General features: G+C 67.7%; 106 protein-coding genes and 1 tRNA gene (2 of these 107 running past the window's edge). 60 read left to right on the top strand and 47 right to left on the bottom strand.

What is annotated here, in order from left to right; genetic code table 11:
• The 6 genes from ARTB_RS03455 to ARTB_RS03430 form a co-directional block, all read left to right on the top strand.
• On the top strand, positions 1-158 hold the 3' end of the coding sequence (locus ARTB_RS03455) for an NAD(P)-dependent oxidoreductase (protein ID WP_243177686.1). The gene continues 631 nt to the left of window position 1, outside the view; only the last 158 of its 789 coding nucleotides appear in the window; the start codon falls outside the window, past its left edge; its stop codon occupies positions 156-158.
• An 81-nt stretch (positions 159-239) separates the two neighbouring features.
• Positions 240-1,577, top strand: coding sequence for a TRAP transporter large permease subunit (locus ARTB_RS03450; protein WP_243177685.1), 1,338 nt, complete (start codon positions 240-242; stop codon positions 1,575-1,577).
• Positions 1,578-1,589: 12 nt separating this feature from the next.
• Positions 1,590-1,847, top strand: a complete 258-nt coding sequence (locus ARTB_RS03445; protein ID WP_243177683.1) for a hypothetical protein — start codon at positions 1,590-1,592, stop codon at positions 1,845-1,847.
• Positions 1,844-2,833: a cyclase family protein gene (locus tag ARTB_RS03440; RefSeq protein ID WP_243177681.1), complete on the top strand. Its 990-nt coding sequence runs from the start codon at positions 1,844-1,846 to the stop codon at positions 2,831-2,833. The genes ARTB_RS03445 and ARTB_RS03440 overlap by 4 nt, the downstream gene beginning before the upstream one ends.
• 198 nt (positions 2,834-3,031) lie before the next feature.
• On the top strand, positions 3,032-3,487 hold the full coding sequence (locus ARTB_RS03435) for a MarR family winged helix-turn-helix transcriptional regulator (RefSeq protein WP_028275528.1): 456 nt from the start codon (positions 3,032-3,034) through the stop codon (positions 3,485-3,487).
• A complete protein-coding gene (locus ARTB_RS03430; RefSeq protein WP_243177679.1) occupies positions 3,484-4,770 on the top strand; it encodes an MFS transporter in 1,287 nt (428 codons plus the stop codon). The genes ARTB_RS03435 and ARTB_RS03430 overlap by 4 nt, the downstream gene beginning before the upstream one ends.
• Positions 4,771-4,994: 224 nt before the next feature.
• Here ARTB_RS03430 and ARTB_RS03425 read toward each other — a convergent pair whose 3' ends face one another.
• Genes ARTB_RS03425 through ARTB_RS03415 form a run of 3 tightly spaced genes read right to left on the bottom strand, consistent with a single transcriptional unit; the run spans position 4,995 to position 7,014 of the window.
• Positions 4,995-5,627 carry an energy-coupling factor transporter transmembrane component T family protein gene (locus ARTB_RS03425; protein WP_028275529.1) on the bottom strand — a complete coding sequence of 211 codons (633 nt, stop codon included), beginning with the start codon at positions 5,625-5,627 and terminating at the stop codon, positions 4,995-4,997.
• Positions 5,624-6,370 carry an energy-coupling factor ABC transporter ATP-binding protein gene (locus ARTB_RS03420; RefSeq protein WP_243177677.1) on the bottom strand — a complete coding sequence of 249 codons (747 nt, stop codon included), beginning with the start codon at positions 6,368-6,370 and terminating at the stop codon, positions 5,624-5,626. The genes ARTB_RS03425 and ARTB_RS03420 overlap by 4 nt, the downstream gene beginning before the upstream one ends.
• On the bottom strand, positions 6,367-7,014 hold the full coding sequence (locus ARTB_RS03415) for a biotin transporter BioY (protein ID WP_243177676.1): 648 nt from the start codon (positions 7,012-7,014) through the stop codon (positions 6,367-6,369). Before ARTB_RS03415 ends, ARTB_RS03420 begins: the two co-directional genes overlap by 4 nt.
• A 315-nt stretch (positions 7,015-7,329) precedes the next feature.
• On the opposite strand from ARTB_RS03415, the gene ARTB_RS03410 reads away from it, so the two are divergent.
• Positions 7,330-8,928: an ABC-F family ATP-binding cassette domain-containing protein gene (locus ARTB_RS03410; RefSeq protein ID WP_028275532.1), complete on the top strand. Its 1,599-nt coding sequence runs from the start codon at positions 7,330-7,332 to the stop codon at positions 8,926-8,928.
• Positions 8,929-8,953: 25 nt separating this feature from the next.
• Here ARTB_RS03410 and ARTB_RS03405 read toward each other — a convergent pair whose 3' ends face one another.
• Genes ARTB_RS03405 through ARTB_RS03390 form a run of 4 tightly spaced genes read right to left on the bottom strand, consistent with a single transcriptional unit; the run spans position 8,954 to position 11,070 of the window.
• Complete coding sequence (locus tag ARTB_RS03405; protein ID WP_243177673.1) at positions 8,954-9,433, bottom strand: YbaK/EbsC family protein; 480 nt, start codon at positions 9,431-9,433, stop codon at positions 8,954-8,956.
• A gap of 3 nt (positions 9,434-9,436) precedes the next feature.
• Positions 9,437-10,315, bottom strand: coding sequence for an SURF1 family cytochrome oxidase biogenesis protein (locus tag ARTB_RS03400; protein WP_243177671.1), 879 nt, complete (start codon positions 10,313-10,315; stop codon positions 9,437-9,439).
• Positions 10,316-10,609 carry a hypothetical protein gene (locus ARTB_RS03395; RefSeq protein ID WP_243177670.1) on the bottom strand — a complete coding sequence of 98 codons (294 nt, stop codon included), beginning with the start codon at positions 10,607-10,609 and terminating at the stop codon, positions 10,316-10,318.
• On the bottom strand, positions 10,606-11,070 hold the full coding sequence (locus ARTB_RS03390; RefSeq protein ID WP_028275536.1) for a DUF3099 domain-containing protein: 465 nt from the start codon (positions 11,068-11,070) through the stop codon (positions 10,606-10,608). Before ARTB_RS03390 ends, ARTB_RS03395 begins: the two co-directional genes overlap by 4 nt.
• 150 nt (positions 11,071-11,220) lie before the next feature.
• Here ARTB_RS03390 and ARTB_RS03385 point away from each other — a divergent pair, with 150 nt between their 5' ends.
• The 3 genes from ARTB_RS03385 to ARTB_RS03375 all read left to right on the top strand — a co-directional run bounded on the left by ARTB_RS03385 (position 11,221) and on the right by ARTB_RS03375 (position 13,565).
• The gene (locus tag ARTB_RS03385) at positions 11,221-11,946 is read left to right on the top strand and encodes a beta-ketoacyl-ACP reductase (RefSeq protein ID WP_243177669.1); all 726 of its coding nucleotides are present in this window, start codon (positions 11,221-11,223) and stop codon (positions 11,944-11,946) included.
• Positions 11,947-12,220: 274 nt separating this feature from the next.
• Positions 12,221-12,640: an Hsp20/alpha crystallin family protein gene (locus ARTB_RS03380; RefSeq protein ID WP_028275538.1), complete on the top strand. Its 420-nt coding sequence runs from the start codon at positions 12,221-12,223 to the stop codon at positions 12,638-12,640.
• Positions 12,641-12,788: 148 nt separating this feature from the next.
• Positions 12,789-13,565 (top strand): SDR family oxidoreductase, encoded by a 777-nt coding sequence (locus ARTB_RS03375; protein WP_028275539.1) that lies wholly within the window; start codon positions 12,789-12,791, stop codon positions 13,563-13,565.
• 99 nt (positions 13,566-13,664) lie between these two features.
• Here the strand turns inward: ARTB_RS03375 and serB are convergent, their stop codons facing one another.
• Positions 13,665-14,672 (bottom strand): phosphoserine phosphatase SerB, encoded by a 1,008-nt coding sequence (gene serB / locus ARTB_RS03370; RefSeq protein WP_243177668.1) that lies wholly within the window; start codon positions 14,670-14,672, stop codon positions 13,665-13,667.
• A gap of 132 nt (positions 14,673-14,804) precedes the next feature.
• Between serB and ARTB_RS03365 the strand changes: the two genes are divergently transcribed.
• The 5 genes from ARTB_RS03365 (at position 14,805) to ARTB_RS03345 (ending at position 18,903) form a co-directional block, all read left to right on the top strand.
• Positions 14,805-15,590 (top strand): ABC transporter ATP-binding protein, encoded by a 786-nt coding sequence (locus tag ARTB_RS03365; RefSeq protein WP_026266341.1) that lies wholly within the window; start codon positions 14,805-14,807, stop codon positions 15,588-15,590.
• Positions 15,591-15,608: 18 nt separating this feature from the next.
• On the top strand, positions 15,609-16,394 hold the full coding sequence (locus ARTB_RS03360) for a sulfite exporter TauE/SafE family protein (RefSeq protein WP_243177666.1): 786 nt from the start codon (positions 15,609-15,611) through the stop codon (positions 16,392-16,394).
• A 33-nt stretch (positions 16,395-16,427) separates the two neighbouring features.
• Positions 16,428-17,237, top strand: a complete 810-nt coding sequence (locus tag ARTB_RS03355) for a TrmH family RNA methyltransferase (protein WP_028275542.1) — start codon at positions 16,428-16,430, stop codon at positions 17,235-17,237.
• A gap of 170 nt (positions 17,238-17,407) precedes the next feature.
• A complete protein-coding gene (locus ARTB_RS03350; protein WP_018772953.1) occupies positions 17,408-17,665 on the top strand; it encodes a type B 50S ribosomal protein L31 in 258 nt (85 codons plus the stop codon).
• Positions 17,666-17,796: 131 nt separating this feature from the next.
• Positions 17,797-18,903, top strand: a complete 1,107-nt coding sequence (locus tag ARTB_RS03345; protein WP_243177664.1) for a lipoyl protein ligase domain-containing protein — start codon at positions 17,797-17,799, stop codon at positions 18,901-18,903.
• A gap of 75 nt (positions 18,904-18,978) precedes the next feature.
• On the opposite strand, the gene pepN is transcribed toward ARTB_RS03345, so the two are convergent.
• Entirely contained in the window at positions 18,979-21,621 is a 2,643-nt protein-coding gene (gene pepN / locus ARTB_RS03340; RefSeq protein ID WP_243177662.1) for an aminopeptidase N, read from the bottom strand.
• A 34-nt stretch (positions 21,622-21,655) separates the two neighbouring features.
• Complete coding sequence (locus tag ARTB_RS03335; RefSeq protein ID WP_243177660.1) at positions 21,656-22,681, bottom strand: YeiH family protein; 1,026 nt, start codon at positions 22,679-22,681, stop codon at positions 21,656-21,658.
• Positions 22,682-22,823: 142 nt separating this feature from the next.
• On the opposite strand from ARTB_RS03335, the gene ARTB_RS03330 reads away from it, so the two are divergent.
• The 3 genes from ARTB_RS03330 to ARTB_RS03320 are packed head-to-tail and all read left to right on the top strand — an operon-like array spanning position 22,824 to position 26,189.
• Positions 22,824-24,422 (top strand): circularly permuted type 2 ATP-grasp protein, encoded by a 1,599-nt coding sequence (locus tag ARTB_RS03330; RefSeq protein WP_243177658.1) that lies wholly within the window; start codon positions 22,824-22,826, stop codon positions 24,420-24,422.
• Positions 24,415-25,341 carry an alpha-E domain-containing protein gene (locus ARTB_RS03325; protein ID WP_026266338.1) on the top strand — a complete coding sequence of 309 codons (927 nt, stop codon included), beginning with the start codon at positions 24,415-24,417 and terminating at the stop codon, positions 25,339-25,341. The genes ARTB_RS03330 and ARTB_RS03325 overlap by 8 nt, the downstream gene beginning before the upstream one ends.
• Positions 25,338-26,189: a transglutaminase family protein gene (locus tag ARTB_RS03320; protein WP_243177656.1), complete on the top strand. Its 852-nt coding sequence runs from the start codon at positions 25,338-25,340 to the stop codon at positions 26,187-26,189. Before ARTB_RS03325 ends, ARTB_RS03320 begins: the two co-directional genes overlap by 4 nt.
• Positions 26,190-26,292: 103 nt before the next feature.
• Here the strand turns inward: ARTB_RS03320 and ARTB_RS03315 are convergent, their stop codons facing one another.
• Complete coding sequence (locus tag ARTB_RS03315; protein ID WP_028275547.1) at positions 26,293-26,790, bottom strand: pyridoxamine 5'-phosphate oxidase family protein; 498 nt, start codon at positions 26,788-26,790, stop codon at positions 26,293-26,295.
• A gap of 158 nt (positions 26,791-26,948) precedes the next feature.
• Between ARTB_RS03315 and ARTB_RS03310 the strand changes: the two genes are divergently transcribed.
• Entirely contained in the window at positions 26,949-28,649 is a 1,701-nt protein-coding gene (locus ARTB_RS03310; protein WP_439954076.1) for a GAF domain-containing sensor histidine kinase, read from the top strand.
• Positions 28,650-28,682: 33 nt separating this feature from the next.
• Here ARTB_RS03310 and ARTB_RS03305 read toward each other — a convergent pair whose 3' ends face one another.
• Positions 28,683-29,414 (bottom strand): response regulator, encoded by a 732-nt coding sequence (locus ARTB_RS03305; RefSeq protein ID WP_028275549.1) that lies wholly within the window; start codon positions 29,412-29,414, stop codon positions 28,683-28,685.
• Between the two features lie 301 nt (positions 29,415-29,715).
• Here ARTB_RS03305 and ARTB_RS03300 point away from each other — a divergent pair, with 301 nt between their 5' ends.
• The gene (locus ARTB_RS03300) at positions 29,716-30,165 is read left to right on the top strand and encodes a universal stress protein (protein WP_243177654.1); all 450 of its coding nucleotides are present in this window, start codon (positions 29,716-29,718) and stop codon (positions 30,163-30,165) included.
• Between the two features lie 23 nt (positions 30,166-30,188).
• Here ARTB_RS03300 and ARTB_RS03295 read toward each other — a convergent pair whose 3' ends face one another.
• The 3 genes from ARTB_RS03295 to glgC all read right to left on the bottom strand — a co-directional run bounded on the left by ARTB_RS03295 (position 30,189) and on the right by glgC (position 33,756).
• Complete coding sequence (locus ARTB_RS03295) at positions 30,189-30,656, bottom strand: pyridoxamine 5'-phosphate oxidase family protein (protein ID WP_028275551.1); 468 nt, start codon at positions 30,654-30,656, stop codon at positions 30,189-30,191.
• Positions 30,657-30,770: 114 nt separating this feature from the next.
• The gene (locus tag ARTB_RS03290) at positions 30,771-32,279 is read right to left on the bottom strand and encodes an SDR family NAD(P)-dependent oxidoreductase (protein ID WP_243177652.1); all 1,509 of its coding nucleotides are present in this window, start codon (positions 32,277-32,279) and stop codon (positions 30,771-30,773) included.
• A gap of 61 nt (positions 32,280-32,340) precedes the next feature.
• A complete protein-coding gene (gene glgC / locus ARTB_RS03285; protein WP_279293862.1) occupies positions 32,341-33,756 on the bottom strand; it encodes a glucose-1-phosphate adenylyltransferase in 1,416 nt (471 codons plus the stop codon).
• Between the two features lie 102 nt (positions 33,757-33,858).
• Here glgC and glgA point away from each other — a divergent pair, with 102 nt between their 5' ends.
• Positions 33,859-35,064, top strand: a complete 1,206-nt coding sequence (gene glgA, locus ARTB_RS03280; protein ID WP_243177650.1) for a glycogen synthase — start codon at positions 33,859-33,861, stop codon at positions 35,062-35,064.
• A 125-nt stretch (positions 35,065-35,189) separates the two neighbouring features.
• Here glgA and ARTB_RS03275 read toward each other — a convergent pair whose 3' ends face one another.
• Together ARTB_RS03275 and ARTB_RS03270 are read right to left on the bottom strand one after the other, a co-directional pair.
• The gene (locus ARTB_RS03275; protein ID WP_243177648.1) at positions 35,190-37,367 is read right to left on the bottom strand and encodes an acyl-CoA dehydrogenase family protein; all 2,178 of its coding nucleotides are present in this window, start codon (positions 37,365-37,367) and stop codon (positions 35,190-35,192) included.
• Positions 37,368-37,442: 75 nt separating this feature from the next.
• Entirely contained in the window at positions 37,443-38,186 is a 744-nt protein-coding gene (locus ARTB_RS03270) for a TetR/AcrR family transcriptional regulator (protein WP_243177646.1), read from the bottom strand.
• Between the two features lie 61 nt (positions 38,187-38,247).
• On the opposite strand from ARTB_RS03270, the gene ARTB_RS03265 reads away from it, so the two are divergent.
• From ARTB_RS03265 to ARTB_RS03255, 3 genes are read left to right on the top strand one after another with little or no spacing between them, the layout of a single operon-like run.
• On the top strand, positions 38,248-39,633 hold the full coding sequence (locus ARTB_RS03265) for an acetyl-CoA C-acetyltransferase (RefSeq protein WP_028275556.1): 1,386 nt from the start codon (positions 38,248-38,250) through the stop codon (positions 39,631-39,633).
• Positions 39,634-39,643: 10 nt separating this feature from the next.
• Positions 39,644-40,984: a 3-oxoacyl-ACP reductase gene (locus ARTB_RS03260; protein ID WP_243177644.1), complete on the top strand. Its 1,341-nt coding sequence runs from the start codon at positions 39,644-39,646 to the stop codon at positions 40,982-40,984.
• The gene (locus ARTB_RS03255; RefSeq protein ID WP_243177643.1) at positions 40,981-41,895 is read left to right on the top strand and encodes a MaoC/PaaZ C-terminal domain-containing protein; all 915 of its coding nucleotides are present in this window, start codon (positions 40,981-40,983) and stop codon (positions 41,893-41,895) included. Before ARTB_RS03260 ends, ARTB_RS03255 begins: the two co-directional genes overlap by 4 nt.
• An 81-nt stretch (positions 41,896-41,976) precedes the next feature.
• On the opposite strand, the gene ARTB_RS03250 is transcribed toward ARTB_RS03255, so the two are convergent.
• The 5 genes from ARTB_RS03250 to ARTB_RS03230 all read right to left on the bottom strand — a co-directional run bounded on the left by ARTB_RS03250 (position 41,977) and on the right by ARTB_RS03230 (position 46,543).
• On the bottom strand, positions 41,977-43,128 hold the full coding sequence (locus tag ARTB_RS03250; RefSeq protein WP_243177641.1) for an FUSC family protein: 1,152 nt from the start codon (positions 43,126-43,128) through the stop codon (positions 41,977-41,979).
• 81 nt (positions 43,129-43,209) lie between these two features.
• Positions 43,210-44,328 carry a serine hydrolase domain-containing protein gene (locus ARTB_RS03245; protein WP_243177639.1) on the bottom strand — a complete coding sequence of 373 codons (1,119 nt, stop codon included), beginning with the start codon at positions 44,326-44,328 and terminating at the stop codon, positions 43,210-43,212.
• Positions 44,328-45,395, bottom strand: a complete 1,068-nt coding sequence (locus tag ARTB_RS03240; RefSeq protein WP_243177637.1) for a glutathione S-transferase family protein — start codon at positions 45,393-45,395, stop codon at positions 44,328-44,330. Before ARTB_RS03240 ends, ARTB_RS03245 begins: the two co-directional genes overlap by 1 nt.
• 9 nt (positions 45,396-45,404) lie before the next feature.
• A complete protein-coding gene (locus tag ARTB_RS03235; RefSeq protein ID WP_243177636.1) occupies positions 45,405-46,193 on the bottom strand; it encodes a M50 family metallopeptidase in 789 nt (262 codons plus the stop codon).
• Complete coding sequence (locus ARTB_RS03230) at positions 46,190-46,543, bottom strand: TraR/DksA family transcriptional regulator (RefSeq protein ID WP_028275564.1); 354 nt, start codon at positions 46,541-46,543, stop codon at positions 46,190-46,192. The genes ARTB_RS03235 and ARTB_RS03230 overlap by 4 nt, the downstream gene beginning before the upstream one ends.
• Before the next feature lie 156 nt (positions 46,544-46,699).
• On the opposite strand from ARTB_RS03230, the gene malQ reads away from it, so the two are divergent.
• Both malQ and ARTB_RS03220 read left to right on the top strand, forming a co-directional pair.
• A complete protein-coding gene (malQ, locus tag ARTB_RS03225) occupies positions 46,700-48,943 on the top strand; it encodes a 4-alpha-glucanotransferase (RefSeq protein WP_243177635.1) in 2,244 nt (747 codons plus the stop codon).
• Between the two features lie 119 nt (positions 48,944-49,062).
• On the top strand, positions 49,063-50,121 hold the full coding sequence (locus ARTB_RS03220; protein WP_243177633.1) for an alkaline phosphatase family protein: 1,059 nt from the start codon (positions 49,063-49,065) through the stop codon (positions 50,119-50,121).
• A gap of 130 nt (positions 50,122-50,251) precedes the next feature.
• On the opposite strand, the gene ARTB_RS03215 is transcribed toward ARTB_RS03220, so the two are convergent.
• Positions 50,252-50,521, bottom strand: a complete 270-nt coding sequence (locus ARTB_RS03215) for a hypothetical protein (RefSeq protein ID WP_243177631.1) — start codon at positions 50,519-50,521, stop codon at positions 50,252-50,254.
• Between the two features lie 240 nt (positions 50,522-50,761).
• On the opposite strand from ARTB_RS03215, the gene ARTB_RS03210 reads away from it, so the two are divergent.
• The 3 genes from ARTB_RS03210 (at position 50,762) to ARTB_RS03200 (ending at position 55,550) form a co-directional block, all read left to right on the top strand.
• The gene (locus ARTB_RS03210; RefSeq protein ID WP_243177629.1) at positions 50,762-52,279 is read left to right on the top strand and encodes a CYTH and CHAD domain-containing protein; all 1,518 of its coding nucleotides are present in this window, start codon (positions 50,762-50,764) and stop codon (positions 52,277-52,279) included.
• A 30-nt stretch (positions 52,280-52,309) separates the two neighbouring features.
• The gene (locus ARTB_RS03205) at positions 52,310-53,449 is read left to right on the top strand and encodes an AI-2E family transporter (RefSeq protein ID WP_243177627.1); all 1,140 of its coding nucleotides are present in this window, start codon (positions 52,310-52,312) and stop codon (positions 53,447-53,449) included.
• A 121-nt stretch (positions 53,450-53,570) separates the two neighbouring features.
• Complete coding sequence (locus tag ARTB_RS03200) at positions 53,571-55,550, top strand: amino acid transporter (protein ID WP_243177625.1); 1,980 nt, start codon at positions 53,571-53,573, stop codon at positions 55,548-55,550.
• Positions 55,551-55,666: 116 nt separating this feature from the next.
• Here the strand turns inward: ARTB_RS03200 and ARTB_RS03195 are convergent, their stop codons facing one another.
• From ARTB_RS03195 to ARTB_RS03175, 5 genes are all read right to left on the bottom strand, one after another.
• Complete coding sequence (locus ARTB_RS03195; RefSeq protein WP_243177624.1) at positions 55,667-56,524, bottom strand: oxygenase MpaB family protein; 858 nt, start codon at positions 56,522-56,524, stop codon at positions 55,667-55,669.
• Between the two features lie 25 nt (positions 56,525-56,549).
• Positions 56,550-57,515, bottom strand: coding sequence for a hypothetical protein (locus ARTB_RS03190; protein ID WP_243177622.1), 966 nt, complete (start codon positions 57,513-57,515; stop codon positions 56,550-56,552).
• Complete coding sequence (locus ARTB_RS03185; protein WP_243177620.1) at positions 57,512-57,997, bottom strand: hypothetical protein; 486 nt, start codon at positions 57,995-57,997, stop codon at positions 57,512-57,514. The genes ARTB_RS03190 and ARTB_RS03185 overlap by 4 nt, the downstream gene beginning before the upstream one ends.
• 64 nt (positions 57,998-58,061) lie before the next feature.
• Entirely contained in the window at positions 58,062-58,535 is a 474-nt protein-coding gene (locus tag ARTB_RS03180) for a hypothetical protein (RefSeq protein WP_243177619.1), read from the bottom strand.
• A gap of 693 nt (positions 58,536-59,228) precedes the next feature.
• Positions 59,229-59,311: transfer RNA gene (locus ARTB_RS03175), tRNA-Leu, on the bottom strand.
• 164 nt (positions 59,312-59,475) lie between these two features.
• Between ARTB_RS03175 and ARTB_RS03170 the strand changes: the two genes are divergently transcribed.
• Entirely contained in the window at positions 59,476-60,792 is a 1,317-nt protein-coding gene (locus tag ARTB_RS03170) for a M20/M25/M40 family metallo-hydrolase (RefSeq protein WP_243177617.1), read from the top strand.
• Positions 60,793-60,808: 16 nt separating this feature from the next.
• Positions 60,809-61,972 carry an acyl-CoA dehydrogenase family protein gene (locus tag ARTB_RS03165; RefSeq protein WP_243177616.1) on the top strand — a complete coding sequence of 388 codons (1,164 nt, stop codon included), beginning with the start codon at positions 60,809-60,811 and terminating at the stop codon, positions 61,970-61,972.
• Between the two features lie 71 nt (positions 61,973-62,043).
• Here the strand turns inward: ARTB_RS03165 and ARTB_RS03160 are convergent, their stop codons facing one another.
• Positions 62,044-62,277: a DUF5703 family protein gene (locus tag ARTB_RS03160; RefSeq protein ID WP_018772920.1), complete on the bottom strand. Its 234-nt coding sequence runs from the start codon at positions 62,275-62,277 to the stop codon at positions 62,044-62,046.
• Between the two features lie 39 nt (positions 62,278-62,316).
• Between ARTB_RS03160 and ARTB_RS03155 the strand changes: the two genes are divergently transcribed.
• Entirely contained in the window at positions 62,317-62,589 is a 273-nt protein-coding gene (locus ARTB_RS03155; protein ID WP_223916379.1) for a hypothetical protein, read from the top strand.
• A 24-nt stretch (positions 62,590-62,613) separates the two neighbouring features.
• Here ARTB_RS03155 and ARTB_RS03150 read toward each other — a convergent pair whose 3' ends face one another.
• Positions 62,614-63,549 (bottom strand): aldo/keto reductase, encoded by a 936-nt coding sequence (locus ARTB_RS03150; protein ID WP_243177614.1) that lies wholly within the window; start codon positions 63,547-63,549, stop codon positions 62,614-62,616.
• A 50-nt stretch (positions 63,550-63,599) separates the two neighbouring features.
• Here ARTB_RS03150 and ARTB_RS03145 point away from each other — a divergent pair, with 50 nt between their 5' ends.
• Together ARTB_RS03145 and mshC are read left to right on the top strand one after the other, a co-directional pair.
• Positions 63,600-64,433 (top strand): undecaprenyl-diphosphate phosphatase, encoded by an 834-nt coding sequence (locus ARTB_RS03145; protein ID WP_028275574.1) that lies wholly within the window; start codon positions 63,600-63,602, stop codon positions 64,431-64,433.
• Between the two features lie 15 nt (positions 64,434-64,448).
• On the top strand, positions 64,449-65,729 hold the full coding sequence (mshC, locus tag ARTB_RS03140) for a cysteine--1-D-myo-inosityl 2-amino-2-deoxy-alpha-D-glucopyranoside ligase (RefSeq protein ID WP_243177612.1): 1,281 nt from the start codon (positions 64,449-64,451) through the stop codon (positions 65,727-65,729).
• 75 nt (positions 65,730-65,804) lie between these two features.
• Here the strand turns inward: mshC and ARTB_RS03135 are convergent, their stop codons facing one another.
• Positions 65,805-66,323, bottom strand: a complete 519-nt coding sequence (locus ARTB_RS03135; RefSeq protein WP_243177611.1) for a DUF1269 domain-containing protein — start codon at positions 66,321-66,323, stop codon at positions 65,805-65,807.
• Between the two features lie 113 nt (positions 66,324-66,436).
• A complete protein-coding gene (locus tag ARTB_RS03130) occupies positions 66,437-67,342 on the bottom strand; it encodes a PAC2 family protein (protein ID WP_018772914.1) in 906 nt (301 codons plus the stop codon).
• 153 nt (positions 67,343-67,495) lie between these two features.
• Between ARTB_RS03130 and ARTB_RS03125 the strand changes: the two genes are divergently transcribed.
• The 19 genes from ARTB_RS03125 to ARTB_RS03035 all read left to right on the top strand — a co-directional run bounded on the left by ARTB_RS03125 (position 67,496) and on the right by ARTB_RS03035 (position 89,476).
• Complete coding sequence (locus ARTB_RS03125; protein ID WP_084475910.1) at positions 67,496-68,293, top strand: HAD family hydrolase; 798 nt, start codon at positions 67,496-67,498, stop codon at positions 68,291-68,293.
• Complete coding sequence (locus tag ARTB_RS03120; protein WP_028275576.1) at positions 68,286-69,473, top strand: site-2 protease family protein; 1,188 nt, start codon at positions 68,286-68,288, stop codon at positions 69,471-69,473. The genes ARTB_RS03125 and ARTB_RS03120 overlap by 8 nt, the downstream gene beginning before the upstream one ends.
• Positions 69,474-69,574: 101 nt before the next feature.
• The gene (locus tag ARTB_RS03115) at positions 69,575-70,672 is read left to right on the top strand and encodes a tRNA (adenine-N1)-methyltransferase (protein ID WP_028275577.1); all 1,098 of its coding nucleotides are present in this window, start codon (positions 69,575-69,577) and stop codon (positions 70,670-70,672) included.
• Between the two features lie 84 nt (positions 70,673-70,756).
• Positions 70,757-72,568, top strand: a complete 1,812-nt coding sequence (arc, locus tag ARTB_RS03110; RefSeq protein WP_243177610.1) for a proteasome ATPase — start codon at positions 70,757-70,759, stop codon at positions 72,566-72,568.
• Positions 72,565-74,238 carry a depupylase/deamidase Dop gene (dop, locus tag ARTB_RS03105; protein WP_028275578.1) on the top strand — a complete coding sequence of 558 codons (1,674 nt, stop codon included), beginning with the start codon at positions 72,565-72,567 and terminating at the stop codon, positions 74,236-74,238. The genes arc and dop overlap by 4 nt, the downstream gene beginning before the upstream one ends.
• Before the next feature lie 90 nt (positions 74,239-74,328).
• The gene (locus ARTB_RS03100) at positions 74,329-74,532 is read left to right on the top strand and encodes a ubiquitin-like protein Pup (RefSeq protein ID WP_026266331.1); all 204 of its coding nucleotides are present in this window, start codon (positions 74,329-74,331) and stop codon (positions 74,530-74,532) included.
• Between the two features lie 86 nt (positions 74,533-74,618).
• Positions 74,619-75,461 carry a proteasome subunit beta gene (prcB, locus tag ARTB_RS03095; protein WP_243177609.1) on the top strand — a complete coding sequence of 281 codons (843 nt, stop codon included), beginning with the start codon at positions 74,619-74,621 and terminating at the stop codon, positions 75,459-75,461.
• 1 nt (position 75,462) lies between these two features.
• Positions 75,463-76,170: a proteasome subunit alpha gene (gene prcA / locus ARTB_RS03090; protein WP_243177607.1), complete on the top strand. Its 708-nt coding sequence runs from the start codon at positions 75,463-75,465 to the stop codon at positions 76,168-76,170.
• A 1-nt stretch (position 76,171) separates the two neighbouring features.
• Entirely contained in the window at positions 76,172-77,536 is a 1,365-nt protein-coding gene (gene pafA / locus ARTB_RS03085) for a Pup--protein ligase (RefSeq protein ID WP_243177605.1), read from the top strand.
• A gap of 111 nt (positions 77,537-77,647) precedes the next feature.
• A complete protein-coding gene (locus tag ARTB_RS03080) occupies positions 77,648-78,583 on the top strand; it encodes an FKBP-type peptidyl-prolyl cis-trans isomerase (RefSeq protein ID WP_243177603.1) in 936 nt (311 codons plus the stop codon).
• Positions 78,584-78,631: 48 nt separating this feature from the next.
• Entirely contained in the window at positions 78,632-79,027 is a 396-nt protein-coding gene (locus ARTB_RS03075) for an FKBP-type peptidyl-prolyl cis-trans isomerase (RefSeq protein ID WP_243177601.1), read from the top strand.
• A 108-nt stretch (positions 79,028-79,135) separates the two neighbouring features.
• Positions 79,136-81,169 carry a helix-turn-helix transcriptional regulator gene (locus ARTB_RS03070; protein ID WP_243177599.1) on the top strand — a complete coding sequence of 678 codons (2,034 nt, stop codon included), beginning with the start codon at positions 79,136-79,138 and terminating at the stop codon, positions 81,167-81,169.
• 5 nt (positions 81,170-81,174) lie between these two features.
• The gene (locus ARTB_RS03065; protein ID WP_028275584.1) at positions 81,175-81,570 is read left to right on the top strand and encodes a hypothetical protein; all 396 of its coding nucleotides are present in this window, start codon (positions 81,175-81,177) and stop codon (positions 81,568-81,570) included.
• A gap of 35 nt (positions 81,571-81,605) precedes the next feature.
• Entirely contained in the window at positions 81,606-81,875 is a 270-nt protein-coding gene (tatA, locus tag ARTB_RS03060; RefSeq protein WP_028275585.1) for a Sec-independent protein translocase subunit TatA, read from the top strand.
• A 48-nt stretch (positions 81,876-81,923) separates the two neighbouring features.
• Positions 81,924-82,718 (top strand): twin-arginine translocase subunit TatC, encoded by a 795-nt coding sequence (gene tatC / locus ARTB_RS03055; protein WP_243177989.1) that lies wholly within the window; start codon positions 81,924-81,926, stop codon positions 82,716-82,718.
• Positions 82,719-82,742: 24 nt separating this feature from the next.
• On the top strand, positions 82,743-85,682 hold the full coding sequence (locus ARTB_RS03050) for a DEAD/DEAH box helicase (RefSeq protein ID WP_243177596.1): 2,940 nt from the start codon (positions 82,743-82,745) through the stop codon (positions 85,680-85,682).
• A gap of 117 nt (positions 85,683-85,799) precedes the next feature.
• Entirely contained in the window at positions 85,800-87,479 is a 1,680-nt protein-coding gene (locus tag ARTB_RS03045) for an amidohydrolase (protein ID WP_243177595.1), read from the top strand.
• A gap of 465 nt (positions 87,480-87,944) precedes the next feature.
• Positions 87,945-88,691 (top strand): polyprenol monophosphomannose synthase, encoded by a 747-nt coding sequence (locus ARTB_RS03040; protein ID WP_028275587.1) that lies wholly within the window; start codon positions 87,945-87,947, stop codon positions 88,689-88,691.
• A 47-nt stretch (positions 88,692-88,738) separates the two neighbouring features.
• Positions 88,739-89,476, top strand: coding sequence for a VOC family protein (locus ARTB_RS03035; protein ID WP_243177594.1), 738 nt, complete (start codon positions 88,739-88,741; stop codon positions 89,474-89,476).
• Positions 89,477-89,621: 145 nt separating this feature from the next.
• On the opposite strand, the gene ARTB_RS03030 is transcribed toward ARTB_RS03035, so the two are convergent.
• From ARTB_RS03030 to ARTB_RS03015, 4 genes are all read right to left on the bottom strand, one after another.
• Positions 89,622-89,969, bottom strand: coding sequence for an RNA polymerase-binding protein RbpA (locus ARTB_RS03030; protein ID WP_026266329.1), 348 nt, complete (start codon positions 89,967-89,969; stop codon positions 89,622-89,624).
• Between the two features lie 396 nt (positions 89,970-90,365).
• Positions 90,366-91,322 (bottom strand): SPFH domain-containing protein, encoded by a 957-nt coding sequence (locus ARTB_RS03025; RefSeq protein ID WP_028276337.1) that lies wholly within the window; start codon positions 91,320-91,322, stop codon positions 90,366-90,368.
• A gap of 87 nt (positions 91,323-91,409) precedes the next feature.
• Entirely contained in the window at positions 91,410-91,871 is a 462-nt protein-coding gene (locus ARTB_RS03020) for an NfeD family protein (RefSeq protein ID WP_028276336.1), read from the bottom strand.
• Positions 91,872-92,104: 233 nt separating this feature from the next.
• Positions 92,105-92,968, bottom strand: a complete 864-nt coding sequence (locus ARTB_RS03015) for a methyltransferase domain-containing protein (RefSeq protein ID WP_243177592.1) — start codon at positions 92,966-92,968, stop codon at positions 92,105-92,107.
• Between the two features lie 154 nt (positions 92,969-93,122).
• Between ARTB_RS03015 and ARTB_RS03010 the strand changes: the two genes are divergently transcribed.
• Positions 93,123-95,192: a S9 family peptidase gene (locus ARTB_RS03010; RefSeq protein WP_243177590.1), complete on the top strand. Its 2,070-nt coding sequence runs from the start codon at positions 93,123-93,125 to the stop codon at positions 95,190-95,192.
• A 27-nt stretch (positions 95,193-95,219) separates the two neighbouring features.
• On the opposite strand, the gene ARTB_RS03005 is transcribed toward ARTB_RS03010, so the two are convergent.
• From ARTB_RS03005 to ARTB_RS02985, 5 genes are read right to left on the bottom strand one after another with little or no spacing between them, the layout of a single operon-like run.
• Positions 95,220-95,891: a peptide deformylase gene (locus tag ARTB_RS03005; RefSeq protein ID WP_243177588.1), complete on the bottom strand. Its 672-nt coding sequence runs from the start codon at positions 95,889-95,891 to the stop codon at positions 95,220-95,222.
• A 9-nt stretch (positions 95,892-95,900) separates the two neighbouring features.
• Positions 95,901-96,866 (bottom strand): hypothetical protein, encoded by a 966-nt coding sequence (locus ARTB_RS03000; protein WP_243177586.1) that lies wholly within the window; start codon positions 96,864-96,866, stop codon positions 95,901-95,903.
• Positions 96,867-96,908: 42 nt separating this feature from the next.
• Positions 96,909-98,102, bottom strand: coding sequence for an FAD-dependent oxidoreductase (locus ARTB_RS02995; RefSeq protein ID WP_243177584.1), 1,194 nt, complete (start codon positions 98,100-98,102; stop codon positions 96,909-96,911).
• A complete protein-coding gene (locus tag ARTB_RS02990) occupies positions 98,095-98,829 on the bottom strand; it encodes a class I SAM-dependent methyltransferase (protein ID WP_243177582.1) in 735 nt (244 codons plus the stop codon). Before ARTB_RS02990 ends, ARTB_RS02995 begins: the two co-directional genes overlap by 8 nt.
• A gap of 38 nt (positions 98,830-98,867) precedes the next feature.
• A complete protein-coding gene (locus tag ARTB_RS02985) occupies positions 98,868-100,118 on the bottom strand; it encodes a type III polyketide synthase (protein ID WP_243177580.1) in 1,251 nt (416 codons plus the stop codon).
• Positions 100,119-100,222: 104 nt separating this feature from the next.
• On the opposite strand from ARTB_RS02985, the gene ARTB_RS02980 reads away from it, so the two are divergent.
• The 4 genes from ARTB_RS02980 (at position 100,223) to ARTB_RS02965 (ending at position 104,230) form a co-directional block, all read left to right on the top strand.
• Positions 100,223-100,672 carry a helix-turn-helix transcriptional regulator gene (locus ARTB_RS02980; protein ID WP_028276331.1) on the top strand — a complete coding sequence of 150 codons (450 nt, stop codon included), beginning with the start codon at positions 100,223-100,225 and terminating at the stop codon, positions 100,670-100,672.
• A complete protein-coding gene (locus ARTB_RS02975; protein WP_223916337.1) occupies positions 100,669-101,088 on the top strand; it encodes a VOC family protein in 420 nt (139 codons plus the stop codon). Before ARTB_RS02980 ends, ARTB_RS02975 begins: the two co-directional genes overlap by 4 nt.
• 104 nt (positions 101,089-101,192) lie before the next feature.
• Positions 101,193-103,607 carry an ATP-binding cassette domain-containing protein gene (locus ARTB_RS02970; RefSeq protein WP_243177578.1) on the top strand — a complete coding sequence of 805 codons (2,415 nt, stop codon included), beginning with the start codon at positions 101,193-101,195 and terminating at the stop codon, positions 103,605-103,607.
• Positions 103,608-103,642: 35 nt separating this feature from the next.
• Positions 103,643-104,230, top strand: a complete 588-nt coding sequence (locus ARTB_RS02965; protein WP_243177577.1) for a TetR/AcrR family transcriptional regulator — start codon at positions 103,643-103,645, stop codon at positions 104,228-104,230.
• Between the two features lie 62 nt (positions 104,231-104,292).
• Here the strand turns inward: ARTB_RS02965 and ARTB_RS02960 are convergent, their stop codons facing one another.
• The 6 genes from ARTB_RS02960 to ARTB_RS02935 form a co-directional block, all read right to left on the bottom strand.
• The gene (locus ARTB_RS02960; RefSeq protein ID WP_243177576.1) at positions 104,293-106,047 is read right to left on the bottom strand and encodes a CocE/NonD family hydrolase; all 1,755 of its coding nucleotides are present in this window, start codon (positions 106,045-106,047) and stop codon (positions 104,293-104,295) included.
• Positions 106,040-107,008 (bottom strand): MBL fold metallo-hydrolase, encoded by a 969-nt coding sequence (locus ARTB_RS02955; protein WP_243177574.1) that lies wholly within the window; start codon positions 107,006-107,008, stop codon positions 106,040-106,042. Before ARTB_RS02955 ends, ARTB_RS02960 begins: the two co-directional genes overlap by 8 nt.
• Positions 107,005-107,937, bottom strand: a complete 933-nt coding sequence (locus ARTB_RS02950) for an alpha/beta hydrolase (RefSeq protein ID WP_243177572.1) — start codon at positions 107,935-107,937, stop codon at positions 107,005-107,007. Before ARTB_RS02950 ends, ARTB_RS02955 begins: the two co-directional genes overlap by 4 nt.
• 3 nt (positions 107,938-107,940) lie before the next feature.
• Complete coding sequence (locus ARTB_RS02945; protein ID WP_243177570.1) at positions 107,941-109,083, bottom strand: FAD-dependent monooxygenase; 1,143 nt, start codon at positions 109,081-109,083, stop codon at positions 107,941-107,943.
• Between the two features lie 79 nt (positions 109,084-109,162).
• Positions 109,163-110,116, bottom strand: a complete 954-nt coding sequence (locus tag ARTB_RS02940) for a phosphotriesterase family protein (protein ID WP_243177568.1) — start codon at positions 110,114-110,116, stop codon at positions 109,163-109,165.
• A 50-nt stretch (positions 110,117-110,166) separates the two neighbouring features.
• Positions 110,167-111,177 (bottom strand): phosphotriesterase, encoded by a 1,011-nt coding sequence (locus ARTB_RS02935; RefSeq protein ID WP_243177566.1) that lies wholly within the window; start codon positions 111,175-111,177, stop codon positions 110,167-110,169.
• Positions 111,178-111,495: 318 nt separating this feature from the next.
• Here ARTB_RS02935 and ARTB_RS02930 point away from each other — a divergent pair, with 318 nt between their 5' ends.
• Entirely contained in the window at positions 111,496-113,232 is a 1,737-nt protein-coding gene (locus ARTB_RS02930; RefSeq protein WP_243177565.1) for an MFS transporter, read from the top strand.
• A 48-nt stretch (positions 113,233-113,280) separates the two neighbouring features.
• On the top strand, positions 113,281-113,552 hold the beginning of the coding sequence (locus ARTB_RS02925) for a cytochrome P450 (RefSeq protein ID WP_243177563.1). 901 nt of this gene lie beyond the right edge of the window; 272 of the gene's 1,173 nt are visible here — the first part of the coding sequence; it begins with the start codon at positions 113,281-113,283; the stop codon falls past the right edge of the window.

Below are 113,552 nucleotides of genomic sequence, written 5' to 3'. Positions count from 1 at the left end.
GCACCGCCAAGCACGCCCTGCGCCGTTCCAAGGAGATGCAGGACACTGCCGGCTACCTCACCGACCTCGGAGTCCCCGCCGAAATGACCACAGCCTCCGCTGCGGCACTTACGCGCATCGCCGAGAAATCAGCACAGGCGGCGCCGGCCTTGCGCTGACCCCGACCTCAGGCAGAATCGTTTACAGGAATCAATGATGAACCATCCGCAAACCAGCACTACCACGTCAGGAGCAGCAGCATGATCGGCATCTGGGCCCTGGCAGCCTATCTGGCCGTCATCCTGCTGTGGACGACCCTTCTCAAGCGCAGCGTTGGAGAGGCCATGATCCTCGGATTCCTGGTCGTCCTGCCTTTCACGGGGGTCACAGCGGCGCAGATCGGCTGGTCCTCCCTTTACACGGCGGTGACTGATGAAATCGTCTACGCCACCATGGCGTTCGTCTTCATGGGGTACCTGCTGGACAAGACCGGAGTGCTGGACCGGCTCATCGACCTGTTGAACTCACTGATCGGCGGTAGCAAGGGAGGCCCCGCCTGGGTGTCCACCGTGGCGTCGGCAGGCCTCGGCGGTGTGGTCCACAACCAGGCGGCGATCGCCGCGACCGTGGGTTCCGTGACCATCCCGTGGATGGAAAAGTCCCGGCTCGACAAGCCCGCGGCCGCGACCCTCGTGGCGGGAAACGCCGGAATGGGCATCACTTTCCCGTTCAGCGCCTCGATGTTCGTCCTGGTCGGCTCCGCCACAGTCGGGCCCCTGCTGAACGTCAATGAACTCGTGCTTCCGTTGTTCATCGGCGGGCTGTGGTGCTTCCTGCACCGGCTGATCGTCACCTGGCTGCTGATCCGCAAGAGCGGGATGACACCCTTGGATGCCGCGCACCGGTTGCCGGTCCGGGCGGCGTTCGGCCGCGGCTGGGCCACCCTGCTTTTGTTCGTCGTGGTGGCCATCCCACTGATCATCACCTCCGCCTTCATCGCCACCGCACTGTCGGACTGGACCGGCGGAGACATCACCAAGTCCCTGAGCGTCATCGTCTGGATCCCGGTGGTCCTGATCATCACCGGCGCCGTCCTCGGCCGAAAAAACCTCCCACGCAGCGGCCGGGGCTGGTGGAGCCTGCTGCAGGAGTCCGCCCCGAGGTTCGGGATCGTCGGCATCACTGTCGTCTTTGCCTTCGCCGGCGCCAACGCCCTCGCCGCCACCGGCCTGCCCCAGCAAATGACGGCACTGCTCAACCGGATGAACCTGCCCCTGTGGCTCCTCGCCATCCTCATCGGGTTGATCGTCATCGCCGTCGCCGCGCCCCTCTCCGCCACGGCCACCATGGCCGCCGTCGGAACCGTCGGTGTCGCCACACTCGTTAGCGCCGGTGTTCCGGCGACCACCGCCGCCGTCGCCGTGCTCGTCTTCTCATCCTGCGAAGCCGCCGTTCCCCCCGGAGGCGCGCCGCTGTATGTCGCCTGCGGTATCGCGGACGTGGACCCGATCAAAACCTTCGCCCGACTGCTCACCCACTACGCCCTGCCCCTGCTGGGCATCGGCGTGCTCATCATCCTCGGCATCCTGCCGATCTAAAGGAACCGCGACATGCACAAGATCAGACGAGCCATCGAAGTCATCTTCGCCCTGAGCCTCGCCGCCCTCCTCGCCGGCGGAGTCCTGTTCGTGACGGGCCAGGCCATCGCCCTTGCCGCCGGCCAGAGCGAATGGCTCGTATTCTTCAACGAATCCGTCAAGCCCCCGATGTGCCTTGCGGCATCGATCTGTGCGATCGCCGGGTTCTTCCTCAACTACAAGCGCTACGAGAACAAAGAACAGACTCCCCAGAAGGCAGCGACGCGATGACCGACACCAGGGAATCCGGAACCTACCCGTCCTTCGCCGAACTTCTCGAACGGCAGGGCGCGCTATCCGGGACGTCGTGGGGGCTGTTTCCCCAACCTGACCGCGGAACGCCGTCCTTCATCACGCAGGACACGACCCTGGAGGCCAGGAACTGCATCAGGACCGGCGTGGTCTTCGGCCTGGACTACCCGGCCGATGCCTTCGATCCCGGAATGTCACTCAAGCGCAGCGCCCCTCGTCACACAATCTACTCCTCCCACCCGGCCCACCGGGACGACTACCTGGACGGGTATTACCTCCAGGGATCCACGCAGGTCGACGGGCTCCGGCACCGCCGGGCAGACGACATAGGCTTCTACAACGGCACCCCCGATGACCGGATTACGGAAGGCACCCCGGACCTCGGCATCCAGGAATGGGCTGACAAACCCATCGTCGGCAGGGGAGTGCTCGTCGACCTCGACGGCTACTGCACCGGCGAAGGCACTCCCATTGACCACGCAGCAGGTGAGCCCCTCGGGCTTGACCTGATCCAGGCAGCCATCCAGGCCCAATCCCTCACCATCCAGCCCGGCGACATCCTCATGCTCCACACCGGATGGTGTGAATGGTTCCTGGCCCTGGCCATGGCAGACAAGCAACAGACCCGGGAGAGCCGCCGCGCCACCGGCATCGCCCAATCACAGGAATTCGTCGCCTGGGCCTGGGACCACCGCCTCGCGCTGATTGCCGCCGACAACTTCGCCCTCGAATGCCTGCCCGTCATTCCCGAAAGCCCCTTTCTGTTATCGGCGCCCAACGACCACGGCATGATGCACCAACAGCTCCTGGCCAAACTCGGCATGCCGCTCGGCGAACTCTGGAAACTGGGACCCCTCAGCCGACACATGAAGAAGGCCGGAACCTGGGACGCCTTCGTCAGCATCAAACCGCTGAACATCACCGGCGGCACCGGGTCACCTGCGAACGCCACGGCAGTGACGTGACCCAGCGCGACGGTGCGGACCGGCGCGGCACCGGGCCTGCCCGCCGCACACTGAACCACGAGGGAAATGGGCCGTCAGGGCGGCCTTGGGCCTGCTCGCCGGCGGCCATGCAATTTCGTGGATGGACCGGTAGAATAGTAGTTAGCAATGCTAATTAGCACAGCTAACTATTGCTGCCGTGCAGGTCTTGGAGGCGTTATGACCACCACCCGCGATTCCCGTCACGCAGGAGACAGCATCCGGCCTGACATTTTGGCGATCGAGCTTCGGACCGCCGTTATGCGCACGTCGCGCCGGCTCCGCATCGAGGCAAGCGGTGACGTTCTTACGCCGGGACAGTACACAGTCCTGGCACATCTTCGCAGCGGCTCCCAAACCCTTCGCGAGCTGGCCGAGCGGGAGCATGTTCAGGCGCCGTCGATGACCCGGATAGTCAACGCGCTGACCGATCAGGGCTTCGTGTCGCGGTCAGCCCATCCCGAGGACGGCCGTCAGGTGCTCGTCTGGATTACTCCGGCCGGTGAGGCCGTCCTGAATGAGGCCCGCAGCCAGCGGACAGCGTGGCTGGCGCAGCGCGTCGCGACTCTGAGTGACGAGGACCGTCTGACGCTGAGCCGCGCCGCCCGCATCATGCAGGAGTTGAGCGCCAGATGAGTGTCATGTTCCGGGCCCTGGGGAACCGCAACTACCGGATGTGGGCGGGCGGGGCCCTGGTATCCAACATCGGCACATGGATGCAGAGGGTGGCGCAGGACTGGCTGGTACTGACAGTATTGACCGACCATTCCGGTACCGCCGTCGGCATCACAACGGGACTGCAGTTCCTTCCGATGCTGCTCCTTGGCCCGTACGCGGGCGTGCTTGCGGACAGGTACCGCAAACTCGTGATCCTCAAGTGGACGCAGACGGCCATGGGCCTGTGCGGACTGCTGGTCGGGCTCCTGGTCCTGACCGGTTCGGCGCAGTTGTGGCAGGTATATGTGGCGGCCCTCTGCCTTGGGGTGGCCAGCGCAATAGACGGACCTGCGCGCCAGGCCTTCGTCTCCGAACTTGTGGGGCAGAACAACATTTCAAATGCCGTGGCGCTCAACTCCGCCTCGTTCAACACCGCCCGGCTCACTGGACCCGCCATTGCCGGTGTGCTCATTGCCTGGGTGGGCACGGGACCCGTTTTCCTGCTCAACGCAGCCAGCTTCGCCGCGGTCATCGTCTCCCTATGGCGCATACGTCCGTCCGGGTTGTTCGCGGCGGTGCCGGCAGGCAATGGCAAGCATCCGGTCGCGGAGGGCTTGGGGTACGTATGGCGGCGCCCGGATCTGCTGCTCATACTTGTCATGGTCGGGATCCTGGGAGCATTCGGCATGAATTTCGCCATCACCAACGCACTGATGTCCACCGCAGAATTCGGGATGGGGCCGGGGGAGTTCGGGCTCTTGGGCTCCATCATGGCTGTGGGGACTTTGGCTGGCGCGTTGCTGGCAGCCCGCAGGTCCCGGCCCCGGCTGCGCTTCCTGCTCGGCGGCGCCCTTGGCCTGGGGTTTTTCACGCTCGTGGGCAGCGTGACCCCTTCGTTTTGGCTCTACGCAGCCGTCCTGGTTCCGGTTGGCCTTGCATCAATGACCTTCCTGAACAGCTGCAATACGAGTATCCAGCTCTCGGTGGAACCGCAGTTCCGGGGGCGTGTGCTGGCGCTGTACCTGGCGGTCCTGCAGGGCGGGACCGCCGTCGGGGCGCCCCTGATGGGATGGATCGGCACTGAATTCGGCGCGCGCTGGTCGGTGGCCGCCGGCGGCTCCATCGTGCTGCTCACCGGCTTGTGCTCGGTGATCGTGGTCAGCCGGAGCAGCACTTTGACGCTGCGGGCGCAACTGCGGACTGTGTCCGTCAGGAAGCGCACAGGCTACGGGAGGACAAGGAACCGCGAGGCCGCCCGCTAAGTCGGGGGCGTCTGAAGCGGCCAATTGCCGGCCTGCGGACTGCCAGGGGAGGGCATGTCCATTTTCCGAACCTGAGGGCGGCCACTCCGCGGGCCACCTAAGCGGGACATGTCCATTCTTGGGCCCCGCGTGTGGGCATTGGGGCCATATGTCCACTGGCCGCGGCTAGGGGAGGGCATGTCCACCAACCAGCTGCACAGGGGCCCCGGCCCGTCCGACCTGGGCTAATCCTCCGGGTCCTCCGGCTCGCCCAGCCCACGGGCGGCGAGGGCTTCGCCGGTCTGCCGGGCAAAGGCCACCGTGCTGATGAAGACGGGCAACACCAGGGCCCGCGGGTTGCGTTCGAGTCCGCGCGCCCGGGCCGAGTCGCGCACGTCCGTGTAGGCCCCGGCAACGAACGGGATGCTGCGGAGCATGATGGCGATGGTCAGGGCGAAGCGTTCCGGGTCCGCACCGAAGCGCCGGAACGGCCGCGCAAGCGACGCCACGCCGTCCAGGAGTGCCTGCACAGGAGTGGTGGCGGTCAGGATGGACGCAGCGACGACGCAGACCAGGACGTTGAGCACGATCCGGGCGGCGGTCGGTGCGCCCAGCTGCCACCACTGGAAAAGCCCGATCGCCACGAGCACCGGAAGGACCGGACGCACCGCGCGGAACAGCCGGGCCGGGCCGGCCCCGCTGAGCAGGAACAGTCCGCAGAGCAGCACCAGCATAGCGGCGGACACGGCCCAGTCTGCGATCAGGAACGACGTCATCCCGCACCCCACGACCAGCAGGAACTTAAGCCACAGCGGCGCGCGGTGGACCAGGGACGAGCCCGGCACATACGCCGCCAGCAGGAAGCCGTGGCCGCTCACGCCTGCTCCCGCCACGGCTGCTCCGGCACGGCGTGCTCCAGGGCCGCCGCGCTCAGGGCACGGTAACGGGCGACGGCGGCCGCCGGCTCGCCGTCGAACACCACCTTCCCGGCATCCACCACCAGGACGCGGTCCATGTCCAGGGCCAGCTCGAGGTCGTGGGTGGACAGGATCACCTGCTGGCGAAGCCCGGCGAGCGTGCGCCGCAGGAGTTCGCGGTTGCGCAGGTCCAGCAGCGTGGACGGCTCGTCCAGGACCAGCACCTCCGGATTAACGGCCAGGACCGCGGCCAGCGCCAGGAGCTGGCGTTCGCCGCCGGAGAGCTCGTAGATGCTCTGGTCCGCCAGCGGGAGGAGGCCGAACCGTTCCAGCACCGACTCCGCATGGGCCCGGCGCTCAGGGGCGTTACGGATGGAGCGGCGCAGGGACAGTTCCACATCCTCGCGTCCGGTGGGCATGACGAGCTGGGAGAGCGGATCGGTGAAGACAAAGCCCACCCGGCGGCGGACCTCCCGGACGGCCCGGACCGTATCGGCACCGTCGACCCGCACGGTGCCGTCGCTGGGTGCCACGAGCCCGTTCAGGAGCCGCAGGAGGGTGGACTTGCCCGAGCCGTTGGCCCCGATAACCCCAATCCGCCGTTCCGTGAGGTCGAGCGAAAGCTCCTGGAGCAGCGTCTTGGGAGCGGGGCGGCCATCAACCGGAACCCGCACCGAAACACGGTCCAGGACGATGATGCTCACGGGCGGGTGTCCACCGTCCGGATGCGGCGCAGCAGCAGGTCCGGGAAGGCCTTGTGCAGGGCCAACGCGATGCTGACGGCCAGGACGTTCTTGATGATGTCGCCCGGGTAGAACGCGAGATCGGCGAGGAAGGCTTTGGAGAAGTCCAGCTTGGCGTTGACCATCATGCCCAGGATGCCCAGGCCGTGGATGAAGATGATGCTGCTCACCATGGCGGCGGCGAACAGGAGGATGGCGCGCAGCTTGCCGGTGCGGTTGGCGGTCCACTTGAGCACGACGACGGTCAGCCAGCCGACCGCCGTGGCGGCCAGCAGGAATCCGATGATGTAGCCGGCGGAGGGGCCGGCGAGCACGCCCAGGCCGCTGCGGCCGCCGCTGAAGATCGGCAGGCCCGCGAAGCCCAGAAGCAGGTAGAGGCCGACGGCGGCGAAGGCCCGGCCCGGGCCCAGCGCCAGCCCCGTGAGCATGACGGCAAGGGTCTGCAGCGTGATGGGCACGCCGAGCCCGCCGACGGGGATGGCGGCGATCAGGGCAGAAGCGGCCACAAGGGCGGCGAAGACGGCGATGAGGCCAAGGTCGGTGGCATTCCAGCGGTCCCGGCGGCGCGGGGTCCTGGCTGCGGCGGGACGGTGGGTTTGCGTCATGATGTTCCTGTCGGGGTGCTGCGGCGGAAATATAGATTGTGATATCGACTGTACGGTCGCGGCGGGGGCTGTATTTTGTAGGCGCCCCACTAACCGGCGGCCCGGAAGCTGGAGGACGCCGCCAACGAACACCGCCAGCAGGCGGGACCAGCATGGCGACGGCGGCCGGCCACTGCCACAGGTACCCATGTCATGGAGCCGGGGCAGTGCCGGTAGACTTGTGGAGGCCGTGCTCTCGCATCGCCCTGCCCCGGCCCCGCCCAGACTCCACCCGTCGTGCCGCGGCATTCCCTGTTGTGAAAGGCCTTAGCTGCATTGATTACCGTCCAGGATCTCGAACTGCGCGCCGGCGCCCGCCTCCTCATGGACCAGGTGAGCTTCCGGATCGACAAGGGAGACAAGATCGGTCTGGTCGGCCGTAACGGTGCAGGCAAGACAACGCTGACCCGGGTGCTCGCGGGCGAGGGCCTGCCCGCCGCCGGCAAGGTAACCCGCACCGGCGAAATCGGCTACCTGCCGCAGGATCCGCGCACCCCGGACATGGAGCAGCTCGCGCGGGACCGGATCCTGTCCGTCCGCGGCCTGGACATTGCCGTCGGCAAGCTCCGCCTGGCGCACGAAGAGATGGCCAGCGAGGACCCCGCGGTCCAGCGCAAGGCGATGAACCGCTATGACCGGCTGGAATCCGAATTCCTGGCCGCCGGCGGCTATGCCGCCGAAGCCGAGGCGGCAGCAATCTGCTCGAACCTCGCCCTGCCGGACCGGCTGCTGAACCAGCCGCTCAAGACCCTGTCCGGTGGACAGCGGCGCCGCGTGGAGCTTGCGCGCATCCTGTACTCGGACGCCGAAACCATGCTCCTCGATGAGCCCACCAACCACCTCGACGCCGATTCCATCTCCTGGCTCCGTGAGTTCCTCAAGAACCACCAGGGCGGGCTGATTGTCATCAGCCACGACACCGAACTGCTCGAAGCGACCGTCAACAAGGTCTTCCTCCTCGATCCCAACCGCGCCCAGATCGACTTCTACAACATGGACTGGAAGCGCTACCTCAACCAGCGCGAAACGGACGAGCGCGCCCGCAAGCGTGAGCGGGCCAACGCGGAGAAGAAGGCCCAGGTCCTCATCGACCAGGCCAACAAGATGCGCGCCAAGGCCACCAAGGCCGTCGCCGCCCAGAATATGGCCAAGCGTGCCGAGCGCCTGCTCGGCGGCCTCGAGGCAGTGCGCGCGCACGACAAGGTGGCAGCCCTGCGCTTCCCGGACCCGTCGCCCTGCGGCAAGACCCCGCTCACCGCGGACGGCCTCAGCAAGTCCTACGGCTCGCTGGAGATCTTCACCGATGTCGACCTTGCCATTGACCGCGGGTCCAAGGTGGTCATCCTGGGCCTCAACGGCGCGGGCAAGACCACGCTGTTGCGGATGCTGGCCGGCGTCGACAAGCCGGACACCGGCGAAGTCGTTGCGGGCCACGGCCTGAAGGTGGGCTACTACGCGCAGGAGCACGAGACGCTCGACGTGGACCGCAGCGTCCTGCAGAACATGCGCTCCTCCGCCCCGGACATGAACGACGCGGAAGTCCGCAACATCCTGGGCTCGTTCCTGTTCTCCGGCGACGACGTCGACAAGCCCGCCGGTGTGCTCTCCGGCGGCGAGAAGACCCGGCTGGCGCTGGCCACCATCGTGGCCTCGAGCGCGAACGTGCTGCTCCTCGACGAGCCCACCAACAACCTGGACCCCGCCAGCCGCGCCGAAATCCTCGGGGCCCTGAGCAACTACACCGGCGCCGTCGTCCTCGTGAGCCACGATGAGGGCGCCGTCGAGGCGCTCAACCCGGAGCGTGTCGTCCTGCTTCCCGACGGCATCGAGGACCACTGGAACGAAGACTACCTGGACCTCATCACGCTGGCGTAAGCCACCCAAGCGACCCACAGCCGGGTCAGCGGACCGGCATCTCTTCCGCGCCCGTGATCCGGTGCAGGTCCGCGTAGCTGATGGAGAACATCGAGTTGTGGTCCCCTGCCCCCGCCCAGAGCACGCGGTGGGCCGACAACGACTCATCCAGCAGGGTCCGGATCTTCTCCGGGTGGCCTACCGGGGCGACGCCGCCGACCTCCTGGCCGGTGTGGGCCAGGACGAACTCGGGGGAGGCGCGGCGGATCTTGCCCGCGCCCAGCCGGTCCGCGACCTTGCGGACGTCCACCTTGGCCGCGCCGCTTGCCAGGATGAGCAGCGGGGTGCCCTCGAGCTCGAACACCAGGCTGTTGGTGATCGCCGCGACATCGCAGCCCAGCGCGGCGGCGGCCGCTGCCGCCGTCGGCACCTTCGCATCGAACACCGTCACGGTGTCCTGGGCGCCCAGGGCGGTGAGGGCGCGCTTGACGTTGGCCACCGGGCCGGGAAAAGCGTCAGGGCTCATCGCTCAGAACCCCTGGGCGTCGAGGATGGCGTCTTCCTCTTCTTCCGCCGTCGCGTTCTTGCGCTTCCGCGGGGCAGGACGACGGCGGGCCACCGGGCCGCTGGAGTGCAGGAACACGCCCTCGGCGGCCTCGGCTTCGGCGTCCTCCGCGTCGATCGCGGCGTTGCGGGCCTGCTGCCTGGCCGCGTAGCCGAACCCGACGAACATCAGCACGCCGAACGCGAACCATTGCAGGGAGTAGGACAGGTGGGTGCCTTCATCAGTGGTCGGCTTGGGGAACGGGAACGGCATGTCCTGCACCGACGGCGACTCGGAGGCCAGCTGTCCGTAGGCGCCCGTCAGCAGCGGATAGCCCAGCTGCGCGGAATAGGCGGAGAGGTCGATCGAGGCCAGCTGTCCGTCAGGGGCGCCGCGCTGCAGCTCGGGCTCGGCCGGCTTGAGGCGGGCAACCACCGTCACCGGCCCCTGCGGCGGGGCAGGCACTGAGTCGGGCCGTCCCGGGGTGCTGTTGCCGATGGGCAGCCAGCCACGGTCGATCACCACGGTTTCGCCGGACTGGAGCTTGAAGGGAACCACCACCTCGTAGCCTGGCTGGCCGTTGAGCGGGCGGTTGCGGACGATGCGCTGTCCGGCGGCGTCGTAGCTGCCCTTCAGTTCCACCTGGGTCCACTCCCGCTCCGGATTCAGCCGGCTGAACTGGTCCCGGACATCGGCGAACGGCACGGGGGTGGCTGAGTAGTTGGAGACCACCCGGTTGATTTCGGCCAGGGTCTCGGCGCGGCGGTCCATCTGCCACCGGCCCAGCCCGACGCAGCCGGCAGCGAAGATCGCGGCCAGCAACAAGTACCCCAGCCATTTACTGGAGAAGAGAAAGCGGTACATTCAGCCGATCCTGCCTGACGGGTCGAGAGGGGCGGTCACTGCCGGGAGGGGGACGGTCTCTTCGCCGAGGACCACAGTCTCTTTCCACAGTCCGCGCGTCTGGAGGTAGTCCTCAAGCCAGGCGCGGTGCTCCCCGCACGCCAGCCAGATCTTGCGCCGCTCCGGGGTGTGGATCTTGGGATTGTTCCACAGCAGCTGCCATTCCGCCGCCGCGCGGCAGGCTTTCCGCGAGCAGACGGTGCCCGGGGCCGCGGCCGTGTCCCCACCGGTCCCGGCCAGGTCAAAGAGATTCATGAAGCTGCCCGTCCGTGGTCGTCGTCGTTCTCATCTTCGATCAGCTCACCCTGCAGCAGCGTCCCTGAACCGTCTGCGCCGTCGCTCAGATCCTGCCCGTTTGGATCCTGCCCGGCGGGGCCCGCGGTGTCCGGTGCGTCCAGCTCTGCGAGCGGAGCATAGTCCAGGAGCGAGTCACTGTGGATTTCCGCCTTGTCGCTGCCGTTGGCGATCACCACCGCCACCCAGGGCAGGAAGACGGCGCCGGCAATCGGAAGGAGCTTGAACCAGCCATCCACGACAAAAATCAGGATCAGGCAGACCATGCGGATGCCCATGGCGATGGCATACTTCACCATCCGCTGGTGCATCTCGTCCGAGTGCGCAGCAGCGGCGTCGGTGATGCTGTGCACCTCGGTACCGCCGGACTCGGAGTCCGGCCTCCCGGGCACATGCGCACCGGGTCGGTTTTTGAGTGTCACGGCTGTCAGATCACGCTCCCAAGGCTTACTTCGATTCTCTCACCATCGGCGGAGCCGCCCAAACGGAAGCGCACCGGGCGCTAAGATCGGAGGCAGGAAAATTCCAGCCCCCAGCGCGGCCCTCCCTGCCGCAGAATCCCGGAGCCCCATATGACTGACACATCCACCACTGGCCGCAGCGTTCTGATCACCGGCGGAAACCGCGGGATCGGCCTGGCCATCGCCGAGTCCTTCCTGGCCAACGGCGACAAGGTGGCCGTTACCTTCCGCAGCGAATCGTCGCTGCCCGAGGGCATCCTCGGCGTCAAGGCGGACGTCACGGACGAAGCGTCGGTGGACGCGGCGTTCGCGGAAGTCGAAGCCGCCCACGGCCCGGTGGAAATCCTTGTGGCCAATGCCGGCATCACCAAGGACACGCTCCTGATGCGGATGAGCGAAGACGACTTCACCTCGGTGATCGACACGAACCTCACGGGCGCCTTCCGGGTGATCAAGCGCGCATCCAAGGGCATGATCCGGGCGCGCAAGGGCCGCGTGGTGCTGATTTCCTCCGTCTCCGGCCTCTACGGCGCGCCGGGCCAGATCAACTACTCTGCCTCCAAGGCAGGCCTGGTGGGCATCGCCCGGTCGCTCACCCGCGAGCTCGGCGCGCGCGGGATCACCGCGAATGTGGTCGCGCCCGGCTTCATCAACACCGACATGACGGCCGAGCTGCCCGAGGCCACGCAGAAGGACTACCTGAGCAAGGTCCCCGCCGGCCGCTTCGCCGAGGCCTCCGAGGTCGCCAACGTCGTGCGCTGGATCGCCAGCGACGAGGCGTCCTACATTTCCGGTGCGGTCATTCCGGTCGACGGCGGCCTCGGAATGGGCCACTAGCCCCTACCAGCAGGACGACGCGGGAAACCTGCGGAGCACAGCGGACGACGGCGGATTCCGCCGTCGTCCGCTGTGCTGTGTCGGATTGTTCTGTGTCGGCTTGTTCTGCGTCCGCTGTTTGCTGCAACCGGACCGGGCCACTGGAGACGCACAGTTTTCCGCGCCGGGTTCCGCGCCGGGCCTTTTTGCCCTTGGCTCCGGGGCTCCTGGAGAGTGTAATGGGCTCACAGCCCCTGACCATGCCGCGGCAGGGGCGTGGACTCAGGAGGAAATCATGAGTGATCTCAGCAAATGGACGCCCTCGGACATGCTGGAACCGGTCCGCCGCTTCCTTGACGGTGATCTGTCCATAGCGCCAGGGATCAAGATCGAACAGTTCCAGGAGGGCACCACCCTGGTGGTGCGGGCGGAAGCGCCGGGGATCGACCCGGACCGGGACGTCGACGTCTCGGTCGGCGAGGGCGTGCTGAATATTGCGGTGGAGCGGCGGGAGTCGTCCGAGCACAAGAGCAAGGACGGTTACCGCTCGGAGTTCCGCTACGGCCGGGCCGCCCGGAGCATTGCGCTGCCCGCGGGGGTGAGGGAAGAAGACATCACCGCCACTTACAAGGACGGTGTCCTGGAAGTCCGCGCACCGGCGCCCAAGGTTGTGACCGGTGAAGCGACGACGAAGATCCGGATCGACCGCGGCTGACCCATCCCCGGCACGTCCAAGCCACGGGACGACGGAACTACGCCGCCGGGGCTTCTTTGTGGATGCTGAACAACTGTAATGGCGCGGTCCGCTGGCATGATGGATTGCAGACCCACAGTATTTGGACGTTTGGAACAAAGGAGCTCGTATGGGACTGCTGGAGAACAAGACTGCGATCGTGACCGGTTCGTCGCGCGGAATCGGCGCCGAAGTGGCCAAAATCCTCGCCGCCGAGGGTGCGGCCGTCGTCGTCAACTACCGCCAGAAGGCGCCGCGCGCCAACAAGGTTGTCGCCGAGATCGAAGCCGACGGCGGCCGTGCCGCGGCCATCGGGGCGGACCTCACCACCCAGGAAGGCGTCCAGGCCCTCGCCAGCGCCGCGATGGAGAACTTCGGCTCGCTCGACCTCCTGGTCCTCAACGCCTCCGGCGGCATGGAGACCGGCATGGAAGAGGGCTACGCGCTGAAGCTGAACCGCGACGCCCAGGTGAACATGCTCAACGCCGCCGTCGCGCTCATGCCCCACGGCTCGCGCGTGGTCTTCGTGACCAGCCACCAGGCCCACTTCATCGACACGGTGCCCACCATGCCCGAGTACGAGCCCGTGGCCCGCAGCAAGCGCGCCGGCGAGGACGCACTCCGGGCACTGGTCCCGAACCTGGCCGAGAAGGGGATCACGCTAGTGGTCGTCTCCGGCGACATGATCGAGGGCACCGTCACGGCCACCCTGCTTGACCGCTCCAACCCCGGCGCCATCGAGGCACGCCGCGCAGAAGCCGGCAAGCTGTACTCGGTCAAGGAGTTTGCCGCGGAGGTCGCCAAGATGGCCTCGGCCGACGTCGAAACCGGCCACACGGAATACGTCGGCGGTGCGGATTATTTCGGTAAGACCGCAGACCAGGCAGCGGATAAGAGCTCCAGCTAGGCGCAGCCCGCCACGCGCGCCGGGATGGCGCGTCTAAAAGGCACGTCCCGGGAATGTTTTGACTAAACATTGCCGGGACGTGCCTTCCCGGTTAATGCATCAGACTCCGGCGATGTACCGCACGGCGTCGAGATAGGGAAGGTTGACGGCGGCGTCCGCGGCAGCGCGGACGGCCGGCTTCGCGTTGAAGGCGATGCCGATCCCGGCGGCGCCCAGCATGTCGAGGTCGTTCGCGCCGTCGCCCACGGCGATCGTGTGTTCCATCGGGATGCCCTCGGCCGCAGCCCATTCGCGCAGGTACTTCTCCTTGGCCGCCCGGTCGATCACGTCGCCGAGCACCTTGCCGGTCAAGGCGCTGTCGACGATTTCGAGTTCGTTCGCGATCCAGTAGTGCAGCCCCAGGTCTTCGGCGATCGGCCGGAGGATCTGGTTGAAGCCGCCGGACACGACCGCCACGGCATGGCCGGCGGCCTGGAACGCCGCCACCAGCTCGGCGGCGCCCTCGGTCAGCCTGACCTCGGCGCGGACAGACTCGACGACGTCCGCGGGCAGCCCCGCGAGGACCGCCACCCGGGCGTGCAGGCTCTGGGCGAAGTCCAGCTCGCCGCGCATGGCCGCCTCGGTCACCGCCGTTACTTCCTCGCGTTTGCCGGCGTAGGCGGCCAGGAGCTCGATCACTTCCTGCTGGATGAGGGTGGAGTCCACGTCCATGATGAGGAACTTCCGGGGCGCGCTGCGCAGTGTTGCCGGAACCAGCGCCGTGTCGACGCCCTCGATGCCGGCGGCCGCCAGCGCACGGCGCGCACTGTCCAGACGGGCTTCCGCAACCGCGGCGGCTGTGGCGGCGTCGGCAGTCCGTCCGTCCCGTCCGGCGTCTTGGCGGCTGTCCGCTCCGCCGGCCTGGGAGGCGCCCCGGGAGGCGTCCAGCGAGGCGCCCTGCACGCTGTCCAGGGCGCAGTCGACGGCGTACACCTCGAAGCGGGCGTCGCCGGTCCGGGTTTCCGCCCCGACGCCCAGCCCGGCGGCCGTCAGGAGCGAACGCAGCCGCTGGATGTCGGGAAGGGACAGTTTCAGGCCGTAGCTCACTGCGGTCACGTTCGAACTCATGGCCTCAATCCTAGCGAGCGGGCCGCGGGCGGCCCGAATTCGTTGCGCCCGGGCAGGCGCCGCGTGACGCTCCACGGCAGGGCGCGGCGCCGGTTATCAGTCGCCCGCTTTTTTGTCCTAGTGTCTACTCCTATGAGTGATGTTCTTGAAATGGCCGGGGTCAGTGTTGTACGTGGGGCGAAGACGCTCCTGGACAAGGTCGACTGGCAGGTCAAAGAGGGCGAACGCTGGGTGATCCTGGGCCCCAACGGTGCCGGTAAGACCACACTCCTCCAGCTGGCCGCGGCCCGCATCCACCCGACCTCCGGAATGGCCGGCATCCTCGAGGAAGTCCTCGGCGCCGTCGACGTCTTCGAGCTCCGCCCCCGGATCGGGCTGTCCTCCGCTGCGCTGGCCAGCCAGATCCCCGAGCACGAGAAGGTCCTCAACGTGGTGGTCACCGCCGCGTACGGCGTGACCGGCCGCTGGCGCGAGGGCTACGAGAAGGACGACGAGCGGCGCGCCTTCGGGCTGCTGAACGAGTGGGGGATGGGCCCACTGCTCAACCGCCCCTTCGCCTCGCTTTCCGAGGGGGAGCGCAAGCGCGTCCAGATTGCCCGCGCCCTCATGACCGATCCCGAGCTCCTGCTCCTGGACGAGCCGGCCGCGGGGCTCGACCTCGGCGGCCGCGAGGACCTGGTCCAGCGCCTGAGCGAACTCGCCCGCGACGACGCCGCCCCGGCGATCGTCCTGGTCACCCACCACCTCGAAGAAGTGCCGCCGGGCTTCACGCATGCGATGCTCATGCGCGACGGCGGCGTCGTGGCTTCCGGCCCGTTGCCGGAGGTCCTCACGGCGGAAAACCTGAGTGAAACGTTCGGCCTGCCGTTGGACGTCAGCGTCAACGCGGGCCGGTACACCGCGACCGCCAGCCGCTGACGGGGCCGCTGACCGCGCGTGGAGCTCTTCAATAGTGCCCTCATATTCTTCGCCGGCCTGTGGGCGGGCACCATCAACAGCGTCGTCGGATCCGGCACCCTGGTCACGTTCCCGGTGCTGATCGCCTTGGGCTACGCCCCCGTCACGGCCTCCATCAGCAACGCCATGGGGCTCGTGGCCGGCAACGCCACCGGCGCCTGGGGCTACCGGAAAGAACTCGAGGGCCGCGGCAAGCAGCTGCTCCGGCTTCTGCCGGCCTCGCTGCTGGGTGCCGTCACCGGCGCCTATCTGCTGTTGCACCTGCCCGAGAAAGTCTTCTACTACGCCGCCCCCGTCCTGATCGTGCTGGCCCTGCTGATGGTGGTCTTCCAGCCGCGGTTGCAGCGGTGGGTGAGGAACCGCGAGGAGAACCCCGAGCACGCGATCCGGGACCGCCGCCACGGTGTGCTGCTCGTGGTGCTGGTGTATCTCGCCGGCGTCTACGGCGGCTACTTCGTGGCGGCCCAGGGCATCCTGTTAGTCGGCATCCTGGGCGTGTTCATGACCGGGACCATCCAGAACGCCAACGCGATGAAGAACTTCCTGGTCCTGGGCGTGAACGTGGTGGCCGCCGCCTCCTACCTCCTGTTCGCCTTCGACCGGATCGACTGGGGTGTGGTCGGGCTGATCGCCGTGAGCTCCCTGATCGGCGGCGTGATTGGCTCCAGGGTGGGGCGCCGGCTCTCCCCGGCGGTCCTGCGCGGGGTCATCTTCACCCTGGGCCTGGTGGCGCTGGGGTTCATGATCGCCAACCTGTTCAAATAGCCCTTCCAACAGCCTCCCAGGAATGACCTGCCCGTGACCTTTCACTTTCTTGAATCCGCCGACGACCCGCGGGTTGCGGACTACACGCAGCTCACGGACGTGCACCTGCGCAAAATCCGGGAACCCGCGGAGGGGCTGTACATCGCCGAGTCCTCCCGCGTCCTGCGCCGGGCCCTGGCCGCAGGGCACCGGCCGCGGTCCTTCTTCCTGGCCGAGAAGTGGGCCGGGGACCTCGCCGATGTCTTCGAGCAGTACCCGGAGGTGCCGGCCTACATCGGCCCCGCGGCTCTGCTCGAGCAAATCACCGGCTTCCACCTGCACCGCGGCGCCATGGCCGCCATGCACCGGCCCGCCCCGGTGCCGCTGGCGGACCTGCTCGCCGGAGCCCGCCGGGTTGCGGTGCTGGAGGACATCGTGGACCACACGAACGTCGGGGCCATTTTCCGCTCGGCCGCGGCCCTGGGCGTGGACGCCGTCCTGGTCTCGCCGCGCTGCGGGGATCCGCTCTACCGCCGCAGCGTGCGGGTCAGCATGGGCACCGTGTTCCAGGTGCCGTGGGCCCGGCTGGAGGACTGGGCGGAAGGCTTGGCCGCGCTGCAGGAGCAAGGCTTCACCGTGGCGGCCATGGAGCTCACGGAGGACGCGGTGGACCTCGACGTGCTCGCGGCGCGCCGCCCGGAGCGGCTGGCCCTGGTGCTTGGGACGGAAGGCGCGGGAATGAGCGAAGGAACCCTGGCCGCCGTCGACCTCGCCGTGAAAATCCCGATGCGCCCGGGCGTCGATTCGCTCAACGTCGCCGCGGCGTCGGCGGTGGCGTTCTGGGAGCTCCGCCCGAAGGACTGAGGCGCCCTGCATCGTGCGGCGGCCGCGCCGCGCTGACGTGCGCCAATGCTGTTCGTCAGCGGTCCGGGGATCGGCTATCATTGGTAGCTGGCCGTCCGGTGCTTTCCGCCGGCCATCCCACTCATACCTGGCAACTGGCAAAATCCAGTTGTGCGAACAAAGGTCCAATTATGAAGTCTAATACTCACCCGAAGTACGAAGCTGTTGTTTTCAACGACCTGGCTTCCGGCGTCAAGTTCCTGACCAAGTCCACCGTGTCTTCTTCGAAGACCATCGAGTGGGAAGACGGCAACACCTACCCGGTCATCGACGTCGAAATCTCCTCTGAGTCCCACCCGTTCTACACGGGCAAGCAGCGCATCATGGACTCCGCAGGCCGCGTCGAGCGCTTCAACGCTCGCTTCAAGGGCTTCGGCGGCAAGAAGTAACTTTCTTCCCCAAGGTCTTATGGAAAGCCCGCACCGGCAACGGTGCGGGCTTTCTGCGTCTCTGCTGCCCTTCCGCTGACCGGGTGACCCGGGTTCCCAGGTTCCCCGACGCATGCGGCAGGATGGAGGTCATGACATCCCATCCTGCGGCCACCGCTCCCAGCCCCGACGACGACGGCGGCGCCCGTCACCACGGCGAGTACAAGGTCCCGGGCGGCAAGCTCGTGGTCGCCGACTTCGACGTCGTCAACGGCGTCCTGGCCCACGTCTCCCTGAGCGGGGACTTCTTCCTCGAACCCGACGAGGCGCTGCCGGAGATCAACCGGGCGCTCACCGGGCTGCCCATCGAGACGAGCGCCGCGGACATCGCGGACGCCGTGACGGCGGCGCTGCCCGAAGGCACCGTGCTGTTCGGGTTTTCCGCCGACGCCGTCGCCGTCGCCGTCCGCCGCGCCCTGGCGAAGGCCACCGGCTGGGCGGACCACCACTGGAATATCATCGCCCCGTCCGTCCTCCCCACCCACGTCAACGTCGCCCTGGATGAGGTCCTCACCGAGGAAGTCGGCGCCGGGCGGCGCAATCCCACCCTGCGGTTCTGGGACTGGGAGGAGCCCTCCGTGGTGATCGGCAGCTTCCAGTCCGTCCGCAACGAACTCCACCCCGAGGGCGTGGCCCGGCACGGCATCAGCGTGGTCCGGCGGATCAGCGGCGGGGGAGCGATGTTCATGGAGGCCGGGAACTGCATCACCTACTCGCTGTACCTCCCGCAGACCCTCGTGGACGGCATCAGCTTTGCGGACTCCTACCGCTTCCTCGACGCCTGGGTGATGGCGGCCCTGGAAAAGGTCGGCATCAGCGCCTTCTACGTGCCGCTCAATGACATCGCCACCGAGCACGGCAAGATCGGCGGCGCCGCGCAGAAGCGGCTCGCCAACGGCGGCATGCTGCACCATGTCACCATGAGCTACGACATCGACGCCGACAAGATGGTGGAGGTGCTGCGGATCGGCAAGGAGAAACTGTCCGACAAGGGCACCAGGAGCGCCAAGAAGCGCGTGGATCCGCTCCGCCGCCAGACCGGCCTGGCCCGCGCCGAAATCGTTGCAGCGATGATGGACGTCTTCGCCGAACGCTACGGCGCGACCCCGTCCGTCCTCACCGACGCCGAGCTGGAGGCCGCCCGCCGCCGCGTGGAGACCAAGTTTGGCACCGCGGAGTGGCTGCACCGGGTCCCCTAACGGCCAGTTCCATAGCGGCCCGGTCTACCCCATCGATTGCTCTATAGCTGCCGTTTTCGGCCGTCAAAAGGGCCGTTACGGAGCGGTCGATGGTGCCTGGGCCGGTGCCGTCAGAGCCTGCGCCCTGAGGGAACGGTGCAGCTGGCTGCGCTGTTCGATGATGATCCGGCGCAGGGCACGCGGCGCATCAGGGTGGGCGGCCAGCCACTGGTCGGTGCGGACGATCACGGCGTGGGTTTCGGCCGTTCCGCCGTCCAGGTCTTGTGCCGCGGGGTAGAAGCCGCGGACAATCCGGCTGGCGATCTCGATGCTCCGGTCCGCCCAGACGTCCTCGAGGGATTCGAAGTACGGGTCGATGAACCCGGCCAGCAGGGAGGCCGCGCCGGTGTTGAACCCGGCAATCGTGGCGCCGAGGAGCTGGTTGGACAGGCCGGTGCCGTGGACGGCGGCATCCCAGGCGGCCGCCTTGACGGCTGCCTCGGGGCGCGCGGCGAGGGCCGTGGCGTGCCCGGACTTGCCTGCCGCGGTGTTGTCCCGGGCGAGTTCCTGGTCGAGCTGCTCCTGCGAGGCCTGGCCGTTGGCCGCCAGGGCATGCCAGAGATTCCAGCGCAGTTCGGCGTCCACGGCGAGGCCTTCAATCACCGTGCTGCCGTCCAGGATGCCCCGGAGCAGGTCCAGCCGGCCGGCGTCGTAGCGGCTGGTTGCGGCAAGGGTCCGGGCCCAGGCCAATTGCTGGTCGGAACCCGGGGCTGCCGTCTGCAGCTGTTCGGCGGCCGTTGTGAGGAAGCCGTGGCGCACGGCATCGCGCTGGCCCCGGGGCACGTAGCGTTCCACCGCCGTCGAGGCATTGCCCAGCACGTTGAGGAGGACGCCGATGCCCGGCTCCGCGGGCCCGAAGCGCTCGACGGCGTCGACATAGAGTGCGGCCGGTGTGACGGCATCCCGGGCCGAGTCCCACAGCGCCGTCCAGCACAGCGCCCGCGCCATGGGGTCCTCCAGCTTGTCCAGGGAGCCGCGGACAGTGGCCTCGGAATGCGGGTCCAGCCGGACCTTGGCGTAGCTGAGGTCCTCGTCATTGACCAGCAGCAGCGCAGGCCGCGGTTTGCCGGCCAGCGCGGTCACGTCGGTCCGGGCGCCGCGCACATCGGTCTCGACACTGTCCGTGCGGACCAGGGCGCCGGCGTCGTCGAAATCGTAGAGGCCGATCCGCAGCCGGTGCGGGCGGGGCTCCTGCCGGCCGGTGGTGGGATCCACGGCATCCTGCAGGACGGTGACGGAGCTGAGCGCGCTGCTGACTTCGGTGGATTCGGTGATCTCGCTGGACAGGGTGGAGATGCCGGAGGTCTGGAGCCATTGGCGGGCCCATTCGCTGAGGTCGCGGCCGGACGCCGCGCTCAGGGCGGCCAGCAGTTCGGCGAGAGTGGTGTTGCCGTAGGCGTGGTCCCGGAAGTACTGGCGGGACCCGGCGATGAAGGCCTCGAACCCGACGTAGGCCACCAGCTGCTTAAGCACCGAAGCGCCCTTGGCGTAGGTGATGCCGTCAAAGTTCTGCTTCGCGGCTTCCAGGTCCGGGATATCGGCGACGATCGGGTGGGTGGTGGGCAGCTGGTCCTGGACGTACGCCCACGCCTTGCGGTTGTTGGCGAAGTTCACCCAGGCCGTGTCCCAGTCCGTGGTCCGGTCCACGCCGAGGGTGCCCATGTAATCCGCGAAGGATTCCTTGAGCCACAAATCATCCCACCACTTCATGGTGACGAGGTCCCCGAACCACATGTGCGCCATCTCGTGCAGGAGCGTGTTGGCGCGGGCCTGGTACTGCGAATCGGCGGCCCGGGAGGTGAAGACGTAGCTTTCGGTGAAGGTCACCAGGCCCGGGTTTTCCATGGCGCCGAGGTTGTACTCGGGGACGAACGCCTGCTCGTATTTGCCCCACGGGTAGGGGAAATCAAAGAGTTCGTTGAAGAAGGACAGCCCGTTCCTGGTGAGGCGGAACAGGGCGTCGGTGTCGAAGGATGCGGCCATGGAGGCGCGGCAGTAGAGCGCCAGCGGTACGTCCAGAACGGTGCCGTCGGCGAGCGTGCCGCGCCAGGCGTCCTCGGCCTTGAAGTACGGTCCGGCGAGGACGGTGGTGATGTAGGTGGACATCGCCTTGGTGGGCGCGAAGTCCCAGCGGCTCGTGGCGGGATCACTCGTCAGTTGGGTGCGCAGCACCTCGGCGCCGTTGGAGGACACCTGCCAGTCGGAAGGGGCCATGACGTGGAAGGTGAACTCGGCCTTCAGGTCCGGCTGTTCGAAGTTCGCGAACACCCGGCGGGCGTCGGCGGGTTCATACTGCGTGTAGAGGTAGCACTGGCCGTCGGCGGGATCGACGAAGCGGTGCATGCCCTCACCGGAGGTGCTGTACAGGGCCGTTCCCGTGATGGTGACCTGGTTCTCCGGCTGCAGGTTCTCGAGCCGGATCCGGGAACCGTCCACGACGTCGGCGACGGCGAGTCCCTTGCCGTTGAGGAAGACGCTGTGCACGCTGCCGGCGATGAAATCCACGAAGGTCGTCGCCCCGGGTTCGCTGGCCGAGAAGGAGATGATGCTGCGGCTCGTGTAGCCGGCGACGTTCGGGTCGGCCGCCTGCCGGACGTCAAGGGAGACATCATAGCTGTGAGTGGTGATGAGGGCGGCGCGGTCCGCGGCCTCGTCGCGGCTCAGATTCTGGTTTGACACCCCGCTATCTAATCACGGGAGCGTGTGTGCCCGGTCACGCCGGCGGGAACATCAGGAAGGCGGCCGCCAGCCCGAGCAGGGCGATCAGCAGCCAGGACGCCAGCGCGGCCAGCAGCGCGCGTGCGCCGGTGTGCAGCAGCTGGCCCACCCGGACGGCGGAGCCCAGCCCGAAGAGCGCCATGCCGAGCAGCAGGTCCTGGACGGTGGCGGCCGCGTCCAGGGCCGCGGGGGAGAGCCACCCGGTGGTGCGCAGGCCCGCCAGGGCCACGAATCCGATGACGAACAGCGGGACCACCGGGGGGCGCTTGGCGCCGTCGGCTGCGGTGCCCAGCCGGTGATGGAAGCCCGCGGCGGCGACCATCGGCGCCAGCAGGATCACCCGGGTGAGTTTGACGACGACGGCGACGGCCAGCGCCGCGGTACCGGCGGTCTGGGCGGTGGCGACCACCTGCCCGACGTCGTGCACGGAGGCGCCGGTCCACGCCCCGAAGATCTCCGGACCCAGGCCCAGCGGCCGCGCGAGCAACGGCAGCACACCGATCGCCAGCGTGCCGCACAAGGTCACGAGCGCCACCGGCAGCACGGTTTCCTCCTGCCGGATTCTGCGCACGGCGGCCATCGCCCCGATCGCTGACGCCCCGCAGATGGCGAATCCCGTGGCCACCAGCAGCGCCACGCGGGGCGGCAGCCGGAAGAGCCTGCTGATCCCGTACGTCCCGGCGAAAGCGGCCAGCACCACGGCGGTCACGAGCAGCAGCGCGGCCCAGCCCAGGCCCAGGACATCGCCGAGGCTGACTTTCAGGCCCAGCAGCACGATCCCGGCCCGCATGAGGTGCTTGCCGGCGAAGTCCAGCCCGGGCCGCGCCGGCCCGGCGGTCCAGCCAGACACGCCCGGCAGGTTGGCCGCCAGCAGCCCGAGGAGCACGGCCATTGTCATCGCCGGCAGCGCGGGAAGGAGCAGGTGGGCGGCGACGGCGACGGCGACGGCCGCCGCGGCGCCGGCCAGGCCTGGCGCGGCCTCTCTCAGGGCTGAGGCGGTGGCGGATCTCTTCAGGGGCACGCCCCTACATTGCCGTACCCGGCCGGAAAAGCCGTAACCGCAGCCGTCCCGGCAGGCGGCCCGGACTGCGCGGCCAGCACTGAGCGCCGCGCCGCGGGCCGCCGAAATGATTTCAGAACAAAAAAGTGGTTGGCTAGTGACCATGTCTGACCTATTCCAGGAATACTCCGAGGCCGCCGGCCGCACCGGCGCCTACGACGAGATGTTTGCCCCCGGCCAGCAGGCCCGGAGATCCTACGGGCAGGTGGCCCTGGCCCTGCGCGAACTCTCGTTGGCTGACGTCAGCGCCCGCGCCGATTCCATGGCCCGGACCTTCCTGGACCGCGGCGTGACCTTCGACTTCGCGGGTGAGGAACGGCCCTTCCCCCTGGACATCGTCCCCCGCGTGATCCCCGCCGATGAGTGGAGCGTCCTGGAACGCGGTGTGGCCCAGCGCGTCCGCGCCCTTGAAGCCTTCCTCAATGACGTCTACGACAAGATGACCGTGGTCTCCGACGGCGTCATCCCGCGCCAGCTCGTCACGACGAGCGCGCACTTCCACCGCCAGGTGCACGGCTTTGAGCCGGCCGGCGGCGTCCGGGTCCACATTTCCGGAATCGACGTCGTCCGCGACGCCGAGGGCACGTTCCGGGTCCTGGAGGACAACGTGCGCGTGCCCTCGGGCGTCAGCTACGTCCTCGAGAACCGCCGGGCCATGGCCAAGGGCCTGCCGGAGGCTTTCGGCCAGCAGCTCATCCGTCCGGTCGAGGAGTACCCCCGCCGGCTCCTGTCCGCCCTGCGGAAGACGGCACCCTCCGGCGTCGACGATCCCACCGTGGTGGTCCTGACCCCCGGCGTGTTCAACAGCGCCTACTTCGAGCACACCCTGCTCGCCGGACTCATGGGTGTCGAACTCGTCGAGGGCCGCGACCTCATCTGCCGCGGCAACCGGGTCTACATGCGCACCACGGCGGGCGAGCAGCGCGTGGATGTCATCTACAAACGCATCGACGACGAATTCCTGGACCCGCTGCAGTTCCGTGCCGATTCCATGCTCGGCTGCCCCGGCCTGGTCAACGCCGCCCGCGCCGGCGGCGTCACGATCGCCAACGCCGTGGGCAACGGCGTCGCCGATGACAAGCTGGTCTACAGCTACGTGCCCGACCTCATCCGGTACTACCTCAACGAAGAGCCCGTGATCGCCAACGTGGACACCTTCCGGCTCGAAGAGAAGGAGGCCCGGGAACACGTACTGGACCGCCTGGACGAGCTCGTGGTCAAACCGGTGGACGGCTCGGGCGGCAAGGGCCTCGTGATCGGCCCGGACGCGTCCAGGGACGAACTCGACGCCCTGCGCAAGCGGATCATCGCCGACCCCCGCGGATGGATCGCCCAGCCAGTCCTGCAGCTGTCCACGGTGCCGACGCTCAGCGGCGACAAGTTCGGCCCCCGGCACGTGGACCTGCGCCCCTTCGCCGTCAATGACGGCGAGGACGTCTGGGTTCTCCCCGGCGGACTGACCCGTGTGGCGCTCAAGGAGGGCTCGCTGATCGTCAATTCCAGCCAGGGCGGCGGTTCCAAGGACACCTGGGTCCTGGCCGACTCCCCGCAGGTCCCCGTCGAAGTGATCCCGCGGCCCACCATCGCAGTCCGCGAGCGGGTTTCGGTCTGGCCGGTGGAGAGCAACTGGCGCGACAGCCAGAAAGAGCAGCAACAGCAGCAGCAGATTTCTGACGCGCAGGAGGTAACCGCGAATGCTTAGCCGTATTGCCGAGTCACTGTTTTGGATCGGCCGCTACGTGGAACGGGCCGACGGCACCGCCCGGATCCTCGACGTCCACCTCGAACGGCTCAACCATCTGCCCATGGAGGAACAGCGCAGCGTGGCGCAGGAACTCCTCGCCGTCATGGGTGCCCGCGCGCAAAGTGACGATTTCGGCCTGCCCGAACTGCTCAACGCCCTCGCCTACGACAAGCAGAGTGCCACCTCCATTGCCGGTTCCCTCGGAGCCGCCCGGGAAAACGCCCGCCGCGCCCGCGAGACCGTCTCCTCCGGGCTCTGGGAAAGCCTCAACACGACCTACTACGGGCTCAACCAGCACCGCAAGGACGTGGTGGGCACCTACCGGTTCTGCAACTGGGTCCTGGAGCGCACCGCCATGGTCAGCGGCCTCGCCGACACCACCGTCAGCCACGACGAGAGCTGGCAGTTCCTGGTCCTGGGCCGGTCGCTGGAGCGTGCGGACATGACCGCGCGCATGCTGTCCACCCGCGATGTCCTCTCGGCCGGCATGTCCTGGGTGAACATGCTCCGCTGCGCCGGGGCCTACGAATCCTTCCTGCGGACCCGCCGGGCGGCGTTCGGGGACCAGCACGCGGCCGAATTCCTGCTGCTGGACCGGCTGTTCCCGCGGTCCATCGTCTACGCGCTGCGCGACGCCGACGAGTGCCTGGCGAAGCTCGACCCCTCGGCCCAGCGCGTCGGCTTCATCAACGACGCCCGCCGGATCGTCGGGCAGGCCCGCACCTTCCTGGAGTTCCACCGCACCGATGACCTCATGTCGGAGCTGCCGGAGCACATGGAGCGTGTGCAAAAGGCCGTGTCGCAGGCCTCGGACGCCATTTCCCGTAAGTACTTCAATCAGGCAGACGAACTGGCCTGGGTGGGAGAAGTTTCATGACCCGGCTGAACATCGTCCACAAGACGGCCTACAAGTACAACAAACGCGTCACCCTGTCCTACAACGAGGCCCGGATGACCCCGCTGACGGACCCGCAGCAGGTGGTACTGGAATCCTCCATGAAGGTTTCCCCCTCGCAGGCGGCCCTGAGCAGCTACCGCGACTACTGGGGCACCCGGGTGACCGCCTTCGACATGCAGATGCCGCACGAGCACCTCGAGGTGCTGTCCACCACCACCGTCGAGGTGCACCGGGTCGAGAAGATCGCAACCGAGGCCGACATCGTCGGCTGGGACGTCCTGGCCGCACCGGAACGCCTAGACCAGTTCAGCGACTGGATTCCCCAGTCCCAGCTCACAGGTCCCGGCTCCGAGGTGCTCGCCATCATTCCCGGCGTCGTCGAGGGGAAATCGCCGCACGAGGCCGCCATGGCGGTCTTTGCCTGGATGCGCGGTGAAATGACCTACATGAAGGGCTCCACCGGCGTCACCACCAACGCCGAACAGGCCTGGAACCAGCGGCAGGGCGTCTGCCAGGACCTGGCACACCTCGCCATCGGGTCACTGCGCAGCTGCGGTATCCCGGCCCGCTACGTGTCCGGTTACCTTCACCCGCGTTCGACGGCGGAGCTCGGCGAGACGGTCGCCGGCCAGTCGCATGCGTGGCTCGAGTGGTGGGACGGCGAATGGCGCAGCTGGGACCCGACCAACCACAAACCCGCGGGGGACTTCCACGTCACCGTGGCCCGGGGCCGCGACTACCGCGACGTGCCGCCGCTCAAGGGCATCCTGTCCGGCGGCGGGGGATCGGCCCTCAGCGTCAGCGTGGAGATCACGCGCGTCGCCTGACCGCACGCTGCGCCCCACGTTGCGCTGTCAGATCGGGCTGCCCTAAAGCCCTCAGGGCAGCCCGATCTGAAAGCGCAAGAGGTGTTTTTTTGAGGGGCGCGGGTTATTCGAGACCGGAGCGCGTGGCGTCGTCCAACGGCGTCCACCAGGTCTGGGGCGGCACCACCTTGAACCGCCGGCCCGTGACGGTCTCCGGCGTAATCCGGACGAAATGTTCCTTCTTTCCGGCCTGCCACGGGAACAGCAACAGACCCACGGTGTCCATGACTTCCTGGGGGTTCTGCACCGGCGCGGCCTGGCCCTTGATGACGACGCTCCACGCGACTCCGGTGTCCGCGTTGATGCCGTCGGCCTCCAGCGCCACAGGCGTGCCGCCGGTGGCCGCCTGCAGCTTGGTGCCCTCCGCTGTCCGGAACACCAGCGTGCCGTGGTCCACTTTGTAGTTGATCGGGAAGATATCGGGGTGGTCGTCCACCCAGACCGCCAGCCTGCCGACGGAGACGCTGCGCAACAGCCGCCAGCATTCGTGGTGGTCGAGGTCTTCGACAGCGTGGGTCTGGTCCTTCGGCTCGTGACGGCCCGGGCTCGATTCAGTGCTCATGCCGGCGAGCGTACGCGGCCGGGCTGACGGCGGCTAGGGCAAATGGACCCAGCCGCCGGGTTAATCTCCGAATTCTGAGGCTTTCCTGAGTCGTTCGCGCTATTCTGGCAGAGGGCCGTCAGCGTCTACATTGGCCGGAGCGAACTGGGGGCAATGACATGCATTCAACGGGTGAGGGCTCAGGCCATACCGTGTCCGAGCCAAATCCCGTAGTTGAGGAGCTACTGAAGGGGTTCGGCGCACGGGCGGAAGAGCTGCTTCAATCCAAGGAACGCATGGCCGGCCTGCTGGAAGCCGTCGTCGCCCTGGCCGAGGACCTGAGCCTGGATGCTGTCCTGGAGCGCGTGGTCGAATCAGCGTGCCGGTTGTTGCATGCCCGGTTCGGCGCCCTTGGCGTCATCGGTGATGACCACGCGTTAAGCCACTTCATCACTGTGGGCATCGATGGCAATCTGGCACGGCAAATCGGTCCGCTGCCGACCGGCCACGGAGTCCTTGGCCTCCTTATTACGGACCCGTTGCCGCTCCGGCTGCATGAACTGAGCAAGCACCCCGAGGCCTACGGATTCCCCGCGCACCACCCTCCCATGCAGTCCTTCCTGGGTGTCCCGGTCCGCGTCCGGGACGTGGTGTTCGGCAACCTCTACCTCACGGAAAAAGAAGGCGGGGAGGACTTTTCCGCCGAAGACGAGGCCCTGGCCGTCGCCTTGGCGGCGGCGGCCGGCGTCGCCATCGAAAATGCCCGGCTCTACGACGACGCCCGCCGCCGGGCACGCTGGCTGGAGGCCTGCATGGACGTCTCCGGGCTGATGCTGAGCACGGACCGCGACTACACCTCGGGCGGCCTGGACCCGATAGCCGGCCGGGCGCTCCAGGAGTCAGCGTCCTCACTCGCCCTGCTGGTGGCACCCGCCGCCAATGGCGTGGCCCACGTGGTGATCGGCGTTGCCGGTGAGCGTGGCACCGCGTTTTCGGGGCGGTCACTGCATCTGGACTCAGAGCTCCTGGAAGGTGTCCTCGAAGGCGGCGAGCCGGTGCTGTTCGACGACGCATGCGAAGTGTTGGGGGAGGTCGACGGCGCAGTCACCGGCCCGCTGCTGGCAGTGGCGCTGAGTACCCAGGGTGCCCACCATGGCCTCCTGCTGCTGGCACGGGACAAGGAGTCGGTGCGCTACGCCCGGACCGACATCGAAATGGGGGCCGTCTTCGGCTCCCACGTGGCCCTCGCCTTGGAACTGGCCCGGGTGCACCGGCTGCGCGAGGAGCTTCTGGTCTTCACCGACCGCGACAGGATCGCCCGGGACCTGCATGACCTCGTCATTCAACGGCTGTTCGCCGCCGGGCTGAGCGTGCAGAGCCTGACCCGTTTCACCAAGGAGGATCTGGCGCTGGAGCGCATCCGCAACATCACCGGCGAACTCGACGAGGCGATCCGCAGTCTGCGCGACACCATCTACTCGCTCAAGAGCAACACAGGCGAGATCGAACTGCTGAGCGGCCGGATCCGTCGTGTCACGCGCAGTTCGTCGAAGTCCATGCCGTTCCCGCCGCGCCTGACCATTACGGGACCCGTGGATGCCGTGACACCTGACAAGGCCGACAATGTCGTGGCCGTGGTTTCCGAGGGGCTCAGCAACGCCATCCGGCACTCCGGGGCGGATACAATCTCGGTCTCGGTTGCGGTCGTCAGGGGCCGGGTGACGGTGGTGATCAGCGACAACGGCGCCGGATTCGCCCAACCCTCAAAACGCAACGGGCTAAGCAACCTCGAGGACCGGGCGCGCATGCTCGACGGCGAATGCACCATCACGAGCGCGCCCGACTCCGGTACCAGCCTGGAATGGTCGGTGCCGCTTTAGCCAGCACGCCCGAAGGTCCGGTTTCCGCGGAGCCTACCCGACGCTGCGGGGCCGGATTACTTCGCCGGTTCTCCCGACGGCGGCCGCCGGAAATGCCGGGCTGGCGATGAAGACGGCGGCCTGCGTGCGGCGTTCGAATCCAAGCTTGGCCAGCAGGGACGACACATAGTTCTTGACGGTCTTTTCCGCCAGGAACATTTCGGCGGCAATCTGCCGGTTGGTCAGTCCGCCGCCCACCAGCTCCAGGACCTTGCGTTCCTGGGGCGTGAGGGAGGACGTGCGCGGGTCGACCTCTTCGGCCTCCACCAGGCTGTCCACGACGCCGGCGGCCACGCCTTCCTCGAAGAGGGACTCGCCCGCTGCTGCCCGCCGCAGGGCGCCGATCAGGTCCGTGCCGCCGATCTCCTTCAGCACGTATCCGCTTGCCCCGGCCAGGACGGCGCCGCGCAGGGCCTGTTCGTCGTCGAAGCTCGTCAGGATGATGCAGTTCAAGGACGGGTCCACCGACCTCACGTCCCGGCAGACCTCGATGCCGGTCCCGTCCGGCAGGCGGGCGTCCAGCACACAGACATCAGGATGCAGTGCGGGAATCCGCCGGGTCGCCTCCACCGCGGATCCGGAACTGCCGACGACGGCAAACCCCTCGCCTTCGAGAAGCTCCTGCAGCCCGCGCCTGACAAGTTCGTGGTCATCAAGGATAAAGACTCGGATCACCGCCTGCCCGCCATCAGGTGCAGTGAGACCTGCGTCTGCCCAGGCAATCATGATTCTCCCGTCCGGCCGCTTGCGGGGCCGCTCGATGCTCTTAGTAACACGCTGATTCTTGTAACGAGATGCTGTATTTCATCTGCTGACCCCAGCCTCTGCCATTCTTGTGCACCGGGGCGGCGCGGACAAGGGTCATAGTGCCCAACAGGCCGCCTCCGGCCCGTTGCCCGGAGCGTTTCCGGGTCGCCCGCCGGCCGGGGTGCGTGCATGCCTTTTGGCCCTAGGCGCCTGGCCGGGCGAAGGCAATCATGGGAGCGTCGCCATCTGGCGCGGGAAACTCGGCCGGTACGAGGCAAGGATGGCAATGAACGAAGTCAGGGACGTCCGCACGATCGTGGTAGGTGTTGACGGCTCGGACGCTTCGGTGTCCGCGCTGCGGCATGCGCAGGGCCTCGCGGTGCCTCTGGCCGCCAAGGTGGTCGCGCTGGCGTGCTGGGACTACCCGCCGGTGTACGACGGCTATGTCGCCGTCGGCATCGACGACTTCGATGTCCGGGCCGGCGAAATCCTGGCCGAGGCGGTGGCGAAGGCCTTCGGCCCGGACACCCCGGACAACGTCGAGGCCCGCCTCATCCAGGGGCACCCCCGCCGCGTGCTGATCGAGGAGAGCAAAGCCGCGGACATGCTCGTGCTGGGCCGCCGCGGCCACGGCGGATTCGGTGGGCTGTTGCTCGGATCGGTGAGTTCCGCCTGTGTGGCACATGCGCATTGCCCGGTGCTGGTGGTCCACTCGCCAGAACACGGCTGACGCCGCAATCCTGCCGGAGGATTCTATTCGAACGTGGCCCGGCGCGGATCCGAGAGCCGGGTGCTCCACACATCGGGCCGGTTGACCTTGAAGCGTCGTCCGGTCAGGGCTTTGGGAGCCACACGCACGTAGTAGGCCTTCTCGCCGGGCTGCCAGGGCTCCAGGAGCAGGGAGTCAATTTCGTCCTTCTCCTCCTGGCTCTCGATGACCTCGGCTTCCCCGCGCGCCATCACGCTCCAGGCCGTCTCGTCGCGGGCCTCGTAGCCGTCGATCTCGAATGCAACCGGCTTGCCTGTGATCGCGCCCCACAGCTTCGTGCCGCCGGCGGTGCGGAAGGCAATCGCCCGCCGTTCGAGGACGAAATTTACCGGGAAGATTTCCGGATGGTTGTCTACGATCAGCGCCACGCGCCCCACGACTTCGGTATCGAGCAGCGCCCAGCACTGGTCCATGGTCAGCGAGTATTCCGGCGAGGGCGTGGTTGAGTCCATGTCGAGCCACGATACGGGCCGCCCCGTAACCCCCATTAGGGCCATAGGTCCCGCGGCGGACACGTATGTGACGGATGCCGCGGCCCGCCGGCGCCGGTCACCAGGGACTGGGGGTCACCACGGACTGGGCTTGTAGTCCTTGAGGAACACTCCGTACTGGTCCTCGCCGGATTCGCCCATCACGATGGGGTCGTACACGCGGGCGGCGCCGTCAACTAGGTCCAGGGGCGCGTGGAAGCCCTCTTCCATGAGGCGGACTTTGGTGTAGTGCGGGCGCTCGTCCGTGATCCAGCCGGTGTCCACGGCCGTCATGAGGATGCCGTCGGCGTCGAGCATTTCCTGGGCGCTCGTTCGCGTCATCATGTTCAGCGCAGCCTTGGCCATGTTCGTGTGCGGGTGTCCGGGGCCCTTGTAGGCGCGGGAGAACTGGCCTTCCATGGCACTGACATTGACGATGTACTTCCGCCGCGCGGTGGAGCGTTTCATGGCGCCACGCAGCCGGCTGACCAGCAGGAACGGAGCCGTCACGTTGCACAACTGCACTTCGAGCATCTCCAGCGGGTCCACCTCGTCCAGCACCTGGGTCCAGCTGTTGATGCTGGCGAGGTCCGGGACCAGTCCGCCCGCATCGATCGCGGTGCCGGAGGCAATCCGCTCCAGCGACGCCGACCCGGTGGACAGGGCCAGGGACGTGATCGCGTCACCGGCCAGCACTGGATGGTCGAGCACGCTGCTGGCGAGGGCAAGCGGGTGCTTGTCGTGGGCGTGGCCGAACGTGACGAGCTCCGGGCCCCCATTGGCAGCCTGAAGGGCGGCGGGCAGCGGCTCGTCCTCGGCGTCCACGAGCGGCTTGTAGGCGTTGCCGGAGCGCCGCACCGTCTGGGCCGCGTTGTTGATGATGATGTCCAGCGGTCCTGCGGCATCCAGGGAATCCGTCAGGGCCATCACCTGGGACGGGTCGCGGAGGTCGATGCCCACGATCCGGAGCCGGTGCAGCCAGTCGGCGCTGTCCTCCATCGCAGCGAAGCGGCGGGCGGCGTCCTTCGGGAACCGGGTGGTGATGGTGGTGTGCGCGCCGTCCCGGAGGAGCCGGAGCGCGATGTACATGCCGATCTTCGCCCGGCCGCCGGTCAGCAAGGCCCTGCGGCCGGTCAGATCGGTGCGGGCGTCGCGCTTGCTGTGGCTGAACAGGGCGCACTCGGGGCACAGCTGGTGGTAGAAGGCATCCACCTGGGTGTAGTGCTGCTTGCAGATGTAGCACGGCCGGGACCTGATCAGGTGGCCGGCGATTTCCCCGGTGGCGGACGTGGCGAGCTTGTTGCCGCGCGTCTCGTCGTCGATCCTGTCGGGGGCCGCCGTCGCCGTCTGTGCGATCACGGCGCGGTCCGCCTCGGCGATCTCATCACGCTTGCTGACCCGCCGGTGGCGCTTGACGGCCTTGAACATTTTCCCGGTGGCGCGGCGCACTGAGACGTAGTCCGGGTGCTCCTCGTCATAGGCGTGGATCGTGTTCAGTACCTTCAGGCAGGCCTGGATTTCCTCCGGGGTCAGCTCGGCGAGACCAAGATCGGCAAGACCAAGCTCGGCAGAGGGAAAGTCGGAGGACAGATCGGGGGAGCTCATTGCCCTAATTTTACAGGGTGCGGGGAGCCCGGCCGGACGTGCCTGCCGGGCCCCCGCCTGCCTATGCCGTGGGTGATTGCTTGACCGGTGCGTCCGCGCCCACAGCGGCGGCCTGGACGTCGGCCACCTTGTCCACGGAGTCGCGCAGTTCGGGCCAGTTCTCAGTGGCGGTGCGGACGGCGTCGGGCACCAGGCGCAGGTTGGCCGCGGAGAGCGCCCGTTCCGCATCGCTGGGGTCCGGGACGTGCTGGCCCTTGGACAGGACCGTGATTCCGGAGTCCGTGACCTTGAAGCCGCGGGCGCGGTCCAGTTCGGGGTCGAGTCCGATCGCGGCCCCGGCCGGCACCTTGACGTTCTTGTCGATGATGGCGCGTTTGATGACTGCGCCTTCCCCGACGTTGACCTTGTCCATCAGGACCGAGTCCAGGACCCGGCTCGAGGTGCCGACGTAGACGTCGTTGGAGAGCACGGAGCCTTCCACGATGCCGCCGGAGACGACGACGCCGCTGGCCACGATGGAATCCAGTGCCGTGCCCACGGTGTTGGACTTCCCGCGGACAAACTTGGCCGGCGGGGAGATGGTCTGGCGGGTGTAGATCGGCCACTCGGAGTTGTAGAGGTTGAAGACCGGAACAGGGGAGATCAGGTCCATGTGGGCGTCGTAGAAAGAATCGATGGTGCCGACGTCGCGCCAGTAGGTGCGGTCCCGTTCGGTGGAGCCCGGAATGTCGTTAAGGGTGAAGTCGTAGACGCCGGCGTCGCCCTGGTTGACGAAGTACGGGATGATGTCCCCGCCCATGTCGTGCTTGGTATCGAGGCGCTCGGCGTCAACGTGGAGGGCTTCGATAAGGGCATCGGCGTCGAAGACGTAGTTGCCCATGGAGGCCAGGAACTGGCTGGGGTCGGCCGCGAGGCCCGGTGTTGACGACGGCTTCTCCACGAACGCGGCAATCTTCTCCGGGTTGTCCGCATCGGTTTCGATCACGCCGAACTGGTCCGCCATGTGCAGCGGCTGGCGGACCGCGGCGACCGTGGCCTTGGCCCCGCTCGCGACGTGCTGCTCCACCATCTGGGAGAAGTCCATCCGGTAGACGTGGTCTGCGCCGACCACGACCACGATGTCGGGGTTGGCGTCGTGAATGAGATTCAGCGACTGATAAATGGCGTTGGCGCTGCCGAGGAACCAGCTCTTGCCGACGCGCTGCTGAGCCGGAACCGAGGCCACATAGTTGCCCAGCTGGGTGGACATCCGCCACGTTTCGGAAATGTGCCGGTCAAGGCTGTGGGACTTGTATTGCGTCAACACCACAATTTGCAGATAGCGGGAATTCACAAGATTTGAAAGGGCAAAGTCAATGAGCCGGTAGCTTCCGGCAAACGGGACACCAGGCTTGGCCCGGTCCGCCGTCAACGGCATGAGCCGGTTTCCCTCGCCACCTGCGAGGACAATTGCCAAAACTCTCTTTTGATGCGGCATGGTGATAGCTCCTGAACGCCTTCGTTACTCCCCAATACAGTCCGGCATGCCCGAACGTCTTCACACTAGATCAGTTCCACCGTAACGACTACCTTGGTGCATGTGCGAATAGATATTGTGACCAAAGAATTCCCGCCGGAAATTTATGGCGGCGCCGGTGTCCATGTGGCCGAGCTCAGCCGAGTGCTGGCCCAACGCGTGGACCTTCAGGTGCGTGCCTTCGGCGCGCCCCGCGAGCCCGGGTACCACGGAGCGACTGTCACGTCGTATTCCGTGCCCGAAGACCTGGGCTCCGCAAACGCCGCCATCCAGACCCTCGGGGTGGACCTGAGGATCGTTCCGGACATCGCCGGCGCGGACCTGGTCCACTCCCACACCTGGTACGCCAACATGGCCGGACACATCGCGTCGCTGCTTCACGGCATCCCGCATGTACTGAGCGCGCACAGCCTGGAGCCGCTGCGCCCGTGGAAGGCCGAGCAGCTTGGTGGCGGCTACGCGGTGTCCTCCTGGGTGGAAAAGACCGCCTACGAGGCCGCCGCCGCCATCATCGCCGTTTCGGAAGGCATGCGCCAGGACATCCTGCGCAGCTATCCGGACGTTGACCCGACCAAGGTCAAGGTGGTCCACAACGGCATTGACGTCAGCCAGTGGAACCGGGACGAGGCTGATGACATCATCCGTCCGCTCGGAATCGATCCGGAGCGCCCCAGCGTTGTTTTTGTGGGCCGGAACACCCGGCAGAAGGGCGTGCCGTACCTGTTGCGGGCCGCCGCCAAGCTCCCGGCCGACGTCCAGCTGGTGCTGTGCCTCGGTGCCGCGGACACCCCGGAACTGGCGGCCGAGACGGCACGCCTGATCGAGGAGCTGCAGAGCCAGCGCAGCGGCGTGATCCTGATCGAGCGGATGCTGCCCCGCAACGAGGTCATCCAGGTGCTCAGCCACGCGACGGCGTTCGCGTGCCCGTCCATCTACGAACCGCTGGGCATCGTCAACCTTGAGGCGATGGCGTGCGGTGCCGCTGTGGTGGCCAGCGCCACCGGCGGTATCCCGGAGGTCGTCGAGCACGGCAAGACCGGACTGCTTGTTCCGATCGAGCAGGTCACGGACGGCACGGGAATCCCTCTGGACCCGGAGAAGTTCGTCACCGACTTTGCCGAGGCCCTCATCGAAGTGGTGTCTGATCCTGCCCGGGCGCGCGCCATGGGCGAAGCCGGCCGGCGCAGGGCCGAGGAGCACTTCTCCTGGGAATCCATCACGGAGACCACGCTCGAGGTCTACCGCGCGGTGCTCCAGCAGGGCTCCTGACCCCGCGACGGAACAGCACCACAGCGTCACTGCACTTCAGCGTCACTGCACTTCAGCGTCACTGCACTTCGACGACGGCGCCGCCCCGGCTGAGGGGGCGGCGCCGTCGTCGCATTTCGGCTGGGTCAGCTGCGGGCTTTGGTGCCCTGGGCCTTGGTGCCGTGAGCTTTTGTGCCGTGAACGGCGCGGGCAAGCAGGATCTTTTCGTCCAGGGGCGCCTGGCCGCTGGCCCGCTGCTTGCGGAAGTAGTCCCGGGCCTCGTCCTGGCGGACCTTCTCCGCGCCGGTGGAGATCTCAGCGCGGAGGTGCTCCGGGCCATACCCGAACGCGTCCACCAGGTCCAGGGCGTGCGGGCGGATCTTCACGAGCAGGCGGTTGATGTATTCGCCCACAGTGCGTCCGCGCTGCATCGACAGCCTGCCGTTCATGAGGTACCAGGACAGGTTCTTCTCGATCAGGGACAGGCCGAAGAGATCGCGCAGCCACGTCAGGACTTTGTGCGTGCCCGGGTCTGTCACCTTGCCGAGGGCCTCGGTAAAGGCCTCCCACTGCAGCAGTTCCGCATGGGCCTGGGCGGCTTCGATGAGTTCGTGCTGGTGGGCGTTGAACAAGGCGGCGCCCTGCTGCTGCGGGAGCTTGTTCGCGCCCTTGAGGGCCGTGGCCACCTCCGCGACCATGGTCTGGACGCGGTCCGTGAGCAGAGTCCGCTGGCTTGCTTCGTCCTTGATCGCCAGCGCTGCCTTCTGTACTGATCCGGTGTCGGCCACGAACTGGGCGACGCCGCGCAGTCCGGTGCGGTGGATCGCAGCACCGGTGGCCTGGCCCACGACATAGCGGGCCAGCACGCCGACGTTGACGGTGCGGAATTCCTTGGCGTAGTCCGCCAGCAGGCGCTTGGCGACCAGCTGCAGCAGGACCGTGTTGTCGCCTTCGAACGTGGCGTACACGTCGAGGTCGGCGCGGAGGGAGGCGAACCGGTTTTCGATCAGGAATCCCGCACCACCGCAGGCCTCGCGGCATTCCTGCAGCGTATCCAGGGCGTGCCAGGTGCTCAGCGGCTTCAGGGCCGCGGCCAGGGTTTCGAGGTCCTGGCGGTCCTGGTCGGTGTCGTGGCGGCCGGAGAAGACGTCGTCGAATTTCTGCAGCAGCTGCTCGCTGGCGAAGCTGGCGGCGTACGTGGTGGCCAGCCGGGTGAAGAGCCGGCGCTGGTGCCGCTGGTAGTCCAGCAGCACTTCCTCGTCGGTCTGCGAGGAGGCATTGAACTGCCGGCGTTCGGTGGCGTACTGGATGGCGGTTTTCAGGGCCAGCTTCGACGCCGTCACGGCGGCGCCGTCGAGGGAGACCCGGCCCTGGACCAGCGTGCCGAGCATGGTGAAGAAGCGGCGGCCCGGGCTGGCGATGGGGGACGTGTAGTTGCCCTCGGGGTCGACGTCGCCATAGCGGTTCAGGAGGTTGGTGCGGGGGATCCGGACGTTCGTGAAGTGCAGCCGGCCGTTGTCGATGCCGTTCAGGCCGCCCTTGACACCATCGTCCTCGCCCCCGATGCCCGGCAGGAACTCCTTGGTCCCGGGGTCCCGGAGGTCCATGTAGAACGCGTGCACGCCGTGGTTGACGCCCTTTGTCACCAGTTGGGCGAACACGACGGCGGCCAGGCCATCGGTGGCGGCGTTGCCGATGTAGTCTTTCCACGCTGCCCGGAACGGTGTGTGGACCACGAACTCTCCGGCGGCGGGGTCGTAGGTGGCGGTGGTGGCAATGCTGGCCACGTCCGAGCCGTGCCCGGTCTCGGTCATGGCGAAGCAGCCTGGGATCTCCAGGCTCATGATGCCGGGCAGCCATTTCTCGTGGTGTTCCGCGGTGCCGAGGTGGTTCACTGCGGAGCCGAACAGGCCCCACTGCACGCCGGCCTTGATCTGCAGCGACGGGTCGGCGATGACCAGTTCCTGGAAGCCGGCCACGTTGCCGCCGTGGTCATCGGAGCCGCCCACGGACTCCGGAAATGCGCGGTGGACGGCGCCATTGTCCACCAGGATCCTGAGCTGCCCGAAGACGCGTTGGCGGTGTTCTGTGTGGGTCTGGCCCTCGATCTTGTGCAGTTCCGGGCGGCCGGCGAGGCCCCTGGACTTCAGCCGGATGTCGGCCCACTTGCCGAGCAGCTGTTCGCCAAGGGCCGCGACGTCGACGGCGGGGGCCCCAGGGGAACCGGGCTGGCCGGAACGGCCGGCTGCCGTGGTTGCCGCCGGCTGTTGTGGTTGCGGCCGGCGGGGTGCGTTGCCGGTAGTGCGGTCGGCTAGTTCAGTCATGTCGTTTCCTTCTGTGGTTCTGACAATCTTTGGTGCTGACAGTTCAGGTCGCGGACGTGGGCCGGTGTGCCGCTGCTACGGCGCGCCCTGGCCTGCCGGGTCTGTTGCTTCCGTTTGTGCTGCTTCTTCTTCGGGACGAGGTGCCTGCAGCTCGGGGGCGATGCCGAAGCAGAGCCAATCCGTGATCTGCCGCGCCATGGCCTCCTGGCCGGGCTTCGCCGGTCCGGGCGGGCTGGCGAGCCACTGTTCGCCGGCATTCCGGACCAGGCCGATCGCGGCGTTGGGCCAGTAGCCGATCACGGCTTCCTTGTCCTGGCCGCCGCCCAGATGGCTGCGCATCGGCCGGGCAATCATGTCGCTGATGGCGGCGAAGAAGTGGCTCAAGGCTCCCGCAGTGGACATGGACGGGCCGGCCGTTTCGGGCTCGCCGGAAGCATGGCGCGTGACGAACGTGTAGACATTCGGGCTGGTCTCGGCCATTTGGAGGTACGCGGACACCATGGCGAACAGGCCTTCGCGGGGCGTCTGGGCGCTCTGGGCCGCCTCCTGGATGCGCCGCTGCATCTGGCTCAGGACCACCTCGCCCACGGCCTGCTGGAGTCCGGCTTTGTCGCCGAAATAGCGGTAAAACACGGACTTCGACGTTCCCGCGGCTGCGGCAATGTCCTCCATGGACGCATCGCTGCCGAGGGCATGCACCGCTTTCCGGGCCGACTTGATCAGCTCCCGCCGCCGTTCCTCGCGGTGGGACTGCCAGCGGGAAGCGCGGCCGTCGACGGCGGCCTGCCCGGCGGGCACGGTGGCTTTGGGGATGTTCACGATACCCAGCGTATCAGGTACGCTGGGTATCGGTAATCGCTTTGATCGAAGGAGACAGCCCATGTCCGTCAACGGACAGTCAGTGCCCCGCCCCCAGCCAGCCGCCGCATCCGCCGCCGGGAAGACACAGCACGCCGGCGCAGGCCCGGCACAACTCCGCAAGGCCGTGGTCGTGGGCGGCAACCGCATCCCGTTCGCCCGGACCGGAGGCGCGTACACGAAGTCCTCCAACCAGGACATGCTCACGGCCGCCCTTGATGGCCTGATCGCCCGCTTCGGCCTGCAGGACGAACGGATCGGGGAAGTGGCTGCGGGGGCGGTCCTCAAGCACTCCCGGGATTTCAACCTCACCCGGGAAGCGGTGCTCGGCTCGGCCCTCTCCGCCGAGACCCCGGCGTATGACCTCCAGCAGGCCTGCGCCACCGGCCTGGAAACGGTGCTCGGCCTGGCGAACAAGATCAAGCTGGGCCAGATCGATTCCGCGATCGCCGGCGGCGTCGACTCCGCCTCTGACGCCCCCATCGCCGTCAGCGAGGGACTCCGCGAGGTGCTCCTTGACCTCAACCGCGCCAAGACGATGTCCCGGAAACTGCAGGTCCTCAGCCGGCTCCGTCCCAAGGATCTGGCGCCCGACGCCCCGAACACGGGGGAGCCGCGCACCGGCCTGTCGATGGGCGAGCACCAGGCGCTGACCACGGCGCAGTGGAAGATCACCCGCGAGGCCCAGGACGAACTGGCCTTCAACAGCCACCGGAACCTGGCCGCGGCCTACGACGCAGGCTTCTTCGATGACCTCCTGACCCCCTACCGGGGACTGAGCCGCGACTCCAACCTGCGCGCCGACACGAGCCCGGAGAAACTGGCCACCCTCAAGCCCGTTTTCGGCAAGAACCTGGGCGCCGAGGCGACCATGACGGCCGGCAATTCCACCCCGCTGACCGATGGCGCCTCCACCGTTCTGCTGGCGTCCGAGGAATGGGCCGACGCCCACGACCTCCCCAAGCTCGCCGCGGTGATCGACGGCGAGGCTGCCGCCGTCGACTTTGTCCACGGCAAAGACGGGCTGCTCATGGCCCCGGCCTTCGCGGTGCCGCGGCTTCTCGCACGCCACAATCTCAGCCTCGCGGACATCGACTTCTTCGAGATCCACGAGGCTTTCGCCGGCACGGTGCTCAGTACCCTCGCGGCGTGGGAGGACGACGAATTCGGCCGCACCCGCCTGGGCCTGGACGGCGCCTTCGGCAGCATCGACCGGGCCAAGTTGAACGTCAACGGCTCCTCGCTGGCCGCCGGACACCCGTTTGCGGCCACGGGCGGCAGGATCGTGGCCTCGCTGGCCAAAATGCTGCACGAAAAGGGAGACGTCAACGGGCGTCCGGCCCGCGGCCTCGTGTCCATTTGCGCCGCCGGCGGCCAGGGCGTCGTCGCAATCCTCGAAGCACTCTAGGGAGAACCGGATGAGCGACAAGTACACCCGGCTGGTCAGCCACGGAATCGGCAAAGACCTCGCCAAGCGGCTCGGCCTCCCGCAGCCAGTGGTCCTCCGGCGGCACGAGCCCGGCCGCCCCCTCATCGACGGACCGGTCCTGGTCCAGGGATCAACCGGCGGCGCCGACGAGCTCGCCGCCACCCTGCTGGACTGGAACCTCGATGTCCGTCGACACGCGATACCCAAGGAGAAGCTCGGCGCCATCATCCTGGTGCTGGACGAGCTGGCCCACCCCGGCGATCTTGAGAAGCCGGTCCTCACCGCCGCCGCCTCGCTGCGTGACCTCGCCCCGAACGCCCGCGTCATCACTATGTCCCGCACGGCGGGCTCGGCCACGGAACCGGCAACGGCGGCTGCCAGGCAGGGCGTGGACGGTCTCCTGCGGTCTTTGGCGAAGGAACTCCGTGCCGGCGCCACCGGCAACGGCATCCTGCTCGCCGGCGGCGCCCGGACCACGAGCCCGGCAGCACTGGGGGCGCTGAGGTTCTTCCTCTCGGGCCGCTCGGCGTTCGTAGACGGGCAGTTCCTGACCGTCAGCTCCGGCGCCGGCCAGCTGCCCGACGACGTCGAGAAGCCGCTGGCCGGCAAGGTGGCCGTGGTGACCGGCGCAGCGCGCGGCATCGGGGCCGCAATTGCCCGCACCCTCTACCGCGACGGCGCCACACTCATCCTCGTGGACATTCCGGCGGCGGGAGAGCATCTGGCGGCAGTGGCCAACGAGGTCCATGGGACGGCCCTGCAGCTGGACATCAGCCGCGACGACGCCGGCCAGCGGATCATCGACCACGCCGCGGCACGGCATGGCCGGCTGGACATCATGATCCACAACGCAGGGATCACCCGGGACAAGCTCCTGGCCAACATGGACGCCGGCCGCTGGAACTCCGTGCTCGCGGTCAACATCGCCGCGCAGCTGCGGATCAATGAGGCCCTGCTGGCCTCGGAGCACTTCCGCGACTCGCCCAGGATCGTGTCCGTGGCCTCCACCAGCGGGATCGCCGGGAACCGCGGCCAGACCAACTATGCCGCGTCCAAGGCCGGCGTGATAGGCATGGTCCGCGCCACGGCGGCGCTGATCGGCGAACGCGGCGGGTCCATCAACGCCGTTGCGCCCGGCTTCATTGAAACGGAGATGACCGCCAGGATCCCGTTCGCCACCCGCGAAGTGGCGCGCCGGCTCAACTCCCTGCAGCAGGGCGGCCGGCCGGGCGACGTCGCCGAGGCCATCGCGTTCCTGGCCAGCGACGCCGCGGGTGGGATTTCCGGGGAGGTGCTGCGCGTCTGCGGGCAGAACCTGGTCGGCGCATGAGCGGACCCCAGACCGTCATCCTGGGCGAGATGCCCGCACTGTCCAAGCTCTACGTCAACGCAGCGGCCGCCGCGGCACGGCGCCGGGTCCTGGGCACCCACGGCGGCACCGAACTGCCGGCCTACACCCACGAGGTCCGTGGCGTGAAGGCCGACGTCGCCAACCTGACGGCCTTCCAGCACCTGATCGGCGAGAGCGCGAGCGATGTCCTCCCCGCCGGCTTCATCCATGCCCTGGCGTTTCCGCTGGCCATGAGCGTGATGAACCGGGACGATTTTCCGCTGCCCCTGCTGGGCATGATCCATCTGACGAACACCGTGGTGCAGTCCGCGCCGGTCCTGTTCACCCAGGCCCTGGATATCCGGGCCCGGGTGGAGAACCTGCGCGGGCACCGCGCCGGCACGCAGCTCGATGTCGTCGCGGAGGTCCGTGCCGCCGGCCAAGATGAAGTCCGCTGGCGTGGGGTCTCGACCTACCTGGCCAAGGGGGTGTTCCTTCCGGGGATCGACAAGGCCTCGGTGGCCGTGCCGCCGCCGCCATTCTCCGTGCCGGATCCCACGGCCCTGTGGCAGCTGGGCGTCGATACCGGGCGTGCCTACGCGGCTGTGTCCGGGGACTTCAACCCCATCCACCTGAGCGTCCTGACCGCCAAGGCCCTCGGGCAGCGGCGGTCCCTTGCCCACGGCATGTACCTGGCGTCCCGGGCGCTGGCCGACGTCGGTGCCGTCCGGGGGGATTCGTTCACCTGGGAGGTGGCCTTCGAGGCCCCCGTGTTCCTGCCGGCCCGCGTGGCGCTCGACATCAGCACCGTGCAGGCGGACGGCGGCGGGTGGGAGCGCTCGGCCTACGTGGCATGGAACCCGCTGTCCGGGCGCCGGCACTTCAGCGGCTCTGTCGCGGCGCTGCCATAGCCGGCGCTGCCACAGCCGGGCAGGACAGACAGACCGACCGGGTCAGACCGGCCCGCCCCGCCGGCAGACGGAAAGTATTTCCTAGTCTGCCGGCGCCGTGGCCGGTTTGGCCTCCGGCCGCCCGGGCGTGGCCACGCGCAGCATGCGGTGCAGGCTCAAGAGGATGGATTCGACCGCGCTCGGGGCGTCCGTGCTGTGCTGCTCGGAGCCAATCCGGGCGGTCAGTTCGCTGATCGCCGCATCGGCGGCAGCCGCCAGCTCGGTCTGGCGTTCGGGCTGTTCCTCTTCCAGAGCCCGCAGCACGTCGCCGACGGAAGCCATGGCGTCCCCGAGGGGCACTGCGTATTCGTCGGGCACCACAAAGGGGGTGTCCTCGGCCCAGATGACATCCGAGAGCACTTGGGTCACGTCCTGGACGTGGAAGGTCAGGCGCTCGAGATCCCGCAGGTTCCGGTAGTCGAGGTTCAGGTCGCGCGGATGCAGGTGGCGTCGGGGATTTGCCTGGCGGCTGGCGTCGGCTTTTTCGACGGCGAGCCGCACGGAGCGGGCGTGGGCTGCGAGCGCTTCCGAGCGGCGGGACCAGTCAACATGCTCCGGCGGCCAGCTTTCCTTCAGCGCCTTGCCCATGTCCCAGAGTTGCTGGGCGAGGGCCTGGCGCAGTTCCGCGATACTTAGCTCTGCCGCCCGGAAGTGCAGCGGCGGGAAGACCAGCAGGTTCACGACGATGCCCACCGTGACGCCGACGCCCATCTGGAACAGGTATCCGAAGGAGAACGTGTCCGGATTATGGCCGCCGACCAACAGCACCAGGAGCGCCGCCGTCGGGATCCAGTCCCGGCCCGAACCGATCTTGGGTAGGCCGGCGAGGATAACGCCCAGTCCCATGACCACCGCGACCGTCCACGGCGACGGCGAGCCGAGGCTGAACAGCATGAACGCAAGGCCCACCCCGATCGCCAGTCCGACGAGCGTCTGGACGCCCTGCCGCATGGAGCCGGCAACGTTCTCGTACATGGCCACCAAGGCGCCCAGCGGGGCGTAGTACGGATAGTCGGCCGCTGAGCCCGGCATGAAGGGTGCGATCGCGAAGGCGACGCCCGCGGCCAGCCCGGCTTTCAGGGCCAGCTGCAGCCGGGGCCACAGCACCGCCGCGGCGACAGCGCTGCCCGCGGTGCGGGTCCATCGGCGCAGCAGGGAGGGCGGGTTGCCGGCTTGCTTTTCTGGAATGGCCATTCGGCTCACCCTATGGCCGGGAGGCTCGTGCGACAACTGGACGAACCCCGGAGCGGGCCGCCCAAGCCGAAACGGGGCCGGTCAGGACGCCGCGTGGGCGGCCCGCCGCACCGCCGCGGACAGCCGCTGGGCCCGCCCCTCGGTCCGGCCTTCCTCGCTGCGGCGGGGCACATACCCGAACCCGAGGCCGTAGCCGGGATCCGCGAAGCCGAGGGCCGCGTTCGCTCCCTCGTGCCCGAAGGCCAGCTGGCTGCCGAAGTTCCGCCCAGGCTGGGGTTTCATGAACACGACGGCAAAGGCGTTGTCCTGCCCGGAGCACCGGTCCAGTCCCCAGACCTGCTCAGCGGCCATGAGCTCGATGGTGGCGGGGTTCAGGAAAGCGGGAACGCCGTCCACTCCGGTGGTGGCGGCGGCGTAGAGCCTGGCCAGCCCCTCGGCTGACCCCACACCACCTGCGCTGCTCATACCCGAGGCGCGCACCAAGCGGTGGTTGGGCAGTTCCATGATGGTGCTGACCGGCGCGTTGCTGTTCAGCCCGTCGAGGCTGAGCGGGTCCAGCCACGGCTGGGCCGGGTCAGGGTCGTAGAGCACCTCGCGGTACCGGGGTTCCTGGTCCTCGGGCAGGCCCAGGAAGAAGTCGATGCCCCACGGGCGGCGGATGCGTTCGTCGTAGAGCCCCTGCAGCGTCATCCCCGTGACGCGGCGGCAGAGCTCCTCCATCAGGATCCCTATGGTCAGGGCGTGGTAGCCGAAGGCCGTGCCCGGGCGCCACAACGGCGCCGAGGCCGCGAGACGCCGCGCCGCGGCCGGGGTGGCGAACTCCGCCAGGGGAAACCCGCCGGCGACGCCGGGCAGCCCCGCCTGATGGGATAGGGCCTGCCGCACCGTGAGCCGGTCCTTGCCGTGGACGCCGAACTCGGGCCAGTAGGACGCGACGGTCCGGTCAAGGTCGAGCCGGCCGTCCTGGACGAGGAGGGCGATGACGAAGGCGGCGACTCCCTTGGAACAGGAGTAGGTGCCCGTGATGTCGCCGGGGACGAATCCCGGTCCGCCGCAGAGGTCCAGCACCTTGGTGCCGTGGTGGTAGGCCGACAGCTGCGCGCTGTAGCCCGGATCCTCGGAAAGGAAAGAGTCGAAGAGCTCACGCACACCCGCAAATCCGGGCGCGGCAAAGCGAGCCGCACCGGCCGCTGTCGGCATCAGGCTGCGCCGTGTCCCGGGGCGACCTCTTCGCCGGCCCGGACCGGTCCGGGCGGCGTTCCGTCGCCGAACGGCCGGCCGCCGAGGGATTCGCGGCCGTGCTCCGAGAGCCAGTTGCCCAGTTCCGGTCCGCGCGGGACCACTCCGGTGGGATTGATGTCCTCATGCACGATGTAGTAGTGCTGCTTGATCTGCACAAAGTCGGTGGTGTCGCCGAACCCTGGCGTCTGGAACAAGTCGCGCGCGTAGGCCCACAGGACCGGCATCTCGCTGAGCTTTTGCCGGTTGCATTTGAAATGGCCGTGGTACACGGCGTCGAAGCGGGCCAGTGTGGTGAACAGGCGGACGTCGGCCTCCGTGATCGTGTCGCCCACCAGGTACCGCTGGCCCGCCAGGCGTTCCTCGAGCCAGTCCAGGGCCGTCCAGAGCCGATCGTAGGCAGCGTTGTAGGCCTCCTGGGAACCGGCAAAGCCGCAGCGGTAGACGCCGTTGTTCACCTCGGTGAAGACACGCCTGTTGACGGCGTCGATTTCTTCCCTGAGGTGCTCCGGGTACAGCTCCGGCGCGCCGGCGCGGTGGTACTGGGTCCACTCCGTGGAAAAGTCGAGCGTGATCTGGGGGAAATTGTTGGTGACTACCTGCCCGCTGGGGACGTCCACGATTGCCGGGACGGTAATCCCGCGGGGGTAGTCGGGGAAGCGGCGGAAGTAGGCGTCCTGGATGCGTTCGATTCCGAGGACGGGATCCCTGCCGTCCGGGTCGAGATCGAACGTCCAGGACCTGGCGTCATGGGCGGGGCCGGGCTGGCCGAGCGAGATGACCGCCTCCAGGCCGAGGAGCCGGCGCACGATCACCGTGCGGTTGGCCCACGGGCAGGCGCGCGCAGCGATGAGGCGGTAGCGGCCAGGTTCCACGGGCCAGCCGGGCTCGCCGTGGGCGCCCGTGGCACCGTCCCGGGTGATCCGGTCCTCAATGTAGTTGGTATCCCGGGTGAATTCCTCGCCGCCGGTCACATACGCGCCCTTGGTGCTGAATCCCGGATCGTCGGTGTGGGTACTCAGGCTCATGGTCCCAGCCTAAGGCCGGGAAGGGAACGGCCCGAACGCGGCTGCGAACACAGGGGCCATCGGCTGCCAGGCAAACCACCATGCCCCGGCCACAACCACGGCGAAGAGGGCAATCCACACCGCGGCGGGGATGGAGGTGGCCCTGGCCAGCAGGTACGCGTCCGACGTCGGGAGCCTGTCCCGGTGCCGCAAATGGACGTTGGCCAGTTTGCCGAGGTCCCTGACGGCAGCGACCAGCAGCGCCAGGCCCAGCACGATCATCACGTGGCCGTTGAACACCGGCGGCACGAACAGCACCAGGAGCGCCGCGGCCAGTACGGCGGCGGCCGTGATGAGGAGGCCCACGCCGTTGCGGAGGAACAGGAAGGACGCCAGGAGGATGAGCGTGCCCACCGACATCGCGGCCGGCCCCCAGCCGTTGAAACCGCACCAGACCATCGCCGCCCCGACGACGGCGGGCACGGGGTAGCCCCAGAACGTCGACCAGGCGGCGGAGAGGCGGCTCCTGCTGTACGTCGTGGTGGTGCCGGAGTGGTCCAGGCCCAGCCGGATGCCGCCGAGCCGCTGGCCGGTGGTGAGGGCGGCAAACGCGTGGCCGAGTTCGTGGGTCACGGTGGCGAGCAGGCCAAAGTAGCGCCAGGACAGGCGGGGCAGGGAGACGGCCACTGCCAGCAGGATCACCGCCACGAGCTCAATACTGCTCACGTGCGGGCTGGGGGCGTGGGTGAATCCGGCAACGATCCGCTCCCACCATGTCAGGGCGAGGTTCGGTTCCCCCAGCAGGCCGGGCGGACTCATGCCTTGCCCGAGGCATGCGCGATGCAGTACGCGGTCCAGGGCCTGGCCTCCAGCCGGTCCTCGGGGACCGGGGTGGCGCATACAGCGCAGATTCCGTAGGTGCCCTCGTCCATCCGCGCAAGGGCGGCATCGATCTGCAGCAGGGAAGCCCTGCTCTGTTCCAGGAGCGCGGAGGCCTGGGATAGTTCGAAGGCGATCGTCGTGCCCTCGGGGTCGTGTTCGTCGTCGACGTTGGAGTCGAGGCGGGCGGCATTGACCGAGGTGATGTCCCGGCGGAGGGCGGGCAGGAGGGCAAGCTTCCGGTCACGTTCCTCGCGCAGGAGGATCCGGAACCGTTCGACGTCAACCATAGGCTTCAAGGCTAGCGCGGCCGCTGTAGCGGCGCCTAAACGGGCCGAAGGAGCCGTCCGCGCCGGGAACCGGCCAAGGACTCAACGAACTGGTAGATGACTCCCACATCCACGGAAAGGGCGGCGGGCGGTAGGGGCAGCGTCTAGAGTGGGCGCATGGTGGACCAGACGCACCCCGAGACCCCCGCAAACCCCGAGGACCGTCCAAACCCCAATCATCCTGCAGACGCCGGCAACGCCGCGGCCCCCGGAAGTCCCGGGCAGACCGGGGACACTGATACGGCCGACACGCTCCTGCGCGAACTCGCCGCAGCCTATGGCGTCGACACCAGCTACTGGGGCTGGGACGGAGTGCAGCGTTCCGTGGCCGCCGGGACCCTGCAGGACGTGCTGTCGGCCCTCGGGGTCCCCGCCAACGGGCCCCAGGAGCAGCAACGCTCCCTGGCCGAGTCCCGGCTGGCACACTGGCGGCGCATCCTGCCCCCGGTCCTTGTAGTGAGGGAGGGACAGGAGTCCCGCGTCGAGGTCCACGTCCCGCACGGAAGCGAAGTCCGCGTCTGGATCGACGCCGAAGACGGCAGCAGCTATGAGGCCGCCCAGCGGGAGAACTGGGACCAGCCGGTCGACGTCGACGGCGTCCTCACGGGACGTGCCACGTTCGCCATACCCGGCAGCCTCGGTCTCGGCTGGCACACGTTGAGAGCCGACGCCGCGGGCACGGCGGCGCAGTGTCCGCTGGTAGTTACGCCCGGCCGGCTCCGGGCCTCGGCCCTGCTCAAGGAACGCCGCACCTGGGGACTGACGGCCCAGCTGTACTCCGTGCGGTCCTCCCGGTCCTGGGGGATTGGCGACTTCGCCGATCTCGGGGACCTCGCCGAGGTTGCCGGGGAGCAGGGGGCCGGCTTTGTGCTGGTCAATCCGCTGCATGCCGCCGAACCAGTGCCGCCGGTCGAGGACTCCCCGTACCTGCCCACCACACGGCGCTTCTTCAACCCGCTCTACCTGCGGGTGGAGGAAATCCCGGAATACGGTTACCTGGACGCAGCCGGCCGGGCCGAGGTGGCACGCCTGGCCGAAGGCCAGCAGGCGGCCAACCGTTCCCGGGACCTCCTGGACCGCAACGCCAGTTACGCGGCAAAGCTCTCGGCGCTGGAACGCGTGTTTGCGGTCCGCCGCGGGCCGGCGCGCACCCGGCAGTTCGCCGACTTCCGCGCCGAGCAGGGGCAGGGGCTAGAGGACTTTGCGCTGTGGTCTGCGCTCGCCGAAGAGCTGCCGCCGTCGGCGCCGGAATGGGCCGGAGCGGCTGCATCCCCGGCGTCGCCGTACTGTGTCGAGCAGCGGCCGAGGCTGGCAGCCCGGATCGAATTCCACTGCTGGCTGCAGTGGCTCTGCGACCAGCAGCTCGAGGCGGCCCAGCGTTCGGCACGCCAGTCGGGGATGGGGATCGGAGTCGTCCATGACCTCGCTGTCGGGGTAAAACCCGGCGGTGCCGACGCCTGGACTCTCTCCGGCGTTCTTGCCCGGGGCGTGAGCGTTGGTGCGCCCCCGGACATGTTCAACCAGCTGGGCCAGAACTGGTCGCAGCCGCCATGGCATCCGGGCCGGCTCGCCGAATCCGGCTATGCCGCCTACCGGGACATGCTCCGCACCGTGTTGCGGCACGCCGGCGGCATCCGGGTGGACCATATCCTCGGCCTGTTCCGGTTGTGGTGGATCCCCGAGGGCGGGGGGCCGGAGAGCGGCACCTATGTGCACTACGACCACGAGGCGCTCATCGGCATCCTTGCCCTCGAGGCGCAACGGGCCGGGGCGATCGTGATTGGCGAAGACCTGGGGGTGTTCGAGCCGTGGGTCCGCGGCTACCTGGCCGAGCGGGGGATATTCGGCACGTCGATTCTCTGGTTCGAACACGACGCCGATGGCCCGATTCCGCCGGAGCACTACCGCGAGCAGTGCCTGACCAGCGTCAACACCCACGATCTCCCCCCGACGGCGGGCTACCTCGCCGGTGAACACGTCACCTTGCGCGAATCGCTCGGGCTGTTGCGGCGGCCCGTGGCGGAAGAACGCGCCGAGGCCGCGGCCGAGCAGGAGGCCGTGCTGGCCCGGGTCCGGGCACGCGGCCTGCTGGCAGAAAACGGCACGGACGTCCGGACCGCGGTGGAGGCGCTGTACGCCTACACGGCGCTGGCCCCGTCAGCGCTGCTGGGGGTGGCGTTGGTCGACGCCGTGGGGGAGACCCGGACCCAGAACCAGCCGGGCACCAGCACCGAATACCCGAACTGGCGCATTCCGCTGGCCGCTCCCGAGGGTGTGGTGCTGATCGATGACCTGCCGGACAACGAGCGGTTCCTGTCCCTGCTGGGCACCGTCCGCGGCGCGCTGCATCCCGGAGGGTGACCGGACACGGGGGACCGGGCCCTGGACCGGGTGCGGGCAGTTTCTTGACCTGAGCCTGGCCTGAGGCCGGGAATGCAGACAGCATTGGCCGCACCAATACCGGCCGCTAGCATGGACCGATGACGCGGATCGGCCGACTCTCCCTGGCCGGCGGATGGGCGCTGGCGATGCTGCTGGCGGGGTGCACGTCGGTGCACCCCTTCCAGGCCGGCCCGCCTTCTCAGTCCCCATCTGCCGAGTCCCCACCGGCCGGGTCCCTGCCTGCCGGGCCGGCCGGGACCGAATCGCCGCCCGCGTCCCCCGGCCAGGACCCGACCGCCGCGGCCCCACCACCATCCCCGTATTTCGCGCAGCCGGCCCCGCACCCCGCCCCTGGCGGGCAGGCCAGCAGCGGAATCGCGCACATTGTGGTCATCGTCCAGGAGAACAAGGCGGCCTCGCAGATCATGGGCGCCAGCGAAGCGGGCTACTTCAACAAGCTTGCGGCGGAATTCTCGGTGGCCGCCAACTACCGGGCCATCACCCACCCGAGCCTGCCCAACTATCTCGCCCTCACGAGCGGAACGAGCGCGGGGATCACCAGCGACTGCAAACCGGACTCGTGCACCGCCGATGTGCGTTCGATCGCCGATGAGATCACCCAATCCGGACGGACCTGGAAAATGTATGCCGAGGGCATGCCCGCGCCCTGCGCCGCGCATGACTCCCTCCGGTATGCGGTGAAGCATAATCCGTTCATGTATTACCCTGCCGTGACGGACGACGTGGCCTCCTGCTCGGACCATGTTGTTCCGTATGACCGGCTGGGGCAGGACCTGCAGTCGCCGTCGACCCTGCCGGACTACGCTTTCATCAGCCCGGACATGTGCCACGACACCCACGACTGCTCCATCGGCACCGGAGACGACTGGCTCGCCCGCGAAGTGCCCAGGATCCTGGGATCCCCGGCCTTCACGACGCAGAACTCCCTGCTGGTGCTCACGTGGGATGAAGGCAGCAAAGACGACAACCGGGTGGCTACGGTTTTTGCCGGCCCGGCAGCGCGGAAGCACTTCACATCCAACGCCGCCTACTCGCACTATTCCTTGCTGCACACCATCGAGGACGTGTGGGGGCTGAGCCCCCTGACCGACGATGTCCGCAATGCGCCCCTCATGGGCGAATTGCTGAACCACTAGCGGTCAGCCTATTCCCGGCCAATACACAGGAACCACTGCCCATAATGGACCCGAAGCTCCGGTCAACCGCTATTTGACCGGAGCTTCGCCACATCCGCCTGCACCGCCGGCGGTGTCCGCCCCGGTGAAGCTAGGGCTTGGCCTCGACCAGGATGACCAGGGTCTCGGGCAGTACGCCGTCGTAGGCCATCGCCTCGCCCATTACGTCATTTTGCATCGCGGCCATCAGGGCATCCACGTCAGGGACATCCATCATCACTGCGACTTGCGTCGGGTTCTCGGGGTTGACGAACGTACGAATGTTGGTGATCCCCAGTGGGCCGAACACCTCTTCGCGCTTCGGCGAGGCAAGCCAATGATCCTTGTCCTTGACATCGTGGTGGCCGATTATGGTTGGCATGGCGGTCCTCTCGCAGGGGCCAGCGGTCCGCCGGCCCACTGCTCCGAAAGTTACTCGCCGCCGCATGCCCGGGCAAGTCATTTTTCCAGCCTCATACCGCCGCGTCTGTGCGCCTTCCGCAGGGCCGTGGCCCTGAACTGCGCGGCCACCCGTCCCCAGCACCCGGTTCCCGTGACAATCTCCTCCGATAGGGGCCTTTGGGCACACGCCCGGCGCGTGCAGGAGTTCCTAAAATGAAGCATGGCCGCCGACGCGATCGAGGTGGAACGCAAGTACAGCCCTTCGGAATCCGACGCCCTCCCGCCACTGGCATCCATCCCAGGGGTAGATCGCGCCGGGCAGCCCGTCAACGAAATGCTGGACGCCGTCTGCTTTGATACCAAAGCACTGGCATTGGCCAGGCAACGGATCACCCTGTGCCGGCGGTCCGCCGGTCCGGATCCAGGATGGCACCTCAAACTGCCGGTCGCCGTGGGGGAGCGCCGGGCTATACAGGAGCCGCTTGGCGGCGATCAGGATGCCGTGCCGGAAAATTTACGGCAGCTGGTCCTCGTCCACACCCGCTGCCACCCGCTGATTCCGGTTGCACACATCCGGACCAGCCGGAGGTTGACGCCGTTATACGCCGCCGACGGCGCAGTCCTTGCCAACTTCAGTGACGACCGTGTCGAGGCCCAATCCCTGCTAACCCGCGCGGGACCGTCGCGGTGGCGGGAATGGGAACTGGAACTCGCCGACGGCCCCCGTCGGCTGCTCCAGGACGCTGACGCTCTGTGCGCCGCAGAGGGAGTCACCATCGCCACGCACCCGTCCAAGCTCGCCCGGGCGCTCGGACCGGACTATCCGGAGAATCCGGCCACGGCTCCAAAGCCGAGCCGGGACGGTCCGGCCTCGGACGTCATGCTCTCGTACGTATCCCAACAGGTACGCGCCGTGAAGCTGAATGATCCTCGCGTCCGGGTCAATGCGCCCGATGCCGTGCATCAATTCCGGGTGGCCGCCCGCCGGTTGCGGTCGGCACTGGCAACCTTTCGAACGCTCACAGATACGACGTCGGCCAGGTTTCTTAGGGGCGAGCTCCAGTGGCTCGCCGGCAACGTGGGCCAGGCCCGGGACGCCGAGGTCATCCGTGCCCGGCTAAAGGACATGATCAGTGCCGAACCTCCGGAGCTGTTAATCGGACCAGTCGCGCAGCAGATCCAGGAGCACCTCGGCACCGTCCAGCAACAGGGCCTTGCCACCGGCCTGGCCGCGATGGACAGCACCCGCTACTTCCGCCTCCTCGATGCCCTCGATGCCTTCCTTGCGGTACCTCCGCTGAGCGGCGGGGCAGGCAACGATGCGCCGGGGACGGTTGGACGGCTCGTCTCCGCGGAACGAAAACGCCTCAAGGCGGCGGTCCGGTCCCTTGACGGCGGCGCAGGCGGGACACCGCAAGATGCCGCATTGCATGAAGTTCGGAAGGCTGCGAAGCGGCTGCGCTATGCCGCAGAGGCGGCTGCCCCCATTTTCGGCACTCAAGCAACGAACGTTGCCCGGGCCGCGGAGGGCATCCAGGAGATCCTCGGAGACTTCCAGGACAGCGTCGTCACCCGGGAAACCCTACTGGTGCTGGCGGGGCAGGCCGCGGCTGGCCCCGGCGCCGGATTTACCTTCGGGCGCCTGCACGCCCTTGAGCAGCAGCGCGGCAACGAAGCCCGCTTGCGGTTCTACTATGCGTGGCAACAGTCCAGGCCGAAACCCCTGCGCTGGGCCTAGCCACCGCGTCCGAACGCCGGGAGAACCCCTATGATCGAACCCCGCAGCGCAATGCCGGCCATCTGGTCGGACGGACTGGGCCGCGCCAGCATCCGCTCCGTGCAGGTCCTCGCCGTGTCCGCCCTCGCATGGGCGATCATCTGGGCCGCCAGCCGCATCCCGCTCGTCATCATCCCCGTCCTCATCGCCGTTATCCTGGCCGCAGCGATCTCCCCGCTGGTCCGCTGGCTCACCGGGCACGCGTGGCCGCGCGCCCTCGCGGTGGTTGCCTCGTTCGTGGCCATTCTCGCCGTTTTCGGCAGCGTCATCGCCGGCATCGTCATTCTGGTCTCCAACCAGTGGGGCGAGCTCACGGCCCGGGCCGCTGCGGGAGTCGAACAACTGCACTCATTCCTGAACCACGGACCTGTCCCTGTCAGCGACCAACAGATCACCGCCGTCATGGACTCGGTGCGGGAGTTCTTCACCTCGAGCACGTTCAGTGCAGAAGCCCTCACCGGTGCCCGCACCGCGGTGGAAATCTTCACCGGCGCGGTGCTGATGGCCGTCACCCTGTTCTTCTTCCTCAAGGACGGGCCCGAAATCCGGGACTTTCTCATTGGCATGCTGCCGGCCGACCAGCGCGCCAAGGCACGGCTGGCGGCGGATCGCAGTACCGTCGTCCTGGGCGGGTATGTCCGCGGCACGGCCATGGTGGCCGCGGTTGACGGTCTCGTCGTCGGGATCACCCTCGCCATCATGGGAGTGCCGCTGGCCCTGCCGCTGGGAGTGTTCATCTTCATCGGCGGATTCATCCCGATCGTCGGCGCTACCGTCGCTGGCACCCTCGCCATTGTCGTCGCGCTGGTCTCCAACGGACTGGTCCAGGCGCTCATTGTTGTGGCCGTGGTCATCGGCGTGAACCAGCTCGAACACCACTTCCTGCAGCCGGTCCTGATGGGCAGGGTCCTCAGCATCCACGGCCTGGCGATACTGCTCGTCCTGGCTGCCGGCACCATACTGGCCGGCATTGTCGGCGCGCTGCTGGCCGTGCCGATCACCGCCGTCACGTGGACGGTCGTGAAGACATGGACCGGCAAGGACCCGCTGCCCGGACTTGAGCCGCCCGGTCCGGAGCTGGCCGGACCTGAGATGTCCGGACCGGAGCTGCCCGGACCGGAGCCGCGGTAGGCTCGCCGTTCCGGACGCGGCCTGCAGCTGGCCGCCGCAAAGGGGGCCCGGCACTACAATTGACCGGTTCCCAGGACTTGCTCCTGCCCGGCACACGCCCGGCCACCAACAGAAAGATCCGATGCAGACCACTTCTGACCACGCCGTCCCGGCGCAAGTTGACCTGAAGCAGGCCGACCGCCCGGACCGCAAGCCCCTGGTCCGCTGGCTACTGGCCAACCAGGTCGCACCCGCCGGCCCCGAAGCCGAGGAAGATCACAAGCCCAACGCCTGGTGGAAAGTCATGTGCCTGACCGGCGTCGACTATTTCTCAACCCTGTCCTACCTTCCCGGTATCGCCGCCCTGGCCGCCGGTGCCCTGTCGCCGCTGGCCACCCTGCTCATTGTGGCCCTGACCCTGCTGGGCATGCTGCCCATGTACCGCCGGGTCGCGCAGGAGAGCCCGCACGGGCAGGGCTCGGTTGCCATGCTGGAGAAGCTGCTTCCGTTCTGGCGCGGCAAGTTCTTCGTGCTGCTGCTGCTCGGGTTCGTGGCGACCTCGTGGATCATCACCATCACCCTCTCCGGAGCCGACGCGACGGTGCACCTGCTCGAGAACCCGATCGTCCCGGCGGGATTGAAAGGCAGTGCCGTGATCATCACGGTGATCCTGCTGCTGATCCTGGGCGGGGTGTTCCTGCTCGGCTTCAATGAGGCCGTGGGCGTCGCCATTCCGCTTGTGGCCGTCTACCTGCTCCTGAACGCCGTCGTCGTCGCCGCCGGGTTCATGCACGTCTTCTCCAATCCGTCCCTGATCGCCGGCTGGACCGACCGGCTGCTCGCCAGCGCCGGCGGCGGCCCCATGGACCTGATCGGCCCGGCCGTCATCGCCTTCCCCTTGCTGGTCCTGGGCCTGTCCGGGTTCGAGACCGGCGTCTCGATGATGCCGCTGATCAAGGCCACCGGCGACAGCCCCGAGCAGGTCATGGCGTCCCGGGTCAGGAACACCCGCAAGCTGCTCACCACGGCGGCGGCCATCATGAGCGTCTACCTGATGTCCACCAGCTTCCTCACCACGGTCATGATCCCGGCCAAGGAGTTCGAGGAGGGCGGACAGGCCAACGGCCGCGCCCTGGCGTTCCTCGCCCACGACCTGTTCGGCGCCGGGTTCGGCACCGTATACGACATTTCCAGCGCCCTGATCCTCTGGTTCGCCGGAGCCTCCGCCATGGCCGGGCTCATCAACATCGTGCCCCGGTACCTGCCGGCCTACGGCATGGCGCCGGAATGGGGCCGGGCCGTCCGCCCGGTCGTGATCGTCTACACCGTGCTGAGCGTCGGCATCACCATCGCCTTCAACGCCGACGTCAACGCCCAGGCAGGTGCCTACGCCACCGGCATCCTGGCCATGATGGTTTCCGGAGCCGTCGCCGTGACAGTCTCCGCGATCCGCCGGCACAGCCGCGCCGGCACCATCGGCTTCGGTGCGCTGACCCTGGTCCTGCTGTACGCGCTGGCCGCCAATGTCATCGAAAAGCCCGACGGCATTGCGATCTCGGCTTTCTTCATCGCCGGCATCATCGTCGTCTCGCTCATCTCCCGGGTCCAGCGCACCACCGAACTGCGGCTGGAAACCATCGAGTTCGACGAGGCGGCCCGGCAGTTCATCACCGATTCGATTGCCTTCGACGGGCAACTGAACGTCATCGCCAACAAACGCCAGGCCGGTGACAAGGCTGAGTACGCGGACAAAGAGTACGAACAGCGCGGGCTGAATCCCGTCCCGGGCCCGGCGGATGTCATCTTCCTGGAAGTGGAAATCTCCGATCCTTCGGCGTTCAGCCACACGCTCCGGGTCGAAGGCATCGAAGTGGAGGGCTACCGGGTCCTGCGGGTGAAGTCCCCGGCCGTGCCGAACGCGATCGCGGCGGTCCTGCTGGCCATGCGCGACTCGACCGGCACGAAGCCCCAGTGCTACTTCGAGTGGTCCGAGGGCAACCCCGTCGGCCACCTCATGCGGTACCTGTTCCTGGGTGAGGGCGACACCGCGCCGCTGGTGCGCGAAATCCTCCGCGAGACAGAGCCCGACCAGGCACTCCGGCCCGCCATCCACGTGGGCTAGGCAAGGCGAACTCTCACCACAACAATCAGCCCCGCCGGGATTTGAGCAGTTCAGATTCCGGCGGGGCTCTCCGTGTCCTGCGACCCGTATCTGCTCTCACACCCGGTACCCGGGCCTCAGACGTTGGCTGATTTCCCCCACGGGCCGATCTGGTCCAGGGTGTATCCGTCCGGGTATGCCACGACGTTCATCTTTCCCGGCACAAATATGGGCTCCGTCGGCAACGGACGCAGCCTGGCCTTGAGGGAGCGGAACCGCAGCACCGCATTGAACGGCACGCGCAGCACTGCCGGGGCAGGTTTCAGGCCCAGGGCCACAGCGACCTGGGTTTTGTCCATCATCAGCGCCAGGATGGTCGGGGTGAACCGGCGAAGCAGGGCGGGGATACGGCTGGCGAAGGCCGCGACGGTCGCATTGAACAGCATCGAACCCTCGGGGCTCGGGCCCATGTTCCGGTCCTCGTATTCGTCCAGGAACCGCTCCGCCTCCGCGAAGGTGGCCGGGATGCCCTCGAGCCCCATCTGCCGGCCCAGTTCGGCGTAGAAGTCCGTGGCGGCCCGCTTCTCCAGCTCCGTCAGCCGGCGCCAGCCGTGACGTTCGGTCCAGCGCAGCGGCAGCACAAGCAAGGTCATGAGGACGTAGACGAAGTCGTCCGGGGTACCGGGCACCCCCTTGTGGACCCGGCGGAGCAGGTTGATCATGGCCTGGCTGCGTTCGTGCTCGAACCCGTTGGCGATGATCTCGTGGAGGACGATGCCGGTGTCGTAGGAGCGCTTCATCGGCCGGGATTTCATCTCCCCGGTCGCCGCCAGGGTCCTTGCTGTGGAGGGGATGGCGAAGTTGCGGTAGTAGGCGACGAAGAAGCCCGAATGGATTTCAGACTTGAAATCGAAGAGGACCATGTTCCGGTAGATCCCGTACATGTCCGTACCGCTCGGGCGTGTTCGGCGGGTCGGGTGCGTGAGGAGTTGCATGGGGGCTTTCCGTAGCTGTCGCAGGCTATGCCGGGGCAGGGGAGTTATGGAGCTTTGCTTCAACGCAGAGCAGGTAGCTGCGCTCCTCCGCGGTCAGGAAGGCCGCCGAAGTGCCCGCAGCGAGTTCAGCGTCCCGAATTTCGACAACCATCCGGTGCAGCCTGTCCTGTACCGGCGCCTGGGGGTCGGCCTCAAGGGTCCGGTCAAGCGACGTGCTCTGCAGCGCCTTGGACCAGATGGCCTCGACGCGTGCGAGGGTTTCGGTGTTCCGGCGGTGCAGGTTTTTGCGGGCAGCCCTGCCGGCAACCGCCGGGATCGTGAGTCCGGCGCCGGCCAGGACGGTCGCGACCAGTTCCAGCTGATGGTACGGGAAGTCAGGTCTGACCAGTACGGCCAGGAATGTCAGGTGCCGGGCCAAGAGGGACAGACACATCTCGGCCATCACCAGGAAGCCCATGATGCAGCCGGCGCCCAGCATGGAGAAACCGACGCGGAACGGGCGGCTCATCCCCGGGACGTAGCGGAAGCAGATCACGGCAATTTCCGCGCTCATCGAACAGATGAAGAGGGTGAGCATCAGTGAGAACAGGAGAGCCGGGAAACGGTCCTCGTAGATGCCCCAGGCGGGGGTCGTGACGGTGGGTCCTGTGAGGAGGAAGAACGCGGTCTGCAGGCTCAGCGTGAGCGTCAACGGAAGTGTGCGTGTCCACCAGGACCGGCGGCCGCCGGCTTCCGGGGCGATGGCGGCGTATGCGGCGAGGCGCAGATACCAGAGAGAGACAATCATCAGGGAGTTCAGGACCAGTTTGACCAGGTTCATGCCGCCCAGGGCCGTATCGACGGGGACGTAGACAACCGGGGACATGAGCAAAGAGCCCACGCCTCCGTACACGGCACAGGTGAACACCAGGTCGCTCCGGCTGCGAAGCAGGGCGGGAATGCGGGCACCGGCCAACAGGAACAGCGCCGCGGCCATCAGGAACTGCATCATCCGAAGACCGCCCCGAAGTTGCCCGGCTCCGCGTCCGGCTGCTGGTAGGAGCGGCGGATGCGGGAGGCAAGCCGGTCGGCAAGGAGTTCGGCCGTTACCTCGAGCTCGTCGGCGAAGTCGGTGCGTTTCAGGGCCGAGACGACGCGCTCCGGGTCGAGGTCCGGGAAGAAGACCTGGGCGTAGTCGTGCGAGAGGACTTCCTGCTCGTGGCGGAGGATCATGTGGGCGAACTCGTGCAGGACGATCTGCTGGCGGTGCACCTCTGACGCCGCCTTGGCGTGGAGGATGAGGTCCAGGCCGTCCATGCCGAACCACAGGCCACAGACCTTGTCGGTGGGGGTGTTGCCGATCGGCTTGATGACAATCGGACGCCCGCTCGCGGTCTCCAGTTGGGTCTGGATGGAACTCATGGAGACCGGTTCCTGCAGCCGCAGGCCTTCTTCCGCAGTCCGGGCCCGCGCTCGGGCGACGCTGTAATCCATGGAGCTGATCCTTGGGATGGTCCGATAAGGGGCCGGAGTCCCTCCGACTCCAAGGAGGAGCGTATCAGCCCTGTTCAGGGGCCTTTCCGGCGCCCGGCGTGTCGGAAGAAGTGACGTTCGTCTCCGCCAGCTGCTCGTCGATGAGGTCCCGGATCTGAAGGAGCGTCTCGGGTGACAGGCCGCCGAGTTGCCGGGCAGCGAAATTGCGGACCTTGTTGGCCCGCATGCTGGCCAGGAGGTCGAGTTGGGCTTCGACTTTCTGGGGCAGCTCGTCCTGGTCGTGCAGCAGGTAGTCGCGGTTCACGCCGAAAAACTTTGCGAGGTTCTGCAGGAGCTCGGTCTTCTTCACCTCGGGCCCGGACCCGGTGCGCATGTAGTGCCAGCGGGCGCGGGAGATCGGGGTGCCCGCCGTCTTCATGGCGGCGCTGACGTCGTTGAAGGTGATCTTCTTCCCGGCGGCTTCCGAGGAATCAAGGAGAAGGTTCAGCTTCCTTGCGAGTGCAGCGCCCGGCCCGGAATCGACTGACGCGTCGTTCATCGCGCGGCTCCTTTTCTGCGGTCGAAGGGTGGATCCAGAAGACGATATCATCCGATTGGACATGTCCAATAATTTTGCATTACCCTCTGAAAACAGAATTGGACATGTCTATTTCTGCACCGGAGGGGTACCGGGCCACGCCTCCGGTACCGCCTCCATAGTGGAGGCACGCAGCCTAAGGGTTGCCCGTCAGGGGAGCCGCGCTCCGGCTGACGCCACGACGGCCGCATTCCTGCAGGAGCTTTTGGGGGGCCGGCAGGGATGCGGTCTTTTGGTGGCCCGGCCGCGGGGTGAGGTCCCAGTGTTCCTGTCGACGGCGGCGGCCGCCGCGGGAGACGATGCGCTCCCCGGTCTGCGGGTCGTTAGTCCTTGGACGTCCGGCCTCGGGCGCGTCGAGCTGCCCAAACCATGAAGACGACGATGAACGCGACGGGCAAAAGCACCAGCGGGTTCCAGCCTTTAACTGTCATTTGTCATCCCTCGATCCGCTTGCAAGTCTCTTGCGCAGACTCTACGCCGGCGGCCACGAGGCGAGAACGTTGTGCGGCCATCCTTTGGTGGGCACGTCGGGTGGGCTACTGGCCGGGGTGGCGGGTATTGGTATTCAGCGGCAGCGCGGGCGAAGCCGTAGCCCGTCTGCGGGGAAGCAGAAAAAAACCCCTGGAATCCGTGGATTCCAGGGGTTTTCCCTTGTGCGCGGAGGGGGACTTGAACCCCCACCCCCTTTCGAGGACTAGCACCTCAAGCTAGCGCGTCTGCCATTCCGCCACCCGCGCAGGTGGTAATTCCGAGTTCGTTTCGCCTTTCAGCGTTTTGCTTTTCTCGGAAGCAGCGAGAAAGACTCTAGCACGACTTTTCCGGAAACAAATAATCGGGGTCCGCGGGGGTGGTGTGGGTAGGCTGAAGCAAGCAATTGAGCCACCCGCCACGAGGAGCCGCTATGACCGACAACCGGACCGAAACCAGGCCAGAGGATGAGGTCGTCAGGATCTGCCAGGAGCTGATCCGGATCGACACGTCCAACTACGGCGACGGCTCCGGCCCCGGTGAACGCGCGGCCGCCGAATACACCGCCGGGCTCATGGCAGAAGTCGGGCTGGACGCCGAAATTTTCCAAGCAGCGCCCGGCCGAGCCAGCGTAGTCACCCGGCTGGCGGGGGAGGACCCCTCCGCCAGCGCCCTGGTGGTCCACGGCCACCTGGACGTCGTCCCGGCCCTGCGCGAACAGTGGTCGGTTGACCCCTTCGGCGCCGAACTGAAGGACGGCCTGATCTGGGGACGCGGCGCCGTGGACATGAAAGACATGGACGCCATGATCCTGTCCGTGCTGCGCAACTTCGCCCGCACGGGACGCAAACCCAAGCGCGACCTCATCTTCGCGTTCTTCGCCGACGAGGAAGCCGGCGGCACCTACGGCGCCCGCTACGCCGTCGAGAAGCGGCCCGAACTCTTTGAGGGCGCCACGGAGGCGATCTCCGAAGTCGGCGGCTTCTCCGCCACCATCGGCGGCCAGCGCACCTATCTGCTCCAGACGGCGGAAAAGGGCCTCTCCTGGCTCCGCCTGGTGGCCCACGGCCGCGCGGGCCACGGCTCCCAGATCAACACCGACAACGCCGTGACCAGGCTTGCCGGAGCGGTCTCCCGGATTGGTGCCTACAACTGGCCGATCGAGCTCACGCCGACCACCCGGCAGTTCCTCGACGGCGTCACCGAACTCACCGGGGTCGAATTCGATCCCGATGACCCGGAGAAGATCCTGAAGGAACTCGGTACGGTGGCCCGCTTTGTTGGCGCCACACTGCAGAACACCACCAACCCCACCCTGCTCAAAGGCGGCTACAAGCACAACGTCATTCCGGAATCGGCCGAGGCCCTCATCGACTGCCGGACCCTGCCCGGGCAGGAACAGCAGGTGCTGGAAATCGTGCGCGAACTCGCCGGCACCGGAGTGGACATCAGCTACGTGCACAACGACGTCTCGCTGGAGGTGCCGTTCGCCGGCAACCTCGTCGATTCGATGATCGATGCCCTGCATTCCGAGGATCCGGGCGCCAAGGTGCTGCCGTACACGCTCTCCGGCGGGACCGACAACAAGTCCCTGAGCCGGCTCGGCATCACCGGCTACGGCTTCGCCCCGTTGATGCTGCCGGACGAGCTCGACTTCACCGGCATGTTCCACGGCGTCGATGAGCGGGTCCCGGCGGATTCCCTGAAATTCGGCGCACGGGTGCTGGACACCCTGCTCACCAACTACTGAGCGGACACTGCCTGCCATGACGCCCGAGGACATCCTGAGCGGGCCGCTGCTGGAACGGATCCGCGGCCGCGCCGCCGGCTACGACCGCGACAACGCCTTCTTCCACGAGGACCTCGCGGATCTCACGGCGGCCGGCTACCTGAAAATTTTCGTCCCGGTGATCGACGGCGGGCTCGGACTCGGGCTGGCGGAAGCGGCGCAGCTGCAACGCAGGCTGGCGACCGCGGCGCCGGCCACGGCCCTGGCCGTCAACATGCACCTGGTGTGGACCGGCGTCGCCCACGTCCTTGCCGCCCGCGGTGACTCCTCGTTGGATTTCATCCTTCAGGAAGCGGCCCAGGGTGAGGTCTTCGCCTTCGGCAATTCGGAGGCAGGCAACGACTCCGTGCTGTTCGATTCCCGCACGGAGGCCGTCCCGCTGCCCGGCGGCGGCTACAGCTTCACGGGCCGCAAGATCTTCACCAGCCTGTCACCGGCGTGGACACGGCTGGGCATCTTCGGGAAGGACGCCAACGCCGCGGACGGCGCCGGGGAACTGGTCCACGGGTTCATCACCCGGGATACCCCCGGCTACGAGATTTTGCCCGACTGGGACACGCTGGGCATGCGGGCCAGCCAGTCCAACACGACCCTCCTGGAGGGCGCCGTCGTCCCGGCCGAACGGATTTTCCGGAAACTGCCGGTGGGCCCGAACGCCGACCCGCTGATCTTCGCGATCTTCGCCTGCTTCGAGACCCTCCTCGCCGCGGTGTACACCGGAATCGGCGAACGGGCCCTCACGCTCGGGGTGGAAGCGGTGCAGCGCCGGACATCGTTCAAGAACGGCGGCCGCAGCTACGCCCAGGACCCGGACATCCGCTGGAAGGTGGCGGAAGCGGCGATGGCCATGGATGCGCTCTACCCGCAGCTGTCCTCCGTAGCGGCCGACGTCGACGGCCTCGCGGACCACGGCAGCCAATGGTTCCCCCGGCTCGTGGGGCTCAAAGTCCGGGCCACGGAGACGGCCCGCATCGTGGTGGACCTCGCCATCCGGGTATCCGGCGGCTCCAGCTACTTCCGCGGCTCCGAGCTCGAGCGGCTGTACCGGGACGTGCTCGCCGGCATGTTCCACCCATCAGATGACGAATCGGCGCACAATACCGTGGCGAACGCCTGGCTGGGCCCGCTGGAGACATCCTAGGGGCCCAGGACTCCCCGCGGCGTTCGCGGCTGCCGATCCCGGCCGATGCGCGGCCGGGATCCGTGTGCGGCCTAGACGGTGCGCTGGACCTGGATGACTTTCCGGCGCAGCCAGAAACGCCGCCCACCGCCCACGTAGAGGCGGCTGCGTTCCAGTTCCCATTTGCCGTACTCGGAATGCTCCACGAGCCGGCGGCGGGCCTCGGGGAGCGAATCCTCAGGACCGACCGTCAGAACGAGGTACTCGTACTGCTTGACATAGTCCCGTTCCCGCCGGACCGAGCTGCTCAGAAAATGTTCTTTCATTGCTCTCCATTTTCGTCTTTTTCCGACTAACGTGAAGTCATGAGCATCGATCCGCGTGTCGCGCTTCAGTCCCTGACCTCTGCACTGGAAGAACACCTGGCGGCGGCCTCCGCCCGCAGAAGTGACGGGGATCCCGCGGTCGAGGCGGCGTTCTTCGCCGTTGCCGATGCCTTTGAAGTCTACGACGATGCCCTGTATGAGGCGTACGGGGAAGTGACGCCGCTCGAAGTGATCGACGGCGACGAAGACGGCGACGAAGACGATGTCGACGACGAAGAGGACCTCGAGATCCTCGAGAATTCCGAGAACTAGGGGGACCTGCGGATCTCCGCGGCCTCAGCCGGGGTCGGACACGTCTTCGAGCGCCTGCGCGATCTCCGGCGGCAGCGGCGCGAGCGCCGAATCCAGGATCTCCTTGAGCTGAACCGGTGTCCGGGGGCCGACGACGGCGGTTGCCACCCCCTGTTGGGACAACAGCCAGCTCAGCGACACATCCAGGGCAGTCCGGCCGAGCCCCTTCGCCGCCATGGCGACGGCTTCCACCACGCTGGACGCCGGTCCCTCGAGATAGGGTTCCACGTACGTCGCCAACCGCTGGTTGGCGGCCCGGGAATCAGCCGGGATGTGGCCGCGGTATTTGCCGCTCAGGACGCCGCGTCCCATCGGAGCCCAGGCCATCAGGCCCAGCCCCGCGTCCTCGATGGCCGGAATGAGCTCAATCTCCGCGTTGCGCTGCAGGAGCGAGTATTCGGACTGGTTGGCCACGAGGGGGAAGCCCGCGATTGCGGCGGCCTTTGCAGTCTGCCAGCCGTTGAAATTGGAGACGCCGGCGTAACGCGCCCGGCCGGACCGCACCGCGTGGTCCAGCGCTGACAGGGTTTCCTCCAGCGGAACATTCGGATCCCAGGCGTGCGCGAACCAGAGATCCACGTAATCGGTTCCCATCCGGGCCAGGCTCGCGTCCAGCCCGGAGAGCATGCCGTTGCGGGATGTGTCGACGCTGCGGCGACCGTCCGCCGTCGTCAGTCCGGCCTTCGTGGAGATCACCACTTCGGAGCGCGCCACGACGTCGCCCAGTATTCCGCCGAGCATCGCCTCGGCCTGCCCGTCGGCGTAGGACGCCGCCGTATCGATCAGGGTTCCGCCGGCATCGACGAAGGTGCGCACCAGGGCGGCGGCATCCTGTTCCTCGGTTTCCCTGGCCCAGGACATGGTGCCGAGGGATAGGGCGGACACGCGCAACCCACTGTTGCCGACATAACGCTGCTGCATGTCAGCTAGCTTACGGGGTCGGGCTGCTTCGTAACGTAGGGTCTATAAACGTGAACTGGATACAAGCGGCTCTGTTGGGCCTGGTACAGGGGCTGACCGAGTTCCTCCCGATTTCCTCGAGCGCCCATCTGCGGATTGTCGGCGCCTTCCTCCCGGAAGCGTCCGATCCCGGCGCCGCCTTCACGGCCATCACGCAGCTGGGCACCGAGACGGCGGTGATCGTCTATTTCTGGCGCGACATCCTGCGGATCATCCGTGCCTGGTCCGGTTCGCTGACCGGCAAAGTCTCCCGGCAGGACCCGGATGCGCGCATGGGCTGGCTGGTGATCCTGGGCAGCATCCCGATCATCGTCCTGGGCCTGCTGTTCCAGGACCAGATCGAATCGGTACTCCGCAGCCTGTGGGGCGTCGCGACCATGCTGATCATCTTCGGCATGGTCCTCGCGGTGGCCGACACCATCGGCCGGCAGGACCGTGAACTGACGCAGCTGACCTACAAACATGGCCTCTTTTACGGACTGGCGCAGGCCCTGGCGCTGTTCCCCGGTGTGTCCCGCTCCGGCGGCACGATCAGCGCCGGGCTCCTGATGGGCTACACCCGTGAGGCGGCGGCCCGCTACTCCTTCCTGCTGGCCATCCCCGCCGTGTTCGGCAGCGGCCTGTACCAGTTGTACAAAGTGGTCTCCAAGGAAGGCATCACCGGCCCGTACGGGCTCCCGGAAACTGCCTTGGCCACCGTGATCGCCTTCATTGTGGGTTACGTCATCATCGGCTGGTTCCTGAAATACGTCTCCACCCGCGGCTACCGGCTCTTCGTCTGGTACCGGATCATCCTGGGAATGTCGCTGTTCCTGCTGCTCGGTTTCAATGTCATCAGCGCCTAGCACTAGGCTTGGTCTGTGAAATCCTGGACCTCCCGCCCTGTTGCCCAGCTCCCCGGCAGCATGCCCGCCCTGAGCCTCTTCGATACCGCCAAGGGCGGAATTGTCACCCTGGAGGCCACGGGTGAGCAGTCCATGTATGTCTGCGGCATCACCCCTTATGACGCCACGCACATGGGCCACGCGGCCAGTTATGTCGCCTTCGACCTCCTCAACCGCGCGTGGCGGGACGGAGGCCAGCACGTCGCCTACGTCCAGAACGTGACCGACGTCGACGATCCCCTCCTGGAGCGCGCCACGGCCACCGGCGTCGACTGGCGCGATCTCGCCGCGAGCCAAATCGAGCTGTTCCAGACCGACATGGAGGCCCTGAACGTCCTCGCCCCGGACCACTACATTGGTGCCGTCGAGGCCGTTCCCCTGATCGTTCCCGCCATCGAGCGCCTGCTGCGCAACGGACTCGCGTACCGCGTCCCCGGCACCGGCGGCGAGCCCGACGGCGACGTCTACTACGACGTCGAAGCCGCCGGGAAGCACTCGACGGACGACGTCGACGCCTGGACCCTGGGATCCATTTCCGGACTCTCCGACGCCGAAATGCTGGAACTCTTCGCCGAACGCGGCGGCGACCCTGGCCGGGCCGGGAAGCGCCAGGCGCTGGATCCGCTGCTCTGGCGGGTTGCCCGCGAAGGCGAGCCCAGCTGGCCCGGTGGCGAGCTGGGGGAGGGCCGGCCCGGCTGGCACGTCGAATGCACCGTGATCGCCCAGGAGTACCTGCCCAGGCCATTTACCGTTCAGGGCGGCGGCTCGGACCTTATTTTCCCGCACCACGAAATGGGCGCCGGCCACGCGTACTCGCTGGCGGGCGTGCCGCTGGCCCGCCACTTCGCGCACGCGGGCATGGTGGGCCTCGACGGGGAAAAGATGAGCAAGTCCAAGGGCAACCTTGTCCTGGTTTCCAGGCTCCGGGCTGACGGGGAAGAACCTGCCGCGATCCGCCTCGCGATCCTGGCCCACCACTACCGCACGGACTGGTCCTGGACCGCCGCCGGATTCGCGGAGGCCAAAGACCGGCTCCGCACGTGGCGCGAGGCCCTCGCCGTGGCGCCGGAAGGCTCCGCCGCGGCCCTGCTTGGCAGGCTGCGGACCGAACTGGCCAACGACCTGAACGCGCCCGGCGCACTCGCCGCTGTCGATTCCTGGGCCAAGGCCGCCCTGGCAGCCCCGGGGGAGGCCTCTGCCACGGACGCCGCGCTGGTGAGCGACGCCGTCAACGCCCTGCTCGGCGTCGAACTCTAACCGGATTTCGATCGGCCCCGGCCGGAGAAGATCCCAAAACCCAGCGGCCGTCTCCACGGTGGCTGCGTCGGCCGGTCAGGACGAAGCGGCCTCGATGATTTTCTCGTCGCCCTCGTTCACGGCTTTGACGACGGCGTCGTAGTCACCACTTTCGACAGCCTTGCTGACCTTTTTGGTGGCCTTGCTGATCGCCTTGTCGACGCGGTCCAGGTAGAGGTCATCGACGATGGCAACGATCGCCGAGGAGCCCGGCGGCAGAAACTCCTCCGCGTTGACGCCGATGGACTTTTCCTCATGCCGCTTCCTGATGGCACCCACACCAGCGCCGATCCCGGCACCGATCACGCCGGACAGCAGCAGTGGCGGAGCGAACAGTCCGACCACCAGGCCGCCGACTGCGCCGGCCTTGGTGCCGCCGGCGACCAGTCCGCCGCCGTGCTCCTTGACCTCGGTCTTGCCCGAGGAGTCACGCGACAGGACGACGGCAGCCGCGACGGCCGCGTCGTCCATGCCCTTGATCGCCTTGAAATCCTCTTCCGCCGAGCCCTCGTCGGCGTACGACGACACGAACAAGATGTAGTTGTGATCTGTCATGGTGTGCCCTCCACTCGGTGTTGGCCGGCGTCGCGGCCAGGTCCAACTCTCGCCGCGACAGGCGCCCGCCGTCAGGGTCATAAGACTCTGGTCCGGGGAAAGCGGGACGCGGGCTAGGGCTTGTCCTTGCCCCGGCGCTTGAGGTAGCGCTCAAATTCTCGGGCTATCGATTCGCCGCTGGCCTCCGGGAGGTCGGCGGTGTCCTTGGCCTCCTCGAGCTGGCGCACATACGCCGCAATTTCCGGATCCTCTGTAGCGAGCTCGTCCACGCCGCGTTCCCACGCGTCGGCCTCCTCCACGAGTTCCGTGGTGTCCAGCGGGACCTGGAGCAGCTCCTCGACCCGGTGCAGCAGGGCCAGCTGAGCCTTCGGCGACGGGGCCTGGGCTACATAGTGCGGCACGGCCGCCCAGAGCGACACGGTCGGGAGCCCGGCCAGCAGGGCCACCTCGCCGAGCACGCCCACAATCCCTACCGGGCCCTCGTACTGCGAGGCCTCCAGGTCCATCCGCTCACGCAGTGCGGCGTCGTCCGTGGAGGTGCTGACCGGAATGGGCCGGCTGTGCGGCACGTCAGCCAGCAGCGCACCGACCAGGATGACGTAGTCGACATGCAGGGCCTCGGCGTGCACCAGCAGTTCCGCGGTGTAGGCACGCCACTTGTAGGACGGCTCGGTGCCCTGGACGAAGATGACGTCCACGTTCGAGTCGGGGACGCTGGCCTTGAAGATCCGCGTGGACGGCCACTTGATCTTCCGCTCACCGGCCGCTGTCCGCCGGATCGTGGGCCGGGTGAACTGGAAGTCGTAGTACTCGTCGGCGTCGATCGCCCCGACCTTCTTGCCGCCCCAGAGCTTGTTCAGGTAGCGCAGGGCATCGCTGGCGGCCTCTCCGGCGTCGTTCCAGCCTTCGAAGGCCGCGAGCATGACGGTGATGCGCCGGCCCTCGGGGACTGGCTGCAACAGCCGCTCCGGCTCGGAGACGGCGCCTGGTTCGGTGGGGTCTGCCTCGAAGCTGTTCATGCCATCACCCTACGTCCAAGAACCCGCCGAGCGCAGGCAATCGCGCGCCAAGGAACCGCAATTTCCGCCCGGAATCCCACGGTCGGGCGCGTGGAATTCGCCGTAGGCGTAGCGCGGGCGCCCGGCCGCGGGCTTCCCCGTAGACTGGAAGGCATGCGATCCTCAGCTTCCCGGCCCCTCCTTAAAGCAGCGCTCTGGGACATGGATGGCACCATTGTCGACACCGAGCCCTACTGGATCGCAGCCGAGCACGCACTCGTCGAAGCCCACGGCGGACAATGGTCCCACGAACAGGCCATGCAGCTCGTGGGACAGTCCCTGATGTTTTCCGCGGGAATCCTGCAGGAAGCCGGCGTGGCCCTGGAACGGCGCGAGATCATCGACACCCTCACGGGCCACGTGATCAGCCAGGTCCGGAGTTCCATTCCTTGGCGCCCCGGGGCCCGCGAACTGCTCGACGAACTCTACAACGCCGGCGTCCGTTGCGCCCTCGTCACCATGTCCGAGGCCCCGCTGGCCCGGGAGATCGTTGCGAGCCTGCCCGAGCCCTACTTCGAGTTCCTCGTCACGGGAGACACTGTGACCCAGGGCAAGCCGCACCCGGAGGCTTACCTCACGGCCGTCGAGCTCCTGCAGCAGCAGGATCCCGAGCTCGGCCTGCATCACTGCGTGGCCCTGGAAGATTCTGTGCCGGGTGTCGCCGCCGCCGTGGCCTCCGGCGTCGTCACGGTCGCCATCCCGCACATCCTGCCCCTCCCGCACGATCCCCGCCGCGCCACCTGGAACACCCTGGAAGGCCGGACAGTCGCTGACCTGGAGGAGCTCGTGGCCCTGCGGCACGACTTCCCCGACGCCACCTTCGGCGCCGCCGCGGACCCAACCGGCCGCTTAAGTACGGTCTCGACCACAGTCTCGACCACGCTCTCGACCGCGGGCCACTCCCGTGGCTGACACCGGCAGCCAGGGGCAACGCGGAAAGACTCCGGCTAACCGCCGGGAAGGGATCCCGCTGGGCCGGATCGCCGGCATTCCGGTATTTCTGGCGTATTCCTGGTTCATCATCGCGGCCTTCACGGTGATCGCCTACGGGCCGGTCCTGCAGAGCAACAATCCGCGCCTCGGCGTCACCGCCTTCTTCGTCGCCTTCGCCTACGCGCTGCTGCTCCTGATTTCCGTGCTGGCCCATGAACTCGCGCACGCGCTGACCGCGAAGCTGTTCCACTGGCCCACGGAGAAAATTGTCCTCAACCTCTGGGGCGGCCACACCCAGTTCCAGAGCTTCACGGCCTCACCCGGCCGCTCCGTCCTGGTGGCGATGGCCGGCCCGGCCGCGAACTTCGTCCTTGCCGGCGCAGGCTGGCTCCCGCTTGCCTACGGCGACCTGAACGGCGTGGCCGACATCCTGGCCAACATCTTCGTCTGGGCCAACCTGCTGATCGGCATCTTCAACGTCCTTCCCGGCCTTCCGCTGGACGGCGGCCGGCTGGTCGAATCCGCCGTGTGGAAAGCCACCGGCAGCCAGGAGAAGGGCACAATTGCGGCAGGCTGGGCGGGCCGCATCATCGTGATCGCCCTCGCCCTGTGGTTCATTGTCCTGCCGCTGGTCAGCGGCGCGCGGCCGGATATTTCCTTCACTCTCATCACCGCCCTCGTGGGCAGCTTCCTGTGGATGGGGGCGTCTGCCTCGATCCAGCAGGCCCGCCTGCGGGGCCGGCTGCACCTCGTCGACGCCGCGGCCCTCGCCGAACCCGCCCTCGGCCTTCCGGAAACCGCGACGGTCGCGGACCTCCTGGACCGGGCGCCGGGCGGAAAGCCCGCCGTGGTGCTGTGCGACCGGGACGGCCGTCCGGTGGCCATCGTCGACGCCGGCGCCGCCGCCAGCGTGCCGGCCGGACTGGCCGCAGCGACCGCCCTTACCGCGGTCTCCTACCCCCTTGGCGCGGGCGCCTATGTCCCCGAATGGTCCAAGGGCCAGGAGCTCGTCCAGTACCTGGCCCAGCTTGAGGGCCAGGAGTACGCGGTGGTGAACCGCGAGGGCGCCGTCACCGGGCTGCTGCGCCAGTCCGCCGTCGTCCGGGCCATAACGGGCAAGTACCGGAACGAACGCCAGAACCAGGGGCAGAACCGGTAGAGTTACTGGGCGGTCGTGAATTTCCGGCCCCCACGCGCAAGGACCGGTGCCCGCCGGCATGTCCGCGGCCACACAGCTTTACAGGAGCGAGGAACATCTTCATGAGCAGCGACACCGCCGCAGGCACTAACACTGCCAACACCACCGCCGCCGCAGGCACTGACACTCCCACCGCCGGGGCCAGCAGTGCCGCCGGCGCGAATGGTGCCACCGGCGCGGCGCGCCGCCGCGGACCCTTCCGTGAAGGCGAACGCGTCCAGCTCACGGACGAGCGTGGCCGCATGAACACGATCACCCTCGAAGTCGGCGGGGCTTTCCACACCCACCGGGGCTTCCTGAACCATGACGAGATCATCGGCAAGCCCGACGGCTCAGTCGTGGTCAACAACGTCGGACAGCAGTACCAGACCCTGCGTCCGCTGCTCTCGGACTTCGTGCTCTCGATGCCCCGCGGCGCGGCCGTGGTCTACCCGAAGGACGCCGGCCAGATCGTGACCATGGCGGACATCTTCCCGGGCGCACGCGTCGTCGAAGCCGGCGTCGGCTCGGGCGCCCTGTCCATCTCCCTGCTGCGCGCGGTGGGGGACAACGGCTACCTGCATTCCTTCGAACGCCGCCAGGAGTTCGCGGACATCGCCCGCGGCAACGTCGAGACCATCTTCGGCGGACCGCACCCGGCCTGGAAGATCTCCCTTGGCGACTTCCAGGAGGAAGTGGTGCGCACCGAGGAACCAGGCTCCGTGGACCGCGTGGTCCTGGACATGCTCGCGCCGTGGGAGTGCCTCGACGCCGTCGCCACCGTCCTGGCCCCCGGCGGCGTATGGATCAATTATGTCGCGACTGTGACGCAGCTTTCGCGGACAGCCGAAGCCATCCGCGCGGACGGACGCTTCACCGAACCCGACGCGTGGGAATCCATGGTCCGCGGCTGGCATCTCGAAGGCCTGGCCGTCCGCCCGGACCACCGCATGGTCGCCCACACGGGCTTCCTGCTGGTAACCCGCCGCCTCGCCGACGGCGTCACGGGAATTTCGGTAAAGCGCCGCCCCTCCAAGACCGACTTTAACGAAGAAGACGTCAACGCCTGGACCCCGGGCGCTGTGGGCGAGCGTGCGGTCTCGGACAAAAAGCTGCGCCGCGCCGCCCGCGACGCAATCGCCGGAACGAACGTCGTCGACGCCCCGGAGATAACGAACTAGGCAGCATATTTCGGATGTCTCCAGCGGCACCCGCCTTCTTAGGGCTATGGTCTTAACAGAAGAGCAGGAAGGGGCTGATGCACGATGGAGACTCCGAATACTGACCCGGGCCGCACACCGGCCGAGGACGCAGCGGATGCTGCCGCCCGCACGGATGCGGCCCGCGCCGCAGACGGCGAGGGTGACCGGTATGCCACCAATGAACTGTCCGTCGCCGAGCGGCAGGTCAACATCCTCCGGGACAAGCTCCGCCACATTGACCGCCAGCTCGCCGCCGCGACGCAGAACAACTCCAAACTGGTCAGCATGCTGGAAACGGCCAAGGCCGAGATCCTGCGGCTGAAAAACGCCCTCGACCAGGAGGGACAGCCGCCGTACAGCTTCGGCACCATCCTCCAGCTCAACCCGAAACGGCAGCCGACGGCCGGGAACAGCGGCCAGGCGGCCACGGAGGAATCCGTGGACATCTTCAACGCCGGCCGCAAGATGCGCGTGGGAATCAGCCCGCTGGTCAACATCAGCCAGCTCGCCGTCGGGCAGGAAGTCCTGCTCAACGAAGCCCTGATGGTGGTCGCCGGACTCGGCTACGAGCGGGCCGGGGACCTCGTCACGCTCAAGGAAATGCTGGGGCCCGACCGTGCCCTGGTAGTGGGCCGCGCCGACGAGGAGCGGGTCATCCGGCTCTCCGGCGCCCTGCTCGCCCAGCGGCTCAGGGTCGGCGACGCGCTCTCGATTGATTCCCGGACCGGGTACGCGCTGGAAAAGATCCCGCGCTCCGAGGTGGAGAACCTCGTGCTCGAGGAAGTCCCGGACATCACCTACCAGGACATCGGCGGACTGGGCCCGCAGATCGAACAGATCCGCGACGCCGTCGAACTGCCCTTCCTGCACCCGGACCTGTACCGGGAGCACGGGCTCAAGGCGCCCAAGGGCATCCTGCTGTACGGCCCGCCCGGCTGCGGCAAGACCCTGATCGCGAAGGCCGTGGCCAACTCGCTGGCCGCCCGGGCTGCCGAGCGCGCCGGCAAGACGGACATGAAGAGCTACTTCCTGAACATCAAGGGACCCGAGCTGCTCGATAAGTACGTCGGCGAGACCGAACGCCACATCCGCCTGATCTTCGCGCGCGCCCGGGAAAAGGCGTCCGAGGGCAGCCCGGTGGTGGTGTTCTTCGACGAAATGGACTCGCTGTTCCGCACCCGTGGCACCGGCATTTCCTCCGACGTCGAAACCACCATCGTCCCGCAGCTGCTCAGCGAGATCGACGGCGTCGAACGGCTGGACAACGTGATCGTGATCGGCGCCTCGAACCGGGAAGACATGATCGATCCGGCGATCCTGCGCCCGGGCCGCCTGGACGTGAAGGTGAAGATCCAGCGCCCCGACGCCGAGGCCGCGGCCGACATCTTCAACAAGTACATCACCACGGACCTGCCCTTCCACGAGTCCGACCTCGGCGAGCACAACGGCGACGTGCAGGCGACCGTGGACGCCATGGTCCAACGCACCGTCGAGGCGATGTACTCCACCGAGAAGTCCAACGAATACCTCGAGGTCACCTACGCCAACGGCGACACCGAAATGCTCTACTTCAAGGACTTCAACTCCGGCGCCGTGGTGCAGAACGTCGTGGACCGGGCCAAGAAGTACGCCATCAAGGACCTGTTGACCATCGGCCAGAAGGGCCTGCGGATCGACCACCTGCTCCGGGCGGTCGTGGACGAGTTCCGTGAACACGAGGACATGCCCAACACCACCAACCCGGACGATTGGGCACGCATCTCCGGCAAGAAGGGCGAGCGCATCACGTACATCCGCACCATCGTCCAGGGCAAGGCCGGCCAGGAGCCCGGGAAGTCCATCGAGACGATGCCCAGCACAGGCCAGTACCTGTGACGGCTGTTGTCCCAGGCAAGCCCGCCGACACTGCGGGCGGGCTGCCGGTCGGCGGGGCGATGCGGGTCATGGGATCGGAGACCGAATACGGCATCCACGCGCCCTCGGCCCCGGGAGCCAACGCCACGATGATGTCAGCCCGGGTCATTCAGGCGTATGCCCAGGTGACCCGGCAGCGCGCCGCCGGCGGCGCCGAGACCCGGTGGGACTACACGGACGAGGAACCGCTGCACGACGCCCGCGGCTGGACCTTGGAGCGCAGCAGCGCGGACCCGGAACAACTCACCGACCAGCCTCCCGTTCTCGACGCCGAGGCGATCGCCCTCGCCTACGGGCGGCAGGAACTCGAGGCCGACGGCGAGGACGAGTCCGGCACGCTGCTGATGAACATGGTGCTGGGCAACGGCGCACGGTTGTATGTGGACCACGCCCATCCGGAGTATTCCAGCCCCGAGGTGACCAACCCCCGCGCCGCCGTCACGTGGGACGCCGCCGGCGACCTCGTGGCACTGGCCGCGGTCCGGCGCCTCGCCGCGGATCCCGAACTGCCGCCGATCAACCTGTACAAGAACAACACGGACAACAAATCGGTCTCCTACGGCTCGCACGAGAACTACCTGATGCCCCGCTCGGTGCCCTTCGGCGAAATCGTGCGCGGCCTCACGCCGTTTTTCGTCACCCGGCAGATCATTTGCGGTGCCGGGCGGGTGGGCCTCGGGCAGGACAGCGCCCGGGCCGGCTACCAGATCAGCCAGCGCGCTGACTTCTTCGAAACCGAGGTGGGCCTGGAAACCACCATCCGCCGCCCCATCATCAACACCCGGGACGAGCCCCACGCCACCGCGGACAAATACCGCAGGCTGCACGTCATCATCGGCGACGCCAACCTCAGCCAGGCCTCCAACTTCCTCAAGTTCGGCACCACCGCGATGGTCCTGAGCCTGATCGAGGCCGGGCTGGCGCCGCGGATCGAAGTCCATGAGCCCGTCGCCGCGCTGCAGGCCGTCAGCCACGACACCTCGCTCACCGGGCTGCTGCGCCTGGGCGACGGCCGGCGGATCAGCGCCCTGGACCTCCAGTGGATCTATTTCGAGGCCGCCTCCAAGCACGCGCAGGACACCGGCGTCGCGGACGCCGTGGACGGTGACGGCCACACCCACGAGGTCCTGGAGCGGTGGTCCGCCACGCTGAGCGAACTCGGCGGTGACCGGGCGGCGGCCGCTTCTTCAGTCGAGTGGCTCGCCAAACTGTCCCTACTCGAGGGCTACCGCCAGCGTGACGGCCTGGGCTGGGACAACGCACGGCTGGGCCTCGTGGACCTGCAGTGGGCCGACATCCGCCCCGAAAAAGGGCTCTACTACCGGCTGCTGGCCCGCGACCGGATGCGCCGGATCGTCGACGACGCCGCGATCGCCCGTGCGGTGACCGAACCGCCGTCGGACACGCGGGCGTACTTCCGCGGGCGCTGCGTCAGCAGGTTCGGTGCAGACCTCGCGGGGGCCAGCTGGGACTCGGTGATCTTCGATGTCCCCGGCCGCGGCAGGCTCCAGCGGGTCCCAACCCGCGAGCCGCTGCGCGGGACCGAAGCCCTCACCGGCGGCCTGTTTGCCCGGCACCGGGAGGCCGGGACGTTCCTGGCAGAACTGCTCGGACTCAGCCCCGGTTCCTGAAAACAAAGCCCCCCGCGGGCGCCCCGGGCGTGGCACTATTGCTACAGGATGTCCCTTAGGAGAAAAGGGACGGACATGAAGGAGAAAACAATGGCAGGCCAGGAGCAGCAGCAGCCGCAGTCGCGGGACACCGAGGTTGACGAGGACGTCCCCGCCGCGCCGCCGGCCCCGGCGGACGCCCAGGCGTCGGCAGCCACCCAGGGCGTCGATGATCTCCTCGATGAGATCGACGGCGTGCTGGAGTCCAACGCCGAGGAATTCGTGCGCGCATTCGTCCAAAAGGGCGGCCAGTAGGAGCGCCGCCGGCCGCCGGATGAGGGCGGCGGGAGGGGCTAAGGGCCGGAAGAGTCGTTGATCCACCACGTTGAGGGAGAGCGTTAGTGCAGGAAACAACAGCCAACCGAGTAGCAGCCAACGCGACGTCCTCATTCACCGAGCATCTGCAGCGCGAACGGCCCGATTTGATGCCCTTCGGCCAAGTGCCTTTCAACCAGTTGCCCGCCGGCGGGCACGCCAGCCAGCCAGGAGCACCGCTGCAGGCCCCGCACGGGACCACGATCGTGGCGATGACCTACGCCGGGGGCGTGCTGATGGCCGGGGACCGCCGCGCCACCATGGGCAACGTGATCGCGAGCCGGCACATCGAGAAGGTCTTTCCCGCCGACCAGTATTCAGTGCTGGGCATTGCCGGGACCGCCGGCATCGCCCTGGACATCACCAGGCTGTTCCAGGTTGAACTCGAACACTACGAGAAGATCGAGGGCACCCTCCTGAGCCTGGACGGGAAAGCGAACCGGCTCGGCGCCATGGTCCGCGGCAACCTGCCCATGGCCATGCAGGGCCTCGCCGTCGTGCCCCTGTTCGCGGGATTCGACCGGCCCGCAGGTTTCGGCCGGCTCTTCTCCTACGACGTCACGGGCGGCCGCTACGAGGAACAGGAGCACCACGCGGTGGGATCCGGTTCGATGTTCGCCCGCGGCGCGCTGAAGAAACTCTGGCGTCCCGGCCTCTCGGAGCAGGACGCCGTGGCGGTCGCCGTCGAGGCCCTGTACGACGCCGCCGACGACGACTCCGCCACGGGCGGGCCGGACCCCGTCCGGCAGCTATGGCCGGTGGTGTACATCGTGAACCGGACAGGCGCCTTCCGGATCCCGGACCGCGACCTTGCCGCCGTGGCCGGCCGCGTCATCGAATCCCGCACCGTCGCCCAGCGGGAGGCCTGAGATGACCCAGCAGTTCTATGTATCTCCCGAACAACTGATGAAGGACCGTGCGGATTTCGCACGGAAGGGCATCGCCCGCGGACGTTCGGTGGTGGTCATCAGTTGCCGGGACGGGATCGCCCTCGTGGCGGAGAACGCGTCCCCGTCGCTGCACAAGATCGGCGAGATCTACGACAAAATCGCGTTCGCGGCCGTCGGGAAGTACAACGAGTTTGAGAGCCTGCGGCAAGCCGGGGTGCGATATGCCGATGTCCGGGGCTATTCCTACGACCGCGAGGACGTCACAGCCCGCGGCCTCGCCAGCGTGTACGCACAGAGCCTCGGCGCGGTGTTTACGGCCGAACAGAAACCCTTCGAGGTCGAACTGGCCGTGGCCGAAGTCGGCCAGGCTCAGGAGGCGGACCATCTGTACCGGCTGACCTTTGACGGGTCCATCGCCGACGAGCACGGCTTTATTGTGATGGGTGGCCAGGCGGACAAGGTCTCCGAGGCTGTCGCGGCGGGCTGGCAGGGCGAACTCGACTTCGCGGGCGCCATCCGGCTGGCCCTCGCCGGGCTCGTGGCGGACAAGGAAACCACCACCCTGCCCGTATCCGCACTTGAAGTTGCGGTACTGGACCGGGCATCGGAAAGCGGCCGCGGCACCCGCCGGGCGTTCCGCCGGCTCGAGGACCCGGACATCGTGGCATTGCTGGCTGAGGAGAAGTGAGATGGACAAGCGCATATTCGGCATCGAAACCGAATTCGGAATTTCCTATTCAAGCCCGGAGTCCCGGCCGCTGGCACCGGAGGAAGTAGCCCGCTACCTCTTCCGCAAGGTGGTCAGCTGGGGACGGTCCTCCAACGTCTTCCTGACCAACGGCTCGCGCCTTTACCTGGACGTCGGGTCGCACCCGGAATACGCCACCGCCGAGTGCGACGACCTCGCCCAGCTGATAGCCCATGATCGTGCCGGGGAGCTGATCCTGTGCGACCTCGTGGACGAAGCCCAGGAACGGCTGGCGGCGGAGGGATTCAACGGCACCGTATACCTGTTCAAGAACAACACAGACTCGGCCGGGAACTCCTACGGCAGCCACGAAAACTACCTCATCCCGCGGCGCGGGGAATTTTCCCGGCTCGCGGAAATCCTCATCCCGTTCCTTGTGACCCGCCAGTTGATCGCCGGGGCCGGCAAGATCCTCAAGACCCCGCACGGGGCGACCTTCGCGTTCTCCCAGCGGGCCGACCACATCTGGGAAGGCGTTTCCTCCGCCACCACCCGCTCCAGGCCCATCATCAACACCCGGGACGAGCCGCATGCGGACGCCGAGTTCTACCGGCGTCTGCACGTGATCGTGGGCGACTCCAACATGTCCGAAACAACGGCGCTGCTCAAGATCGGCACGGTGGACCTGATCCTGCGGATGATCGAGGCCGGGGTGATCATGCGCGACATGCGGATGGAGAACCCGATCCGCAGCATCCGGGAAATCTCCCACGACCTCAGCGGCCGGGCACTGGTCCGGCTCGCCAACGGCCGGCAGCTCACGGCTCTGGAAATCCAGCGCGAATACCTGGGCAAGGTGACCGCGTTCGTGGCCGAACACGGCGCGCACAACCCCCACGTGCCGCTGATCCTGGACCTCTGGGAGCGCACGCTGGACGCCATCGAAAGCGGCGACACGAGCACGATCGATACCGAAGTGGACTGGGCCATCAAGAAGAAGCTCATGGACAACTACCGGGTACGGCACGGGCTGGGCCTTGACGCTCCAAGGATTGCGCAGCTGGACCTGACCTACCACGACATTTCCCGTGGCCGCGGCCTCTTCTACCTGCTCCAGGCCCGCGGGGCCGTGCGCCGGGTGGTGGACGACACCGCGGTCAAGGACGCGGTGGATGCCCCGCCGCAGACCACGCGCGCCAAACTCCGCGGCGACTTCGTCCGGCGCGCCCAGGAACTCGGCCGCGACTACACCGTGGACTGGGTCCATCTGAAGCTGAACGACCGCGCCCACCAGACCATTCTGTGCAAGGATCCCTTCCGGAGCGTGGACGAACGGGTGGATGCGCTGCTGGACTCGATGGGCTGATACCCAGCTTCGCACGTTATTCTGGGGTAGGGCCGCCCTGCGGCCGCCGCTTTCTTTGCCACGGGAAACCGAACGGCATTGAGTCCACCCTGCCTCGACGAAAGTTTCCAATTGCGCCGACTACTAGCAATTCTTCTTCCCGGACTGCTGCTGCTGACCGCCTGCGGCGGCAGCGAAGCGCCTCCGGCTCCGGAACCCACCAGCCAGTCCGCGGGTGAGACCGCCAAGCTGGACTCGGTCAAATTGACTGAGAACGGTGACAAGAAGGCCCCAGGCGTCGACTTCACCAAGCCGCTCGACGTCAAGGAACCCACCGTCAAGGTGGTCACCGAGGGCGGTGGCGAGCGGGTCAAGGCCAACCAGATCGCCAACATTTCGATCGTGGCCTTCAACGGCACCGACGGTTCCACCCTCGAAGACACGTTCCCGAACGATCCCGAGCCGCTGGAGCTAAACGACGAGCTCAAGGGCAGCAGCCCCGTCATCTACAACGCGTTCGTGGGCGCCAAGATCGGCTCGCACCTCGCCCTCGCCGTTCCCGGCCAGGCCGCAGCCGAGGGTACCGCGGCCAAGCCGACCCAGCTCCTGATCGTCAAGGTGCTCTCCGCCAAGGACGCTCCGCCGGTCCTGGACAAGCCTGAGGGCGACGCCGTCACCCCGCCGGCCGGACTGCCGACCGTGAAGGAAAACGACAAGGGCGTCCCGGAGATCTCCGTCGCCGGCGTCAAGGCGCCGACCGCGTTGGTCTCCCAGGACCTCATCACCGGCAAGGGCCAGGCCCTCAAGGAGACCGACACCATTACCGTGAACTACGTGGGCGTCGCCCTCGCCACCGGCAAGGTCTTCGACTCCAGCTTCGAGAGTGGCAAGAAGGCCACCTTCCCGTTGACCGGCGTCATCAAGGGCTGGACCCAGGGCCTGACCGGCAAGACGGTCGGCTCCCGAGTCCTTCTGGTCGTCCCGAAGGACCTCGCCTACGGGGATCAGGGCCAGGGCGACGCGAAGGGCGACCTCGTCTTCGTCGTCGATATCCTCGGCGTCAAGTAACCCACCGCTACAACTGCAACCACTACACGTCACCTCAAAGGAGCAACCATGTCATTTGGACAGCGCAACCTCGACCGCGAGAAGCCGGAAATTGACTTCCCCGTAGGAGACGTCCCCACCGAACTGGTCATCACCGAACTGATCGAAGGGGACGGCGCCGAGGCCAAAGCCGGCGACACCGTTTCCACCCACTACGTGGGCGTCGCCTGGTCCACCGGTGAAGAATTCGACGCTTCCTGGGGCCGCGGCGCGCCGCTGGACTTCCGGGTCGGCGTCGGCCAGGTCATCCAGGGCTGGGACCAGGGCCTGCTGGGCATGAAGGTCGGCGGCCGCCGCCGGCTCGAGATCCCGTCCGAGCTTGCCTACGGCTCCCGTGGCGCCGGCGGGGCGATCGGCCCCAACGAGGCCCTGATCTTCGTCGTGGACCTCGTCGCCGTCCGCTAGTCCCCACCCGCCCCCCGGGGAACGAAGCGCGGTAACAATCGGAAAAGTTCTTCCGGCTGTTGCCGCGCTTTCGTCATTTTCCGGGACCGGCTTTAGTACCCTTGCGGGGTGTCCGCCTCACGTACAGAACGCCTCCTGAACCTGCTCATCGCCCTGCTCAACACCAAGTACGGCCTGCGCCGCAGCGAGCTGCGCGAAAAGGTCTACCACGACACCACGAGCAGTGACGTCGCCTTCGGCCGCATGTTCGAACGCGACAAAGGCGAGCTGCGCCAGTTTGGCTTCGACGTCGAGGCCGTGACGGACACGGGCTGGGGCTCCGACGACCCGGCAACCACCCGCTACCGGATCGGCAAGGAATCGAACCGGCTGCCCGACGTCAGCCTCACCCCCGAAGAGTGCACGGTCCTGATCCTCGCGGCCCAGCTCTGGGAGCACGCCGCCCTCGGCTCCGCCGCCGTCGACGCGGTCCGGAAGCTGCAGGCCGCCGGCGGCCTGGTCGACGCCGAACTCCCCACCGGCGTCCAGCCGCGCATCCGCCCCGCCGGCCAGGCCTTCGAGGACCTGGTCGCCGCGATACACGCCCAGCACCCGGTCCGGTTCAGCTACCTCGCCGGCAGCACCGGCCAGGAGCAGGAACGCCTGGTGGAGCCCTGGGGCCTGGGCAGCCGCTTCGGCCAGTGGTACCTCGTGGGCCACGACCGGGGCCGGGGGGACAAACGGTTCTTCCGCCTGTCCCGCCTGACGTCCGCCGTGACCGTCCTGGAGAAGGAGAGCTTCACGCCGCCGGCCGGGTTCAACGTCCGCGCGGAGCTGGCCGGCCTGGCCGAGCTGCCGGTGCAGAGCGCTGTGGTCGACGTCGAACACGGGCGGCTCCTGGGCCTCCGCAAACGCGCCCGGCCGCTTCCGGACGCAGCGCCGGAAGCCGCAGCGCCGGAAGCCCGAACACCGGGGCACCCGGCCGGGACGGACCGCCTCGCGGTGCCCTTCCGCGATGCGGAGACCCTGGGCGAGGAGCTGGCCTCCTACGGTCCCCGCGTCACCGTGATTTCACCCCCCGAACTCGCCGGCGCCGTCCACCGCCGCCTCACGGCGGCCGCCGAGTTCGCCGACAGGCCCCTGCCGGACGTCGCCTTCCCGGCGGCGGGCCGCGCCGGCCGTACCCGTAAACGAACCTCGGAGGACCAGCTCAAGCGGATGCTGCAACTGGTCCCGTTCCTTGTCCACAACCAGGGACTGCACATCAGCGAGGTCGCCGCCAGGTTTGGCATCACCCGCAAGGCACTCGAGGACGACCTGCGGATCCTGATCTGCTCGGGCCTGCCGGAGGGCTACCCCGACGATCTGCTGGACATCCAGTGGGACGATGACCACGTATTCATCACCCAGGCCCTGGACCTGACCCGCCCCGTACGGTTCACCGTGGACGAGGCCTGTGCGCTCCTGACCGGCCTGGAGACGCTCAACAGCCTGCCCGAGCTCGCCGAAGGCGGCGCCCTGGAATCGGTGACGCTCAAACTCATGGCCGCGGCGGGGGAGGAAGGCGTCAAAGCGGCCGCGCTCTCCGGCCCCGAGGTGGCACCCGGTGATTCCGCCATCCTCGACACCGCCCGCGCCGCCCTCGAATCCGGCGCGCAACTGCACCTGAGGTACTTCTCGGCGCAGCGCGACGCCGTGTCCGAACGCGACGTGGACCCCCTGCGGCTCTATTCGCTGGACAACACGTGGTACCTCGAGGCGTACTGCCACTCCGCCCAGGGCCTCCGCAACTTCCGGCTGGACAGGATCGAAGCCCTTGAGCCCAACGGCCGGCGGGCGGCCGCGCCGGCAAAGCCGGCGGACAGCTTTCCGGTGAAACTGTTCACCCCGAACGACGACGACACGGTGGTCGTCGTGGAACTCGCGCCCCGCGGCACCGGCCTCGCTGATGACTATTACGCCGAGCGGACCGCGGCTCTGCCAGGCGGCGGCATGCTCGCCGAAATCCGGTTTGGCAGCACGGACTGGCTGCCGATGTTCGTGGCCCAGCACGGCGGGATGGTGCGGATCCTGCAGCCAGAGGCCCTCGCGGCCGCGTCGCGGGAGTGGCTCGCCGCGGCCCTGACGCAATACGAAGCCTTCTCAGATCGCCCGATAGACTGATCAGCATGCCTTGGTGGTCCTGGATCGTTATTTGGATAGCGCTTGTCGCGTTGTCGCTGTTGTTCTTCGGCGTGCTCGGCTTCCGGCTGTTCCGGCAAGCCACAACGACGCTCACCGAATTGGGTGAAGCCGCGGACCGCTTTTCCACCCTGCCTTCACCAGCGGGCACCGGCACCGTTTCAGCGGCTGGTTCGACAGCGGCCGGCGCCGGTGACCCGGGCAGCGCGGACGAATCCCTTCGGCCGGTGCCCGGCGACGCCATTTTTGCCTCGCCCGCGCGGATGCGACATGATTACCACGCATCCAAGCTCGCCCGGCAAAACGCCCGCCGGCTGCGCCGCATCCAACGCAAGAAGGACCGCGGGCAACCCCAGGCGCTGCGCGACATCGAAACGCGTTAGACATAGGATGTATTCAAACGAAAGGACCTCTCCCCATGAGGCTTGAAGGCTGGCATCTCATCATCATCATCGTTCTGGCACTGGTGCTGTTCGCTGCGCCGAAGCTGCCGGGTATGGCCCGCAGCCTGGGCCAGTCGATGCGCATTTTCAAGTCGGAAGTCCGGGAAATGAAGAAGGACGGCACCACCGATGCCAAGGATGGCTCCGAGCCGGTTGAAGGACGGGTCATCAACCACCCGCAGACCGGCGCACCGGAAAGCCGCACGGGCGACGGAACCGACGTTCCGCCGTCGACCCGCGCCTAAGACCGCATGGCAGTAACCATGAGCCGTCGATCGAACCCCGAGGGGAGGATGGCGCTCCTCGACCACCTCAAAGAGCTGCGCAACCGGCTCTTTAAGGCGGCAATCGCCGTCGTCCTTGGGACGGTAGTGGGTTTCCTTGTCTACCAGCCAATGCTGGCGGCGCTGATCAAGCCGATCCGCGACCTGAACGAACATGAAGGCCGCCAGGCCACTCTAAATTTCGACGGCGTCGCGAGCTCGTTCGACCTCATGATCCAGGTCTCCGTGTTCCTGGGCCTGATTATCGCCAGCCCCGTCTGGCTCTACCAGCTCTGGGCCTTCATCGTGCCGGGGCTGCATAAGAGGGAACGCCGCCTGGCCCTGTCCTTCGTGGCGGCGGCCGTGCCGCTCTTCGTCGGCGGCGTCCTGCTGGCCTGGCTCGTGCTGCCCAACGCGGTCCGCGTCCTGACCGACTTCACGCCGTCGGGCGGCTCCAACTTCATCAGCGCCCAGGTGTACCTGTCCTTCGTGCTGCGGCTGCTGCTCGCCTTCGGCATCGCCTTCCTCCTCCCGGTGGTCCTGTTCGGGCTGAACCTGGCCGGACTCATCAAGGGCCAGCAGCTGCTCAAGAGCTGGCGGATTACAGTCTTCCTGGTCTGCCTGTTCGCCGCGATGGCCGCTCCCGGCGCCGACGCCATGAGCATGTTCTACCTGGCCGGACCCATGCTGGCGCTGTTCTTCGCCGCGATCGGGCTGTGCCTGCTCAACGATCGCCGGCGCGAGCGGCGCGCCGTCAAACGCGACGCCGAGACCGAAGCCACCGCCGACCACGCCACCCCCAGCTCCGAGCTGGAGAATCTCTAGCCTTTCGCGCACTAGGCTGGAAACATGTCCTCACACCCCGGGCCGGAATCACCGTCCGAACGTTACCGCGCCAGCGTCGAGCGGGCTGCTGAAGCCAAGACCTATCTGGGCGGGTTCATCCGCTCGCTCGAATTTGAACTCGATGACTTCCAGCGCGAAGCATGCCTGTCCCTGCAGGCCGGCCGGGGCGTGCTGGTGGCCGCCCCCACCGGCGCCGGGAAGACGATTGTGGGGGAGTTCGCCATCTATCTGGCCCTCCAGCGTGGGCTCAAGGCGTTCTACACCACCCCCATCAAAGCCCTGAGCAACCAGAAGTACTCCGAACTGGCCGCCAAGTACGGCGCCGCCCAGGTGGGCCTGCTCACCGGAGATACCAGCATCAACGGCGACGCCCCGGTGGTGGTCATGACCACCGAAGTGCTCCGCAACATGCTCTACGCGGATTCGGACACCCTGGATGATCTCGGCTTCGTGGTCATGGACGAAGTCCACTACCTCGCCGACCGCTTCCGCGGCGCTGTGTGGGAGGAAGTCATCATCCATCTGCCCAGCGAGGTCCAGGTGGCGTCCCTGAGTGCCACGGTCTCCAACGCCGAGGAGTTCGGTGCGTGGCTCGACACCGTCCGCGGGCAGACCGATGTGATCGTCTCCGAGCACCGCCCGGTGCCGCTGTGGCAGCACGTCATGGTGGGGCGGAAGATCGTGGACCTGTTTGCCGGCGACACGAGCTTTGACGAGATCGCCCTGCCTGTTGGGGCAACTGCCAGTGAGGCAACTGCCGGGGAGGCATCCGCCGTAGCCGATGCTGTTGTCGGCGGCCCGGCGGCCGCCGTCACCTCGGAAGTGCCAGGGCGGGCCGGCTTCGAGGTCAACCCGGAACTGCTGTCCATGGCCCGGGCCGAGAGCCAGATGAATTTCCGTGGCCGCTTCGGCCACGGCGGCCGGAACCAGCGCCGCCAGCAACGCAGCCAGCGGGACGAACCGCAGGGCGCCCAGCGCAGCCCGGTGCGGAAGGCCAGCCGGCCGCAGGTCATCGCCAGCCTGGACCGGCAGGACCTCTTGCCGGCCATCACATTCATCTTCTCGCGCGCCGGCTGCGATGCCGCCGTGGCCCAGTGCGTCGCGGCCGGACTCTGGCTGACCAGCGAGGCCGAACAGCAGATCATCGCCCGGCGCGTCGACGAGGCCGCCCAGGACATCCCCTCGGATGACCTCGATGTGCTCGGCTTCTGGAGCTGGCGGGACGGCCTGCTCCGCGGGCTCGCCGCGCACCACGCCGGCATGCTGCCGACCTTCAAGGAGGTTGTGGAGAAGCTGTTCGTCGACGGGCTGGTCAAGGCCGTCTTCGCCACCGAAACACTCGCCCTGGGCGTCAACATGCCGGCCCGCTGCGTCGTGCTCGAAAAGCTCGACAAGTTCAACGGCGAGGCCCACGTCAACATCACGGCGGGGGAGTACACCCAGCTGACGGGCCGCGCCGGCCGCCGCGGCATCGACGTCGAGGGCCACGCCGTAGTGCTGTGGCAGCCCGGAACGGATCCGGCCGCCGTCGCCGGCCTGGCCTCACGGCGAACCTACCCGCTGAACTCCAGCTTCCGGCCCACGTACAACATGTCGATCAACCTTTTGGCGCAGTTCGGCCGGCCGCGCGCCCGGGAGATCCTCGAATCATCCTTTGCCCAGTTCCAGGCGGACCGATCCGTGGTGGGACTGGCCCGGCAGGTCAGGAGCCGGGAAGAATCCATTGCCGGGTTCAGCAAGGCCATGACCTGCCACCTGGGCGACTTTACCGAATACGCGCGGCTGCGGCGGGCCCTGGGCGATGCCGAAACCATGGCCTCCCGGAGCACGTCCCGAGCCAGGAAGTCCTTGACCGAGGACTCCCTGAGCAGGCTGCTTCCGGGGGACGTGGTGGATGTTCCGGCCGGGAAGTCGCCGGGGCTCGCGGTGGTGCTCAGCTCCGACCACGAATCCCGCGAGCCCCGCCCCGCCGTCATGACGCTGGACAACCAGCTCCGCCGGATTGGCCTGCACGACGTCGAAGGGCCGTTGTCGCCGATCACCCGGATCAGGATTCCCAAGACCTTCAACGCCAAGGTTCCCAAGTCCCGCCGCGACCTGGCGTCCTCGGTGCGCAACGCCATCCGCGAGCATCGGCCGCCGGCGCCGCCGCGCCGCGACGACGACTTCGGCCGGGCCTCCGCTGCGCCCAACCAGGAGAAGCGGATCGCCGAGCTGCGCCGGGAACTGCGCGCCCATCCGTGCCACGGCTGCAGCGAACGCGAGGACCATGCCCGGTGGTCCGAACGCTGGTGGAAACTCCGCCAGGAAACGGATGGGCTCATCCGCCAGATCCAGGGCCGGACCAACACCATCGCCAAGACGTTCGACCGTGTCTGCGGCGTCCTGACGGGCTACGGCTACCTGGAAACCTCGGACACGGGCGCGCTGTCCATCAGCCCGGACGGGCAACGCCTGCGGCGGATCTACGGCGAAAAGGACCTGCTGATTTCGCAGTCACTGCGGATGGGGGCCTTCAACGACCTCGACGCCGCCGAGATCGCCGCGCTGGCCAGTGTCCTCGTCTACCAGGCCAAGCGTGAGGACCGCGGCCTGCGGCCCAAGATGCCGAGCGTGTCCCTGGAATCCGCGGTAGACACCGTGGTGCGCGAATGGTCCGCGCTGGAGGACGTCGAGGAAGCCAACAAGCTGCCCCTCACTGGCGAGCCCGAGCTCGGCCTTGTGTGGCCGATCTACAAATGGGCCAAGGGCCGGCACCTCCAGGACGTGCTGAGCGGCACCGACCTGGCCGCGGGCGACTTTGTCCGCTGGGTCAAACAGGTGATCGACCTCCTGGACCAGCTCGCCGACATCCCGAACCTCGACCCCCGGATTGCGCGGCTGTGCGCGGAGGCCATCAAGCTCATCAAACGCGGCGTCGTCGCCTATTCCTCCGTGGCCTAGGGCGCGGGCCGGACCGGCCCGCTCCCTGGACCACTCGCTGGCCCGCTACCGCGGCCTCGCAGATTTTCGAACCCGCCGGCCCTCGGCCGGCCCCCAGCAACAAGGAGTTCCCGCCCCATGACCGATTCGCCGGCCGCCCCCGCCCCCCGCAACGTCACGCTGTACCGCAACGGCTCGGTCTACACAGCTGCCGATCCCTTTGCGACTGCGATGCTGGTCGACGGCGACACCGTCGCCTGGGTTGGTTCCGAGCAGGCCGCCACGTCCATCGCCGATGCCTCCATGGAGGTGATCGATCTGCAGGGCGCGCTCCTGGCCCCCGGCTTCGTGGACTCCCACATCCACCTGACGGAAACCGGAATCGCGCTGGAGGGCCTCCAGCTGACCGGGGTGCGCTCCTCCGCTGAACTCCTCGACGCCGTCGCCGCCGCCTCCGCGTCCAGCGCGGGCGGTCCCGTCCTGGGCCACGGCTGGGACGAGACCACCTGGGCCGATCCCGCCCTGCCCTCCCGGGACGAAATCGAACGCGCGGCCGGCGGCCGCCAGGTCTACCTGTCCCGCGTGGATGTCCACTCGGCCCTGATATCGAACTCCCTGGCCGCATCGGCCGGACTGGACGGGCTCGACGGCGGCGGCGCCGGAAGCCAGGTCAAACGCGACGCCCACACCGCGGCCCGCCTGGCGGCCCGCCGGCTGCCGGCGGACGCCCTGCGCGCATACCAGCAGCGCGCCCTCGCCGAGGCAGCGGCCAACGGCTACGTGGCCCTCGCCGAGATGGCCGCGCCGCATATCGGAAGCATCGAGGACCTGCGGCTCGCGGTGGCCTGGAACAGCACCTCCGGCGGCGGACCGAACGGGGTGGACGGCGTGGCAGTGCCGGAGATCCTGCCGTACTGGGGCGAGCTCGCCGGATCCGCCGAACATGCCCAGTCCATCCTGGACGAATTGGGCCTGCCCGTGCTGGGCCTGGCCGGCGACCTGAACATCGACGGCTCGATCGGCTCACGGACTGCCGCCCTGCGTGCGGACTACACCGACGCGCCCGGAGAGCGCGGCAGCCTGTACCTCTCCGTGGCCGAGGCAGCCGCCCACCTCGCGGCGTGCTCCCTCCTGGGGCTCCAGGCGGGTTTCCACGTGATCGGCGACGCCGGCCTGGACGCGGCCCTCGACGCCCTCGACCTCGCCGCGGCTGAGGTGGGGGAGCAGCGCGTCCGTGCCGCGGGGCACCGGTTCGAGCACGTCGAACTCGCGGATGCCGCGGCCATCAGCCGGCTGGCCCGCTATTCGGTCAGCGTCAGCGCGCAGCCGGTCTTCGACGCCCTGTGGGGTGGCGGGGACCGACTGTACCAGCAGCGGCTCGGCTCCCGCCGGCTGGGAATGAATGCCTTTGGCAGCCTCTACGCGGCCGGTGTGCCGATCTGCTTCGGCAGCGACAGTCCGGTGACGCCGCTCCGGCCGTGGTCCAGCGTGCGCGCGTGCCTGCAGCACACCAATCCCGCCGAACAGATCTCCGCCCGCGCCGCGTTCCTCGGCCACACGCGGGCCGGCTGGCGGGCAGCCCGCTACCCCAACCCCATGGCCGGGCAACTGGTGCCGGGCGCTCCGGCCAGCTTTGCGGTCTGGGGGGTCGAGGAGCTCATGGTCCAGGTGGCCGACGGGCGCGTGCAGTCGTGGAGCACCGACCCGCGCGCCCGTACCCCGCTGCTGCCGGCGCTCGACACCGGCAGCGATCCGGCCTGCCTCCTGACGGTACGGGACGGCCAGGAACTCTATGCCAGCGGCGCCCTCCACGCCTGAACACCTGGCGCCTGATCCGGCCCGTCATCCAGCGGACGGAGCGGAAACATTTCCACCCGCGACCCCGCCCTGAACTGCGCCGACAGACGAAACGGCAGGTCACGGCTCGGTTGACAGATCGGCCCGCCCCCGTAGCATTGAGGGGCAACGGAGGGTTGCGTACCGCGCAGACTCCGGCAGTCCACGGTCCTTCCCAGGTTGCCGCACCCGCGGGAGCTTTACTTGGTCATGACCACGGGCACCCCCAGGGGGCGGGTCTACTTCGCAGCAGAAAACGGTTCCGGCGCCGCAATTCGTGGCCTGCCGGAACTGGCCCGAAGCGGGTGGACCTGCCCGGGCGGCCGCACGGCCGCCTCGCGGGCGCCCCACGGGCGCGCAACTCCCTATAATGGGAAGTTGCGCCTGAATATCCGGAACCATTGACTTTCGGCGCACCGACCGCTCCCTTCAAGGAAAGGCCTCGCTGTGCGTGTCCTCACCATCATCCCGACCTATAACGAGCTGGAATCGTTGCCCAAGACCCTCGGTCGCCTGCGCACAGCCGTGCCCGCCTCCGACGTGCTGGTTGTCGACGACAACAGCCCTGACGGCACGGGGCAGCTGGCGGACCGCATGGCCGCAGAAGACGGACAGGTCCACGTCCTGCACCGCGCCGGAAAGGCCGGCCTGGGAGCGGCGTACATCGCGGGCTTCAAGTGGGGCCTGGACGCCGGCTACGACATCCTCGTGGAGATGGACGCTGACGGCTCGCACCAGCCCGAGCAGCTGCCGCAGCTGATCGAGGCCGTGGAGCAGGGCGCGGACCTCGCCATGGGCTCCCGCTGGGTTCCCGGCGGCCGTGTGGTCAACTGGCCGCTCTACCGCCAGGCCATCAGCCGCGTCGGCAGCACGTACGCGCGGATCATGCTCGGAGTAAGGATCAAGGACGTCACCGGCGGCTTCCGCGCCTTCCGGCGGACCACGCTGGAGAAGCTGAACCTGGATGCGGTCGACTCGGTAGGCTATGGCTTCCAGGTGGATCTTGCCTGGCGCGTGGCCAAGCTCGGCCTGACCATCGTGGAACGGCCCATTACGTTCGTGGAGCGCGAGCTCGGCGCTTCGAAGATGAGCGGCAACATCGTCGTCGAAGCCATGATCAACGTCACCAAATGGGGACTCACGGCCCGCTGGAACAAGCTCCGGGGCAAGCAGGACAGCAGGCAGGACGCCTAAGGCGTGTCTCCCGGTCCGGGCATCACCGGGGTATAGGGTCGGGCGGTATGGCGCTGCAACTTGTTCAGGTGAATTTCAAGGCTCGGGATGACTCAACGCTCGGCCGGTTTTGGGCGGAGGCACTCGGCTGGGGTGTGTCCAGCGAGGGACCCGGTGTGACCAATGTTGAACCCCTGGGTTTCGTCTGGCCGGACCCCGCCGCCGTCTGCGTCGATGTCGTCACCGTCCCGGACCCCGAGACGGTGGGGTACCGGGCGCGCCTCGATCTCGCCACCACCTCTGCGGCCCACCAGGCGGAGCTGGTGGCGCATCTCTTGGGGCTCGGCGCGACGCCCGCCGACGTCGGCCAGGGTGCTGAGCCGTGGACGGTTCTGGCCGACCCGGAGGGCAACCTGTTCCGCGTGCTGGAGCCCCGCCCGATCTACCAGGACACCGGGCCGATCGCCGCGGTGGTGGTCAGCTGTGCAGACCCACGGGCCATGGCCGGGTTCTGGGCCGGGGCGACGGACTGGACCCTGCACGAGGTGGACGACGATCACGCGAGGCTGCGTTCGGCCAAGGGTGTCGGGCCGTACCTTGAGTTCCTTCGTACGCCCGGCGTGCCTGCCGTGTGGGGCCGTGTCCATCTCGACCTGATGCCATACCCGGGTGATGATCAGGCGGCGGAGGTGGCCCGGCTGCGGACTCTGGGCGCCACTGACGCCGACGTCGGCCAAGGCGATGTGCCCTGGGTCTGCCTCGCCGACTCGGAGGGCAACGAGTTCTGCGTCCTCACCCCCGGCTGACGCAGTATCCCGGCTCCTGCGCGCGTCCAGGCGATGCAGCCGCAGGAGGCGCAGAGGAGCCGCAGAGCGTGGAAGAACAGAAAAAGGGCCGGGCCCGCATCGAATGATGCGGGCCCGGCCCTTGCCGTAGCCGGTGCGCTGGGGACTAGGCCGAGCGGCGTTCGCCGCGGCGTTCGCGCAGGATGGTGAGGCGATCTTCGAGGATCTGCTCAAGTTCGGGAAGCGAGCGGCGCTCCAGCAGCATGTCCCAGTGCGTGCGCACTGCCTTCTCGTTGCTGTTGACAGGGCGTTCGCCATCCACAAGCAACGCCTCCTTGCCCGTCTTCGAAACCCAGACCGGGGGGATTTCGGCTTCCGAGGAGAATGTCACGAACACCTGCTCGCCATCCTCGCAACGGTATTCAACCCGCTGGCGCGGAGCCGGTTCGACGCCGGATTCGGTCTCCATGCTCTGTGCGCCAAGGCGCATACCCCGCAGGCTGCGATCGCTCATCTTTTCTCCCTCTATTCGGTTCGCAGGGTCAAGCCCTGCGTTGTCCGGGGACCGTCAGGCGCCGGACTTCTGGTTGCACCGCGCTGTACCGTAACTGGCCCGGTGTGGCCCGGCCAGATGACAGTCACCAGTGGACAAAACTCTTTGGAACGTCATTGGAATCAACGCTGTGCGGAGCGTTTTTGTTCCGGACGGCTGAACTGACCGGACAAATATTCAAGTATACGGGAGTGGTGCGGGCGCGGTAAAGCGAGTAGCCCCGCGGCATGAACTGCGTATCCTGTACCCGACCGGTCCGGCCTTAAGCCGGCTGGCCCCCGCAGCCGGCCGAAATGGCCGGTCCGCGGGGGCCAGGACGGAGCTATCCGATCCGACCGATCCAGTGCGGGAGCAGGCTCAGGGCCGGTTCCCTTGGCCGTCGGCTGCGGCGGGCGGTGAGTACGGAGCCACGTCCGGCGTTGAGGCCGTCTGCTCCTGCACCGCGCCTGCACCCAGTACGCTGCCGATCCCTTTGAGCGCCTCGCCAACCTCGCTGGGAATGATCCACAGCTTGTTTGAGGATCCCTCGGCAATCTTCGGGAGGGTCTGGAGGTACTGGTAAGCCAGCAGTTTCTGGTCCGGGTTGCCCTTGTGGATCGCGTCGAAGACCTTCTGGATGGCCTGGGCCTCGCCGTCGGCCCGCAGGATGGCCGCCTTCGCGTCGCCTTCGGCCTTCAGGATGGAGGACTGGCGCTGGCCTTCGGCGGTGAGGATCGCGGACTGCTTGGTGCCCTCGGCCGTCAGGATGGCGGCGCGGCGGTCACGTTCGGCCCGCATCTGCTTTTCCATCGAGTCCTGGATCGAGTGGGGCGGATCGATCGCCTTGAGCTCGACCCGGGAGACCCGGATGCCCCAGCGACCGGTCGCCTCGTCCAGGACGCCGCGGAGCTGGCCATTGATCTGGTCGCGCGAGGTGAGCGCTTCCTCCAGGTTGAGGCCGCCAACCACGTTGCGCAGGGTGGTGGTGGTCAGCTGTTCCACTGCCTGGATGTAGTTGGCGATCTCGTAGGTGGCGGCCCGGGCGTCCGTGACCTGGAAATAGACCACGGTGTCGATCGAGACCACCAGGTTGTCCTCGGTGATGACCGGCTGCGGCGGGAAGGACACCACCTGCTCCCGCAGGTCGAGCAATGGCAGCAAGCGGTCCACAAACGGGATCAGCAGGGTAAGTCCGGGATTCAGGGTGCGTTGGTATTTACCCAGCCGTTCAACGACGCCGGCACGGGCCTGTGGAATGATCCGGACTGACCGGACCAGCACAATAATTACAAACACAATTAGTACCAGCAGCACAATTGCGACTGCGATATTCATACATCACCTATTCCCCAGTTGTTTTGTTTTAGTCTCGCGCCGGCAGCGCCGCACCGGCGGACAGCAGTGCCCGCCGGACAGCGCCCCTTATTGGACGGCGGATTCCGGTTGCGGGGCCACGATCGCGGTGGCCCCTTCGATGGCACTGACCACAGCCTGCTGTCCGGGCGCCAGCACTCCCGATTCGGACCGCGCACTCCAGACGTCCCCGCCAATCTTGACGAGCCCGCCGTTTTCGCTCACAGCCTCCATGACGACGGCGGATTCGCCGATGAGGCGTTCAATGTTGGTGCGCTGATCCGCCGGTCCCCGGTGGAGATGCTTGAGGGCCACCGGCCGGACGAAGCCGATCATGAGCAGGGACACCACGCAGAAGGCGATAATCTGCAGCCACGGATCGGCGCCGGCGAAGTCCGCCACCAGCCCGGCGAGGGCGCCGCCGCCGAGCATGATGAAGAACAGGTCGAGTGTGATCATCTCGACCACGGCAAACAGGAGAAAGAGCGTGAGCCACAACGCCCACCAATTCTCGATCAGCCATTCAGACATCAATTCCCCCTTGAGTTCCGGGAGCTGCAGGCACAGGTCCCCAGTAACTGTGATTCCATCCTAAGCGGAACGGCAATAGCTGGGACCGGCGGTAGGGAATTGATGGCCAAAGTGGCCAAGTCGTTATTTCGCGGGTCGATTCCCCGGCCTGGCCTTCCGCCCCGGTTCCCCTCCCGGGGGTGGTTTTCGGGGCATGCCGGACGGCACCCGCGAACCGGCGGGAGCGGGAATGGTCAGCGGATGGGTTGAAAGACGCTGATCCGGAAGCGGGCCGAGACGGAGGTCCGCTCCGGAAGCGCGGATTCGAGGGCTGCCAGTGCGGCGCGGTCCAGGTGGTGGCCGGCCGGTCCCATGTAGGCCAGGTTGGCGACGTCGCGCGGGCCAAGGGCCAGTGCCAGGTCCAGATCAGATGCTGCGACGGGCGCGAAGTGCTGGCCCAGGGACGCGGCGAGCCGCTCGTCCTTGGCCGGCTCGATCCCCAGCATCCCGGCCGGCCCGGCAACCTCCGCCAGGTGACCGGGCCGCGGTGTGACCACGACCAGGCGGCCGCCGGGGCGGAGAACCCGGGCGAACTCGGGCGCGTTGCGCGGCGCAAAGACCACGGTGACGACGTCGACGGCGTTCTCCGCGACCGGCAACGGCTGCCAGACGTCCCCGACGACGTTCAAAGCCTCGGGGTTCAGCCTCGCTGCGCGGCGCAGGGCGAACTTGGAAATGTCCAGGCCGATTGCCGCGGCAGGACCGCTGTCCGCGGCCCGGTCCAGTACGGCCCTGAGGTAGTGGCCGGTGCCCGTCCCGGCGTCGAGCACGAGGGGCCGGCCGGCGGGGGCTTCCCGGAGCGCCGGTGTGGCGAGCCCGGCCACGGCATCGGCCAGCGGCTGGTAATGCCCCGCGGAGAGGAAGTCGAAGCGGGCCGCCACCATGTCTGCGCTGTCGGCTTCAAAAACCGTCCCCTTGCCGACCAAGAAGTTGAAGTAGCCCTGCCTGGCCGCGTCAAAGCTGTGTCCGGCTCCGCACACCAAGGTGCGGGCGCCGCCAGTGAAGCGGAGGCCCTGGCGGCACACCGGGCACAGGAGGGGGAGATCGGCGGCGGGCATAGTTTTCATCCTATGCGCGGATCCCCGGCCCGCCGCGCGGCCGGGGCACTGGCTACAGGGGCGCCGCGCACCGGGCACACCGCGGCGCGCCTCGCCGCACCGGCGCAACGTGAGGTGTTTCACAGCGGGCGCGCCACGGGCTAGGCTCGCAATCGTGAAATCTGAACATCTTCCGCTGCTCAATTCCGTGTCCGCCCCTGCCGTGCACCCCGACGCTTCCCGCGCCGTGGTCTCCGTGCTCCGCCCGGACTTCGATGCCGATGCCTACGTGGGCCAGCTGTGGACCGTGCCCCTGGGTCAGGACCTGACCCACCCGGACTTCAACGACCCGGACCAGAGGCCACGCCGGCTGACCCGGGGCTTCCGCGACACGGCACCGGACTTTTCACCAGACGGCCGTGCCCTTGGGTTCCTGCGTGCGGCAGCGGACGGAAAGCCGCAGCTGTTCGTGGTGGAAGCCGCCGGCGGCGAACCCCAGCTGTTGACGGAGGCCCCACTGGGGGTCAGCTCCTTCACGTGGTCGCCTGATTCCCGCAGCATTCTCTTCAGCGCCAGGACGCCTGACGAGGGCCGGTATGGCAGCGTCGACGGCGTGAGTGCGGGCAGCGAGGACGCCCGGCTGATCACGGATTTCCAGTACCGGATGAACGGTGTTGGCTACACCGCTGACAAGCCGCTTCAGCTGTTCATCCTCGAGGTGCCGCAGCTTGACGCCGAACCGAAGGTGGCGCCGGCCGGACGCGCCCTGAAGGCCCTCGGCACCGCGGCCGATCCCGCGGAGAATGCTGCCGGGCTGCTGCCGGCCGCCAAACAACTCACCACCGCACCAGCGGACCACAACGGCGCCGGCTTCAGCGCCGACGGCGGCACCATCTTCTTCACCGCAGCCCTGCACGATGGGCGGGACACTGACCTCGTCAGCGGAATCTACGCGCTGCCTGTTACCGGAGGGCAGCCGCAGGCCGTGGTGCCGGCCAACGCCGGACGGCAGAGCATCAGCGCCGTGCGCCAATCCGCCGATGGGCAGTGGCTCTTCTTCCTGGCCCAGGACCTGGGCGCATCCGGGCTGGACTTCGTGGCCAGGAACACCGCCCTCTATGCGATGCCTGCCGCCGGCGGACACGCCACGGCGCTCAGCGATGCCGAGGCGCTGGACCTGTCCGGCGGCAGCCGGCTGGAGCTGCGCGGCGGCGCGGGCGCCATGGTGCTGAACAATGCGCGGGGAACCGTGGAGCTGCACGAATTCGTTGCGACGGGCGGCCACACCGTCCTCCTGGAAGGCAACCGGGTGGTGACCGGCGCCGCGGAGGGTGGCGGAACGCTCGTGGTGAGTTTCAGCGATTCGACGACGGCCGGTGATGTTGCCGTGCTCGAGCGCGGGCAGGTGCGCCGCCTGACGGACTTCTCCGCCCAGCTGCGGAGCGTGGCGGGGATCAGCGAGCCGCAGGAACTGACATTGGCCTCGGCCGACGGGTACCCGGTCCACGGCTGGCTCGTGAAGCCTGCGGGCCCGGGACCGCACCCGGTGCTGCTGAACATCCATGGTGGCCCGTTTGCCCAGTTCGGGGTGGCGTTGTTCGACGAAGCGCAGGTCTATGCCGGGGCCGGTTACGCCGTGCTGATGTGCAATCCGCGGGGTTCGGCCGGTTACGGCCAGGCACATGGCCGGTCCATCAAGGAGCGGATGGGAACCGTGGACATGCAGGACGTCCTGGCGTTCCTGGACGGGGCTGTGGGGAAGTTCGAGGATCTGGACGCCGCCAATGTCGGCATCATGGGCGGATCCTACGGCGGCTACCTGACGGCGTGGACCATCAGCCACGACCACCGTTTCCGGGCCGCCATAGTCGAGCGTGGTTTCCTGGACCCCGTGAGCTTCACCGGTTCGTCCGACATCGGCTGGTTCTTCGGTGGCGAATACACCGGCCCGGCGGCGGAGCAAATGGCGGCCCAGAGTCCCATGGCGCGCGTGCAGCACGTACGGACGCCGTCGCTGGTGATCCACAGCGAGGAGGACCTCCGGTGTCCCGTGGAGCAGGGCCAGCGGTACTTCACCGCCCTCAAGCAACAGGGGGTCGAGACCGGATTCCTGGTCTTCCCCGGCGAGAACCATGAGCTGTCCCGCTCCGGCACGCCGCACCACCGGAAGCAGCGGTTCGATGAAATCCTGAAGTGGTGGGCCCGCTACCTGCCGTCCGCATCGAATCCGGCGCCGCAGCCCTAGCCCTGGCCCTGGCCCTGGCCCGCAGGCTTAGTCCGCGGCCGGGTCCGGCAGGAACCCGAGTTCCTGCCGGGCGCGGCTGATGTCCGGCTGGGCCCAGCGGGCGGAGTATTCGGCATTGTTGCTGATGGAGCGCAGCTCGGCCCGGTCCAGGAAGAGGATCCCTTGGAGGTGGTCGGTTTCATGCTGGACAATCCGGGCCTGCCAGCCGGAGAAAGTCTGCTGGAGTTTCGTGCCGTCCGGCGCCGTGAAATCGAGCTGGACTGATTCCGGCCGCACGACCGCCGCCTGCAGGCCGCCAATGGAGAGGCAGCCTTCGTAGAACGCCGCGGACTTCGCGCCCAGGGGACGATAGCTCGGGTTCAGCATGGCAAAGAACGGCAGCGCCTCCCGCCCGCGGACGGCAGCGACGTCGGGATCGACGTCGAACTGGTCCTCCAGGACAGCGATCTGCAGCGGAATCCCCAGCTGCGGGGCCGCCAGGCCCACGCCTGGGGCCTTGTGCATCACGCTGCGCATGAGGTCGATGAGGTGCCCGAGGTCGGCATCAGTCAACTGGCCATCGTACGGCGCCGCCACGTGCCGGAGCACCGGGTGTCCGGCCTGGACAATCGGCGGGAGGATGCCGGCGCTCAGGATCTCCTGGACGGTCTCGCTCATCCGGGCGGCGCTGTAGTCAGTGGGCCTGGCGTCAAAGGGCATGCCCCCACACTACTGGCGCCCGCACGCCTTTGTAACAAAGTCGTAGATGCGGGCGCGAAGTTGGCTGCCGGCGTCGATCTTCACAATTCCTTCGCGGCCCGCCACCCTGACCTGCAGGGGAAGGAGTGTGCCCACTTTGTCTTCGGCCACTGCATGGGGATCGCAGCGGGAGGGCCTGATGCCGAGGCGCACTTGGGCCGGGGCACCGCCGGCGCGGACCGTCACCGACCGGGGCCACGGGGCTTGTGAGGCCTCCGCCAGCAGCGTGGTTTCCTCGATCCGGTCTATCACCAGTTCACCGCCGCCGCCGGCGGCGCGCGGTTGCAGCAGCAGACGAACGACGGCGGTCTGACCGTCCGCGGCGACCTCGAGCTCGGGATCCAGCGCGATCGTGGCGACGGCCGAGGCTTCCCGGGCCAGGCACAGCTCCGAATTGTTCCGCGCGAGGACGCCGAACGGGTCTGTTGCCGGGGCCATGGCCGGGACCGGCACGGCACCTTCCGGCGTGGCCAGCCGCAGGGATACCTGGGCGTCGCCCGCAGCCCCGGAGGTGGCTCCCGGTCCGGCTGCCGGGCCGGCCGGGCTGCCGCAATCCGGGGCGGGCAGCGGCGCCGGCAGGCTCTTGGGCTGTCCGGGCGGAAGCTCGATCCCGCCGGTGCGGGCGGACCAGATGATCGGGGCTGCGAAGAGAGGGCTGGTCAGTTCCGCGCCGAGGACCGTCAGGGCATGGCCGGTGGTGTTCGTGAGCTGGATTTCGATGATTTGCTTGCTGTAGTTGTCGCGGAACTGGCTGATTTCCGCGGTCACGGGGCCTGTGGGGATCGGGGTCGCCGACGCCGTCGTGCTTGCCGGGGAGGCGGTGCCGCCGGCGGTTCCGGAGCTGCATGCCGCCGCCGCGCCGAGCAGCACCGTGGCGGCCACTGCCCGCAACACCCAATACGATGCGGCGCCGCGCATCACGGGAAGTCCGTCCATGCGCACAGTCTATTCCGGGGCAAACCCGTACCAATGCGCTGCCTAATGCATCGTGAAACGGCGGGCGATCAGGGAATTCACCGGCGGAACCGCGGCGACGCCTGCGATGCCACGGTTCCGCAGCGCCAGGAGTCGGTCCGTGAGGGGCCGGCCCAGGGCCATGTTTATTTCCGCCTGGCGTGCGGCCCTCGCCGCCGCCCGCAACCGGGTCCGCTCAAAGGTCCGGAGGCGATCCGCGACATCCTGGCCGCGCACGGCCGCCGAGACGATCGGTGCCAACGCCGCCGCATCCAGCCAGCCGAGGTTCATGCCCTGCCCGCCGATGGGGCTCACCTCGTGGGCCGCATCCCCGATCATCACCACCCGGCCGGCCACCATCCGGGGGACCAGGCGCGTGCGGACGCCGAAGCGGCTGAGCATGCTGTTGGTCCCGGCGTCGATGGCGAGCCCCGTCCGTTCGCGCACGCAGCCCATGAGCCACCGGGCGTCGACGCCGGGAGCGCCGGCTGCGGGTCCGCCGGCTGCTGGTCCGCCGGCTGCTGGTCCGCCGGCCGGGGCGTCGCCGGTACCCAGCCGGACCACCCAGCGGCGGAGCTGGCCGGGCAAGGGGAACGACTCCACGATGCCGGCGCCGGAGAGGAACAGTGCCGCGTCCGGACCGAACCCGGTGCCGTCCGCGAAGTCACCCATCAGGTAACTGTCCGGGTACTCTTTCACGCGCACGTCGGCGCCCTGCAGCGCCCGCACCGTGGAACGCACGCCGTCGGCGGCAATGACCAGCGGCGCCGAATAGCGCAGGGTGCCACTCTTGGAGTCGGCTTCCACGCTGACCCGGCCGCCGTCGTCGGACAGTCCGGTGAGGCGGACGCCGCGGTGCAGGGCGCCGTCGCCGAGCTCGTTGACCCGCCGTTCCAGGTGCGCCTCAGTACGGGCCTGGGGCAGGGACAGGACGAACGGAAAGCGGTCCGAGACGCCGGCAAAGGACATCCGGGCGAGGCATTTTCCGCCGGCCATTGCCATACCTCGGCGGATCTGGACCCCCTCGGCAATCATGGCCTCGGCAACTCCGGTTCCCGCGAGCGCGGCCAGCGCCGGCGGATGGATGCCGATGGCGCGCGACTGCGGCTCCGGTGCGCCCCGCTGTTCCAGGACCTGAACATCCACGCCGTCCTGCAGCAGCAGCGCGGCCATGAACAGCCCCACCGGACCGGCACCGATGATCAGAACCTCAGCCACTGGCACCGGGCCCTGACTGGTAGAGGCCGTCGGGAGTGCCGTGCAGCAGCAGGTTCCGGAAGGGGGCGTGGCGGGCGACGGTCCAGCCCGGGGGAGCGGCGGCGGTCAGCTCCGCGGCGGTGTAGCTTCGGCGGATGGAGGTCAGCCCGTCCCGCCGGATGTAGGAGCCGGTGAGCACCCAGGAGCCGGCAGAGAACAGCGCGTAGGCGGCGGGGCTGCGGCGGATGTCGTTGTGGACCACCGTGCCGCGGGACAACCGGGCCGACTCGGCGAGAAACTCTTCCAGCCCGTCAAGGTGGTGCAGGACATGGTTGGACACCACGAGGTCGTACCGGTTGCCCTCTTCGAGCAGCTCCGCGCTGGCCGCCTGGCGGAACGTCACGTCCGCCGTCGCGTGGCGGGCGCGGGCGAACAGGATCGCCCGCGGATCCGGGTCAATAGCGGTGACCTCGAGACGCAGTCCGTCCCGGGCCGCCCACCGGGCCAACAGCACGGAAACGTCGCCCCCGCCGCACCCGATATCCAGCAGGGAGGTGGCGGAAGCAGTGGACAGCCGGGGCCTGATCCGGGACCGGTAGATGCCGCGCCAGCCGGCGACGGCACGGTTGACGAGCGCAAACTGGGCATACGTGCGCTCCAGGCGGCCGGGGTCGCAGCCCGGCAGGTCCATTTCCTCGACGGCGTCGGATGCGCGGTCCCGCAGGAGGGCCGCCCGAAGGTGTTCCATGCCCCGCTTCGCGCTGAACGGTTTCAGCGTGGCCGCTTTCAGACCCGTACCGCTACGGACTGCGCCGGCTCCGCCGGTTCCGCCGCCGGTTCCGCCGCCGGCTCCTGCCGCGGATCCGCGGCGGGCCGCGGGGCAGCCACCCGGGTGAAGAGCGCCGTCTCGACCGTCAGGCCCGGGCCGAAGGCCATGGAGCAGATCCGTTCCGCGCCCGGGCCGGCCCAGCCGTCGTCCGCGGCGTCGTCTGCTGCCGGCAGTTCGAGGATGTGCTTGAGGACGAACAGGACGGTGGCGCTGCTCATGTTGCCGAAGTTCCGGAGGGTTTCGCGGGCCGGGACCAGCTGCTCGTCGCTGAGCTCCAGCCGGGACTGGACCTTGTCCAGAATGCTCCGGCCGCCCGGGTGGATGCCCCAGTGCTCGATCTCCCGGTAGGGGAGCCCCTGCAGCGAGCCGTCGCGGGATAGCAGCGGTTCCAGCGCGCCAATGATGTGGTCGTCGATGATGTGCGGGACATAGTTGCCCAGCACCATCTCGAAGCCCTCGTCGCCGATGTTCCAGGCCATCGAGTCCTCCCCGACGGGCGTCAGGACGGTTTCGAAGTGGTCCAGCCGCAGCAGGGGCGCTTCCCCGGGGATGTCCCGCGCTGTGATGATGGCCGCGGCAGCGCCGTCGGCGAACAAGGCCGACCCCATGATGGTGTCCGGATCATTGGAGGTCCGGACGTGAAGGGAACAGAGTTCGGCGCAGACCACCAGCACCGTTGCCTCCGGATCCGCCTCGCAAAAGGACTTCGCCGCCCGCAGCGCCGGGAAGGCTGCATAGCAGCCCATAAAGCCGAGGTGGTACCGCTGGACAGCCGGATTCAGGCCGACGGCCCGGACAATCTTGTAGTCCGGGCCGGGATTGAAGAATCCGGTGCAGGAAACCGTGATCAGGTGGGTGATGTCCCGCGCCTCGACGCCCGGGCAGGCATCGAGGGCTTTTTGGGCTGCTTCAATGAAAAGCTTGGTCGCTTCCGTGGCGAAGATGCCGTTCCGGGTTTTGGTGCTGGGGCTGAGCACCAAGCCGGTGGCGGGGTCGAAGAACTGGGGGTTTTCCGCCTGGCTGTCCGCGGTGAGTTCCTCCACCGCCGTGTGCCGGGTGTCGATGGCTGCGGAGTCAAAGCACGTGTTGACGAGCCGGGATCCGAGCCGGGTGAGGCCCGGCTGGGCGGCGAACACGGCCCTGGCCTCGGGCTGGACCAGGATGGTTGGCGGGACTGCAGTTTCCAGAGACCTCAGGTAGACCGTCATGGTTCATTCTCAGCGAGCCTGCCGCCAAAGACAATGGAACGGCCGGAGATTCAGGAACACCTTCGGGCTGGACAACTCCGGCACGACGTAGCACGATCGCACTTGTGACCAGCAAACCCGACCGGGCGCAGCGCTTGCGCGACCTCGCGCTGTTACGCCGCGTCCGCGACCGAATGGACCGGGAATACGCACAGCCGCTGGATGTCGAGGCCCTCGCCCGCGGCGCCCACATGTCCGCCGGGCACCTCAGCCGCGAGTTCCGCCTGGCGTACGGCGAGTCGCCGTACAGCTATCTCATGACACGGCGCATAGAACGCGCGATGGCCCTGCTGCGCCGCGGCGACCTGAGCGTCACCGAGGTCTGCTTTACGGTCGGCTGCTCGTCGCTGGGCACCTTCAGCACCCGCTTCAACGAACTGGTTGGCGTGCCGCCCAGCGTCTATCGGCGCGAGGCTGCGAGGGCGACCGCGGGGATGCCCTCGTGCGTCGCGAAACAGGTCACCAGACCGGTCAGGAATCGAGAAGTCCCGGCCCCCGAACCGCAACTAGCATGAAGTCCATGGACATCAACATTCACGCGAGTTTCCTCCCACACAACGATCCCGACGCCGCTTTGGCCTTCTACCGGGACACCCTCGGCTTCGAGGTCCGCAACGACGTCGGCTACGGCGGGATGCGCTGGATCACGGTCGGCCCGGCCGGCCAGCCGGACACATCCATCGTGCTGGAACCGCCGGCCGCCGATCCCGGCGTCACCGACGAAGAGCGCGGCACCATCGACGAGATGATGGCCAAGGGCACCTATGCGCGCATCCTCCTGGCCACCAAGGACGTCGACGCCACCTTCGAGCGGCTGCAGGCCAGCGGCGCCGAGGTGGTCCAGGAACCGACAGAGCAGGCCTACGGGGTGCGCGACTGCGCCTTCCGCGATCCCGCGGGCAACCTGATCCGCATCCAGCAGCCGATCTAAGGTGGCCGCCGGCCACCGCCGGACCAGCCGCCAGCTGGTTAGATAGAGCCAGTCGACGACGACGGGGACGCGTGGGGCTGCCCCGCCCAACAGATGGAGACACGATGAGCATTGCCACGAGCACGGACACGCAGCCGCCCGAGCTGCATGAAGCGGACAGCCACGACCTGATCCGCGTGCAGGGCGCACGGGAGAACAACCTCAAGGACATCAGCGTCGAGATCCCGAAGCGCCGCTTGACGGTGTTCACCGGCGTGTCCGGCTCGGGCAAGAGCTCGCTGGTGTTCGCCACCATCGCCGCCGAGTCGCAGCGGATGATCAACGAGACCTACAGTGCGTTTGTGCAGGGCTTCATGCCCAACCTGGCACGGCCCGAGGTGGACCTCCTCGAGGGGCTGACGACGGCGATCATCGTTGACCAGGAGCGGATGGGCGCCAACCCCCGATCCACCGTCGGCACCGCCACCGACGCGAACGCCATGCTCCGGATCCTCTTCAGCCGCCTGGGCATGCCCCGCATCGGGCCACCGACTGCCTTTTCCTTCAACGTCCCGACGCGCAAGGCGAGCGGGGTGATGAGTACCGAGAAAGCCGGCGGCCGGGTCGAGCGGAGCGTGGTGCGCGATGTGGTCTACCTTGGCGGCATGTGCGCACGCTGCGAGGGGATGGGCGCGGTTTCGGACTTCGACCTCACCGCGTTGTACGACGACAGCAAGTCGCTCAGCGAGGGTGCCCTGACGATCCCCGGCTACAGCATGGACGGCTGGTACGGCCGGATCTTCAGCGGCGCCGGCTTCGACATGGACAAGCCGATCGCGAAGTTCACCAAGAAGGAAATGCACGACCTCCTCTACAAGGAGCCCACCAAGATCAAGGTCGAAGGCATCAATCTGACCTACGAGGGCGTGATCCCGAAGATCCAAAAGTCGATGCTCTCCAAGGACGTCGACGCCATGCAGCCGCACATCCGGGCCTTCGTGGAGCGCGCCATCACGTTCCAGACCTGCCCCGAGTGCGACGGCACCCGGCTGAGCCCGGAGGCCAGGTCCGCGAAGATCCAGGGCAAGAACATCGCGGACCTCTGCGAGATGCAGATCAGCGACCTCGCCGCATGGATCCGCGAGCTTGACGCCCCTTCCGTCGCACCCCTGCTGAAAGGCCTGCAGCACCTGCTCGACTCGTTCGCAGAAATCGGGCTGGGTTACCTCTCGCTGGACCGGCCGGCGGGCACCCTGTCCGGCGGCGAGGCCCAGCGCACCAAAATGATCCGGCACCTGGGCTCGTCCCTCACAGACATCACCTACGTCTTTGACGAGCCGACGATCGGCCTGCACCCGCATGACATCGAACGGATGAACCAGCTGCTGCTGCAGCTGCGGGACAAGGGCAACACCGTACTCGTCGTCGAGCACAAGCCGGAGACCATCGCCATCGCCGACCACGTCATTGACCTTGGCCCCGGCGCGGGTACCGCGGGCGGCAGCGTGTGCTTCGAGGGAACCGTGGGAGGCCTGCGGGCGAGCGACACCATCACCGGGCGGCACCTCGACGACCGGGCCAGGTTGAAGGACTCCGTGCGCACCCCGTCCGGCACGCTCGAGGTGCGGGGCGCCTCGACGCACAACCTCAAGGATGTGGACGTCGACGTCCCGCTCGGCGTGCTCTGCGTCGTCACGGGTGTTGCAGGTTCGGGCAAGAGCTCGCTGATCCACGGTTCGGTGGACGGCCGGGACGGTGTGGTAGTGATCGACCAGGGCGCCATCAAGGGTTCGCGGCGCAGCAACCCTGCGACGTACACGGGCCTCCTCGAGCCGATCCGCAAGGCGTTCGCGAAGGCCAACGGCGTGAAGCCGGCGCTGTTCAGCTCCAATTCGGAGGGTGCATGCCCCACCTGCAACGGCGCGGGTGTCATCTTCACCGAGCTCGGTGTCATGGCCACCGTCGAATCCACGTGCGAGGACTGCGAGGGACGGCGGTTCCAGGCAGCAGTTCTGGAGTACACGTTGGGTGGCCGGAATATTTCCGAGGTGCTGGCCATGTCTATGACCGAGGCCGAGGTGTTCTTCAGCGAAGGGGAGGCCCGCACCCCGGCGGCCCACAAGATCCTCGACCGGCTCGTCGACGTCGGGCTCGGCTACCTCACCTTGGGCCAGCCGCTCACCACGCTGTCCGGTGGCGAGCGGCAGCGCGTCAAGCTCGCCACCCAGATGGCGGAGAAGGGTGACGTCTACGTCCTCGACGAGCCCACCACCGGCCTGCATCTCGCCGACGTCCAGAACCTGTTGGGACTCCTGGACCGGCTCGTCGACTCCGGCAAATCGGTCATCGTCATCGAGCACCACCAGGCGGTCATGGCGCACGCCGACTGGATCATCGACCTTGGTCCCGGCGCCGGGCACGACGGCGGCCGGATCGTTTTCGAGGGCACGCCCGGCAGCCTTGTGGCCGCCCGCTCCACCCTCACCGGCGAGCACCTGGCGGCCTACGTCGGTTCAGTGGCTGAAAACGGCATCAAGTGAACGAATGCGGTGAATCGGGGGACTAATCTGGGGGCGTGGCAAGCATTCGAGACGCTCAAAAGCAGATGACCCGCCGGCTTTTCCTCGACAAGGGGCTGGAGCTTTTCGAGGAGAAAGGGTTCGCCGCCACCACGGTGGATGACATTTCCGCTGCCGTGGGCACCACCAGGGCAACCTTCTATTCGCATTTTCCGTCCAAAGCCCAGCTCATGCGCTCGCTCGTCGAGCGGTCCAACGCGATGCTGACGGAGGCCGATGTCCCGCCGCTGCATTCGGTGGTGGAGTCCGGGGACCGTGAGCTGATCAGGGTCTGGCTGGCCCGGAAATTTGACCAGTGGGCCGACATCCGCCCCTATGTGGTGGCGGCTCACCAGGCCGCGGCCAGCGAACCGGACATCCAGGCGGCTTTGGACCAGTGGTTCGACACGGCGATCGATGACATGCAGGCGGGCCTCGACAGCGCCGGGCGTTTTGACCCGGCCAGCCGCCGGGTCCGGTGCGCGCTGGCCTTCGGCGAACTGGAGTTCTTTTCCCGGCGCTGGATGCGGCTCGGCTGGACCGTGGACCGCGATACTTCACTGGATCTGATGGTCGAGAACTGGTGCTTCCTGCTGGCTGAGTGAGCCGGCAACGCCGGGGCGCAGCCTGTTGGCTGCGCCCCGGCGTTGTCAGCTGCCGCACGGCATCAGTGCGCCTGGAGGTCCGCCGTCTGGCCATCCGCCGTCTGGCGGGAGGTGAACGGCAGGACCAGCCTGGACTGGTGGGCGGCGTCGCGGTAGATCTTGTGGGTGACGGGCCGGCCCACCGGCAGGTGGAAGGCGTCCGGCGGCAGCAGCGCGTTGTGCTCGTCGGCCAGCGGCTCCCCGTTGGAGAGCTCTGCGGTGAGCTTGTGGCCCGGCTTGAAGGTGTTCGCGAACGGATAGAGGCGCAGGACGTACTCCTCGATCGTCCCCGGCTCCACCGGCACAGTGCGGGTGTGCGGGTGGTGCGGGTTGCCCTCGGTGCTGCGGTCGTCAAGTTCGCGGTGCGAGGCCTTCAGGTATCCGCTGGTGATCAGCTGGCGCGCGCCGGTGGGCGCGTAGTCCCACAGGCGGAGGATGAAGTTGGTGTCCGGCTGGTCGATTTCGGCGAAGATGTGCGCGGCACCGGTGCCGATCATCTCCGTGTCCTCCTCGAAGGCAGGGGTGGACCAGCTGATGATCTCCACCTTGTCGGTCACTGTCAGCGGCGCCTGGTAGAAGCCGTCCGGGGCGGCGTACTCCGCGCCCATCAGCTCGGGCTCGGTCGACAGTTTGTGCCGCGGGCGCAGATAGAGGGAACTGTACTCGACGTCCTTCGGCGGCCACGCCTCCGCAGTCACCAGCTCACGCGAGCCCTCCACGAAGACGCTCACGGCCGGCTCGTCCATGACGCCGTTGTCGATGCCCTTGATCCAGTAGTCGTACCACCGGAACATCTTGTCGTGTTCTTCGCTGAAGGGACGCGACTGCATAGGCGGGTACGGGCCGATGTCCAGCTTCTTGGGGCCCTTCAGCTCGTTGAACAGCTCAATCGTGCCGTCCATCGTCCAGCCGCGGCCCTGGTCGATCTGCAGGTAGACCGGGATGTCGATGTTCGGGGCCAGCGTGATGGGGTTGCGCTCCTCGTACCAGTCCCCGTCGAGCTCGTTCATCACAATGTCGAACCAGGCCTCGTGGTTCTTCGGGTAGTTCAGGACATGGACCAGGTTCGGCCAGGCGGCCACGTCGGGATCCTCCAGGCGCGCGGCGACGAGCTTCTTCAATTCCGCGGGGGAGTACTTCTCGATCATGCGGGACTTGACGTTGTCGGTGAACGCCCAGCCGGAGTCGCCGCCGCGGCCCTCGCGTGCGGCACGCGGCATGAACCACATGATGCCGCCGTGGTAGGTGGTCTCGTAGAAGTCGTAGTGGCCGCCGGAGACAAAGATCGCCTTCAGGTGCGGCGGCCGCTCGGCCGCTGCCAGCACCTGCATGGAGCCGAAATAGGAGATGCCGACCATGCCGACGTTGCCGTCGCACCACGGCTGCCCGGCGACCCACTCGATGAAGTCGTAGGCGTCCTGGCCAAGCGACACGCCACCGGCGTTGTAGTTGCCGATATGTTCGCCGCCGGAGTGGCCCGAGCCGCGCAGGTCGCCGATGACGTGGACGTAGTCCTCTTTGACGATGCGGGCGATGTCGCCGGCCTCGATGCAGCCGTCCCACATCGGGCTGGGGCGCCGCTGTGGCGGGGTTGTGAGGGCCAGCGCCTGCAATTCTTTGCCGTAGGGGCTCAGGGCCACGAGGGCGGGGCGCGGTTTGTCCCCGGTACCGTGATAGGCGTCCGCGGCGAGCTCGACGCCGTCCCGCATCGGGACCCGGAGGTCCTTGCGGACGGCGATTTTCTCTCCGCCGGCATCCAACATCTTCAGGTCATCCATGGGTGCGAAGCTCCTCATCTTTGGTCAGGCGGTCAAAGGCCGTGCGGTAGCCGTGGAGCGTCGTGAAGAACGGGGACGGCTCGAGGCTGGGGTCGCCCGCGTAGCCGAGTTCCGCGGCGACGCGGGCGAAGGGCGAGTATGGCGAGTCCGTCTCCTGGAGGCCGTCGCGAAGGTACCGGCGGGCGGCGTCGTCGATTCGGGCCTCGAGGTCCAGGCTTCCCTGCAGGGCGTTCCGGGCCGCGTCACGGTCCAGTTCAACGCCGTACGGCACGCCGTCAGCGCCCCGGTACGGGTGGCCCAGGTACAGGTGTTGCGGGCGGACGTCGTCGCGCAGGTGCTGCAGGCTTGAGCGGTAGGCGGCCGGATCCTCGTAGCCGGGGAAGCCGTTGGCCGCTCCGTGGATCTGCACGGCGTCGCCGACGAAGACCGACTGCTGCCCGTCCACGACGTAGGCGACGGACCCGGCCGTGTGGCCGGGGATGTGGTGGACCGAGACGGTGACGTCACCGCCCAGGGCGAGGGTCTCGCCGCCCTTAACCAGCATGGTCGGCTCCATCTCGCCGGAGATGACGTGGTTCGCGGCTTTCGTCTGCTCCTCGACGGCATTCGGATTGTCGATGTACTGCTGGCGCACGTCCACGTACTGGTCGACGTGCGCGCGCCGGGAGCGCAGCAGAGGCGCGTCGGCCTCGTGGATCACGACCTTCGCGCGCCGTCCGGTGAGCTCCCACAGGGCGTGCGCACCGCCGAGGTGGTCGATGTGGCCGTGGGTCAGCAGGATCCAGCGCACATCCTCGATCCGGCGGCCGATCGCCTCCAGTGCCGGGATCATGCCTTCGGCAGGCGAAGACGCGATCCCGGTGTCGACGATGGCGGGCTCGGGAGCGTCGATGAAGAAGCTGTAGAGTCCGAACCGGCCCCACGGCGAGACCAGGGGATGAACAGCGACTGGCCCCGTCATTGCCCGGCCCCCGCGTTCAGGAAGTCGCCTGCCTCCTCGAAGGCCCGGTAGAATTCCGGGATCCAGGAAAAGTTCTGGACGAAGCCGTGGTTGGCCCCCGCGTAGCGGCTGACGGTCGCCACGACGCCGGCCTCCGCCAGCCGCTGGCCGTAAAGTTCGCCCTCATCGCGCAGGGGGTCGTGCTCGGCGGTGAGGATGAGGGCCGCCGGCAGGCCTGCGAGGTCATCGCGCTTGATGGGGGAGACGAGCGGGTCCGCCGGGTCCGCCCCGTTCTCAAGGTAAAAGGAGTTGAACGGCTTGAGGCCCGCCGTCTCCAGCCCGAATCCTTCGGCGTTCTCCCGCAGCGAGGCGTAGCGGTCGACGTCGAAGTCCAGGTCCAGGGACGGGTAGAAGAGGACCTGATGCGTGATCCGGTCAAACCCGTCGTCGTGGGCCTTCGCGGCGACGGCGGCGGCGAAGTTGCCGCCCGAACTGTCGCCGGCGATGGCGAGGTTCTTCCCGTCCCAGCCCAGGCTCGTACCCTGCTCGGCGGCCCAACGGACCACCCCGTAGCAGTCGTCGAGGCCGGCAGGGAAAGCGGCCTCAGGCGCCAGGCGGTAGCCGACAGAGATGACCTTATGACCGGTCTCCTTGGCCAGGGCCCGGGCAACGTGGTCGTGCGTGTCCAGGCTGCCGAGGAAGAACGCCCCGCCGTGGAGGTACACCAGAAGCCCATGAGCGTCGGCCCCGGCCGGCGTGTAGATCCGCACGGGCACCTCGCCCGATGGCGTCACTGCGGTGGCGTCCTCGACCGAGTGCAGCGGCATACGGTCGGCCAAGGCGGGAATTTGCGCGGCCTCGCCGGCGCGCATGGCCCCGGGGTTCAGCGGCGACCCGTCGGGCGCCGGCAGGGTGCTGAGGATCTTGGCAATTTCGGGATGGATGGTCATGGGTCAGGCCTTCGACTCTGCTGGTGCGTTGACGGCGGCGGGCTTCTGGGACGTGGGCTTTTGCCCCGGGAAGACGTCATTGACCTCGTCCTCGGTCCACCCTTGACGCGAGATGCGCTGCAGCTCGTCCGTTACCGGCTTGCGGGTTGCCTGGAACAGGGCCAGTGCATCCTTGACCGTGCCGGCCTCCGCCAAGGCATCGGCGAGCGCGCCGGCATCCTCGATGGCCGAGTTGGCGCCCTGGCCCTGGTGGTGCAGCATCGAGTGGGCCGCATCGCCCATGAGCACGACGGAGTCCGTGTGCCATGTGTCGACCGGGTCGATGTCGTAGACGGCGCGGATGTTGACGGTGTCCATGTCGAGGCCGCGGGCGATGTTGACGATCCGCTCGTCGAAGCCCTCCACCGTCGCCACGAGGTCATCCTTCGTGATGGTGGGGGCCCAGGTGCTGTCCGGGCACAGTGCGGTGATATCGAAGGACATCTGGTTGCGGTGGCGCAGGGGCAGCAGGTAGACCTTCGTGCCCCTGCCCATGTACATCCGCAGGTTGTCGTCCACCACCATGCCGTGGGCGTCGTCGGCGGAGATCACAGCGCGGTAGGCGTGTTCGCCGGAGAACACGGGGGCCTTGCCGCTGAAGAGCTGCTCGCGCACGACTGACTTGATGCCGTCGGCGCCGACCACCAGGTCCGCCTCGACCGTCTTGCCGTTGGTGAAGGTCAGGACGGAGCGGCTGCCCTTGTCCTCGATGGTCTCGAGCTTGTGGCCAAGGTGCACCATGCCCTGCGGCAGCACGCTCAGGAGGGCATCGATGAAGTCGCCGCGGTGGATGAGGTGGGTCTGGCTCTGCTCGCCGAACTCAGGCCAGGTGTCCTTCATGATCGGCTCACCTGTGGCGGTGAGGATTTCGAAGTAGTCGCTCGGGGAGCTTACGTTCGCGATCGTGTCGAAGATGCCCCACTGGCTGAACCGGTGCATGGTGGCAGGACGCAGCCCGATGCCGGCGCCGACCTCCCGCATCTGGGATGCCTGTTCGTACACGCTGACGTCGGCACCGAGCAGGCTTAGGGCCTTGGCCGCCGCTGCGCCGCCGTACCCTGCGCCGACGATGGCGATTTTGAGGTTCTTGATGTCTTCAGCCTTCATGGTTTCATCTCTTTCTTGACTCTTTCTGGGCCCGGGCCATGTGTGGCGGAACGGGCAAGTTGTGGTGGTCTGTCCGGGATCAGGCGTGAAGGGACAGGAAGTCGGCCGGGTTGTCCTCGAGCAGGCGTTTGATGGTGGCGTCGTCGATGCCGGCGGTGCGCATGTCGGGGATCATGTCCTCGAAGATGTAGTTGATGGTGTGGCCCTTCACGCCCGGCCAGCCCAGCGGGCTGCAGTTTGCGTCGGCCGAGACGAGGAGCTTGTCCGCATAGCCCTTGTTCACGAGGTTGACGAAGTGCTCCATGCGTTCGGCACGTTTGCGGCCCCAAAACGGTGGATCCGGCAGCTCGAGGTCGTAGCCGAACGTGTCGAAGCCGATGCGGCCGCCCTGCTCGTAGATCCAATCGTGCGGGGTGATCGGAGCGTTGAGGCCGTCGTCGGCGTGGCCGAAGAGCACGCGGTCCAGCGGGAGGCCCTCTTCGTTGAAGATGGTCACGGCCGGTTCCGGGTCGATGGCCAGGTGGGTCAGGACCGGAGCGCCGGTGACGACGGCGGCGCGGGCCGCGGCCCGGTAAATGCGCTTGTCCAGGTCCGTCATGCGTCCGCCGCGGCTGACGCCGACCTTGATGACGCCGGCCTTGGCGCCCGTGTTGCCGATGCCGACGGTGATCTCGTGGATGAAGACCTTCGTGAGGTAGTCCACGCTCGCGCGGGAGAAGTGCGGCAGGGCGGTGTCGCCGCCGACGAAGCCGGTGCAGGCAACGATGTGCACGCCCGTCTTCCGGGACAGGGACTTGTAGTAGTCGACGTCGCGGCCGTTGCAGATGCCCGTGGCGTCCACGAAGGTGCCGCCGCCGTATTCGCGGAACTTCCGCAGCTTCGGCACGGTTTCCTCGTAAGCCTGCTCCGGCGACTTCCACCATTTGGTGTCCAGTTCGGACCCGGGCATGCCGTAGCCGATGTGTTCGTGGACCGCCACGATTTCCAGTTCTTCGGCCGGGATGGTTCCCAGCACGGTGTTGACCTTGGTCATTCGTTCACCTCATGGTTTCGAAAGCTTGTTGTGGGTGGGCCGGGGCGTGCTTAGTGCACGGTCAGCAGGTTGCGCGGGTTATCCACGAGGATGCGCCGGGCGTCTTCGTCGCTCAGTCCGTGGGCCTTGAGGAACGGCACGAACGTCGTCAGGACGTGGCTGTAGGGCAGGTTGTACTCTGGCAGACCTTTGGCAACGCCGATCGAGTTGCCCGAGAGGATGATCCTGTCGGCATGGCCTGCCTTGACGAGCCCGAGCACCAGTTCGGCGCGGTCATGGTCGGTGAGGTAGTCCGCGTGGTCGTTCAGGCCCACGTGGTCAATGCCGACGAAGGCGCCCCGGCCGGCCACCTCGATGGCGGAGCCGGCAGCGTCCTTGCGGTCCAGGTCGCCGACGAGTACCCGGTCGGCTCGGATCTGCTCGTCCAGGACGATGTCCAGATCGTGCAGGACATCGGCGCCGAAACGGATGGAGACCGGGACGCCGGTGTTCCTGGCGGCGCGGGCGGAGCCGCGGAACAGGCTTTCCTCGGTCGGGGTCATGCCGGCGCGGTCGGCAATGGTCGCGACGATGCCGGCGGCGGCGCGGCGCTCCACCCGGGGAACCACCATCCCCTCAGTGACTTCCTTGCCGAAGAGATCGGCGAACTTGTCAGCCGGCCACGGGGTGGGCGGGTTGGTCTGCGGCGTCAGGAAGTATCCGCCGAGTTCTTCCTCCGGGCCCAGGCCCGTGGAGGCGACGATGTGGACGCCGGTGGTGCGGGACAACGCCTCGTAGAGCTTGAGGTCGCGGCCGTGGAACATGCCCGTGCTGTCGACGATCGTCTGCCCGCCGTGCTCGCGGAAGTCCGCGAGCTTGGCCGCCAGGGCCTCGAAGATCTCCGCCCGGTCCATGGAGATCTCAGGGGCGTACTGGGCGCCCGGGACCACTGACAACAAGGCCTCATGGAGCGCGACAACGCCCAGCTCCGCGGCAGGGACGGGGCCCAATACGGTATTGACGGTTTGCCCGGTGGGGGCGTGGAACGCGTCCCCGCTATCGACGGGTGTGGTGTGACTCACTTGGCTTCTCCCTTGAAGATCGGGTGCTGAATACAGGGGCGCCGCGGTGCCTGACCGTGCCGTAGCCCCGTTGCGGTGTAGCCAGCATCACACCTTTCTTTACATCGTGTCAAGAAAACATACGAGCCGTACACGGCTCCGAGCTGTCGACGCGTTCATGAAGCCAACGTTAAGTACATTTTCTTGACAGCTTGTAAAGATTGACATCAGACTGTGGTGAGCGCCACATCCACCCTCCGCCTGCCGGCTCTTGCTCCGGCAGGGCACCAGTCATGGCGCGTCACCGGAGAATCGACCGGAAACAAAGGAGTTTCATCGATGAGTCAGACCATTTCGGTACCGAGCCGCGGCTCGGTACGAGCGACGTTCGTGGCCGCCTACAGCGCAGTCACACTGGCCCAGATCACGAACGCGCTGCCGGGCGCCCTCAGCGGCACGTTCGCCGCGGAATTCCATACTTCAGGCGCGGGCCTGACCTGGATCGCGGGCATGTTCTTGATGGGTATTGTCGTGTTCGAGCTCAGCTGGGGCCTCCTGGGTGACCTGTTCGGACGCAAGAAGCTTCTGTACATCGGAGCCGGGGTCAGCATCGTCGGCTCCGTCCTGGCAGCGCTGGCACCGACAACCGAGATGATGATCGCCGCCCAAGCCGTCGGCGGCATCGGGGCGGGCATCCTGTTCCCCATCTCGCTGTCCATGATCGCCGCGATTACGCCGGATCACCGCGCACGGGCGAAGGTCATCGCCACGTGGGCCGGGTTCCTGTCCCTCGGCGCGGTCATCTCCCCAGTGCTCGCTGGCTTCACCGCGCAATTCTTCACAGTGCCGGGTGCTGCGCCGGGTGCGCGGAACGAGTTCAGCGGCTGGCGGGCGGCCTACCTGGTTGCGGCCGCCATTGCCGTGCTCGTACTCCTCGTCGCGCTCCGGGCGAAGGACTCCGCAGCAGCCGAGGGGCGCAAGTTGGACATCCCCGGCCAGATTACGCTCGCGCTCGGACTTATCGCCGTCCTCTACGCCACGGTGACAGCGGTTGATGCCGGCTTCGGCAGCGCCCAGGTGATTGCAAGCTACGTCGCCGGCGGAATCCTCCTGGTCTCCTTCATCGTCATCGAATCACGCACCGCGCAGCCACTGATTCACCTGTCGCTGTTCAAGAACAGCGCCTTCTCGATCACCGGCATTGTGGCGGTCACCGGCATGTTCGCCTTCCTCGCGATCTGCTTCAGCACCAGCGTCGCCGTCAGTGGACTCGCGCTGGCCGAGACCTGGAAGGTCGGTGTGCTGTTCGTCTTCATTCAGGGCCCGGCATTCGCCTTCATCCCGGTGGTGGGGTGGCTCATCCACCACGTAGCACCGCGCTGGGTGCTCACCGCGGGCTTCGTCCTCATGGCAGTTTCCGGTTTCTGGCTCTCGACATTCGCCCTCGGCACTCCGGAGGCCTTCGGCGGCACCCCTTGGACGGCCTTCATTCCGCCGCTCCTGCTGTTGGGTATCGGATTCGCGCTCACCGTCGGTTCCGTCACCGCTGTTGCCATCAACACCGTCCCGCCCCAGCAGATCGGCATGGCTTCGGCGACAACGAACCTCCTACGCGACTTCGGCTTCGCCCTCGGCCCCGTTGTAGGCTCAGCCATCGCCTTCGGCATCGGAGCCACGGCCTTCGCGGGTCCCCTTGCCGGGATCCTCGGCGGGGCGGGACTGCCCGCAGAGGCCGTCAGCGGGCTGGCGAACGTGCCGCCGCTGGGCTTCCTCGCCGGCTGGGACGGGGTCATCGCCCAGTTCTCCGGCCAGGCACTGGCCGGCGGCGCGCCCACCCCGGCGGTCGACGGTATGGTCCAGGCCCTCAACGCCGCACAGCCGCAAATCCAGGGCGTGGCAGGGACCTCACTGGGCCAGGGATTCCAGGCTGTATACCTCACCGCGGGCATCGCGGCGATCCTCTCCGCCACTCTCACCCTCTTCATCTCTGCCCGGTCCTCGGCGCCCGCGCCCGAGGCCATCACGGAAACCTCGACAACCACTGATTCCAATGCCGAAGCGATCGTCCAAGCCTGACGGCTTCCGGCCCCGGGCTGACCACCTACCATCCACAAGGAGAACACTGTGACTGCACCCACCGAATCCGTCATCGACATCTGGGACGACGACATCCTGGTCGACCCTTACCCCACCTACGCCGCGCTCCGCGAGCAGGCCGCAGTGGTCCACCTCCCCAAGAACAGCCTCTACGTCCTGACGCGCTACGACGTCATCCGCGATGCGCTCGGCGACCCGGAGACCTTCTCGTCCACCAGCATCGGCTTCAACCCCATGGTGAACGAAGCGCTTCAGGGCACCTCCCTCGCCTCCGACCCGCCCATCCACACGCAGCTCCG

It is taken from the genome of Arthrobacter humicola, assembly GCF_022803015.1.
Classification (GTDB): domain Bacteria; phylum Actinomycetota; class Actinomycetes; order Actinomycetales; family Micrococcaceae; genus Arthrobacter; species Arthrobacter humicola_A.
This window is presented reverse-complemented; position numbering and strand designations above follow the sequence as displayed.

Excerpts from the sequence above, each read along its gene's own strand:
- ARTB_RS03450 (WP_243177685.1), top strand. The coding sequence starts at position 240 with ATGATCGGCATCTGGGCCCTGGCAGCCTATCTGGCCGTCATCCTGCTG.
- ARTB_RS03445 (WP_243177683.1), top strand. The coding sequence starts at position 1,590 with ATGCACAAGATCAGACGAGCCATCGAAGTCATCTTCGCCCTGAGCCTC.
- ARTB_RS03440 (WP_243177681.1), top strand. The coding sequence starts at position 1,844 with ATGACCGACACCAGGGAATCCGGAACCTACCCGTCCTTCGCCGAACTT.
- ARTB_RS03435 (WP_028275528.1), top strand. The coding sequence starts at position 3,032 with ATGACCACCACCCGCGATTCCCGTCACGCAGGAGACAGCATCCGGCCT.
- ARTB_RS03430 (WP_243177679.1), top strand. The coding sequence starts at position 3,484 with ATGAGTGTCATGTTCCGGGCCCTGGGGAACCGCAACTACCGGATGTGG.
- ARTB_RS03415 (WP_243177676.1), bottom strand. The coding sequence starts at position 7,014 with ATGACGCAAACCCACCGTCCCGCCGCAGCCAGGACCCCGCGCCGCCGG.
- ARTB_RS03405 (WP_243177673.1), bottom strand. The coding sequence starts at position 9,433 with ATGAGCCCTGACGCTTTTCCCGGCCCGGTGGCCAACGTCAAGCGCGCC.
- ARTB_RS03400 (WP_243177671.1), bottom strand. The coding sequence starts at position 10,315 with ATGTACCGCTTTCTCTTCTCCAGTAAATGGCTGGGGTACTTGTTGCTG.
- ARTB_RS03395 (WP_243177670.1), bottom strand. The coding sequence starts at position 10,609 with ATGAATCTCTTTGACCTGGCCGGGACCGGTGGGGACACGGCCGCGGCC.
- ARTB_RS03385 (WP_243177669.1), top strand. The coding sequence starts at position 11,221 with ATGACTGACACATCCACCACTGGCCGCAGCGTTCTGATCACCGGCGGA.
- ARTB_RS03380 (WP_028275538.1), top strand. The coding sequence starts at position 12,221 with ATGAGTGATCTCAGCAAATGGACGCCCTCGGACATGCTGGAACCGGTC.
- ARTB_RS03375 (WP_028275539.1), top strand. The coding sequence starts at position 12,789 with ATGGGACTGCTGGAGAACAAGACTGCGATCGTGACCGGTTCGTCGCGC.
- serB (WP_243177668.1), bottom strand. The coding sequence starts at position 14,672 with ATGAGTTCGAACGTGACCGCAGTGAGCTACGGCCTGAAACTGTCCCTT.
- ARTB_RS03365 (WP_026266341.1), top strand. The coding sequence starts at position 14,805 with ATGAGTGATGTTCTTGAAATGGCCGGGGTCAGTGTTGTACGTGGGGCG.
- ARTB_RS03350 (WP_018772953.1), top strand. The coding sequence starts at position 17,408 with ATGAAGTCTAATACTCACCCGAAGTACGAAGCTGTTGTTTTCAACGAC.
- ARTB_RS03345 (WP_243177664.1), top strand. The coding sequence starts at position 17,797 with ATGACATCCCATCCTGCGGCCACCGCTCCCAGCCCCGACGACGACGGC.
- ARTB_RS03330 (WP_243177658.1), top strand. The coding sequence starts at position 22,824 with ATGTCTGACCTATTCCAGGAATACTCCGAGGCCGCCGGCCGCACCGGC.
- ARTB_RS03325 (WP_026266338.1), top strand. The coding sequence starts at position 24,415 with ATGCTTAGCCGTATTGCCGAGTCACTGTTTTGGATCGGCCGCTACGTG.
- ARTB_RS03320 (WP_243177656.1), top strand. The coding sequence starts at position 25,338 with ATGACCCGGCTGAACATCGTCCACAAGACGGCCTACAAGTACAACAAA.
- ARTB_RS03315 (WP_028275547.1), bottom strand. The coding sequence starts at position 26,790 with ATGAGCACTGAATCGAGCCCGGGCCGTCACGAGCCGAAGGACCAGACC.
- ARTB_RS03310 (WP_439954076.1), top strand. The coding sequence starts at position 26,949 with ATGCATTCAACGGGTGAGGGCTCAGGCCATACCGTGTCCGAGCCAAAT.
- ARTB_RS03305 (WP_028275549.1), bottom strand. The coding sequence starts at position 29,414 with ATGATTGCCTGGGCAGACGCAGGTCTCACTGCACCTGATGGCGGGCAG.
- ARTB_RS03300 (WP_243177654.1), top strand. The coding sequence starts at position 29,716 with ATGGCAATGAACGAAGTCAGGGACGTCCGCACGATCGTGGTAGGTGTT.
- ARTB_RS03295 (WP_028275551.1), bottom strand. The coding sequence starts at position 30,656 with ATGGACTCAACCACGCCCTCGCCGGAATACTCGCTGACCATGGACCAG.
- ARTB_RS03290 (WP_243177652.1), bottom strand. The coding sequence starts at position 32,279 with ATGAGCTCCCCCGATCTGTCCTCCGACTTTCCCTCTGCCGAGCTTGGT.
- glgC (WP_279293862.1), bottom strand. The coding sequence starts at position 33,756 with ATGCCGCATCAAAAGAGAGTTTTGGCAATTGTCCTCGCAGGTGGCGAG.
- ARTB_RS03275 (WP_243177648.1), bottom strand. The coding sequence starts at position 37,367 with ATGACTGAACTAGCCGACCGCACTACCGGCAACGCACCCCGCCGGCCG.
- ARTB_RS03265 (WP_028275556.1), top strand. The coding sequence starts at position 38,248 with ATGTCCGTCAACGGACAGTCAGTGCCCCGCCCCCAGCCAGCCGCCGCA.
- ARTB_RS03260 (WP_243177644.1), top strand. The coding sequence starts at position 39,644 with ATGAGCGACAAGTACACCCGGCTGGTCAGCCACGGAATCGGCAAAGAC.
- ARTB_RS03255 (WP_243177643.1), top strand. The coding sequence starts at position 40,981 with ATGAGCGGACCCCAGACCGTCATCCTGGGCGAGATGCCCGCACTGTCC.
- ARTB_RS03250 (WP_243177641.1), bottom strand. The coding sequence starts at position 43,128 with ATGGCCATTCCAGAAAAGCAAGCCGGCAACCCGCCCTCCCTGCTGCGC.
- ARTB_RS03245 (WP_243177639.1), bottom strand. The coding sequence starts at position 44,328 with ATGCCGACAGCGGCCGGTGCGGCTCGCTTTGCCGCGCCCGGATTTGCG.
- ARTB_RS03240 (WP_243177637.1), bottom strand. The coding sequence starts at position 45,395 with ATGAGCCTGAGTACCCACACCGACGATCCGGGATTCAGCACCAAGGGC.
- ARTB_RS03235 (WP_243177636.1), bottom strand. The coding sequence starts at position 46,193 with ATGAGTCCGCCCGGCCTGCTGGGGGAACCGAACCTCGCCCTGACATGG.
- ARTB_RS03230 (WP_028275564.1), bottom strand. The coding sequence starts at position 46,543 with ATGGTTGACGTCGAACGGTTCCGGATCCTCCTGCGCGAGGAACGTGAC.
- malQ (WP_243177635.1), top strand. The coding sequence starts at position 46,700 with ATGGTGGACCAGACGCACCCCGAGACCCCCGCAAACCCCGAGGACCGT.
- ARTB_RS03220 (WP_243177633.1), top strand. The coding sequence starts at position 49,063 with ATGACGCGGATCGGCCGACTCTCCCTGGCCGGCGGATGGGCGCTGGCG.
- ARTB_RS03215 (WP_243177631.1), bottom strand. The coding sequence starts at position 50,521 with ATGCCAACCATAATCGGCCACCACGATGTCAAGGACAAGGATCATTGG.
- ARTB_RS03210 (WP_243177629.1), top strand. The coding sequence starts at position 50,762 with ATGGCCGCCGACGCGATCGAGGTGGAACGCAAGTACAGCCCTTCGGAA.
- ARTB_RS03205 (WP_243177627.1), top strand. The coding sequence starts at position 52,310 with ATGATCGAACCCCGCAGCGCAATGCCGGCCATCTGGTCGGACGGACTG.
- ARTB_RS03200 (WP_243177625.1), top strand. The coding sequence starts at position 53,571 with ATGCAGACCACTTCTGACCACGCCGTCCCGGCGCAAGTTGACCTGAAG.
- ARTB_RS03195 (WP_243177624.1), bottom strand. The coding sequence starts at position 56,524 with ATGCAACTCCTCACGCACCCGACCCGCCGAACACGCCCGAGCGGTACG.
- ARTB_RS03190 (WP_243177622.1), bottom strand. The coding sequence starts at position 57,515 with ATGATGCAGTTCCTGATGGCCGCGGCGCTGTTCCTGTTGGCCGGTGCC.
- ARTB_RS03185 (WP_243177620.1), bottom strand. The coding sequence starts at position 57,997 with ATGGATTACAGCGTCGCCCGAGCGCGGGCCCGGACTGCGGAAGAAGGC.
- ARTB_RS03180 (WP_243177619.1), bottom strand. The coding sequence starts at position 58,535 with ATGAACGACGCGTCAGTCGATTCCGGGCCGGGCGCTGCACTCGCAAGG.
- ARTB_RS03170 (WP_243177617.1), top strand. The coding sequence starts at position 59,476 with ATGACCGACAACCGGACCGAAACCAGGCCAGAGGATGAGGTCGTCAGG.
- ARTB_RS03165 (WP_243177616.1), top strand. The coding sequence starts at position 60,809 with ATGACGCCCGAGGACATCCTGAGCGGGCCGCTGCTGGAACGGATCCGC.
- ARTB_RS03160 (WP_018772920.1), bottom strand. The coding sequence starts at position 62,277 with ATGAAAGAACATTTTCTGAGCAGCTCGGTCCGGCGGGAACGGGACTAT.
- ARTB_RS03155 (WP_223916379.1), top strand. The coding sequence starts at position 62,317 with ATGAGCATCGATCCGCGTGTCGCGCTTCAGTCCCTGACCTCTGCACTG.
- ARTB_RS03150 (WP_243177614.1), bottom strand. The coding sequence starts at position 63,549 with ATGCAGCAGCGTTATGTCGGCAACAGTGGGTTGCGCGTGTCCGCCCTA.
- ARTB_RS03135 (WP_243177611.1), bottom strand. The coding sequence starts at position 66,323 with ATGACAGATCACAACTACATCTTGTTCGTGTCGTCGTACGCCGACGAG.
- ARTB_RS03130 (WP_018772914.1), bottom strand. The coding sequence starts at position 67,342 with ATGAACAGCTTCGAGGCAGACCCCACCGAACCAGGCGCCGTCTCCGAG.
- ARTB_RS03125 (WP_084475910.1), top strand. The coding sequence starts at position 67,496 with ATGCGATCCTCAGCTTCCCGGCCCCTCCTTAAAGCAGCGCTCTGGGAC.
- ARTB_RS03115 (WP_028275577.1), top strand. The coding sequence starts at position 69,575 with ATGAGCAGCGACACCGCCGCAGGCACTAACACTGCCAACACCACCGCC.
- arc (WP_243177610.1), top strand. The coding sequence starts at position 70,757 with ATGGAGACTCCGAATACTGACCCGGGCCGCACACCGGCCGAGGACGCA.
- ARTB_RS03100 (WP_026266331.1), top strand. The coding sequence starts at position 74,329 with ATGGCAGGCCAGGAGCAGCAGCAGCCGCAGTCGCGGGACACCGAGGTT.
- prcA (WP_243177607.1), top strand. The coding sequence starts at position 75,463 with ATGACCCAGCAGTTCTATGTATCTCCCGAACAACTGATGAAGGACCGT.
- pafA (WP_243177605.1), top strand. The coding sequence starts at position 76,172 with ATGGACAAGCGCATATTCGGCATCGAAACCGAATTCGGAATTTCCTAT.
- ARTB_RS03075 (WP_243177601.1), top strand. The coding sequence starts at position 78,632 with ATGTCATTTGGACAGCGCAACCTCGACCGCGAGAAGCCGGAAATTGAC.
- ARTB_RS03065 (WP_028275584.1), top strand. The coding sequence starts at position 81,175 with ATGCCTTGGTGGTCCTGGATCGTTATTTGGATAGCGCTTGTCGCGTTG.
- tatA (WP_028275585.1), top strand. The coding sequence starts at position 81,606 with ATGAGGCTTGAAGGCTGGCATCTCATCATCATCATCGTTCTGGCACTG.
- tatC (WP_243177989.1), top strand. The coding sequence starts at position 81,924 with ATGGCGCTCCTCGACCACCTCAAAGAGCTGCGCAACCGGCTCTTTAAG.
- ARTB_RS03050 (WP_243177596.1), top strand. The coding sequence starts at position 82,743 with ATGTCCTCACACCCCGGGCCGGAATCACCGTCCGAACGTTACCGCGCC.
- ARTB_RS03045 (WP_243177595.1), top strand. The coding sequence starts at position 85,800 with ATGACCGATTCGCCGGCCGCCCCCGCCCCCCGCAACGTCACGCTGTAC.
- ARTB_RS03035 (WP_243177594.1), top strand. The coding sequence starts at position 88,739 with ATGGCGCTGCAACTTGTTCAGGTGAATTTCAAGGCTCGGGATGACTCA.
- ARTB_RS03030 (WP_026266329.1), bottom strand. The coding sequence starts at position 89,969 with ATGAGCGATCGCAGCCTGCGGGGTATGCGCCTTGGCGCACAGAGCATG.
- ARTB_RS03025 (WP_028276337.1), bottom strand. The coding sequence starts at position 91,322 with ATGAATATCGCAGTCGCAATTGTGCTGCTGGTACTAATTGTGTTTGTA.
- ARTB_RS03020 (WP_028276336.1), bottom strand. The coding sequence starts at position 91,871 with ATGTCTGAATGGCTGATCGAGAATTGGTGGGCGTTGTGGCTCACGCTC.
- ARTB_RS03015 (WP_243177592.1), bottom strand. The coding sequence starts at position 92,968 with ATGCCCGCCGCCGATCTCCCCCTCCTGTGCCCGGTGTGCCGCCAGGGC.
- ARTB_RS03005 (WP_243177588.1), bottom strand. The coding sequence starts at position 95,891 with ATGCCCTTTGACGCCAGGCCCACTGACTACAGCGCCGCCCGGATGAGC.
- ARTB_RS03000 (WP_243177586.1), bottom strand. The coding sequence starts at position 96,866 with ATGGACGGACTTCCCGTGATGCGCGGCGCCGCATCGTATTGGGTGTTG.
- ARTB_RS02990 (WP_243177582.1), bottom strand. The coding sequence starts at position 98,829 with ATGGAACACCTTCGGGCGGCCCTCCTGCGGGACCGCGCATCCGACGCC.
- ARTB_RS02985 (WP_243177580.1), bottom strand. The coding sequence starts at position 100,118 with ATGACGGTCTACCTGAGGTCTCTGGAAACTGCAGTCCCGCCAACCATC.
- ARTB_RS02975 (WP_223916337.1), top strand. The coding sequence starts at position 100,669 with ATGAAGTCCATGGACATCAACATTCACGCGAGTTTCCTCCCACACAAC.
- ARTB_RS02970 (WP_243177578.1), top strand. The coding sequence starts at position 101,193 with ATGAGCATTGCCACGAGCACGGACACGCAGCCGCCCGAGCTGCATGAA.
- ARTB_RS02960 (WP_243177576.1), bottom strand. The coding sequence starts at position 106,047 with ATGGATGACCTGAAGATGTTGGATGCCGGCGGAGAGAAAATCGCCGTC.
- ARTB_RS02955 (WP_243177574.1), bottom strand. The coding sequence starts at position 107,008 with ATGACGGGGCCAGTCGCTGTTCATCCCCTGGTCTCGCCGTGGGGCCGG.
- ARTB_RS02950 (WP_243177572.1), bottom strand. The coding sequence starts at position 107,937 with ATGACCATCCATCCCGAAATTGCCAAGATCCTCAGCACCCTGCCGGCG.
- ARTB_RS02945 (WP_243177570.1), bottom strand. The coding sequence starts at position 109,083 with ATGAAGGCTGAAGACATCAAGAACCTCAAAATCGCCATCGTCGGCGCA.
- ARTB_RS02940 (WP_243177568.1), bottom strand. The coding sequence starts at position 110,116 with ATGACCAAGGTCAACACCGTGCTGGGAACCATCCCGGCCGAAGAACTG.
- ARTB_RS02930 (WP_243177565.1), top strand. The coding sequence starts at position 111,496 with ATGAGTCAGACCATTTCGGTACCGAGCCGCGGCTCGGTACGAGCGACG.